The sequence below is a fragment of the Pseudomonas sp. IT-P44 genome (assembly GCF_949768225.1).
GTDB lineage: Bacteria > Pseudomonadota > Gammaproteobacteria > Pseudomonadales > Pseudomonadaceae > Aquipseudomonas > Aquipseudomonas migulae.
In genome coordinates, this window is record NZ_CATKQM010000019.1 from 1 (window position 1) to 92,737 (window position 92,737).

The following is a 92,737-nucleotide window of genomic DNA, read 5'->3' on the forward strand; positions in this document are numbered from 1 at the left end:
GGAATAGCGTCTGAAAACGACCTCCATCTGTACTGAAAGCGCTACAGCGGAACGATATCGATACACCCTCTTCGGATCACCACTGCACAAGGCTTTGATCCACCTATACTTTTTTGTTCGCATTCGACTGTAGCGATTTCGCTACACCGATCAAAAAACCATCTCCCAAACAAACTCCTAACCAGTTGATTTATAACAATAAAATTAAATTGGCCGCGAAATTGCTTAGTAACCACTCATAAATCAGGGCTTACGCCCAAGCATTCAATCGCGTCCACCAGACGAGTCTGGCCCCCTTAGGAGTTTCCATGAGCGAATTGCGTTTTACTGAAGATCACGAATGGCTGCGTACCGAAGCTGATGGCTCCGTCACCGTCGGCATCACCGCTTTCGCGCAGAACGCCCTGGGCGACGTGGTTTTCGTACAACTGCCTGAGCTGCAGTCCTACGACAAAGGCGCAGAAGCCGCCACCGTGGAATCGGTAAAAGCCGCCAGCGGCGTGTACATGCCACTCGACGGTGAAGTGCTTGAAGTAAACCCGGCGCTGGACAGCAGCCCGGAACTGGTCAACGAAGATCCGCTGGGCGAAGGCTGGTTCTTCCGCTTCCAGCCAACTGACGCCTCGGCTGTCGCCAAACTGCTGGATCAGGACGCCTACGACCGTCTGATCAAAGCCAACGCCGAAGCCTGAGGAGCACGCACATGACTCAAATCAATCTGAGCACTGCCAACGAATTCATCGCGCGCCACATCGGCCCGCGTTCCGGCGATGAGCAAGCGATGCTCAACAGCCTCGGTTTCGACTCGCTGGAAGCCCTGAGCGCCAGCGTCATTCCGGACAGCATCAAAGGCACCAGCGTGCTCGGCCTCGAAGACGGCCTGAGCGAAGCCGACGCCCTGGCGTTGATCAAAGGCATCGCTGCCAAGAACCAGCTGTTCAAGACTTACATCGGCCAGGGCTACTACGGCACCCACACACCGTCGCCGATCCTGCGCAACCTGCTGGAAAACCCGGCCTGGTACACCGCCTACACCCCGTACCAGCCAGAAATCTCCCAGGGCCGTCTCGAAGCGCTGTTGAACTTCCAGACCCTGATCAGCGACCTGACCGGTTTGCCGATCGCCAACGCCTCGCTGCTCGACGAAGCCACTGCCGCCGCCGAAGCCATGACCTTCTGCAAGCGCCTGAGCAAGAACAAAGGCAGCCACGCGTTCTTCGCCTCCGTGCATTGCCACCCGCAAACCCTCGACGTGCTGCGCACCCGTGCAGAGCCATTGGGCATCGACGTTGTTGTCGGCGACGAGCTTGAACTGACTGACGTGACGCCGTTTTTCGGCGCCCTGCTGCAATACCCGGCCAGCAACGGTGACGTCTTCGACTACCGCGCACTGACCGAGCGCTTCCACGCCGCCAACGCACTGGTTGCCGTCGCTGCCGACCTGTTGGCCCTGACCGTGCTGACCCCGCCGGGCGAGTTCGGTGCCGACGTGGCCATCGGCAGCGCACAACGCTTCGGCGTGCCGCTGGGCTTCGGTGGCCCGCACGCGGCTTACTTCTCTACCAAAGATGCGTTCAAGCGCGACATGCCGGGCCGTCTGGTCGGTGTCTCCGTGGACCGTTTCGGCAAACCGGCCCTGCGCCTGGCCATGCAGACCCGCGAGCAACACATCCGTCGCGAGAAAGCCACCAGCAACATCTGCACCGCGCAGGTTCTGCTGGCCAACATCGCCAGCATGTACGCCGTGTATCACGGCCCGAAAGGCCTGACGCAGATTGCCAACCGCATTCATCACCTGACCGCGATCCTCGCCAAGGGCTTGAGCGCACTGGGCCTGACCGTCGAGCAAGCCAGCTTCTTCGACACCCTGACCCTGAACACCGGCGCCAACACCGCCAAACTGCATGACAAGGCGCGTGCGCAGCAGATCAACCTGCGCGTAGTCGATGGCGAGCGTCTGGGCCTGTCCCTCGACGAAACCAGTTCGCAAGCTGACGTCGAAACCCTGTGGGCCTTGTTCGCCGACGGCAAAGCACTACCGGACTTCGCTGCCATCGCAGCGGCAGTGGTCAGCGCGATCCCGGCTGCACTGGTTCGCCAATCGCCGATCCTCAGCCACCCGGTGTTCAACCGTTATCACTCGGAAACCGAGCTGATGCGCTACCTGCGCAAGCTCGCCGACAAGGACCTGGCCCTGGATCGCACCATGATCCCGCTGGGTTCGTGCACCATGAAACTCAACGCTGCCAGCGAAATGATCCCGGTGACCTGGGCTGAGTTCGGTGCCCTGCACCCGTTCGCCCCAGCCGAACAAAGCGCCGGTTACCAGCAACTGACCGACGAACTGGAAGCGATGCTCTGCGCCGCCACCGGTTACGACTCGATCTCGCTGCAACCGAACGCCGGTTCGCAAGGTGAATACGCCGGTCTGCTGGCCATTCGTGCTTACCACCAGAGCCGTGGCGAAGACCGTCGCGACATCTGCCTGATCCCGTCGTCCGCCCACGGCACCAACCCGGCTACCGCCAACATGGCTGGCATGCGCGTGGTCGTGACCGCCTGCGACGCCCGTGGCAACGTCGACATCGAAGACCTGCGCGCCAAGGCCATCGAGCACCGCGAACACCTCGCGGCGCTGATGATCACTTACCCGTCGACCCACGGCGTGTTCGAAGAAGGCATCCGCGAAATCTGCGGCATCATTCATGACAACGGCGGCCAGGTGTACATCGACGGCGCCAACATGAACGCGATGGTCGGCCTCTGCGCGCCGGGCAAGTTCGGCGGCGACGTGTCCCACCTGAACCTGCACAAAACCTTCTGCATCCCTCACGGCGGTGGCGGCCCGGGCGTCGGCCCGATCGGCGTGAAATCGCACCTGACCCCGTTCCTGCCGGGCCACGCCCAGATGGAGCGCAAGGAAGGCGCGGTCTGCGCGGCACCGTTCGGCAGCGCGAGCATTCTGCCGATCACCTGGATGTACATTCGAATGATGGGTGGCGCGGGTCTCAAGCGCGCTTCGCAACTGGCGATCCTCAATGCCAACTACATTTCCCGTCGCCTCGAAGAGCACTATCCAGTGCTGTACACCGGCAGCAACGGCCTGGTTGCGCACGAATGCATCCTCGACTTGCGTCCGTTGAAAGACAGCAGCGGCATCAGCGTCGATGACGTTGCCAAGCGCCTGATCGACTTCGGCTTCCACGCCCCGACCATGTCGTTCCCGGTCGCCGGCACGCTGATGATCGAGCCGACCGAAAGCGAATCCAAGGAAGAACTGGACCGCTTCTGCGACGCCATGATCCGCATCCGCGAAGAAATCCGCGCAGTGGAAAACGGCACCCTGGACAAGGACGACAACCCGCTGAAAAACGCCCCGCACACTGCGGCGGAACTGGTCGGCGAGTGGTCCCATCCGTACAGCCGTGAGCAAGCGGTGTACCCGGTCGCGTCGTTGATCGAAGGCAAATACTGGCCGCCGGTCGGTCGCGTCGACAACGTCTTCGGTGATCGCAACCTGGTTTGCGCTTGCCCGTCGATCGAAAGCTACGCTTGATCTATAGGGGGCGGATTCTCTCGCCCCACTAGGACGCCACAAAACCCCGTAGGAGCGAGGCTTGCCCGCGAAGAGGCCATCAAGGTCGCCAAAAGCTTCGCGGGCAAGCCTCGCTCCTACGGGGTCGCGGTGCTCCTCATAACAAGAAACCGGAGAACAACCATGTCGTTAAGCGTGTTCGACCTGTTCAAGATTGGCATCGGCCCCTCCAGCTCCCATACCGTCGGCCCGATGCGCGCTGCTGCGCGTTTCGTCGAAGGTTTGCGCCGTGAAGGGCTGCTGGCCGCCACCACCTGCGTCAAAGTCGAGCTCTACGGCTCGCTCGGCGCCACGGGCAAGGGCCACGGCAGCGACAAGGCTGTGCTGCTCGGACTGGAAGGTGAACACCCGGACACCGTGAACACCGAAACCGTCGCCGCCCGTTTGCAAGACATTCGTGGCAACGGTCGCTTGAACCTGCTCGGCGAACACAGCATTGCGTTCAACGAGAAAGAACACCTGGCGATGATCCGCAAACCGCTGGCCTATCACCCCAACGGCATGATCTTCCGCGCATTCGACGCGGCGGGCCTGCAGATCCGCAGCCGCGAGTACTACTCGGTCGGCGGCGGTTTCGTCGTCGATGAAGACGCCGCCGGCGCCGACCGTATCGTCGAAGACGCCACCCCCCTGACCTTCCCGTTCAAAAGCGCAAAGGATCTGCTCACTCATTGCACCACCTACGGTCTGTCCATCAGCCAGGTGATGCTGACCAACGAAAGCGCCTGGCGCCCGGAAGCAGAAACCCGCGCCGGCCTGCTGAAAATCTGGCAAGTGATGCAGGATTGCGTCGACGCTGGTTGCCGCAACGAAGGCATCCTGCCCGGCGGTTTGAAGGTCAAGCGGCGGGCGGCAGCGCTGCATCGGCAACTGTGCAAGAACCCCGAATCGTCGCTGCGCGATCCGCTGTCGGTGCTGGACTGGGTCAACCTGTATGCCCTGGCGGTCAACGAAGAAAACGCCAATGGCGGGCGCGTGGTCACCGCGCCGACCAACGGCGCGGCGGGCATCGTCCCGGCGGTTTTGCACTACTACATGCGCTTCATCCCCGGCGCCAACGAAGACGGCGTCGTACGTTTCCTGCTGACGGCTGCCGCCATCGGCATTCTCTATAAAGAAAACGCCTCGATCTCCGGTGCTGAAGTCGGCTGTCAGGGTGAAGTCGGCGTGGCCTGTTCGATGGCGGCCGGCGCGTTGTGCGAAGTGCTTGGCGGCACCGTGCAGCAAGTGGAAAACGCCGCCGAAATCGGCATGGAACACAACCTCGGCCTGACCTGCGACCCGATCGGCGGGCTGGTGCAAGTGCCTTGCATCGAGCGCAACGCCATGGGTTCGGTGAAAGCCATCAATGCCGTGCGCATGGCCCTGCGTGGCGACGGTCAGCACTTCGTCTCCCTCGACAAAGTCATCCGCACCATGCGCCAGACCGGCGCCGACATGAAAAGCAAATACAAGGAAACCGCCCGTGGCGGTTTGGCGGTCAACATTATCGAGTGCTGATGCGCGCTCACTGCATCTGCACACTTTTTCAGGAGCTGGATATGTCCACCGAACAACTGTTGAAAACCCCGTTGCACGCACTGCACATCGAACTCGGCGCCCGCATGGTGCCGTTTGCCGGCTATGACATGCCGGTGCAGTACCCGCTGGGCGTCATGAAGGAACACCAGCACACCCGTGATCAGGCCGGGCTGTTCGATGTTTCGCACATGGGCCAGATCCGCCTGACCGGCGCCAATGCCGCCAAGGCCCTGGAAACCCTGGTGCCGGTGGACATTATCGACCTGCCGGTGGGCATGCAGCGCTACGCCATGTTCACTAACGAGACGGGCGGCATCCTCGATGACCTGATGGTCGCCAACCTCGGTAACGACGAACTGTTCCTGGTGGTCAACGCCGCCTGCAAGGATCAGGACCTCGCGCACCTGCGCAAACACATCGGCGACCAATGCACCATCGAGCCGCTGTTCGAAGAGCGCGCACTGCTGGCCCTGCAAGGTCCGGCCGCCGTCACGGTGCTCGCGCGCCTGGCGCCGGAAGTGGCGAAGATGACGTTCATGCAGTTCGCCCGCGTGAAGTTGCTGGGCGTGGACTGCTTTGTCAGCCGCTCGGGTTACACCGGCGAAGACGGTTTCGAAATCTCCGTGCCGGCAGCCAATGCCGAAGCGTTGGCCCGCGCCCTGCTGGCCGAACCGGAAGTTGCGGCCATTGGCCTGGGCGCTCGTGATTCGCTGCGTCTGGAAGCCGGCCTGTGCCTCTACGGCCACGATATGAACACCGACACCACTCCGATTGAAGCGAGCCTGCTGTGGGCCATCTCCAAGCCTCGACGTGCCGATGGCGCGCGGGCCGGCGGTTTCCCTGGCGCTGAAACCGTGTTCGCCCAGCAGCAAGCCGGTGTCAGCCGCAAGCGCGTAGGCCTGTTACCGCAGGAACGCACACCTGTGCGCGAGGGTGCAGAAATCGTCAACGAAGCAGGCGAGATCATCGGTAGCGTTTGCAGCGGCGGTTTCGGTCCGACCTTGAGCGGTCCTTTGGCCATGGGTTACCTCGACAGCGCATACATCGCCATCGACACACCTGTGTTCGCAATTGTTCGTGGGAAAAAGGTGCCTTTGCTTGTAAGCAAAATGCCATTCGTTGCACAACGCTACTATCGTGGTTGATTGACTGTTTCTATAAGTAACGCGGTTGCGTTAACAGTGCACTAATGTGTAACGCAACCGCCATAAAACAGTGCAAGCTTTCGTTTATGAACGCTGCTTATAACAATCGAAAACAATTGAACCGCCGCATCGAATAAGCCGGAACTAGTGAAACACTAATGGCCAGCAACCTGAGTAAAACCGGGCCTCTCACAGGGCTTGTTTTTTCTCCCGTAGTTGGCGTAGAGTTTGTTCACTGTGTTTGCATGGGTCGCTTGGAATCGTGACCTGGGCAGTAGCCTACAAGTTAGCTACATCCCGTTCGACGTCTTCTTACTCTCCTGCAACCAGCCCCAGTACTCTTTCATGAGAAGGAGACTGTCATTAATTTTTGCGTCAAAGGAAATAAGAAATGTCCCAACGTCAGAGCGGTACCGTCAAGTGGTTTAACGACGAGAAAGGTTTTGGTTTTATCACTCCAGAAAGCGGTCCGGATCTGTTCGTGCATTTCCGCGCTATTCAGGGCAACGGCTTCAAGAGCCTGAAAGAAGGCCAGAAAGTGACCTTCATCGCCGTGCAAGGCCAGAAAGGCATGCAGGCTGACGAAGTACAAGCAGAAGCCTAACCTTCTGTTACGAAAAAGCCCCTGATGCTGACATCAGGGGCTTTTTTGTGCGCGTAAATCCGTAAAATGGCTTCTTTTTCCGTCGAGAGCCCTGCCATGTCGAAACACCTGCTCAACCCTCAGGGCGACTTTCCCGCCGCGACCCTGGGCCGTCGCCTGGCAGCGATGTTCTATGACTTTCTGTTGTGCACTGCCCTGCTGATCGTCACCAGCGGCCTCTACAAGATGATCCAGATGGCGATCATCGGCGAAGACAAAATGCGCACCCTGACCGAAGCCGGCGCACTGGACGGTGATCCGTTGCTGTCGACGGTGTTGTTGTTCGTGCTGTTCGGTTTCTTCGCCAAGTTCTGGACCTGGTCCGGGCAGACGCTGGGCATGCAGGTATGGTGCATCCGCGTGCAGAACGCCGATGGCTCATCCATCAGCCTGTGGCAGGCACTGCTGCGTTTTGTCGTGTCGATCGCATCCTTGCTGTGCGTCGGCCTTGGATTCATCTGGTCGTTGTTCGACAAACAGAAACGTAGCTGGCATGACATCTATTCGGGCACCCAGCTGGTGCGGATTCCGAAGAAGACCAAATAATCGGATAGCGTAAAACCATTGTGGGAGCGAGCCTGCTCGCGATGACGGAGTGTCAGCCGACATTAATGTTTGCTGACACTCCGCCATCGCGAGCAGGCTCGCTCCCACAGGTTTTTCAATTTGCCTGACAGCTATCAGGCGTTCCCGGCCAGCTTCATCCGCGCAGCCTGAGTGAAGTCGAGCATCCGCTTCAACGGGCGAATCGCCTGAGGGATCAACGCCGGATCGACAAAGATCTCGTTCGCCCCCTCTTTCAAGGCCTTCAGCGTGCGCTCAAGCGTATTCATCGCCATCCACGGGCAGTGCGCGCAACTGCGGCACGCCGCGCCGTTACCCGCTGTTGGCGCCTCGATGAACACCTTGTCCGGGCACAACTGCTGCATCTTGTAGAAGATGCCACGGTCGGTGGCAACGATAAGCGTCTTGTTCGGCAGGCTCTGCGCCGCTGCAATCAACTGACTGGTGGAACCGACAGCGTCCGCCAGCTCGATCACCGACGTCGGTGATTCCGGGTGCACCAGAATCGCCGCGTCCGGATACAGCGCTTTCATGTCTTCGAGCTGCTTGGACTTGAACTCTTCGTGAACGATGCAGGCCCCGTCCCACAGCAACATGTCCGCACCGGTCTGGCGCTGAATGTAGGTGCCCAGGTGCTTGTCCGGGCCCCAGATGATCGTTTCGCCGTTATCCATCAGGCTTTCAACGATCTCCAGAGCGCAGCTTGATGTAACAACCCAGTCCGCCCGGGCTTTGACCGCTGCCGAGGTGTTGGCATACACCACCACGGTACGTTCCGGGTGCTGATCACAGAACGCCGAGAACTCGTCCACCGGGCAACCCAGGTCCAGCGAACAGGTCGCTTCCAGGGTCGGCATCAGCACACGTTTTTCAGGGTTGAGGATTTTGGCGGTTTCGCCCATGAATTTCACACCGGCGACCACTACGGTCTTGGCCGGGTGAGCATTGCCGAAGCGGGCCATCTCCAGCGAGTCGGAGACACAGCCTCCGGTTTCTTCAGCCAGGGCTTGAATAACCGGATCACAATAGAAGTGTGCAACCAGCACCGCGTCCTGAGCCTTGAGCTCGGCAGCAATGGCAGCGCGATAATAGGCCTCTTCCTCGACCGTCAGCGGCTTGGGCTGCTTGGCGTCGAGGTGGGCTTGAACCAGAAGGCGTTCGGAAATCTGCGTCATGTTCGCAAGACCTGCAAGCGCTTACGCGCGAAAGTCGAGTATACACCCGGCTCCGGCCCCTTCAGGGGTACCGCCGGGAAAGTGAGTATTCATCAGGCATGGACAGCGTTGAAGCTGCGCAAGGCTACAGAATATCCCCTGGAGACAAAAGACCATTTCAAGCTGATTCCGATACACAACGCCTTGTCGGTCATGATTCTTGAAGCGAGAAATCTGCCAGTACTAACAGATTGAGTGGTGGCGGACGATTAAAAACCCGGCCACCACCGCTTTTCGGTGCACGAATCAAAATAACTTGATGGTGATCCAGCCGTTATCCTTGAATTGAGCATCTAGCACTTTGACATCCCCATCCATGGGCAGTTTTTTGCAAATCACGTTTGCGGGGAAATCCCTTTGCTTTTCAAGCGGCACATACTTCTGTCCCGAAAACGCTTTGATCGAAGCGTCAAAATAGTCAACTTTCAACGATGAATCGCCTTGTGAACGGCTCTTCAAAGTATCGGCAACTGTTTCCATTCGTTCAAGAACAGCACGGCATCCGTTAGCAACCAAAGGAAAGTTGTACTGATAGGAGAATAGTGGCACCGCCATCATCGAAACCGAGTAAGGCAGCTTGGCAGACAAATCACTGTCTTGAATAACGATCGACATCGGATCGCCTGAGGCCGCCTTATATTCCTCAACCGATTTGAACTGCAAACCACGGAAATACGTGTACTCCAGCTCACTGAAGTTGAACCCATAAGCCTTGAACGTAAGATATAAAATAATCGAGGCGACAGCAAAACAAGCAAGCCTCGCACCTTTGATCGCATGACACCTTAGAAAATCAAGAAAAATAATTATTGCCACCCCAGCCACAAGACTGGTGGAGTAATCAATATAATTCTTGTACGACAGCATAACCCCAGAGACAACGTGCACATTACAAACAAGGAACAACGAAAGAGCAATAAAAAACTGGCTATATACATGCCAAGTGTCTTTTATAGCGTATCGACGGGAAAGAGCAAACTGAACCAAGAAAAAACCAAGCGCTACAAGGCCGGAAACTGGCAACATCGGCACATGGCTTTTTATATAACCATCCGACATCGCGGAAATAAATGGATCTTTTGACAAAAACAGAAAATCAAAAAACATAAAACCGAAAGACATAGCCAAATAAGACGCCACGCAGGCGATACCTATTCGCAAATAGCTCAGGCTCTTATTAAAGAACCATGAATGCAGCAAGATAAAACCACAGACGAGGAAGTACGCATAAGGTACCCCCACATAAAAATATAACAACGGCAACAACACAAACAAACAAAGCAAGCGCCCGGTTTTTAAAAAAGCCGAAACCGCCAACACAACAAAAAAATATGACAACTGTGGCTCCGGCGTTCTCAACGCCGATTGGTAATATTCCCAGCCGTAACCGAATACACCATAATCCCTGGTCAGATGCGCTATAAGCGGATTACCGAAATTAAAAATAATGGGAGAAAACAAAACTATCGCTGCGTATATCAATGCCCGCCCATAGTTGACATTCAACCGACGAAGAATAAATACAAGCAAGAAAAATGTGGCTGGCGTCAAGAGACAATCAAACAGAATATTGATTTCTCCCCCACTCAACCCCAGATTTTGTAGGGTATAAACGATCGCCCCGGATGCCCAATACCCAGGCACTGTCAAAGAACCCAATGCGCCTTGATAGCTTAGATAAGTCTCCTCATCCCAGGCGTTTACATAGATGAAATTGACAGATTCAAAGTAGGCGTAAATCATGGGAAAGGCGTAAGACAAATATGCCAGCACCACAAAAACTATCTTCAGAGCCAAACTGGCCGAAATTCTTTCAGATACCTGCTTTAGCACCGCAAAAAACATAATGTCTAAATCTCTGTTATGAAAACGAACTTCAATATGCCTGTTCCGGAGATATCAACCTCACGCACCATAGGCACGGATGCCACGAATGGCACCCTGTTCGCCATTGAATCTCACTGCAACTCTTCACAAAACACGTAGATTAACTAATAGCCCGCGCCAAGACGTCCACGACTTTATCTTGCTGCTCTGGTGCCAAGCCGACCCAAAGAGGTAGTCGCAATAAAGACTCTGAAAGTGCATCCGTATTGTCCATGGAACCATGAACTCGTCCGTAGCGCAGGCCGCCTGGTGACGAATGAAGAGGAACATAATGGAATACTGCGGATATATCGTTTTGCTTCAACGCTTCCAGGACAGCCTGCCGATCAACACCTGGTGCCAGCAACACGTAGTACATATGCGCATTGTGCTGACAGTCTTCCGGCACAATTGGACGACGCAACAAGCCCTTTTGCTCTAAAGGAGCAAGGGCAGCATGATAGTAGTCCCAGACTGCCAATCGTCGATCGGTGATACTTTTGGCCTCTTCCAGTTGAGCCCAAAGAAATGCGGCAATCAACTCTCCTGGCAAAAATGAAGAACCTACTTCCTGCCAGGTATATTTATCTACCAGCCCACGAAAGAAGCGACTGCGATCAGTGCCTTTCTCACGAATAATTTCAGCGCGCAACGAAAGCTGTGGTTCGTTAACTAAAAGCGCACCGCCCTCACCCGAAATCACATTCTTTGTTTCGTGAAAGCTGAATGCACCGAGATCACCAATACTCCCAAGTGCACGCCCCTTATAGCTGGACATTACACCCTGGGCAGCATCCTCCACTACTTTGAGACCATGCTTACGAGCAATATGCATGATCGTATCCATCTCACAGGACACGCCCGCATAATGAACAGGAACAATAGCTTTGGTCCGGGGAGTAATGGCTGCTTCAATCAGCTTCTCATCCAGATTCAATGTATCTTTACGAATATCCACAAATACAGGGATCGCACCGCGCAGTACAAAGGCATTGGCGGTTGAAACGAACGTATAGGACGGCAAGATCACTTCATCGCCAGGCTGTATATCCAGCAACAATGCAGCCATTTCAAGTGCGGCGGTGCACGAATGAGTGAGGAGCGCGGTATTACAGCCCGTGCTTTGTTCAATCCATTGATGACAACGCTTGGTGAAGGAGCCATCACCCGCCAGCATATTCCCAAACTTGGCTTCTGCGATGTAGTACAGCTCTTTACCCGTCATGTATGGACGATTGAAGAGTATTTTTTCAGTGCTCATGCCTGCTCCGACTGGGTAAGTTTTGGCCTTGGCTCATTAGGTTTTCGGAGTTTCAATGAAAACCACGGTGAGAAAAAGTTGAAACCCTATTGCCTGGACGGCAGAAGGAGAGCCCCGATCCGGGCTTTCATCTCTTTATGTCTCTGCCAATTCCACTTTGTCACAGTATGTCAGATGAGCCTGTCATTCTGAACATCCATGTCGAAAATGGCGCCTGCCATGGCCCTTACGAAGTCACACGCCTACGAAAGCCATACACCACCGCTCCGTCCGCGCCGCGCACTTTCTTCCAGGCAAAAAAAAATCCGGAAATCCTCACTTTCGTGGGCCTTCCAGACTTTTAAAACTGCTACAAAAATGGTGGGTCGTGTGGGATTCGAACCTACGACCAATTGGTTAAAAGCCAACTGCTCTACCAACTGAGCTAACGACCCGCTGTGTGGTGGCGCGTATAATACTGATTTTTAAGGACTATTCAACACCTAATTTGAAATAAATCAAAAATAAGGTGTTGGATCGCTGATTCCGGCGGCTGCGAAGCCTTCCGCACGCAGTCGGCAGCTGTCGCATTTGCCGCACGCGTAGCCTTTATCGTCCGCCTGATAGCAGGAAACGGTCAGACCGTAGTCGACGCCGAGCTTCACGCCCGCCTGGACGATCTGCGCCTTGCTCAGGTTTTGCAGGGGCGCCTGAATGCGGAAGCCATTGCCTTCGACACCGGCCTTGGTCGCCAGATTGGCCATGCGCTCGAAGGACTCGATGAACTCAGGACGGCAATCCGGATAGCCGGAGTAATCGACAGCGTTAACGCCAATGAAGATGTCGCGCGCCCCGAGCACTTCGGCCCAACCTAGCGCCAGGGACAGAAACACGGTATTGCGAGCAGGCACGTAAGTCACCGGAATGCCCTCGCCTGCCTCTTCCGGCACATCAATGCTGCTGTCGGTCAGTGCCGAGCCACCAATGCCGTTCAGGTTCAAACCGATGACCTTGTGCTCGACCACACCCAAGTCCCGGGCAACACGTTCAGCGGCGTGTAATTCAGCGTGAGACCGTTGACCGTAATCGAAGCTCATCGTGTAGCAGCTGTAGCCTTCAGCGCGAGCCATGGCCACGACCGTCGCCGAGTCGAGACCGCCGGACAGCAGGATGACCGCACGTTTTTCAGCAGTATTCGTTTGTTCAGTCATATCAGCGCCCCGGCTCGTCATTCCAAAGATATTTATGCAGCTGCAGTTGCAGACGTACTGGCAGGTTGTCCGCCACCACCCAGTCAGCCAGATCCCGAGCATTCAGGTCATGGTGGCTTGGCGAGAACAGCACTTCACCGGCTCGGCGATCCAGACCGTACTGAATCAGCTTCGACACGGCCCAGTCGTAGTCTTCCCGCGAGCAGATGACAAACTTCACCTGGTCGTTGGGGGTGAGCAGCTCGATGTTCTCATAGCGGTTGCGATGCGCTTCCTTCGAACCCGGGGTTTTCAGGTCGACAACGCGACTCACGCGTGAATCTACCGCCGAGATATCAAGCGCACCACTGGTTTCCAGTGACACTTCGTAACCGGCGTCGCACAACTGCTTGAGCAATGGGATGGCATTGGGTTGCGCCAGCGGCTCTCCGCCGGTGACACACACATAACGCGGGCGGAAACCGGCCACTTGCTCGAGGATGTCGTCGAGCGTTCGGACAGTACCGCCAGTGAACGCATAGGCGCTGTCGCAGTATTGGCAACGCAATGGGCAACCGGTCAGGCGCACAAATACTGTGGGCAGCCCGGCAGTCCGCGTTTCCCCCTGCAACGAGTAGAAAACTTCGGTGATTCTCAATGTGTCTTGCATAGTCGCCACGGGCGTAACAGCTAAACAGGCTGTCCGCCTCCGTCAGCACTTCAAGGAACCTCGCCAACGCGCAGGCCCCAAAAAGCGTATTTCATAAAGAGGGCGTGAATTCTAACGAAAAAACCCGCGACAAGCGCGGGTTTCTTCGAAATGGGTCAAGCAGGCTTACATGCGTTGCAGATCGCGTTGGGCCAGCTGAGCGGCGGAAGTGCCCGGATATTGGGACACGACCTGCTGCAGAATGCCTTTTACCTTGTCGGGATGACCGAGGCGGCGTTCTACATCAGCCAGCTTGTACAGCGAATCAGGCACTTTGTTGTGCTTTGGGTACAGCTGCGAAACCTTGGCAAATGCCTGACCTGCACCTTGCAGATCGCCTTTGGCCAGGTTCACTTCGCCCAACCAGTACTGGGCGTTGCCCGCGTATTGGCTGTTCGGGTATTTGCGCAGGAAAGCGGAGAAAGCCTGACTGGCTTTGTCGAAATCCTTGGCCTTGATCAAGTCGAAGGCTGCATCGTAATACAGTTTTTCCTTCGCTGGATCCGCCGGTTCGCTACCCGCGGCAGGAGCCTGAGCGGCTGCCGCCCCTGCACCCGCTGCTGCGCCGGGGGCATTCAGATCGCCACCGGTAGAAGAATTCTCAGGAGTCGCGGCTGGTGCAACGCCGGTTCCTATGCGCCGATCAAGATCCTGGTATCGCTCCAGGTTTTCCTGCTTCATGCGCGCTACATCATTTTGCAGAACTTCAATCACACCTTGTTGGCGCGAGATCTGCTCCTGCATCGATTGCAGTTGGTTGAACAGCTCGCCCTGTGCCGAGACAGGGGCCGAAACCCCTCCCCCGGCATAGGCGCCGTTCGTACCGTAACCCGCAGGCGGATAACTACTCCCGCTATTGTTATAGCCGGAGTCATTATCGACCACAGGAACCGCAGCCCACACCGCAAGCGGTGCGAGGCTGAGAGCCAAAACAGTTACAGCACGACGGCACGTTCGCATGACGAATTACTTACGCAGTTCGACGCGACGGTTTTGAGCCCAGGACTGCTCGTCGTTGCCGGTAGCAACTGGACGCTCTTCGCCGTAGGAAACCAGTTCCAGCTGAGCTGGGGAAACACCTTGCAGTACCAGGTAGCGTTGAACGGCTTTCGCACGACGCTCGCCCAGTGCCAGGTTGTACTCACGAGTACCACGTTCGTCGGTGTTGCCTTCCAGAACAACGCGAGCGCCGTTTGCTTTCAGGTCTTTGGCGTGAACGTCCAGAGCGCGCATGGCTTCTGGCTTCAGGTCCGAGCTATCGTATTCGAAGTAGAAGGTGGTGATTGCGCGCAGAGCAGCTTCTTCGCTCAGGGAGCCATCAACGGCACCAGTGTTAGCGCCGTAACCAGCGTTTGGATCAACAGCGCCTTCACCGGCGTTGTCGCCGCCTTTGGACGAGCAACCTACAGCTACAGCCATGGCCAGAGCCAGCGCAGCAAATTTACCAAACTTCAGCATTTCCATCGTGAAACTCCTAATGAACCCCAGTGTGTTAAGTACAACGTGTAGCGCCGCGTCAGTTCAGGTAAGGGGACCAGGAAGGTTCTCTGACTTCGCCTTGTGCGGTAGGAAGCGGGAGCCTTACGCGTCCATTAATGGACACGAGCATCAAGACTCCCCGGCCCTGCTGGCGGGTGGCGTAGATTACCATGGTGCCGTTGGGCGCAACAGTAGGCGACTCGTCCAGAGTGCTATCAGTGAGGATTTTTACGCTTCCGCGCTGCAAATCCTGGGCCGCCACCTTGAAATTAGTGAAGCCATCCTGGCGGTGAATCATCACCAGGGTCTTTTCATCAGCCGAAAGCTTCGGGTTGGCGTTGTAGTTGCCGATGAAAGTCACACGCTCCGCACCACCGCCACTGGCGCTGGTTTTGTAGATTTGTGGCTTGCCGCCACGGTCGGAGGTGAAGTAAAGGGTATTACCATCCTTGCCCCAGAACGGTTCGGTGTTGATGCCAGGACCGTTGGTGACACGGGTCAGCTGACGCGAACCCAGGTTCATCACATAGATATCCGGGTTACCGTCTTTCGACAGAACCAACGCCAGGCGATTGCCATCCGGCGACCAGGCTGGTGCGCCATTCAGGCCTTCGAAGTTGGTGATCTGCTCACGGCGACCGGTATCGATGTTCTGCATGAAGATGCGCGGACGCTTCTGCTCGAACGACACATAAGCGATGCGCTTGCCATCCGGTGCAAAACGCGGCGACAGGATCGGCTCGCGCGATTGCAGCAGGGTCACGGCGCGGGCACCGTCATAGTCAGAACGTTGCAGCGTGTAGCGCGTGTTCTTCTCGGAGAAACGCTCTGCAGTCACGTACAGCAGACGTGTCGAGAACGCACCTTTGATACCGGTGAGTTTTTCGAACGACTGGTCCGCGATGTAGTGCGACATGTCACGCAGTTGATCAACGCTGCCCGACACGCTGCCGGTCAGCACTTGTTGTTCGGTGGCGACGTTGAACAGAGCGTATTGAACCTGCAGGCGACCGCCCGCCGGAGCAATGCTGCCGACCATGACGTACTGGGCGCCGAGCGCCTTGAAGTCACGGAAGATGATTTCGCTGGCCTGGCTCGGCTGGCTGATCATGTTCTGCTTTGGAATCGGCGAGTAGTAACCCGAATTGCGCAGGTCGTTACCGATGATTTCGGCCATGTCGTCCGGCAACACGCTGCCGCCCTGGTTGCCAAACGGTACGACGGCGATCGGAGTAGCCCGATCGCTGCCGCTGGTGACCAGAATGTTTTTTTCATCTGCCGTCGCAATCCCTGCCAGGCAGCAGATCACGACAAGCATTCCTCGAAGAAGGTTTCTCACAAGGCTAGATCCTCAGGTGTGAATGTCATCTTGAATGAACGATACGGAGCGAAATCACTCGGCTTCATTCCCTGCATTTCTGTCAAACGTCCAATATTCTTGACCGCAGCAACTGCCGACGCGTCAAACGGACCGTCACCACTGGACTTGGACACGCTGACCGAAGTCACCGTACCGTCCGGCAACATGCCGATTTGCAACACGACCGTCATGCCTTTGCGTGCCGAAGGTGGACGAGCCCAGCCTTCCGCTGCACGAGCACGAATCAGGTCATCGAAACTGCCGGCGACTTCGTCACCCTGCTCATCCGCCAAGGCCTGCTGACGCTGAGGCGTGTCGGAAAGCAAATCTGCCAGGGCCTGAGCCTTTTTCTCTTCGGCGGATTTACGTGCCGCTTCCTGCGTTTTCTTTTTCGCAGCATCGGCAGCAGCTTTCTTCTTCGCATCTTCGGCGACTTTCTTCTTCGCCTCTTCAGCTTCAGATTTCTTCTTGGCGTCTTCCGCGGCTTTCTTCTTCGCGTCTTCGACGATCTTCTTCTTGGCTTCTTCCGCGGCCGCTTTCTTGGCCTCTTCTTCAGCCGCTTTCTTGGCTTCTTCTTCAGACTTCTTCTTGGCTATATCAGCCAATTGTTTCTCTTCAGCCTTTTTGGCCTCGGCGGTCTTCTTCGCTTCATCGGCTTTTTTGGCTTCATCAGCCTTTTTAGCCTCTTCCGCTTTCTTGGTCTCGTCGGCCTTCTTGGATTCTTCGGCTTTTTGAGCCGCGTCTTCCTTCTTTTGTTCCGCAGCCTTGATCGCTTCCTGCTCGATCAACTTCTGTTCCATCTGCTCGACTTCGGTCTGGCGCGCGGCGGATTTCTTCGCCTCACCCGCAATCTTCTGATTGGTCTGGGTGGTCGCCTGGCTTTTCGACTTCAGTTGGTACAGGGTCGCCTGGACAATCGGCTTGGCCGGCGGCAGCTCCGGTGTGAAGGCAAAACTGACGAACAGCATGCCGAAAACCAGCACGTGCAAGACAATCGCCAGGACACTAGGCCAGAAGTAGCTTTCCGAGGCGGATGGCTCTCGCATTTGCTGCATCAGGGTGCCTCGGTAATCAAGCCAACATTACCGACCCCGGCCTTCTGCAATCCGCCCATGGCACCCATGACGGAACCGTAATCGACGGTTTTGTCGCCGCGGATGAACACCTGGGTACGTTTGCCGCCTTCAGTCCCGGCGCGAATGATCTTGGTCACCGCATCAGTCATCTGAGGCAAGGTCATTGCCCTGTCCTGCTGCTTTTCAGTGTCGACTTCGCTGCCAAGGTTCCAGTAGTAGGTCTTGTCAGCCTTGATCGAAATGGTCAGGACCTGGGTGTTGTTGTCCTGCGGCAAGGCTTCGCTGGAAACCTTGGGCAGATCAACTTTCACGCCCTGATTGAGCATCGGCGCGGTCACCATGAAGATGACCAGCAGTACCAGCATCACGTCGATGTAAGGCACTACGTTCATCTCGGCAACCGGCTTGCGCTTTTTGCGAGCTCGAGCGATTAAAGCCATTGGAAATTACCTGCTTATTCTTCGCTGGTGTGCACTTTGCGGTGCAGGATCGCCTGGAATTCATCGGCGAAGGTGTAGTAACGGCCGATCAGCGTTTCGCTGCGAGCGGCAAAACGGTTGTAAGCGATAACGGCAGGGATGGCGGCGAACAGGCCGATCGCAGTTGCAATCAGTGCCTCGGCGATACCTGGAGCCACAGTGGCCAGGGTCGCTTGCTGGGCAGTTGCCAGGCCACGGAAGGAGTTCATGATGCCCCAGACCGTACCGAACAGACCGATGTAAGGGCTGACGGAACCGACAGTGGCGAGGAACGGCAGGCTCTGCTCGAGCTTTTCTTCTTCGCGGGAGATAGCGACGCGCATGGCGCGGGCCACGCCTTCCATGACCGCTTCCGGGTCAACGCCTGGCTGCTGACGCAGACGGGAGAATTCCTTGAAGCCGGCACGGAAGATCTGCTCGACGCCCGAATCCGGATCCGGGTTGCTGCCGGCCTGACGGTACAGTTTGGACAGGTCGATACCCGACCAGAAGCGCTCTTCGAAGCTCTCCAGGGCGCGTCGACCGGCGCGCAGCAAGTTGCTGCGCTGAAAGATCATGATCCATGAGGTCACCGATGCGGCTACCAGGATCAGCATTACCAGTTGCACCACGATACTGGCATTGCTGACCAGGCTCCACATGGAGGAATGGTCGACGACGTTAGCTTCCACGCTTTATCTCCTGCTTTGAGTGTGTACCCGCGCCGCTCACGTCGGCAAAGGCCGCACGTAGAGCTTCGGGAATGGCCCGGGGTTTTAAACTTTCAGTGCGCACACAGGCCACCAAAAACTGCCCTTCACAGAGCAGCGCATTATCCGTGGCTCGCCTGACCTGCTGTTTAAAGCGCAGGCTGACACGGTTCAATTCGATTACTTCAGCGCTTACCAGTAGCTCGTCGTCCAGTCGCGCCGGCGCGTGGTAACGCGCTTCGCTGGAATGCACGACAAACAACAGGTCCTCCCCTGCCAGCTGGGATTGGGCAAAGCCCAGCTCCCGGAGCCGCTCGGTTCGAGCCCGTTCCATAAACTTGAGGTAATTAACGTAATACACGATGCCGCCCGCATCGGTGTCCTCGTAATAAACGCGACAACGATGTGCGAAAGGCTCAAGCCCGTTTTGCGCGCGCATACTCTAGTGCTTACTCCTCAGGTTGCCAATCCGGCCAGGCAACTGTTTTTCATTGATCTGCGGCTTTCTCGCGAAAGTACGGTCCTGGGACAGCACAATGCCCGAAAAATAAGCGCGCAAAGATTAATTAATCGTCCACTGCATCAAGGAACTCGTCTACCACGGGCATCTCGCCCAATCGTGACGGAATGTTTAAACCAAAGTGCAGGTACGCATGCCGGGTGACCACCCGCCCCCGAGGCGTGCGCATGATGTAGCCCTGCTGGATCAGATACGGTTCCAGCACGTCTTCAATGGTGTGCCGTTCTTCGCTGATCGCGGCGGCCAGACTGTCGACGCCCACCGGTCCACCGTCGAACTTCTCGATCATGGTCAGCAGCAGACGCCGGTCCTGGTGATCGAAGCCACGCTCGTCGACATCCAGCAGATTCAAGGCGAGATCGGCAATCGGTTTGGTGATGTGGCCCTTGGCCCGGACTTCGGCGAAATCACGCACCCGGCGCAACAGTCGGTTGGCGATCCGCGGGGTGCCACGAGCCCGGCGGGCGATTTCGAATGCGCCTTCGGGATCCAGTGGCAAGCCAAGAATGTTCGCCGAACGACTGACAATCGTCGCCAGGTCGGCGGTGCTATAGAACTCAAGACGCTGGACGATGCCGAAGCGGTCGCGCAGCGGGTTGGTCAGCATGCCGGCGCGCGTCGTCGCCCCCACCAGCGTGAACGGCGGCAGATCCAGCTTGATCGAACGGGCAGCCGGACCTTCGCCGATCATGATGTCGAGCTGGAAATCTTCCATGGCCGGGTACAGCACTTCTTCGACAATCGGCGACAACCGATGGATTTCGTCGATAAACAGCACGTCGTGCGGCTCGAGGTTGGTCAGCAGCGCAGCCAGGTCACCCGGACGCTCCAGAACCGGGCCCGAGGTGCTTTTGATCGACACACCCATTTCCTGGGCGATGATGTTGGCCAGGGTGGTTTTACCCAGGCCTGGCGGACCGAAGATCAAAGTGTGGTCCAGGGATTCGTTACGCCCACGGGCAGCCTGGATGAACAGCTCCATTTGCTCGCGAACGGTCGGCTGGCCAATGTATTCGGCCAGACTGACAGGACGAATCGCCCGATCCTGGACTTCCTCGCGGTCGCGCGGGCCCGGCGTGGCGGCTATCAGACGATCAGCTTCAATCACTTAGATCATTCCCTTCAGGGCACGGCGAATCATGTCTTCACTGCTCAAACCTTTCTCCTTGATCGCGGAAATCGCCTTGCTGGCTTCCTGCGGCTTGTAGCCCAGGGAAATCAGCGCGCTGACGGCGTCATTTTCCGCGGTGGCGACCGGCGCAATATCCGGCCCGCCTGGCTGGTTTGGCACCAGGGCAAACATCGCCGGCACAGTTTCCCACGCCTTGAAGCGATCCTTGAGTTCCACCAGCAAACGCTCGGCGGTCTTCTTGCCCACGCCCGGCACCTTGGTCAGGGCCGAGGTGTCCTGGGACTGCACGCAACGTACCAGTTCATCGACTTCCAGGCTCGACATCAACGCCAGGGCCAATTTCGGCCCTACACCATTGAGACGAATCAACTCGCGAAAAAAGTCTCGCTCACGTTTGCTGGCGAAACCATAGAGTAACTGCGCGTCTTCGCGTACGACCAAATGGGTGTGCAACGTCAGCGGTTCACCGACCGACGGCAAGCGATACAGCGTCGTCATGGGCACTTCAAGCTCATACCCCAGACCGTTTACATCCAGAATCAGGTGCGGCGGCTGTTTCTCAGCCAGTGTGCCGCGCAAGCGTCCAATCACGTTTCAGATCCTTGAGCGTTGGCCAGTTTGGTGGCTGGCGACTGACAGAACGAGGGTGTTGCGCCGACAACACAGGCACAAAACCCTCATTCCGTAAAAATGACTGCTGATGCTATCAGAGACGCAGGCGCCCGCCACGACTGCGTGCCGTGCCCAGACCATGAGGCAACAGGCTGGAACGGGTGTGAGCATGGCAAATGGCAATGGCCAGGGCGTCCGAGGCATCGATTTGCGGTTTGCTGGTGAGTTTCAACATGTGCATCACCATCATTTGCACCTGCTCTTTATTCGCCGCGCCGGTCCCGGTTACTGCCTGTTTGACCTGGGTGGCCGTGTATTCGGCGATTTCCAGATTCTCTTCGGCGCCGGCAACGATTGCCGCGCCTCGGGCCTGACCGAGTTTCAGCGCGGAATCGGCGTTGCGCGCCATGAACACCTTTTCGATGCCCATGGTCACCGGGCCGTAGGTCTGAATGACTTCACGCACGCCGCGATAGACGATTTGCAAACGCTCATGCAACTCGCCGGAACCGGTACGAATACAGCCCGACGCCACGTACACGCAGCCACGCCCGGTATCGCGTACCACGCCATAGCCGGTGATGCGCGAACCGGGGTCGATACCAAGAATTAAAGTCATAACGCCTGCGGCTTAAGAGGGTGGGGCCTGCTGATGACACATTACGGGAATGCGACCCGATCTGTAGGAGCCGGCTTGCTGGCGATGACGGCCTTAAGGCAGTGCAAGACTTGAGGGCCTCATCGCCAGCAAGCCGGCTCCTACATGATGGTGTGAGCCCTTAGCCGAGCTGTGCGGCCACCGACTCGGGGATATCCGCGTTGGAATAGACGTTCTGCACGTCATCCAGGTCTTCGAGCATGTCGATCAGCTTGAGGACTTTCTCGGCGCCTTCCAGATCCAGTTCGGCACTGGTGGTCGGCAGCATGACGATTTCCGCGTCATCACCTTTGAAACCGGCGGCTTCCAGCGCATTACGCACGGAGTAGAAACCGGCGAACGAGGTAAACACGTCAATGGAGCCGTCTTCGTTCGTGACCACGTCATCGGCGTCGGCTTCCATCGCCGCTTCCATCAAGGCGTCTTCATCCACACCCGGCGCGAAGGAAATCTGCCCTTTGCGCTCGAACAGATAAGCCACGGAACCGTCGGTACCCAGGTTACCGCCGCACTTGCTGAACGCATGGCGAACAGCCGCTGCGGTGCGGTTGCGGTTGTCGGTCATGCACTCGACCATCACCGCCACGCCACCCGGGCCGTAGCCTTCGTAGGTCAACTCGACCATGTCATCGGTGTCGGCTGCACCGGCACCGCGAGCCACCGCGCGATCGATGATGTCGCGGCTCATGTTCGCGCCCAGCGCCTTGTCCAGGGCCAGTCGCAGACGCGGGTTGGAGCCCGGATCACTGCCGCCCTGACGGGCAGCAACGGTCAGTTCACGAATCCACTTGGTGAAAATCTTGCCCTTCTTGGCATCCTGACGTTCTTTGCGGTGCTTGATGTTCGCCCACTTGGAATGACCCGCCATAACTCGCTCCGAATTCTCTTTGAAACATTGCCCGCCACACACGGAGTGCCGGCCAGCAAACAAAAAATCTCGACCTGAAGAAAAGGCGCATCCCATGAGGATGCGCCTTCAGGGTCAGCCTTACTCAGCCTTTGGCGTTTCGCGCAGACGAATGTGCAGTTCGCGCAATGCCTTGGCATCGACCACACCCGGTGCTTGCGTCATCACGTCGGCAGCACTCTGGGTTTTCGGGAAGGCGATCACTTCACGGATCGACTGGGCGCCGGTCATCAGCATCACCAGACGGTCCAGACCGAAGGCCAGACCACCGTGCGGCGGCGCGCCGTATTTCAGGGCGTCGAGCAGGAAGCCGAATTTCTCTTCCTGTTCCGCTTCATTGATACCCAGCAGGCGGAATACCGTCTGTTGCATTTCCTTGCGGTGGATACGGATCGAACCGCCACCCAGCTCGGTACCGTTCAGAACCATGTCGTAGGCACGGGACAAGGCGGTCGCTGGGTTGGCTTCCAGCTCTTCCGGGGTGCATTTCGGCGCGGTGAACGGGTGGTGCAAGGCAGTGAAGCTGCCGTCGTCGTTTTCTTCGAACATCGGGAAGTCGACGACCCACATTGGCGCCCACTTGCAGGTCAGCAGGTCCAGGTCGTTACCGACCTTGATCCGCAGTGCACCCAAGGCTTCGCTGACGATCTTGGCTTTGTCGGCACCGAAGAACACGATGTCGCCATCCACTGCGCCAACGCGATCGAGGATCACGTTGAGGTTGGCTTCAGGGATGTTCTTGACGATTGGCGACTGCAGGCCTTCAACGCCTTTGGCGCGCTCGTTGACCTTGATGTACGCCAGGCCCTTGGCACCGTAGATGCCGACGAACTTGGTGTAGTCGTCGATCTGCTTGCGCGGCATGCTCGCTGCGCCAGGAACACGCAGGGCAGCGATACGGCATTTCGGATCGTTGGCCGGGCCACTGAAGACCTTGAAGTCGACTTCTTTGAGCTGGTCGGCAACGTCCACCAGTTCCAGCGGGTTACGCAGGTCCGGTTTGTCGGAACCGTAACGGCGCATGGCCTCTTCGAAGGTCATGTGCGGGAATTCACCGAATTCCAGATCCAGCACTTCCTTGAACAGGTTGCGGATCATGCCTTCGGTGAGGCCCATGATGTCTTTTTCATCGAGGAAGCTGGTTTCGATGTCGATCTGGGTGAATTCAGGTTGACGGTCGGCACGCAGGTCTTCGTCGCGGAAGCACTTGGCGATCTGGTAGTAACGGTCGAAGCCGGCCACCATCAGCAGCTGCTTGAACAGCTGTGGCGATTGCGGCAAGGCAAAGAACGAGCCGGCGTGAGTACGGCTCGGCACCAGGTAGTCACGTGCGCCTTCAGGGGTGGCACGGGTCAGGATCGGCGTCTCGACGTCGAGGAAACCGTTCTCGTCGAGGTAACGACGGATGCTGGTGGTCATGCGCGAACGCAGACGCAGCTTCTCGGCCATTTCCGGGCGACGCAGGTCAAGGAAGCGATAGCGCAGACGGGTTTCTTCGCCCACTTCGGAGTATTCGTTGAGCGGGAACGGCGGGGTTTCCGATTCGTTCAGTACTTCCAGCTCGTAGCCCAGCACTTCGATCATGCCCGACGCCATGTTGGCGTTACCGGCACCGGCCGGACGCAGGCGGACCTTGCCGGTCACTTTAACCACGTATTCGCTGCGCACGCGGTCGGCGGCGGCGAAGGTTTCAGCGCGGTCCGGGTCGAACACCACCTGGGCCAGACCGTCACGATCACGGATATCGAGGAAAATCACCCCACCGTGGTCACGGCGACGGTGAACCCATCCGCAAAGGGTAATTTCCTGGCCTTCCAGGCTTTCGTTCAGTTGGCCGCAATAATGGCTGCGCATCATGGTAGTGGTTTCACTTCTCGTAATTCGAAATTCGGTTAGAGGCCTTGCACACGGGATGGTGCAAGAGCTCGCACGTGTCGTTCAACTCAGGTTCCAGACCCTAGTCGGCTTTATCGCCGCCGGCCAGGTTCTTCTTGGAACCGGTCTTGAAATCGGTTTCGTACCAGCCGGTGCCGCTAAGGCGGAAGCCCGGCATGGACAGCATCTTCTTGAGCTCTGGCGCCTGGCAGGCAGGGCAGTCGACCAGCGGTGCTGCGCTGATCTTTTGAATGGCTTCCAACTGATGACCACAGGAAGCACATTGATAGTCGTACATCGGCATGGGGGTTGTCTCGGCGATCAGATTGCTACCGCGCACGCTGGGTTTTGCGGCAAAGAGCGGGATTATATCCATTAAATGCAGCCTGTGCAGCCGTAAGACTGCACAGACTGACACACGATGCATTCCGCCATCACGGCTAGGCCATGACGACGCAACTCCCTTCCTTCAGGCTGTGCACAACGCAGACAACCCGCACCAGCCCGCTGAAATTCTTCACCCCGCCGTGACGCAAATGCACTTCTCGATCCACGTGAGACAACAACGCACTGACCGAACAGCAATTGATCCTGGCCATTTCCCCCAAAATATCCCAATACACCTGCTCAAGCCGCAAGCAGGTGGCAAAGCCATTCAAGCGTACGGATCGGGATAATGGCTGGGCCAGGCCCATATCGAACTCACTGACAAACGGATCGATCCTTACATCCTTGAATGAACCGTTCCTCCCCTCGCTTCGCCTGTCTTCATAAACCATACCGTTGACACTCCTTTGCCATCCCTGGTTCTTATAAGAGTCATGCTGTGATTCTTATAAAAGCGCAGGCGCAAAGTTATATCCAGATGACTTTTTGACCATCCACGTAGGATAAGCCAACAACTGAAGGCGGATCATGGAGACCGTCCTAGTCCGGACAATTTCCTACACATACTGGCGCAAGATCATTCAACGAAGAGAGGCCGAAACGACAGCGCGCGGACAACGCCTGCAAGGCACCATCCGCGCACTGAACGCGTTACTCATCCAGCAAAGCGCGCAACATCCATGCGGTTTTCTCGTGAACCTGCATACGCTGGGTCAGCAAATCCGCCGTGGGCTCGTCGCTGACCTTGTCGAGCAGGGGAAAGATCCCCCGCGCCGTACGCGTGACGGCCTCCTGCCCTTCGACCAGTTGCTTGATCATGCCTTCAGCGCTGGGCACGCCCGGCTCCTCCTTGATAGAAGAAAGGCGCGCATAAATGGAATAGGCACCCGGAGCAGGAAAGCCCAGCGCGCGAATGCGCTCGGCAATCGAATCGACCGCCAGGGCCAACTCGTTATATTGCTCCTCGAACATCAGGTGCAGGGTCCGAAACATGGGACCGGTGACATTCCAGTGGAAATTATGGGTTTTCAAATAAAGTACATAAGTGTCCGACAGCAGACGCGAAAGTCCGTCGACGATGGACTTGCGATCCTCTTCACTGATACCGATATCGATTGCCATGCTTTTCCCCTAAAGGTGATCAAATTCATCCGACAGGTGCAGGACCACTCTAGCAAGCCTGTCGCCACACCGCAGGCGGGAATGCCCCCGCTCCCTGCGACATATCGCCCCCGATGCACCGCTGGACTCCCTGATTTGAGTAGCCGCAAGCTTTGCTGTTAAATAGGCAGTGTGTCGCAAAGCCCTATTTTTCCGGGCGTTACGCATAGGCTGATAACGAGTACGTGCTCAACGCCTCTTATTGTTCTGAAGCGAACCGTGCTCCATCAGCTCTTCCTTGTGATCCGTCTTAACGTGAGTTAATCAAAATGTTGAAAATCGTCCACCTGCTAATGGGCGCAGCGGCCCTGCTGCTGTCCTTCATCCCTAGCCTGCGATCCGAAGCTGTTCCTTACCTGCAACAATCCGATGCGCTTTACCTGGCCTTTTTCGGCCTGCTCAACCTTACCCTCGCACCTGTAATCCCTTACTGGAACAAAGGCCCGCGTCATCAACTGCAAAACCTGGTCAGCGCCCTGCTGGTTCTGACTGTCGTATTGCAAACCCTGACGCTGCTCGCGCCGATGCCTGTCATCGCCGGTCAACCTGCCGTACTGTTCAGCCTGGTGGCGGCCCTGATCGCCGTGCTTCTTCATCTGGCCATCAGCTTCTACAAATCTTCACCGGCCACCGCTTCGCCAAGCTATGACATGACCAACCGCGATACCGGCACCGTGAAGTGGTTCAACACTTCCAAAGGCTTCGGGTTTATTTCCCGTGATTCCGGCGATGATATTTTCGTGCATTTCCGGGCCATTCGTGGCGAAGGTCATCGCGTCCTGGTCGAAGGCCAGCGCGTGGAGTTCTCCGTCATGAATCGTGACAAGGGCCTGCAAGCCGAAGACGTGATCGCCGCTCTTCCGCGACGCTGATTCAAGGCTAAAAAAAACCGCGAACAGCCAGGCTGCTCGCGGTTTTTTTACGCCTGCATGTTCAGTAATGCGGCGGTGGCGCTTCTTCTTCGAACGTTTCGAACTGGCCGGCCATTTCCTCCTGGCGCTTGAGCAAGGCCGCCATTTGCAGTTGCAGACGCTCAACGGCACGCTGCTGCGTCGCCAGCACATCGCTCAATGCCTGGATGGTGTCATCCTGAAAGGCCAGCTGGCTCTCCAGATCGGTAACGCGTTCTTCCAGGCTCATGATTCAACCCTCCAGAAACGTAAAATCATCGGTCAACACCAGACGCAGCCGCTCGCGAATCACCGCGATCTGCTCTGCACTGTAAGGCTTCGCCGGGTGCTTGCCCCAGACCGGGGCTGGCCAGGCGGCATCCTCACGCTTGCGCACAATCACATGCATGTGCAACTGACTGACGACGTTACCCAGGGCCGCGACGTTCAATTTATCCGCGTCGAACGAGTCCTTGAGCATTTCCGCCAGCGCAGTCGTTTCCTTCCAGAGCTGCACCTGATCAGCGACATCCAACTGAAATATCTCGCTGATATCGTCGCGACGAGGTACCAGGATGAACCACGGGTAGTTCGAATCATTGGACAACAGCAACCGGCTGAGCGGGAAATCCCCGATCGGTAACGTGTCTTGTTGAAGTCGTGGATCTAAAGCGAACACTGCGCGCACTCCCGTCTAGTCATCATTTTCAGCTTAGCGCCCCTCCACGCAGGACGACGCACCAAGCGACAGGACGGCAGCATACCTGTGAACACTACCGCCTTCACGACGAACCACGGCCGAAGGCCCATCGAAATTCGAGCGACCTGCAGAATGCGCGCCCCGACATGAGACATTTTTCGCAAGGGCGCACCATTACAGAACCGATGATCATGCAAAAAACGCTGAAATGACTGACAAACAACGACCTGTTCGCAATCACTCAGCAGTCATGCTGTATGAATTCAGTACAGCGATTAAAATTTTTTGCACCAAAACCGCACAGTGCGTCTACGCTGAGTGCGTCGGGTATCCGCCAATTACCCACTGGCGGGGTGAACCGGTAACGTTTTTGTTTGTCACGCAGTCGGCCAGGAGGGCGCAACACGATGCAAACCGTGGCGTCAAGCCCCATTAAAAGGTGCTTGTAACCCCCGGTTTTATGAGGTTTTTACGGTAACACGCAGGCGTTCAGAAAAAAAAACAGCAGTTTTCTGATTTGTGCACGCTTGTTGCATTCACACTCACATCGCCTGCAATGCAACCACTGGAAGTGGAAGCCTTCAGGCAAATAAAAACAGTGGCAGGGTTGCCCGATGGAGATTCAAACGTTTCACCAGGGACTCTTTTTACCGATGCTCACGCCTTGGAAAACAGCGATGACGTTGTCATTCCGGTTGCATTGGGGCTGTAAATTTGCGACATCTACCAAGCTGTTTGCGACGGGGTCGTAAAGAAGCTGAAAGGATAGATACGCAAGTATCGCCAACATGGTCGGCGTGATATAAGTTTGCGCCGACACAAAAAGAAAGAGCCGCCCAGATAATAAAACAGGTGGGACGGCAGTACTCTTCTAAAACCAAAGGAGCAAATCACGATGCGCGTGATGAAGTGGAGCATGATCGCACTGGCAGTTGCAGCAGCAGCCAGTACTCAAGTGGCTACGGCCGCACCTTTCGTAAGTGACCAGGCTGAAGCCAAAGGTTTTGTTGAAGACAGCTCGTTGAACTTGCTGGTCCGCAACTACTACTTCAACCGTGACAACAAAGACGGCGCCCGCGACGTCAAAGACTGGACCCAAGGTCTCTGGGGCACCTACAACTCCGGCTACACCCAAGGTACTGTCGGCGTTGGTGTTGATGCATTCGGTTACCTGGCCATCAAACTGGATGGCGGCGATGGCACTTCCGGTTCGGGCAACATGAGCCGTAGCGACGTCGTAAACGCCAACGGTGGCCGCAACGTCAACGACAGCCAAGGTAAAGCAGGCGCGGCCATTAAATTCCGCGTTTCCAAAACCGAGCTGAAAATCGGCGACATGTCGCCAAGCACTGCTCCAGTGTTTGCTGTTGGCGGTTCCCGTATCCTTCCTCAAGTTGCCAGCGGTATCCAACTGCAGAGCAGCGAAGTCAAAGACCTTGACCTCGAAGCCGGCCACTTCTACTCGGGTTCCAGCCAGGACAAAAACTCCCGCGACGGCGACCTGTTTGCAAACTATGCTGGCGTGAAAGCCAAAAGCATGGACTACTTCGGTGGCAAGTACGGCATTACCGACAACCTGTCCGCATCGCTGTATGGCGCCCAGCTGGAAGACATCTGGAACCAGTACTACGCCAACGTGAACCTCACCACTCCATTTGGTGGTGACACGTCGCTGAACACTGACTTCAACATCTATCGCACCACCGACACCGGTGATTCGAAAGCTGGTGACATCAGCAACACCGCATTCTCGCTGGCAACTGCTCTCTCGTTCCTGAAAGCGCACACCATCACCCTGGCCTTCCAAAAGGTTAATGGCGATACCCCGTTCGACTACGTCGGTATCGGCAAGAACAACCGCGGTGGCGACTCGATCTTCCTCGCCAACTCCATCCAGTACTCTGACTTCAACGCCCCTGGCGAGAAGTCTGCCCAGATCCGTTACGATCTGAAAATGGCTGAGTACGGCGTTCCAGGTCTGAGCTTCATGACCCGTTACGTGAAAGGTTGGGACATCGACGGTACCAACACCCCAGCAGGCAGCGCTTACACCGGCCTGTACGGTGAAGATGGCAAGCACAACGAAACCAACTTCGAAGCCAAGTACGTTGTTCAGTCTGGCCCGGCAAAAGATCTGTCCGTTCGCTTCCGTCAAGCTTGGCACTTTGCTAACGCCGACGAAGGTGAAGGCGACGTGAAAGAGTTCCGTGTGATCGTCGACTACCCACTGTCGATTTTGTAATCGCATCCAGTTAGTTTGCGGTAACAAATAAAAAAGGCCCATCTTCGGATGGGCCTTTTTGTTGCCTGCTTGTTGCTTACTGCACCGCAGATTCCTGCACCACACGAATCACCCGCTGTGGAAACGGGATATCGATACCGGCCGTTTTCAACCGGTCACGGGACTGTTCGTTAAACATGAACATCACATCCCAATAATCCGCCGTCTTCACCCACACTCGCAGGGAAACAGTGATCGAACTGTCGCCCAGGGTAGAAATGACGGCTTGCGGAGCCGGCTCAGCCAGGATGCGCTCATCCTTGGCCAGGTCCAGCAATACTTCACGGGCCTTCTGCAAGTCCGCTTCGTAATCCACGCCCACATCAAACACAACCTTGCGGGTGGGTTGACGGTTAGTGTTGGTGATAATGCCGTTCGACAAGTTGCCGTTCGGGACGATGATGGTCTTGTTATCGCCAGTGCGCAGTACGGTGTGGAAAATCTGAATGCTGTCGACCGTACCGGCAACACCTTGAGCTTCGATCCAGTCACCGATACGGAACGGACGGAACAACAGAATCAGCACGCCACCGGCGAAGTTCGCCAGGCTGCCCTGCAACGCCAGACCGATGGCCAGACCGGCCGCACCGATTGCAGCAACGAAGGAGGTGGTTTCGACACCGATCATCGACGCCACGCTGACGACCAGCAAGATCTTCAGAATAATGTTCGCCAGGCTGCTGATGAAGCCTTGCAGCGCCAGGTCGGCGTTACGCAACGCGATCAGGCCGCCCAGTTTCTGCGTCACTTTGTTGATCAACCACCAGCCGATGGCCAGGGTAATGATCGCCAGCAGCACCCGGCTGCCGTATTCCATGATCATCGGAATCCAGGCTTGGGACGCCTTGACCAGGTTGTCCACTTCAGCATTCAAGTCCATCTACATTCTCCTGATTTCCGGCCACACGGCACGCGAAAAAAATAAGCGGCAGAAAGGCTGCTCCCGTTCGGGGGCAGCCTTTCTGCCGCTGCTTGGGCCTCGGACGCCGAAAACGCCGAGAGGTTCCCGCCTGAGAAATCAGTCGCGGAAGTTGTTGAACTGCAACGGCATGTCGAACGTCTTGGCGCGCAGGGCTGCGATGGCTTCCTGCAGATCGTCACGTTTCTTGCCGGTAATGCGCACTTGCTCGCCCTGAATGGCGGCCTGCACCTTGAGCTTGGCGTCCTTGACGTGAGCGACGATTTTCTTCGCCAGCTCTTTGTCGATGCCTTCCTTGAGAACGGCTTCCTGCTTCATCAGCTTGCCCGACGCATAGGCATCCTTGACTTCAAGGCACTGCACGTCGATCTTGCGCTTGACCAGCGCCAGCTTGAGGATCTCAATCATTGCTTCGAGCTGGAAATCGGCTTCAGCGGTCAGGTTGACGGTCAGGTCCTTTTCCTTGAACTCGAAGGTGCCCTTGCCTTTCAGGTCATAACGACGATCGAGTTCCTTGACGGCGTTCTCGACCGCGTTGGTGACTTCGTGTTTGTCCAGTTCGGATACCACGTCGAACGACGGCATGTAATCTCTCCAATAAAGGGCGCGCTCGATCAAGATGGAGCACGCCTGGCTTGCGGTTAAAATCCGCGCTGATTATAACGGGTCTTTCCCATCATTCACTGCGAGCGTCCGATGCGCGCCTCAAACAGAGCAAAAAGCTGATGTCCACCACCTGGCATGTTCTGGGCGCCGGCAGCCTCGGCACTTTATGGGCCACGCGTCTGGCGCGGGCCGGGGTGCCGGTCCGGCTGATCGTGCGGGATGCGCCGCGCTTGCAGGCTTATCAGGCTGCGGGCGGCTTGACGCTGGTGGAGCACGGCGAAGCAACAACGTATGCCATCCCCGGCGAAACTACCGACAGCGATGAGCCGATCAACCGCCTGCTGGTGGCCTGCAAAGCCTACGATGCCGAGCAGGCCGTGGCCCGACTGGCGCCGCGCCTCGCGTCCGGCGCCGAATTGATTCTGTTGCAGAACGGCCTTGGCAGTCAGGACGCCGTTGCGGCGCAGGTGCCGCAAGCGCGCTGCATTTTTGCTTCGAGCACTGAAGGCGCGTATCGCGACGGTGACTGGCGCGTGGTATTCGCCGGTCACGGTTACACCTGGCTGGGGGATGCCGGTCATCCCGTGGCGCCGATCTGGCTGGATGACGTGAGCGCCGCCGGGATTCCCCACGAATGGAGCACCGACATTCTGACCCGGCTTTGGCGGAAACTGGCACTCAACTGCGCGATCAATCCACTGACGGTGTTGCACGATTGCCGCAATGGCGGCTTGCAGGACCATCATTGTGAAGTCGCGACCCTCTGCGGCGAACTGACCGAGCTGCTTGAACGCTGTGGCCAGCCGGCCGCCGCCGAAAACCTCCAGCCGGAAGTGGAACGGGTGATCCACGCCACCGCAGCCAATTTCTCGTCGATGTATCAGGACGTTGCGAATCAACGCCGTACCGAAATCAGTTATTTGTTGGGCTACGTCTGCAAAGTGGCTTCGCGACACCAACTGAACCTGCCGCACCTCAATCAGCTTGAATCACGGTTGATCGCCCATCTGCACAGCCTTGGATTGCCCAGCGACTGAGCAGCGGCTACGCTGGCCACTTGTTCCTTTTCAGCGATAAACCTGATGCCATTGCGCCAGCGCCTTGAAAACCTTCCCGTCGGCCAGAAACTGCTGGCCGCCCTGCTGGTGCTGTTGACCACCGTTTTGCTGGTCGCCAACCTGACCTTTATCAGCGCCGCGTACTACATTTCCCAGGAAAGCATGGCGCCCCAGGCCTTGCAGACCATCGGCCGACTGGTGTCCAACCCGAGCCTGGTGGCTGAAGCGCTGCAGTCACCACAAAATGCCGAGCGACTGCTCAATGAGCTCAACAGCTATTCACCGCTGCGCGCGGCAGCCCTGTATGACGGCAAGGGCGAAAGGCTGGCGCAGTTGCAACGTGGCGATCATTTGGGCCTGCCTGAGCGTTATCGCCACATCGAATCCTGGCAAGCCACCGAATTTCGCAGCAACCAAGTGATCACCCTGCCCCGCCCCGGCACCGCGCCCGGCCATCTGCTGCTGGTCGCCAGCAGCGAACTGCCGATGGCCTTCTACACCGGGACCCTGACGGCCAGCCTCGGCATTCTGATCTTCAGCGTGCTGTTATGGCTGGTGATCGCCCGGCAGATCAAACGCCTGATTACCCGGCCGATCCATCAACTCGAAGAGCTGTCCCGGCAAGTGACCCGGGAGGAGAACTACGCCCTGCGCGCCTCACGCGGCAACCATGACGAAATCGGCAGCCTGGCCGAGGCGTTCAACACCATGCTCTCGCGCATCGAGGCACGGGAGCAGCAACTCAAACGGGCACGGGACGAATCCCAGGCCGCTTACGATCAGGCCCAGGGCCTGGCCGAAGAAACCCGCCACACCAACCGCAAACTGGAACTCGAGGTCCAGGTGCGAAGCAAGATCGAGAAGAAACTCACCGGGTTCCAGAATTACCTCAACAGCATCATCGACTCCATGCCGTCGGCGCTGATCGCCCTCGACGAGCAGCTCTACGTGACGCAGTGGAATCAGGAGGCCAGCGCCCTCTCCGGCACACGCCTGGATGAAGCGCTGAATCAGCCGATCTTTCTTGCGTTCGAACCGCTCAAACCGTTTTTGCCTCAGCTCAAGCAAACCGTCGAGCAGCACACGGTGGCGAAGATCGAGCGCGTGACCTGGCTCAAGGACGATGAACCCAAGCATTACGCCCTGACCTTTTACCCGCTGATGGGCGGTGCCGGTCGTGGTGTGGTGATCCGCATCGACGACATCACCCAGCGCCTGTCGCTGGAGGAAATGATGGTGCAGTCGGAAAAAATGCTCTCGGTTGGCGGCCTCGCCGCCGGCATGGCCCACGAAATCAACAACCCGCTTGGCGCGATCCTGCACAACGTGCAGAACATTCGTCGACGCCTGTCCCCGGACTTGCCAAAAAACCTCGAACAGGCCGAACAAGTCGGCGTTGAGCTGGATACGGTCAACGAGTACCTGAAAGTACGTGAGGTGCCGCAGTTGCTCGACGGCATTCAACAGGCGGGCGCCCGGGCGGCGAAAATCGTCACCCACATGCTAAGCTTCAGCCGCCGCAGCACCCGGCAAATGGCGCCGTGCGATTTGCCGGCGCTGATCGATCAAGCCGTGGAAATCGCCGGCAACGACTTTGACCTGGCGATTGGCTTTGACTTCAAGGGTCAGGCGATCATTCGTCAGTTCGACCCCGCTCTGGGCCCCGTGCCCGGCACCGCCAACGAACTTGAGCAAGTGCTGCTCAACCTGCTGAAAAATGCCGCGCAAGCCATTCACCAGCGCGAGGACGGCTGCGAGCCGGGACGGATCATCCTGCGGACCCGACTCAATCCGCCGTGGGCGGAAATCCAGGTCGAGGACAATGGCATCGGCATGAGTGAGAGCGTGCGCAAACGCACCTTCGAACCCTTCTTCACCACCAAGGAAATCGGTCAGGGCACCGGGCTTGGCTTGTCGGTTTCGTATTTCATCATCACCAACAACCACAAGGGTCAGATGGAAGTGCAATCGACCCTGGGCCAGGGCACGTGTTTCACCTTGCGCCTGCCGTTGACGAGCACCCCGCTCGTTTCTCAAGAACTCAATCAGCTTTCGAGGTAACCATGGGCTTTCGCTTGTCGAAGATCTACACCCGCACCGGCGACAAAGGCGAAACCGGGCTGGGCGACGGCCGCCGCGTGCCCAAGGACCACCCGCGGATCGAAGCCATTGGCGAAGTCGATTCATTGAACAGCCAGGTCGGCGTGCTGTTGGCCGGGCTCGAAGCGGAACGTGAAAAGTTTCCCGGATTAAACGAAGTGATCGAGGTTTTGGCGCCTTGCCAGCATCGGTTGTTCGATCTCGGTGGCGAACTGGCCATGCCGGAATATCAGGCGTTGAAGGCGGCAGAAATCGAACGCCTGGAAGCGGCGATCGATGTGTGGAATGAAGAGCTGGGGCCCCTGGAGAACTTCATTCTGCCGGGCGGTTCGGCGCTGATTGCGCAAGCGCATGTGTGCCGAAGCCTGGCGCGCAGTGCCGAGCGCCGGTGTCAGCATTTGAATGCGCTTGAACCGTTGGCCGGGGTTGGCCTGGCGTACATCAATCGGTTGTCGGATCTGTTGTTTGTGGTGGCGCGGGTGATTGCCAGGCGCCAGGGGGTTGCGGAGATTTTGTGGCAGCCTGCTGCGAAACCCGGGGTTTAGCGGCACTCTTAAGGACGCCTTCGCGGGCAAGCCTCGCTCCTACTGAAGAATGCATATCCCTGTAGGAGCGAGGCTTGCCCGCGAATAGGCCTGTAGCTACACCAAAGAATCCGGCCAGAACGCCCGGATCCCCGCCACACCTTGGGCGCCTGCCGCCCAAGCCTGATCAACTTGCGCCGGTCCAACACCACCGAGCAAGAACACCGGCTTGCTGAAACCTTCGATCAACGTCGAAGCCTGCTCCCAACCCAGCGGCTGAGCCCCCGGATGCGTCAGGGTCGGCTGCACCGGCGACAGGGTCACAAAGTCCACGCCCATCTGCTCGGCCAGCGCCAGTTCCTCGGCGTTATGGCAGGACGCCGCCAACCAGCGCGACGCCGGCAGCGGACGACCGGCCGCTGCGTATTTGCGCAGCTGTGCCGAGGTGATGTGCCAACCGGCCGACGGGAAATCGCCCAACCATTCGAACGGCCCCTTGATCATCAACTGCGCCTTGCCGGCACACAGTCCGGCCGCGTCCACCGCCAGATCGCGGTATTTCGGGTCGTAGCCGTTGGGCGCCCGCAGCTGGATCAACTTGATGCCGTTGGCGATGGCTTTCTGAATACCGCGCAGCAGCGCAGGGGTTTCCAGATCTTCAGGCGTAATCAGGTAAGCCGCAGGCAATCGCGCCGCCGCAACGATTGGCTGGTTGGCGGCCGGAAACTCATAGCCCGGCAGATCACGCGGCGCCACCCATTCCAAAGGCTGGCCTTCGGCACCGTGAGGTTCGCCGGAAAAGTCCGAGACCTCCCAGACATCCAGCAACACTTGTTTGTCCGGGTAGTCATGGCGGACCTTGATCAGCGGTCGCGCGGCATTGACCACAATTCCCAGCTCTTCATGAAGCTCACGGGCCAGCGCAGTTTCCACGGATTCGTCGGCCTCGACCTTGCCACCCGGGAATTCCCAAAGACCGCCCTGATGCTGAGTGTCGGCGCGCCGGGCGATAAGGATCTTGCCGCTGCTATCGCGGATAACCGCGGCGGCTACGTGTACTCGTTTCACTGCCCGACCTCCTCCAGACCCGCCTTTTGCCAGGCCTTGAAGGCTGGCCATTGGTAGATCGTTTCGACGTAGGCCTCGTCCGCCACCGGCAATTTCACCTGGTAGGTGCGAAGGCGCACGGCAATGGGTGCGAAGAAGGCATCGGCCAGGGTCGCGCGGCCAAACAGGTATGGACCGGTTTCGGTCGCGGCTGCGCGGCACTCGGCCCACAACGCCAGCATGCGTTCGATGTCCGCCTGGACGTCAGCCGGGACCGGCGACAAAGGTGCGTCGCGGCTCAGGTCAAACGGCATGTTGCCGCGCATGGCGAAGAAGCCGGCGTGCATTTGTGCACAGGCCGAACGTGCCTGGGCGCGGGCCGCGACGTCTTTGGGCCAGAGGCCGGCATCAGGGAATTGTTCGGCCAGGTACTCGGCAATCGCCAGGGAATCGGCGATGGTGCCGTGCTCGGTTTTCAGCAACGGGACTTTGGCGGTCGGCGAATGCTTGAGCAACTGCTCGCGAGTGTCCGGCTGGTTCAGTTTGATCAATTCTTCGGTGTACGGGGCGCCGGCCAGGTCAAGGGCCAGGGCGCCGCGCAGGGACCAGGAGGAATGCAATTTGTCGCCGATGATCAGGTGGAGGCTCATGTTCGGGACCTTTTGATGAGGGGGGACAGGCCAGAATCTTTGGTGTCTGATCGGACCTCTTCGCGGGCAAGCCTCGCTCCTACAGGGATTGCGCGATCCTTGTAGGAGCGAGGCTTGCCCGCGAAAGCGATCTGTCTTACGTACGGTACTCGGCGTTGATCTTCACGTATTCGTGGGACAGGTCCGTGGTCCAGATGGTTTCGCTGCAATCGCCGCGACCCAGTTCGATACGGATGGTGATTTCTTCCTGCTGCATCACCGCTGCGCCCTGGGCTTCGGTGTAGGTCGATGCGCGGGCGCCACGGCTGGCGATGCAGACTTCGCCGAGGAACACGTCGATCTTGCTCACGTCCAGATTCGGTACGCCGGCACGGCCAACGGCAGCCAGGATGCGGCCCCAGTTCGGGTCGGATGCGAACAGCGCGGTCTTGATCAGCGGCGAGTGCGCCACGGTGTAGCCAACGTCCAGGCATTCCTGGTGATTGCCGCCGCCGTTGACTTCAACGGTGACGAACTTGGTCGCGCCTTCGCCGTCACGCACGATGGCCTGGGCCACGTCCATGCACACTTCGAACACAGCCTGTTTCAGCTTGGCGAACAGTTCACCACTGGCGGAGGTGATTTCCGGCAGTGCCGCCTGACCGGTAGCGATCAGCATGCAGCAGTCGTTGGTCGAGGTGTCGCCGTCGATGGTGATGCGGTTGAACGACTTGTTGGCGCCGTCCAGCAACAGGTTTTGCAACACGTCGCGGGAGACTTTGGCGTCGGTGGCGATGTAGCCGAGCATGGTCGCCATGTTCGGACGGATCATGCCTGCGCCTTTGCTGATGCCGGTAACGGTGATGGTCACGCCGTCATGCTGGAACTGGCGGCTGGCGCCCTTCGGCAGGGTATCGGTGGTCATGATGCCGGTGGCGGCAGCTTCCCAGTTGTTCACCGACAGGTCGTCGAGAGCGGCTTGCAGCGCGCCTTCGATTTTCTCGACCGGCAGCGGTTCGCCGATCACACCGGTGGAGTACGGCAGCACCAGACTGGCATCGACGCCAGTCAGCTCAGCCAGTTTCGCGCAGGTGCGCTCGGCGGCCGCCAGACCCGGTTCGCCGGTGCCAGCGTTGGCGTTGCCGGTGTTGGTCAGCAGGTAACGCACCGGACCTTGCACACGCTGCTTGGCCAGGATCACCGGAGCGGCGCAAAAGGCGTTCAGGGTAAACACGCCTGCCACGGTGGAACCTTCGGCGCAGCGCATGACCACGACATCCTTGCGTCCAGGACGCTTGATGCCGGCCGAGGCGATACCGAGTTCAAAACCGGCAACCGGGTGCAACGTTGGCAAAGGACCAAGACCAACAGCCATGAATGCGCTCCTTAATAAATGATGTCTGCACCGCTTTCAGGAAGAACGGTGGTGTAAATGGCAAAACGCCGCGACGGCTGATGCCGGTCGCGGCGCGGGTATTTCAGCGTATGAAACGGGTTTTACTGGATCTGCCCGTGGCAATGCTTGAACTTCTTGCCCGAACCGCAGTAGCACAGTTCGTTACGGCCCAGCTTCTGTTCGTTGCGAACCGGTGCGGTGGCGAGGGCTACATCGAGCTCTTCACCCAGCTGTTCCGGTTGATCAAGACCAGGTGCTTCAGCGTGCTCGAACTGCATGCGCGCCGCCAGTGCTTCGGCTTCCTGGCGCAGGCGTTGCTCTTCTTCGATCGGATCTTCGCGGCGGACCTGAACGTGCGACAGCACACGGATCGAGTCGCGCTTGATCGAATCCAGCAGCTCGGAGAACAGCGTGAACGACTCGCGCTTGTACTCTTGCTTCGGGTTCTTCTGCGCATAGCCACGCAAGTGAATGCCGTGACGCAGGTGGTCCATGGTCGACAGGTGGTCTTTCCACAAGTCGTCCAGCACGCGCAGCACGATTTGCTTCTCGAAGGTGCGCAGCGCGTCGGCGCCCGCCTGGTCTTCTTTCTCGTTGTACGCCGCGATGAGCTCCTGCATCAGCTTCTCGCGCAGGGTTTCTTCGTACAGGTGATCGTCTTCGTCGAGCCATTGCTGGATCGGCAGCGCCACACCGAAGTCGCTCTGCAACGCCGCTTCCAGACCCGCCACGTCCCACTGCTCAGGCAGCGACTGCGGTGGAATGTGAGCGCTGACGGTAGCGTTGAGTACGTCCTGACGGAAGTCGGCGATGGTTTCACCGATGTTGTCGGCGGCCAGCAACGTGTTGCGCATGTGATAGATCACTTTACGCTGTTCGTTGTTGACGTCATCGAACTCGAGCAGTTGTTTACGAATGTCGAAGTTGCGGCCTTCAACCTTGCGCTGAGCCTTCTCGATGGCGTTGGTCACCATGCGGTGCTCGATCGCTTCACCGGACTGCATGCCCAATGCTTTCATGAAGTTCTTCACCCGGTCAGAGGCGAAGATGCGCATCAGGCTGTCTTCCAGCGACAGGTAGAAACGGCTGGAACCGGCGTCACCCTGACGACCGGCACGACCACGCAACTGGTTGTCGATACGGCGCGATTCGTGACGTTCGGACGCAATCACCTGCAAGCCACCCGACTCCAGCACTTGCTGGTGACGCTTCTGCCAGTCGGCCTTGATCTGGGCAATCTGCTCCGGCGTCGGGTCTTCCAGAGACGCGACTTCCACTTCCCAGTTGCCGCCCAACAGAATGTCGGTACCACGACCGGCCATGTTGGTAGCGATGGTCAGTGCGCCTGGACGACCGGCCTGGGCAATGATTTCGGCTTCTTTTTCGTGGAACTTGGCGTTCAGGACCTTGTGTTCGATGCCTTCCTTCTGCAGCAGCGCAGACATGTGTTCGGAAGTTTCGATGGTTGCAGTACCCACCAGCACCGGACGGCCGTGAGTCATGCACTCCTTGATGTCGTTGATGATCGCCGCGTATTTCTCTTCGGCGGTCAGGAACACCAGGTCGTTGTAGTCTTTACGCGCCAAAGGCTTGTTCGGCGGGATCACCATGACCTGCAGGCCGTAGATCTGGTGGAATTCGAACGCTTCGGTGTCTGCGGTACCGGTCATGCCGGACAACTTGTTGTACAGACGGAAGTAGTTCTGGAACGTGGTCGACGCCAACGTCTGGCTTTCGGCCTGGATGTTCAGGTTTTCCTTGGCTTCGATGGCCTGGTGCAGGCCTTCGGACAAACGGCGACCCGGCATGGTACGACCGGTGTGTTCGTCGACCAGGACAACCTGACCGTCCTGCACGATGTATTCAACGTTGCGGTTGAACAATTTGTGCGCACGCAGGCCGGCATAGACGTGGGTCAGCAGGCCCAGGTTATGCGCCGAATACAGGCTCTCGCCTTCAGCCAGCAGGCCGACGCGGGTCAGCATGTCTTCGATGAACTGGTGACCGGCTTCGTTGAGTTCGACCTGACGGGTCTTCTCGTCGACGGTGTAATGGCCGGCTTTGGTGACTTCGCCTTCGACTTCTTCGACGTGCAATTGCAGCTGCGGGATCAGTTTGTTGATCTCGATGTACAGCTTCGAGCTGTCCTCGGCCTGACCGGAAATGATCAGCGGGGTACGGGCTTCGTCGATGAGGATGGAGTCGACTTCGTCGATCACGGCAAAGTTGAGTTCGCGCTGGAATTTTTCTTCCATGCTGAACGCCATGTTGTCGCGCAGGTAGTCGAAACCGAATTCGTTGTTGGTGCCGTAGGTGATGTCGGCGGCGTAGGCCTGACGTTTCTCTTCCGGCGGCTGGAAAGGTGTAACCACACCGACCGTCATGCCGAGGAATTCGTAGAGCGGACGCATCCAGTTGGCGTCACGGCGGGCCAGATAGTCGTTCACGGTAACAACGTGCACGCCTTTGCCGGACAGCGCGTTGAGGTAAACGCCCAGTGTGGCCACCAGGGTCTTGCCTTCACCGGTACGCATTTCCGCGATCATGCCTTCATGCAAGGTCATGCCGCCGATCAGCTGGACATCGAAGTGGCGCATACCCATGACGCGCTTGCCGGCTTCGCGGGCGACCGCAAAGGCTTCTGGCAGCAGCTTGTCGAGGGTTTCCCCTTTGGCGATGCGGGCCTTGAACTCATCCGTCTTGGCACGCAATTGATCGTCCGAAAGGGCCACCATTTGCTCTTCGAAGGCATTGACGAGTTGCACCGTCTTGAGCATGCGTTTGACTTCACGCTCGTTCTTGCTTCCAAAAAGTTTCTTTAACAAAGGCGCAAACATATCGGCAGGATCTTCCACACTAAAGGGATGGAGGGCGGCCCCGTGAGTCGCCCGTGCAGCCCTCATGGCCGCATGCGAACGAGCATTCTACCCGGAAACGATGGTGAGGAAAGTGGCGTTGTTCCACGATGCATGCACTGCGCTGTTACGGGGCTCACTTAAAATAAGGGCTTTTTGCTGAACTTCAAGCCACTGACGGCAGAAGTTACTTGTTGATTTAATGGGTAAAGCGCGCGCAAAGCAATGGGGCGGGCGCATCCAGTGCTTTCTGCTACCATGGCGGCTCTGTTACTTCAGGTGTCTGATCATGGCATTTCGCCCTCTTACGGCCAGAGCACCCGCCGTTCTGCTTCGCGAAGCCAAACCGCTGAAAGCCATTTTTGGCCATGCTCAACGCCTGGGTCATTTACAACGTCTGCTCGAAAGCCAATTGCAGCCCGCTGCGCGCGAGCATTGCCATGTGGCGTCGTGGCGCGAAGGCAGTTTATTGCTGATTGTCACTGACGGACATTGGGCAACGCGTCTGCGCTATCAACAGAAGCGTCTGCAACGGCAGTTGCAGATGTTTGATGAGTTCGCCAGCCTGACGCGGATTCTGTTCAAGGTGCAGCCGCCGACCGTTCAGCAAGGCGCGGCCGGGCATACCATCAGTTTGTCGACGGATGCGGGGGCGACGATCCAGGCTACGGCTGAGGGGATCAGTGATCCTAATCTCAGGGCTGCCCTCGAACGACTGGCCGCTCACGCCAAACCCAAGGATTGAAATCACCTGGACCTTGTAGGAGCGAGCGGTGCGGCGATCCGACTTGCCCGCGAAGCTTTTGGCGCCCTCAAGGGCCCCTTCGCGGGCAAGCCTCGCTCCTACAGGGCATGCACCCGTCAGGAAATTAGCGGCGTTTGCTGCCGCCGAGCAACGACCCCATCAACCCGCGCACCAGTTGCCGGCCAAGCTGATTGGCCGCCTGTCGCATCGCCGACTTCAGCGCCTGCCCTGCCGCCGTGCCGAGAAGCTCCCCGGCCTTGTCGGTGAAGCTCGGTTCTTCTGGCGCAGGTTTGCCCGGTGCCGCTTCGGGTTCCGGCGCCAGGCCTTTGCGCCCCATCAGCACTTCATAGGCCGATTCGCGATCCACCGGTTTGTCGTACCGCCCCTTGAACGGCGAGCCGGCGATCAGCAGCGTGCGCTCGGTTTCGCTCAGCGGCCCGATCCGTGATTGCGGCGGTGCCACCAGGACGCGCTGGACCATCTCTGGCGTGCCTTTGTCCTGCAATGTGCCGACCAGCGCCTCGCCGATCCCCAGTTCGGTCAGCACCGACAAGGCATCGAACGCCGGGTTCGGCCGGAAGCCCTCGGCCACCGCACGCAGGGACTTCTGCTCCTTGGCGGTGAACGCACGCAAACCATGCTGGATACGCAGGCCGAGCTGCGCCAGCACGTCATCCGGCAAGTCGCCCGGCGATTGGGTGACGAAATACACGCCCACGCCTTTCGAGCGAATCAGCCGTACCACTTGCTCCAGACGTTCCTGCAACGCCTTGGGCGTATCGGCAAACAATAAATGGGCTTCGTCGAAAAACAGCGCCAGCAGCGGTTTGTCGGCATCGCCGCGCTCCGGCAGTTGCTCGAACAGTTCAGCCAGCAGCCACAACAGGAACGTCGCGTAGACCTTCGGCGCTTCGTGCACCAGACGACTGGCATCGAGCAAGTGAATGCGCCCGCGCCCCTCGGCGGTCGGTTGCAGAATGTCTTCGAGTTGCAGCGCCGGCTCGCCGAACAAGGCCTCAGCACCTTGTTGCTCCAGGGTCGCCAATCGGCGCAACAAGGCCTGGCTGGAACCGGTGGTCATCAATGCGGCGTCATCGCCCAGCAATTCGGGGTGGTCGCGCAGGTGATTGAGCAGTGCCTTCAGGTCCTTCAAGTCCAGCAGCAACAGGCCTTCGCGGTCCGCCACTTTGAACGCGGCGTACAGCGCCGATTGCTGGCTGTCGGTCAACTCCAGCAGGGCGCCAATCAACAGCGGGCCCATTTCGCTCAAGGTGGTGCGCAAAGGATGACCGGACTGGCCGTGAATGTCCCACAAAGTGACCGGGTACGCCTGCGGCGTGTGATTCAGCCAGGGCATCCCGGCGATTCGCTCGGCGATCTTGCCCTGCGGGTTGCCGGCGGCACCGAGGCCGCAGAGGTCACCTTTGATGTCCGCTGCAAACACCGCCACGCCGGCATCGCTGAACGCTTCGGCCAGTCGTTGCAAGGTGACGGTCTTGCCGGTCCCGGTAGCGCCCGCGACCAGACCGTGACGGTTCGCCAGGCGCATGGCCTGGGCGATCGGTTGCCCCGCGAGATCGGCACCGATAACGAGTTGCGATGAATCAGGCATTTGGTCACCCATGGTTAATCTTTAATCCTGCACGGCCGATATAAAAGACTGAAAAGCTTCGGTAATCCCCCCAAGGAGAGGACGGAAATATCAGCTTGTTTTCATGACCGCCCACTGCGCGCTTCCTTATAAAAGCACGCCTTGGGCATTAAGACCTTAGCGGAACCCCAAGCCATGAACAAAAATCTGCGCTTCAGCCATAAAATCCTGCTTGCCGCCGCCCTCATCGTCATTGCCGCGTTCGCCTCGTTCACCCTGTACAACGACTATCTACAGCGCAACGCCATTCGCGAGGACCTGGACAAGAATCTGCAAAAAATGGGCAGCGTGACTGCCAACAATATCCAGACCTGGCTGACCGGGCGCAGTCTGCTGATCGAAAACCTCGCACAAAACGCCGCGCTGAACCCGGACATCGGCAACGTCGCCAAGCTGCTGGAGCAGAAGGCGGTGACGTCGACCTTCATGGGTGCTTACATTGGCAACAAGGATGGCACCTTCATCATCCGCCCGGACAGCAAAATGCCGGATGGCTATGATCCGCGCGCCCGCCCTTGGTACAAAAGCGCCCAAAGCACCAGCGGCTCGGCGCTGACCGAACCCTATATCGATCTGGCCTCTGGCCAACTGGTCATCTCCATCGTCAACAGTGTGCTCAAGGACGGTCAAAACATCGGTGTGGTCGGTGGTGACCTGAGCCTGCAAGTGATCGCCGACAGCCTGAATGCGCTGGACTTCGATGGCATGGGTTATGCGTTCCTGATCAGCGCCGACGGCAAGATCCTGGTGCACCCGGACAAAGCGCTGGTGATGAAATCCCTGGCTGAGTCGTACCCGAAAAATACACCGCGCATCAGCAGCGATTTCAGTGAAGTGGAAGTCGATGGCAAAACCCGCATCGTCACTTTCACCCCGATCAAAGGCCTGTCTTCCGTCAACTGGTACATCGGTCTGTCGGTGGATAAGGACAAAGCCTTCGCGAAACTCAGCGATTTCCGCGCCTCGGCGGTCGTTGCGACCGTCATCGCAGTTGCGATCATCATTGCCTTGCTGGGCATGCTGATCCGCATCCTGATCCAGCCGCTGCACGTCATGACCCGCGCCATGGCCGACATTGCCGACGGTGAGGGCGACCTGACCAAACGCCTGACTATCCAGAACAACGATGAATTCGGCCTCCTGGGCACCGCGTTCAACCGTTTCGTGGAGCGCATTCACGGTTCGATCCGCGAAGTGTCTTCGGCCACCGGCCAGGTCAACGAAGTGGCGTTGCGTGTAGTCGCGGCTTCCAACTCGTCGATGTACAACTCCGACCAGCAAGCTTCGCGCACCAGCAGCGTCGCCGCCGCGATCAATCAGCTCGGTGCCGCAGCCCAGGAAATCGCGCGCAATGCCGCCCAGGCGTCGAGCCAGGCCAGCGATGCCCGAAACCTCGCCGAAGACGGCCAACAGGTGGTGGATCGCAGCATTGTCGCGATGAACCAACTGTCGAGCATGCTGAGCGCTTCGAGCACCAACATCGAATCGCTGAACAGCAAAACCGTGAACATCGGGCAGATTCTCGAAGTGATCACCAGCATTTCCCAGCAAACCAACCTGCTGGCGCTGAACGCCGCGATCGAAGCGGCCCGTGCCGGTGAAGCCGGGCGTGGTTTTGCCGTGGTGGCCGATGAAGTGCGCAACCTGGCACACCGCACGCAGGAATCGGCGCAGCAGGTGCAGACCATGATCGAGGAGCTGCAAATCGGCGCCCGCGAGTCCGTCAGCACCATGAGCGACAGCCAGCGCCACAGTCAGGACAGCGTGGAAATCGCCAACCTGGCGGGCGAACGCCTGAACAGCGTGACGTTGCGCATTGGTGAGATCGACGGGATGAACCAGTCCGTGGCGACGGCAACCGAGGAACAGACGGCGGTGGTGGAATCGATCAACGTCGACATTACCGAGATCAATACGCTCAACCAGGAAGGGGTGGAGAACCTGCAATCGACGTTGCGGGCGTGTTCGGACCTGGAACAGCAGGCGGCGCGTCTCAAGCAGTTGGTCGGTAGTTTCCGGATCTGATGCGCTTCTGAGGGCCCCTTCGCGGGCAAGCCTCGCTCCTACAAGGTTTTACGTGAACCTGTAGGAGCGAGCGGTGCGGCGATCCGACTTGCCCGCGAAGACGGTCTGTAACACACCACAAAACCCCAGCCGAACATCTATTCTTCATAAAGGTCAACCAAGGGAGTACAACGGACCGGAGGGATGTTCATCGTGCACATCGCGGACATAACCATGTTCTACGCCCCTGCCAGCGGTGGCGTGCGCACGTATCTGGATGCAAAACACCGTCGTCTGGGCGTCAAGCCCGGCATTCGCCACAGCCTGCTGATCCCCGGTTCACACTTGAGCGAACAGGACGGCGTTTACACGGTTCCGGCCCCTGCCCTGCCCTTCGGCAAGGGTTATCGTTTCCCTCTCCGTCTCGCCCCTTGGCGAAATGTCCTTCAAGATTTGCAGCCCGATCTGATCGAGGTCGGCGACCCGTACCTCACAGCCTGGGCGGCGCTCGATGCCCGCCGCCAACTCGACGTGCCAGTGATCGGCTTCTATCACTCGGACTTGCCGCTGCTGGTCAGCAATCGCATGGGCAATTGGGTCACAACCAACGTCGAAGCGTATGTCAAAAAGCTCTACGGCAACTTCGACCGGGTCTTGGCGCCGAGCCGGATCATGGCCGACAAACTGACCAGCCTGGGCGTGAACAACGTTTTCGTCCAAACCCTGGGCGTCGACCTGCAAACCTTTCATCCCGATGCCCGGGATCCAAGCCTGCGCACGCAACTGGGCATCAATGAAAACACGCACCTGCTGATTTTTGCCGGGCGTGGTTCCAAGGAAAAAAACCTGCCGGTGTTGCTGGAATGCATGCGGCGCCTGGGACGGCGTTATCACCTGTTGCTGGTGGGGTCGTCGATGCCGGTCGTGGTCCCGGACAACGTCACCGTCATCCATGAGTTCTGCCCCGTCACGCAGGTGGCGAAGTTGATGGCCAGCGCCGATGCGCTGCTGCATGCCGGTGACCAGGAAACGTTTGGCCTGGTGATCCTCGAAGCCATGGCCAGCGGCATTCCGGTCGTAGCCGTGGCGGCGGGAGCCTTTGAAGAAATCATCAGCGCAGAATGCGGGCTGCTGTGCGCGCCGAACGACCCGGCGGCGATGGCCAATGCGGTGCGGGAGCTGTTCAGTTCAGGCAGTGCCGCGCTCGGCCAACAAGCACGCCTCCATGTCGAACGGCATTACTCGTGGGACGCGGTGGTCGACAGTCTGTTGGGCCACTATCACGCCGTCCTCGGCAATCAATGGCCGCTGGCCGCCAATGGTTGAGCCCATGAGCGCGCCCTGCCTGTTACTCGTGCTGCATGACGTCGCGCCGCACACCTGGGCCGATTACCAACCTTTTGTCGAAGCCGTCGACGCCTTGGGTGAAGTGCCAATGACCTGGCTGGTGGTGCCGGACTACCACAGACACAACGATCTGGAGGCACACCCGGGGTTGCGCCGCCTGCTGACCGGTCGTGTCGCCCGAGGTGACGAACTGGCGCTGCACGGCTATTTTCATTGTGATGACGAGCCGCCGCCCAACACGCCACGAGACTGGTTCATGCGCCGTATTTATACCCGTGAAGGCGAGTTCTACACGCTGTCGCAGGACGCGGCCCTCGCGCGTCTGCGCGCAGGTATCGAGCTGTTTCATCGCTATCACTGGCCGCTCGAAGGGTTCGTCGCTCCGGCCTGGTTGATGAGTGAAGGTACGCGCCGGGCCTTGCGCCAGTTACCCCTGAGTTACACCAGCGATCCACAGCATCTGTTTCGTCTACCGGATTTCACCCCGGTCGATGCGCCAGGACTGGTCTGGAGTGCGCGCAGCGCATGGCGGCGAGGTTTGTCGAAGCTCGTCAGCGATCAGCGCGAACAACGCTTGCGCGAGGCGCCGGTGATTCGTCTGGGCCTGCACCCGGTGGACATGCGTCATCGGTTCGCGCGCGATTACTGGCTGCACACCCTCAAGCGATTACTCGACCAAGGCCGCATGCCGATGACCAAGGCTGGTTGGCTGGCGCTGCACAGCGACCGTGTCGGTCGCGCCGCATGAGCCGGGGGATTCTGCTGTTTGTCGCGCTGCTCGCGGCGGTGCTGATTCCGCTGCTGCTGGGTGGCAACCAGACCTGGTCGCGATTGCAAAGCTTTCCACTGAGCTGGTTGCTGATCATGTTCGGCATGATCCTGCTGTGCTGGGTGGTGAACACGATGCGCTTGCGCCTGTTGCTGGGTGATGAGCGCGACAAGGTCAGCCCGGTCAAAAGCCTCGGCGTGGTGATGGCCGCCGAGTTCGCCTACTGCGCCACACCGGGCGGCAGCGGTGGACCGCTGACCATCATGGCGCTGCTGGCCCGCAACGGGGTGCGCCCGGCACGGGGCAGCGCGGTTTTCGCCATGGATCAACTCAGCGATCTGCTGTTCTTTCTCTGCGCATTAAGCGGGATTCTGATTTATGCGCTGTTCCAGCATCTCAGTGAACGCATGGAGTGGCTATTGACCGTCAGTGCGATATCGATGTTCGGCGGGCTGCTTAGTTGTGTGGTGATCGCGCGCTACCATCGGCTGCTGATTCGCCTGAGCGGGCGGCTGCTCGCACGTCTCAATGTAAAAGGCACCACGCGCCTGCGCTGGGCGCGAAAACTCCTGCACTTTCTTGCGGCGTTCACTGACACGCTGAAGTTGCCCTTTCGGACTTTGATCAAGGTGTTTGCCCTGACCTGTGTGCATTGGGTGCTGCGCTATAGCGTGTTGTACCTGGCGTTGCGCGGGCTTGGCGCGGATTTGCAGTGGGCCTGGAGCTTTTTGATTCAGATGCTTTCGCTGAGTGCGGGGCAGTTCAGCCTGTTGCCGGGGGGCGCCGGGGCGGCGGAATTGACCTCGGCTGCATTGCTGGCGCCCATGGTGGGGAAATCTACTGCGGCGGCGGCGATTTTGATTTGGCGGGCGGTGACTTATTACTTTTATCTGGTGGTGGGGGGGCCGGTGTTTTTGTTGATGGTTGGGCGGCCGTTGTTGAAGAAGTTGATGAGGTTTAGGCAGGCTTAGTTTTTGGGTTGTGTGTATATCCGTTGCTGCGGTAACGGCGGCTTATGGTTTCGCTTTTACAGCGAGTCACTTTGGAAAAGCCCCAAAGTAACCAAAGGGCTCTTGCCCCTTTCGTTCGGTGCCTCGCTAAGGCTCGGCATCCCCTCGCTCCGGTCCTGCTCCGTGGGCCCGCCGCCATCGGCCATCCATGGCCGGGGGCGGCTAACCCGGCATCCATGCCGGGTTGCCCACTGCGCAGAACCTCCACTCGGCCTCTCGAGGGGGCGACTACCGCCACAGCCGCCGAGGCGGCCTGAAAGCCGACCTGGCTCTTCGGTTGTTCGCGTTGTCCTTCTTTGATGCGTTCACTTATTCCGGACTGTGCACCACTCCCCTGTAGGAGCCGGCTTGCTGGCGATAGCGGTGGGTCAGCCGACGCATTTATTGACTGGAAGGGCGCCATCGCCAGCAAGCCGGCTCCTACACGGAATTGGGTTCACACGACTCAAAATTGTAGGAGCTGGCTTGCCGGCGATGGACGTCAACGATAACGCGGGCTGTCTGAATGAACGCGTTGTCCGGACGTTTTTCGCGGGCAAGCCTCGCTCCTACAGGGAATCGCGTTTGCTTTTGATTTCCACCACTCATCAGGCCGAGCGTTAGCTCGCCTTCCGCTTTTGATCTGGACGCACCGCCCCCTCGAGAGGCCGAGTGGAGGTTCTGCGCAGTGGGCAACCCGGCATGGATGCCGGGTTAGCCGCCCCCGGCCATGGATGGCCGATGGCGGCGGGCCCACGGAGCAGGACCGGAGCGAGGGCATGCCGAGCCATGGCGAGGCACCGAACGAAAGGGGCAAGAGCCTTTTGGTTACTTTGGGGCTTTTCCAAAGTGACTCGCCGTAAGGGCGAAACCAATAGCCGCCGTTACCAAAGAAACGGATATGCACACAATCAAAACGAGCGAACGCCAGACCTCAAGACCGCTTCGCCGGCAAGCCAACTCCTACAAGCTCAGGCTCAGGATTCAACTGCTCCCACAACTCCGCCGCACCGGGAAATTCCGTGCCGTCTTCGGCACTCATATCATCCGGATCATAACGGCTCAAACACCCCTCCCCCAATGTCGCGGGAGCCTTGGAAGTAGCTTTGTCCAGTGGATCAGCCATGGTCATGTCCTCAGTGCAGAAACGGCGAAGGGCCTGGAACGATTGAACGCCCAGGCCCTTCGAATTTCAACCGCGTCGTGTGACGGTCAGAACACTACAGTCTTATTACCGTGCACCAGCACCCGATCTTCCAGGTGATAACGCAGACCGCGAGCCAACACCATTTTCTCGACATCGCGACCGAAACGCACCATGTCTTCGATGCTGTCACTGTGGCTGACACGCACAACGTCTTGCTCGATGATCGGGCCAGCGTCCAGCTCTTCGGTCACGTAGTGGCACGTCGCACCGATCAACTTCACCCCACGCATGGAAGCCTGGTGATACGGCTTCGCGCCGACGAACGACGGCAGGAAGCTGTGGTGAATGTTGATGACCTTGTGCGCATACTCGCTGCACAACTCGGGCGGCAGGATTTGCATGTAGCGGGCAAGTACCACCACTTCGGCATCGTGCTGTTTGACCAGGCGCGAGACTTCGGCAAACGCCGGCTCTTTATCCTGCGGATTGACCGGTACGTGATAGTAAGGAATGCCGTGCCACTCAACCATGCTGCGCAAATCATCATGGTTGGAAATCACACAGGAGATTTCGCAATCCAGTTCATCGCTGTGCCAGCGGTGCAGCAAGTCGGCCAGGCAATGGGACTCACGGCTTGCCATCAACACCACGCGCTTCTTCTGCGCGGTATCGGTAATGCGCCAGTTCATCGAGAACTCTTCGGCAATCGGCGCGAACGCCTCGCGGAAAGCCTCGATACCAAAAGGCAGCGAGTCGGCACGAATTTCGTGACGCATGAAAAACCAGCCACTGAGATTGTCCGAGTGGTGGCTCGCTTCAGTGATCCAGCCGTTATGTGACGCCAGAAAGTTACTGACTTTAGCAACGATGCCGACGCGGTCCGGGCAAGCAATCACCAGCCGAAAAGTGCGCATGAGGGGGAAACTCCAGAACTTCGCAAAGGCCGCCATTCTAGCGATTGCGCAAAAAAACTGCAGTATAGATGACACCTCGCGTTGCACGAAGGCCGGTGGCACAAGCGTTGAGGGCTGTCGGTTACCTGCGCGATGGTGATCCTGTCAGCATTCTTCAAGCATTCAATTGTGAATATCTGTGATACCTGCGTCACACTATTTAACTGTACATCCAATTTGCGCCCTATTCATCGCAACTAATTTAAATAAACCCCGGTTAAATGTTTACTTGATGAAACACCCTGACTATTATTGCCGCACTGTCCCCTGCCATCCAACGCACAACATAAGGTAGTCCCCATGTCCTTGATCAACGAATATCGTGCCACCGAAGAAGCTATCAAAGAGCTGCAAGCCCGTTTGAAGAACCTGTCCCAAGACGACAAACTGCAAACCGAGCTGGAATTCGAAGGCAAACTGCGCACCCTGATGGGCGAATACTCCAAGTCCCTGCGCGACATCATTGCGCTGTTGGATCCAGAATCCAAAACCAAAGCACCACGCGGCGGCGCAGTAAAAACTACTGGCACCAAGCGTGCTCGCAAAGTTAAACAATACAAAAACCCGCACAACGGCGAAGTCATCGAAACCAAAGGTGGCAACCACAAAACTCTGAAAGAGTGGAAAGCCAAGTGGGGCGGCGACGTGGTTGAAGGCTGGGCTACCCTGCTGGGCTAAGCCGCAAAGCTTGTCGCAGACCCATCCGCGACAAAAAAGAACGCCAGCAATCGCTGGCGTTTTTTTATGCCCGAGATTCAGGCCCGTGCATTTTCATTTTCAAAGATTCAAACGTTTGCGCAATGCCTGGACATAATTGTTCCACTCATTGAGCACCTCTTGCTGGAATGGCGTCGCAGTAATGTTCAATTGGGCTGCAGCTTCTACAAATGCTTCCAGGGTATTGGGCGCCCCGCACTCGGGCGCTGACAAACGTTGCTGACAGAATACTCGCCAGCGTTCTTGCTCTTCGAAACTCAACGTTTCGGGAAAGTTACGTGCGCGATATCGAAACAATAATTCAGGCAAACGTTCATCATCGAAAGGCCATTGCTCTTGCGCTAATTGCGCCGGGTCAGCCGCCCGGACTTGCTCACAAAGACGCCGGTCCCGATCACCGATAAAACCATCGTATAACTGTTGTTCAGGGTCTTGGCTCTGAGCGAAATCCTCTCGGGCATAAATGGCCTGAACTTTATCTCGCCAAATTGTTTGTGCGGCACTTAGCCGCAGCGTGCGCTCCTGATAAAGCGCCATATCCAGCCCCAGTCGTTGCTGATCATCGGGACGAAGCACCGACAACGGCGCCACCACCGGGCATTTGTTGATGTGGATGAGTTTGAGCGGCACCGGCAGTTCGCCTTCGGCCAGTTCATCACGACGGGTATACAAACGCTGGCGCAAGGTCTCGGCATCCAGGTCGAGCAACCCCTGGGGATCCAGATGCAGGTCACAGACAATCAGCGCGTTCTTGTTGCGCGGATGCCAGGCCAGCGGCAACACCACGCCGACATAACTGCGTGCCGCCGAAAAACGCCCGGAAATGTGCACCATCGGCTGCAACAGCCGAATCTGATCCATCACCTTTTGTTTGCTGCGCAACTGAAACAGCCAGTCGTAGAGCTTCGGCTGTTTTTCCCGGATCAGACGTGCCAGTGCGATGGTCGCGCGAACGTCCGACAGCGCTTCGTGAGCATTGCCGTGATCGATGCCGTTGGCGGCGGTCAGGCGTTCGAGTTTGAGCGTCACCCGTCCTTCATCGTCCGTCGGCCAAACCAGGCCATCGGGCCGCAAGGCATACGCCGCACGCACCACATCGATCAGGTCCCAGCGACTGTTACCGCCCTGCCACTCGCGGGCATAGGGGTCGAAGAAATTTCGGTACAGGCTGTAACGAGTCATCTCGTCGTCGAAACGCAAGGTGTTGTAACCCGCACCACAAGTGCCCGGTGCCGCCAGTTGCGCGTGAACCCGAGTCATGAAATCGGCTTCGCTCAAACCGTGTTCGGTCAGTTGGCCCGGCGTGATACCGGTGATCGCGCAGGCCGCCGGATGCGGCAGGATGTCTTCACTGGGCTGGCAATAAAGATTGACCGGCTCGTCTATGACATTGAGATCAAAGTCAGTGCGCAGCCCCGCCACTTGCAGCGGACGGTCGCAACGCGGGTTGATGCCGGTGGTTTCATAGTCGTACCAGAAGATCGAGGTCACGGGCTATTCCTGAACTGAAGATCGGCGAAGTCTAGGCGTTCACATCCCGCCCCGGCCAGTAATCTTGCATTCAATCACCGATGACCACGCACCGTGCAATACATAGTTATGTCGTTCCCCCCCGTGAGGCTGCTAGCATCGGACACACAGAGAATCCCGATCAGGCCACATCATCAGGTTGCCCATGCTCGAGACCACAGCACTGCAAAGGAAAGCGACGCTGTCCCCGCCACTGGATACGCGGTATCAGGTTGAAACGCCGGAAGGCATCGACTTGCCACTGCGCCCGGCCGGGTTGATGGTCCGTGCGCTGGCGTTCTCCATCGACCTCGGGCTGCGCGGGCTGATTCTGGGTCTGCTGTTTATCGTCCTCGCGTTTCTGGGGAAACTCGGCGCCGGGCTGGGCTCGATCCTGCTGTTCGCAGTGAGCTGGTGGTACATGGTGTTGTTCGAAGTGCTCAATCAGGGACGCTCGCCGGGCAAGCAATGGATGGGCCTGCGGGTGGTGCAGGATGACGGCACGCCGATCGGCTGGTCCGCTTCGCTGTTGCGCAACCTGCTGCGATTTGTCGATTTGTTGCCGTTCGGCTATTTCCTCGGCGCCATCAGTTGCCTGCAACACCCCAGCTTCAAACGCCTCGGCGACCTGGCCGCCGGCACGCTGGTCATCTACCGCGAACAGCCGCTCACCCGACCGCAAGTGCCCGACGCCGAACCGCGACGTCCGGCCTTCGCCATGACGCTGACCGAGCAACGCGCCATCCTAGGGTTTGCCGAACGCCAGGGTGAACTCTCCGAAGCGCGGGTCAATGAACTTGCCTCTATCCTCGCCCAACCGTTGAACGTCCCAGCGCCACGGGCGGTGGCGGAACTCAACGGCATCGCCCGCGGCTTGTTGGGCCCCGCATGAAGCAAAGTCTTTTCGAGAATCGCCACAAGGCTGAATGGGCGCAGTTTTCCCTCATGCTCGACAGTCTGGAGCGCAACAAAGACACCTCACGTGTCGCCAGTTTTGCGAAAGACTATCGCCGGCTCTGCCAGCACCTGGCGTTGGCTCAGGAACGTGGATACAGCAGTTTCCTGATCGACTCGTTGCAGCAACAGGTCCTGCGCGGGCATCAACAACTTTATCGACATCGCAGCCGCCTGGGTGCCAATGTGCTCGGTTTCATCCTCGCGGATTTTCCGCGGCTGGTGCGCGAACAGTGGCGCTTCGTGCTGGCCGCCAGCCTGATGTTTTTCGGCAGCCTGATCGGCTTCGCGCTGCTGGTGTATCTGTTCCCGGACCTGGTCTACAACCTGATCCCGGCACAACAGGTCAGCGACATGCAAAGCATGTACGACCCCAACGCCGGACACCTGGGTCGCTCCGCGGAACGGGCGGCCAGTGAAGACTGGGTGATGTTCGGCTTCTACATCATGCACAACATCGGCATCGCTTTTCAGACGTTCGCCAGCGGTTTGCTGTTTGGCCTGGGCAGCGCGTTTTTCCTGTTCTTCAATGGCTTGATGATCGGCGCGGTGGCCGGGCACCTGACACAGATCGGCTACGGGCAAACCTTCTGGTCGTTCGTGATCGGCCACGGTGCTTTCGAACTCAGTGCCATTGCCCTGGCGGGTGCCGCCGGCCTGCAACTGGGCTGGGCATTGATCGCACCGGGGCGCCTGCCACGCGCCGAAGCGTTGCGAGTCGCGGCGCGCAAAAGCGTATTACTGATTTGCGGGGTCATGCTGTTTCTGTTGATCGCTGCATTTATCGAAGCCTACTGGTCATCCATGACCGGGCCGGCGCCGATGACCAAGTATCTGGTCGGCGCGATGCTGTGGTTTTTGGTAGCAATGTATCTGCTGTTTGCCGGACGGACTCGTCATGCGCCTGAGTGACGCGACCGTGGTGATCCGCCCTCGAACAACCTGGGAAGCCATGGACCTCGGCGTCCTGCTGAGCCAGCGGCACCAACGCCTGTTGATGACCAGTTGGGCCATCGTGACCTTGCCGGTTTTCGCCATGCTCACCTTGTTGTTGTGGGATTCACCGTCCCTCGCCGCCTTCATTTTCTGGTGGCTGAAACCGGCGTTCGAACGCCTGCCGCTGTACATCCTGTCCAAAGCCATGTTCGGTGAAACGCCCACCTTGAAACAGGCGCTGCGCCAATGGCCGCGACTGCTCAAGCCACAACTGCTCGCCAGTCTGACCTGGCGACGCTTGAGTCTGAGTCGCAGTTTCCTGATGCCGGTGGTGCAACTCGAAGGCCTGAGTGGGCAAGCGCGGCAACAGCGCTTGCAGGTGCTGTTGCAACGCGACGGCGGCGCGGCGCGCTGGCTGACGATCATCGGCGTACATCTGGAAAGTGCACTATGGGTCGGCCTGATGGTGCTGTTTTATCTGTTCCTGCCGCAACAGGTTGAATTGGACTGGAGCTGGCAAACGCTGCTGTCCGCCGCCACACAAGACTGGCGCTGGCTGGAACACCTGACCAACGTGTTTTACGTGTTGGTGCTCGTGGTGTGGGAACCGGTTTACGTGGCCTGCGGCTTCAGCCTTTATCTGAACCGGCGCACGGTGCTGGAGGCCTGGGATATCGAGTTGGTGTTCCGTCGTCTGCGTCAACGTCTGAGCAGTACCGCCGTCGCCCTGCTGCTGGCGGCATTTTTGCTGATGCCAGCGGCGCAAACCGTGTGGGCCGCCGAGCCCGCAATCTCACCGGACAGCCCGCGTCTGCTGGACCAGCCGCTGACCAGCCAGGCGTCCCGGGACAGCATCAAGGCGATCCTCGATCAGCCGCCATTCAAGAACAAGGAAACGGTCACCCGCTATCGTTTTGGCGGCGAAGACAAACCGGCCGCCGAAACCCCGGACGATGGCAAGGCCCCCGAGTGGCTGAAGGCGCTGCTCAAGTTGCTGGATAACCAGCGTTTCGGTGCATTGGCCACCCTGATTGAAGTGCTGCTGTGGGGTACGGTGATCGGGGTCATCAGTTTGTTGATCTGGCGTTACCGCGACTGGTTGCAGGCGTTCGTCAGTCGCCGACCGAGGTTGCCGCGCAAAATTGCACGGCCGCTGCCACAGCAAGCATTCGGCCTGGACCTCAACCGTGAAACCCTGCCTGCCGACATCGCCGCCAGTGCGGAAAGCCTCTGGCAAACCAACCCGCGTGAAGCTCTCGGATTGCTTTATCGCGCCCTGCTCAGTCACTTGCTGCACGACTACAACATGGCGCTGAAACCGGCCGACACCGAGGGCGAAGTGCTGGAGCGCGTTGAGCACCTGCAGCAACCCGCGCTGCTGACTTTCAGCAAAAAACTGACGGGGCACTGGCAGAACATGGCCTACGGGCATCGCCTGCCCCCCGCGCACGTGCAACAGGAACTCTGTGATGGCTGGCGGGCGCTGTTCGGCCCGGGAGCGGCGCATTGAACCGGCGTCTCTGGCTGGCGGTCGGCGTGTTCATCGCGGTGCTATTGGCTGCGCTGAGTGTTTATCTGTTTTTCAAGGCAACGCCCTATCAGGCAGACATCGATCACGGCCCTTCGCCCGAAGCCCAGGCCAACCCTTATCTGGCCGCCGAACACTTCCTGCGCAAACAGGGCCTGACCGTCGGCCATGCCAACAGCCTCGACGTGCTGCCGACGCTGGACCCGCACCAGCACAGCCTGTTGTTGCTCGGCGACCGGTACAACATGACGCCACGGCAGATTGACCAAGTGATGAACTGGACCCGCGCCGGTGGGCGCCTGTTGTTCATCGCCGAATCACTGTGGGATGAAAAAACCGGCCAAAGCAATGACCTGCTGCTCGACCGGGTGCAGGTGCACCAGTCACTGAGCAAAGACCTCAAGGACCCGCCACCCGCTACCGGTGAGGATCCTTACCCCAACCTGACCAAACTGTATCTTGAGGATGAAGACGCCCCGGCCTACGCCACCTTCGATACCGCGTTCCATCTCGAAGACCCGAACAATCTCGCGCAAGCCTGGGCCAACAGCGGCAAGGCCACGCACATGATGCAGCTCAACCAAGGGCTGGGCTCGATCATCGTGGTCACTGACGCCGACCTGTGGAAAACCCCGGCCATCGACCAGTACGACAATGCCTGGCTGCTCTGGTACCTGACCGCGGACACCCAGGTGACGCTGCTGTTCAACACCGATCACGACAGCTTGCTGACCTTGTTGCTGCGCTATTTCCCCCAGGCATTGGTCGCACTCATCGCCCTGATCGGCCTTGGCCTCTGGCATGTCGGTGTGCGCCACGGTCCATTGATTGAACCGGCGCCGAGAGCCCGTCGACAACTTCAGGAACACCTGCGTGCCAGCGCCGATTTCATCTTGCGCCGCAGCGGTCAGGACAGTCTGCTGCAAGCCTTGCAGCAAGACATCCTGCGCCGGGTACGGCGTCGTCATCCCGGTTTTGATCAACTCGGCGTCGCCGAACAATGGCTGGTGCTCGCACGCCTGACCGGCCAACCCACACGCGCTATCAGCCAGGCCATGAGCCCGCGACCGAAGCAACGGCTGTCCAGCGTTGAATTCAGCCGTCAGGTCGCCCACCTGCAAACCTTGAGGAACGCCTTATGAGTGAACAGATCGAGCCCGGCGCACCGAGCCATGCCGAGCAGCAACGCCAGCGCGCCAGTTATCTGGCCCAAGCGATAAGAGTTGAATTGCAAAAAGCCGTGATCGGCCAGAACACGGTGATCGATGACGTACTCACCGCGTTGATTGCCGGCGGTCATGTGCTGCTCGAAGGCGTGCCGGGGCTGGGCAAGACCTTGTTGGTGCGCGCCCTCGCCCGCTGCTTCGGTGGCGAATTCGCGCGCATTCAGTTCACCCCGGACCTGATGCCCAGCGATGTCACCGGCCACGCGGTGTACGACCTGCAAACCGAGCAATTCAAACTGCGCAAAGGGCCGCTGTTCACCAACCTGCTGCTCGCCGACGAAATCAACCGCGCCCCGGCGAAAACCCAGGCGGCGCTGCTCGAAGCCATGCAGGAACGACAAGTCACCCTCGAAGGCCGCGCCCTGCCCATCGCGCAACCGTTCATGGTGCTCGCCACGCAAAACCCCATCGAACAGGAAGGCACTTACCCGCTGCCGGAAGCCGAGCTCGACCGCTTCATGCTCAAGGTGCGCATGGACTACCCCGACGCCGAACAAGAGCTGAACATGGTGCGTCAGGTCAGCCGTTCGACCCGGGCCGACATGCTCGATGTGCAACCACTGCGCACCGTGTTGCAAGCCAAGGACGTGTTGGCCTTGCAACGTATCGCCAGTGATTTGCCGCTGGACGATCAGGTCCTCGACTACGCCGTACGCCTGGCCCGCACCACCCGCAGTTGGCCCGGCCTGACCCTCGGCGCCGGGCCTCGGGCCTCCATCGCACTGGTGCGCTGCGCACGAGCACGCGCCTTGTTGCGCGGCGGCGAATTTGTGATTCCGGATGACATCAAGAGCTGCGCGCTGGCCGTGTTGCGCCATCGCGTACGCATCGCACCGGAGCTGGATATCGAAGGGCTGGAGGTCGATCACGTACTGCGGCAACTGCTCGATCAAGTGCCGGCGCCACGTCTGTGAAACCCTCGCGCCTGCTGCTGGTCTGGCTCGCAATCCTGCTGGCCATCGGCATCGTGCTGGGCACCTTGCGCGCACTGGACATTGCGCTGCCCTCAAGCCTGTTGTCGATCCAATGGGGTTTATTGCTGGCGCTACTGGCCCTGGCAATACTCGATGCTTTGCGCCTCACGCGCCTGCACTCGCCCCGGATAACACGACAAATGCCCGGCAGCCTGGCCCTCGGTCGCTGGAGCGAAGTCCGACTGGAGGTTCAGCACAACTTTCCCCAACCACTGACGATCCGGATTTTCGACCACGTCCCCGACGGCCTGAACTTCGAAAACCTCCCCCTGTCAGTCGAACTTCAGCCCGGTCAGCACAGCCAGGTCGGCTATCGCCTGCGCCCGCTCAAGCGTGGCCACTTCAGCTTCGATCACTGCGAAATCAACCTGCCCAGCCCATTGGGCCTGTGGTCCGGCAAACGGCTTCTGAGCGTCACCGACCACACCCGCGTCTACCCCGACTTCGCCCGCCTCTACGGCGGCCAACTGCTGGCGGTGGACAACTGGCTCAGCCAGCTCGGCGTACGCCAGCGGCAACGACGCGGCCTGGGTATGGAGTTTCATCAGCTACGGGAATTTCGCGAAGGCGACAGCCTGCGCCAGATCGACTGGAAAGCCACTGCCCGGCAACGCACACCGATTGCCCGGGAGTATCAGGACGAACGCGATCAGCAGATCATTTTCATGCTCGATTGCGGAAGGCACATGCGCAGTCACGACGGCGAACTGGCGCATTTCGATCATGCGCTGAATGCGTGCCTGCTGTTGAGTTACGTGGCGTTGCGCCAGGGCGATGCGGTGGGCCTGAGCACCTTTGCCAGCGATCAACCGCGTTATCTCGCCCCGGTGAAAGGTGCCGGTCAGCTCAACGTATTGCTCAACACGGTCTACGACCTGAACAGCACTCAACGCAGCGCTGACTATCAGGCCGCTACAACCCAATTGCTGGCTCGGCAAAAACGGCGGTGCCTGGTGGTTGTAGTGACCAACCTGCGGGACGAAGACGATGAGGAATTGCTCACCGCCGTCAGTCGCCTGGGTAAGCAGCATCGAGTGTTGGTCGCCAGCCTCAGGGAAGACGTGCTCGACACGCTGCGCCAGTCACCGGTGCAAACGTTGAACGAAGCGCTGACGTATTGCGGGACTGTGGATTACTTGAATGCGCGGGCCGAACTCCATGAGCGGTTGGACGCTCATGGAGTGCCGGTGGTGGATGCGCTGCCCGGTGAACTGGGGGCGGCGTTGGTGACGCGTTATATGAGCTGGAAGAAAGCAGGGATGAGTTAACCGATTGTCATGCCTTGCCCCTCATCTACCTGCCATCATCAACGTTTATGCAACACGCAAACTCAGGCTGGCACTCCATAATCCCTTTCGTCAACCTTGATGTTTGTCAACTTAAGAGGCTCCAGATGCAGGTCCACTCTAATGTCAGTCATGCGCAATCCCGACGAGCCACCTACATCAGAACCCTGAAGCTGCAGAGTAATATTTTTGTCGGCTGCCACCACATCCCTGATCCCATAAGAAGGATAGAAACGCCAGTCGGCTAGCGGCTGCCTGGGGTCTTTTCCGCTCAAATCAATAAAATCAAACTTCCCCTCTCCGGTTACAATCTCCACCCCGGCGCCGTTGCCTTCCCCATAGTTTTCATACTGAAAGGAAATCTTATAGCTTGCCCCCTTCAGTTGCTCTTCAGTGAAGATCGCCGTATCGAATGCCTGAGAAACACCAGCGCTCTCGTTCATTATCAGGTAGTTACCAAAAGCAGGATCCCCGCGTACCTGCACGTTCCCGACGTTATCGTGCGTCCAATAACTTTTCCAATCTGCGGGGAATCTGTGAGCTTTAATCAGATTACGCCCCTGGATTTCGATTTCGCTCATGATGATTTCACCTCTATTGATCCATGGTTGTCGATTCAGTCCACTGCCTTTCATTCCGTTTGCCAGCGATCAGGGCCGTGTCACTCTCAATCGCCCAGCTTGTCCAGCACCGCCTCGGTGTAAGCAGTGCCACCGGCCTTCGCGAGATAACGCACGTGCACAATGATGTCCGTCAGACTGTTGATCAGTTTTGCCTGGTCAACTGATTCTGGTCGTGGGAACGCGAGCCGCCAAAGCGAAACACAGCCAGTCCCCTCAAACGGTAGATAGCGTTCGTCACCGAAATTCAGCTGATGCATACCGGGATCGTCAACTCCATGGTTGACCCCTATTTGCTGGTGGCTGCGCGGGTTGAGCAAAATATCGTGGGGCGGCATTTTGTTTTCTTCGGGGTTATAAAAATAACCAAGCGATTCGATGTTGGCTTTGAGTACCGTGGCGCTACTGATTTGCGTCAGGGTTGCGCGAACATCCTGATACGGACCCAGCACCGCCGGAAATGACACAGAAACGGTGATGATCTGTCGGCAGTAATGGCCGGGGTAATCGCTGTCGAACATCTGCTGGGTGAGTGCGAAATCAAGTTTTCCGTCCTTAAGATCCTTGATCACGTCGTCCCAGGTTGTTGCCAGTGTGTACTTGCCTTGCTCGAACAGCTGACGCAATGAAATCGTCTTGGTCAGCTCCAGTCGACGTTCGTTGCGCTCCAGGAACATGCGCTCCATGCGCAGCAGGTCAAGCTGCATCGACTGCCCGGCGCTCAGGCCGTGGCGATTGTCCATCCAGACGTTGGGACGAATCACCCGCGTGTCGAAGTCGGCCATTTCGTACTGGAAGCTGGCTTCCGCGCTCAGGCACAACCCCACCACGGCGTCATAGCACTGAAAGTACAACGTGGCCATCTGGCTCAATAACCAGCGGTAGAGTTCGACGTTGGTGGCCCGGGTTTTGTAGAACGCGTAGATCTCCTGGGCATGCTGATTGGCTTTTTTCGTTTGAGCCAGGCTCTCTTTGGCTCCGAGGAGTGTGTGATGCAGCGACTTCAGATTTTCATCGACAACCATTAGTTCGCTATCGGCCTGGGTTTCGGCGAAGGTCCATTCCTCAGAGCGACGAAGATAAAAAGCCGTTCGCTGGAAGGCTTCACCCGTCGCATACGCAACGCCGCCGAGTATTGACAGTGCAGAACCAACTGCATTCAAGGGCTCCCCGCGCTCCCCGCCTTCGATACCTCCAAGCGCTGCGGGAAATGGAAATACTGCTCCTGTGAGCGTTTGTTCTTTGATGCTCGCATTAATAACACTCCCAGCCGCTATGGGCACCATCGCCCCAACACCCAACACCTTGCCCAATAACCCGAAGGCATCCCCGGCAATTTCCGGCGCAAGCAACGAGCTCTCATTGATCTTCTTATAGTGCTTAGCCCGCTCATCAATCATTATTCGGCTGTTCTCTAGACCTTCCTTCGAAGCCTCTAACTGCTTGATCGCCTCCTCCTGAATGACTACAGCATGCTTCCCCAGTGCAATGACATGGCTGTACTGCAACTCCTCCAACTGCCCACGATCACGCTGCTCCATCAACTGAAGCACCTCACGGCCAAACCCGATAAGGGTTTGCACCGCGTTTTGCGCCGTGGACAGCATCGTGCGGAAACGATAGTGCGGAATGTTCCGCCACCCGCCCGCGTTGCGCGACGCGCCCGAGGAGCCGCCGGCCTGTGCATGCAGCAAATCAAGCGGGTTGGTCGGAGGGGCATACAACGGCAGCGACATTGGTTTGCCATCGATGGTCAGGTTGTGCCGCATGTTCCAAAGGCACTCTTCAATGTATTTCCAGGTGTCGAGCAATTGATCATTGGTAAAGGGTCGAAACACTTCCAGCCCTAATATCTCGAAGTCGGGCGTCCCATTGACGCGCGCCGGCAGGTTCGCTACGTCAACGTCCAGTGATCGTGCGAATGTCTCCAGCGCCGAGGCACCGACTTCGGGTTTTGGCTTGAGAATGTCACTGGCCGACTGAGGCTTCCAGTGACTCATGGCTTTTGCAGTGGGTGCCGGCCCCATCAGCGACAAGGCGCGCACGTATTGCAATTTCGCCGCCACCAGGCTGTCGCGGGTCAACCGCCGGTAAAGCGAATCGGCGTGGGCAATGATGCAGCGCACGTACCCCATGAAAATGGCTTTGCGGTAGTGAATCCGGTTCGAAAACGCGATGGCGTCGGGGTCCACCAGGCCGTTGGCTTCAAAACCGATATCGCCTTCTTCCAGCAATGGACGACAGAGCCAATAGCGTTCACTCTGATCCTCTTCGTCCTGGCGTCCTGTCCGAATATGAGGGTTGAAAATGTATTGGTACCAACGCTGTGATTCCTGGTAATTGCGCTCCTCGCACAAGCGATGGGCAATCAGGAACGGCAGGTGAAAGAACAGCTCCCAGTAAAATTGCCCGTGGGCGCTGTTGAAATCAATAACGGTATTGCCACTCACAGGCCCCGGCTCAAGGGTGTTCTGCGTGGCCAAGGACAAGACTTCATCGATGGAAATAGCGACCTTGGCCACCAGTTCGGGACCGAACGTAGAGTTGAGGCGTATCCATTTGACCCCAGTGACTTCCAATGGCCGAGTATCCAGAAACTGCGCGCCGGAAGCCTGTTTGCTGAGCAAAGGTACCTTGCTGGCGTTGGGTACCTGTTTGATCTCGATGTCATAGCGGTTTCGACCAAAACGACCATCGGGGTTCTCACCCCATACGACGCTCAGTTTTTTACCGACAGGGTCACCCGTCCAGCGATATTGAATCCAGGGGGTTTGAAACCACCCTTTCAACTCGCTGATGCTCTCCCAATTCCCGGGCATAGGATCAGCACCGTCCATAACTTTCAAAGCCAGGTCAACGATCTCTGGCTTTTTCAGCATCGAAAGAGCGTTTTGACTATTCGTTAACGGCGTATAGGCATTGCCGATCAATACTGAAAATCCGGCACCACTCCTGATATCACGTGGTTGCATAGACCACAGTGCTTCCAACTGTTGGGGCGTTAGCAGTACAACCTTACTAACAGTTGCCCATGTGTTAGCCCATGTAAAATCTGTAATCTTGAAAGTTTCTAAAACAACAGGAGTTCCATCCAAACCGTCAAAACACAAAGAAAAATCAACTCCGATCAAGGACCTGAAGCAGGTGCATCTGACACCCTTGTCACCAGCTTTTGAGAGTTCGAAATAGGTGACTAGAGATGACACCTCTTCTTTCACCACAAGGACAACTTCCTTTAGGTCAAACTCCGGCCGAGTGAGATCACATACCCCTTGCACCTGCAATACGTTAACTGTTTCGAGTACCCCATCGATCAGAGTTTTCCGGCTACTGAAGTTAATGTTCAATGACAAAAATTTGCTCAGCAGTCCTTCTCGGGTATCTCCGACGGCCGCAACACTTGTAGCCGGTACAAGTGACTGAGTGAGCGTCACAAACTCACTGAGCAATAATTTATGCTGCAAACTGTTTTGATTGGAAAAGCGTCCATTGGCCAATACCTTGAGGCTTGCAATATTCGGAACTTGGGGTTCGAACAGTGCATTTCTCGCCGCAAAAATCCATCCGTTTTCCTGCTCGCCCATTGCTTCCGCACTTGCCCCCCCCGGTGGCAGGTCCGTAGTGGTAAAGCACACCGCCAACAGGTCGTCGACATCTTTTTTTACCCCGGCATAAGTCACCACCACCAGACGCGACGACGCCTCGGACGCCTCGGCGAATTCCTTTTCGCCCAGGCTCAACGGCGTCGACCATATTCCGTTCACAGCCAGATAAGACAGCTTGACCTCGACCTGCCAAGTGCCCGGCACGGTGATTTCGTTACCGTCATTGTCTTTTTCAACCTTGTCCGGCGCTTTCAACCCTTCGACCTGAACGATCATCAATCGCCCGGCGAAAAACACCGGCCGTATCGCCAATACCGTCGCCGATGCGGGAATGCCAATGGATTTCCATTCAGTCCAGGCCGCAGGGTTGAGATAGGTGCTGTTGTCGTTCAACTCGACATGGGCTTTGCGCCAGAAGTAGCCAAAGGGTTGAACTCTTTGCCGACCAATAAAGTAATAATCAGCATTTTTGAAATTCTGGCCCTTTCCAGTTTCCGTACCGTCAATACTGTCGATGTACCCTGAACACATATCGAGATTGCTAATTTCTTCAAAGTTCTTCAAATGTTCAAACAAGGCCATCTGTACGGACGCATCGCTCAGGCTTGCTTGACCCAGGTTATTTTCAAGCTCCTTGAATGATTCAGACTTGGTCAGGCGCAATGTCGGATTTATCCAGTTTTCCGGATAATCGAGCAGCATCTGATAGCCCGCCCAGTCGCTGATATTGCAATAGCGCTGATGCCAGGCCACTAACTCGTCGCGGGTAAACTCCTCGATATGCCCAGGTTCCAGGCCGCTGTAAATGGCGCCGATATACTGTTGCATGCAAGCAATCGCCTCAGCCAGGCGCGATGTCTCGGGTTGCTGGCCTACCTGACTGTCCAGTAGCAGGTAGTGATACAAATCATCGAGAGAAGTGAGATCAAGGTCCTCGGTTGCCGATTGATTCGGTGCAACTTGCCCAAGATAGAAATCCGCGAGGGCCATGCAACGACGCTCTTCCAAATTGCCAATAATAGAACTATCCACTGTTATTCTCCTGGAGTTTTGCATGACCCTGGGCAATGTTCGGGATGATGAAGTTCCCGAAACAGACTGGAAACTGCACTGCAGTTTCCAGCGTTTCGATAGTGCACCAACATCTTTCAATCAACGTTACAACAACAGAGTCGTAACCAACTTGTTAAGATTTTGGAACAACTGTCAACGAGTAGCTGATCCACGTTGTCGGATTTGCACCATCCACAGAAAATCCAGCCGCCAAGCTATGTTTGCCCGGCCCAAGGGTCGGTTTGAACTGGACCCGCCAATGGCCGTTTTTGTCCACCATCCCGCTGGCGTAAATCACCGCTGGAGACCCACCCTTCACCACACGCACTTCAACGCCCGGCAAGCCCAAGCCCTCAATCCATGACTCAGCTCTTACGGTGCTGTCCGTGGCGGGCTTCAGGACTGTTGGTACGTCGACAAAGTCGCCAGACACCTTTACAGAAGCGTCTTTTGCCCACGCCTCGGTCGTATCGATATGCCGCTGCTTGACCGACAACACATGCGGCCCCAGCGACAGCACTTCGGCCAACCGCACCGACCATGTGCCATCGTCACGCACACTGGTCCGGGCCAGCAGGGCTTTCTCATCCCGGTTTTCAAAGATGTAGATCTGGGCCGAAGGACTACCCTTGCCGTGAAGCAGCGGCTGGACTTCCACTTCTGTCGAGCCATCGACGGGATACGACAGTTTCGGTGCCGGTGCATCCAGACGGCCAGGCAACACCAGGCGCTGGTCGATTCGGTCGCAAGAGAACGTCAGGTCAAACGTACTGTTGCGCAGATCCTTGCAGACAATGACCCAACTCAGCGTCTTCAGGTCGCCCACCAGAACATAGGCACCGGTCGGCGGACTGAACACCATCCCCAGGCCGGCAGCGGAGTATTCACCGGTCCAGGCCAGCATTGCCCGCGCGTCTGAAAGGTCGACCGAATCCGGCATTTCGATTTCGAGCTTATAACTACGGCCCCGGATAAATTCCAGTCGCTCCCGGGCGGTCACTTGCCGGATGACGGTCCCCGTCTCGAGGTCCGTCAGTGTGTACTCCCACTCGATAGCCGCGACGACCGTAACGTTGAACGTGCGATTTTCCTCCGGAGTACTTTTGAGGACTGCCGTCACCACATACTCACCCGCCTCCTCAAACTCGTAAGGGAAAGTCGAACGCCCCAATGCGTCCGTCGGATAGGAAATCGCTTCCAGGACCATCTCGGCTTTTTTGGTCACTGTCCACCAGATCGGGCATCTGGCAACCACTTTCGCCTGGTTGTGCTGTTCCTCCCGGGCGTCGACCCACAAGGAGGTGGGCACACCCACTACGAGGACTTTATAGTCCTGAGACTTGCCGTGAATGAACACACTGCTGGCCACGTAAACGTCGAGTTGTTGCTGCCCCATTTTCACCTTGGCGGTGAAGGAATTATTTCCTGCTTTCGGCGAGCTCACCGTGAATTCAGCGATGCCTTGGTCGTTGGTAACAGCTTTGGTGGAGGCAGGATCGGTCCCGGAAGAAATCAATTCGACCTCCACATCGACTGACGGGAGTTTGCCAAGGCCAACCACATGGCAATGAATCACCAGCGGCTGCCCGGCAACCGCCATCGAAACTACCTCCAACAGCTTGATAGACGGCTGGTCGACAAAGGTAATGTTATTAATGACAAGCGGGTCCTTGGTGCTGTAACTGACCACTACGCTCGCTTTCTCAATAGGTTCGATACTGGTGATTCTGGTCCTGGCATAACCGTTTTCATCCGAGAGTACCGACGAGGGGTCAGCCACAACTCCCCGACCGGAAAATGTAACGGGACGACCCACCCCTGGGTTTCCATGTTTATCCACGAGCCGAACAACCGCCGCGAAAGACGCGTGTCCGCCCGCCAGGAAATCTTCCTTGGGATCGGGATCTTTGATATCGAAGTCCAGCGTCGACTCATCGCAATCGATGAGGATTTTCGGCGCATACACCACTTGAGCCAGGCCATAAGTGGCTTTGATTTGCACAGCCCCCATCCAGGTCGATTTCTCCGGTTTGAAGCGAACCACCGCACGCCCCTCATGATCGGTGATCGACGTACTGGCGAGTAACCCCGGACGATCACTGTTCCAACTCACCGTAACGTTCGGCACGACCTGGTTGGTCAGATCACGCAAGGTCAGTTCGATCATGGCGTATTGACCATTCACATTGGCGATCAGGGTGTCGTTGATGCACCTGATTTCGTGGGTCACGCTCTGACCCACTTCACCGATCAACTGCGTCTGGCCCTGAATGACCGACCCGGACAATTTTTCCAGCACATGTTCTGCTGCGCTTCGGCAGGCGTACTTGTCGCTGTCCGGCGTGAGCGCCCCCAGCCCGATGAGGGCCTTGGCATCCAACCCTGTCCTGATCGCCAGCGCACGGATACGCAGCAGCGTATCAAGGGACGTCATGTCTCGAATCACCTGAATCTTCGGATTCGGCTTCAGATAAAGAATGCATTCAAGCACCTCCCTGACGCCCCACTGCACCACGTCTGCCAGCAAGCTTGCCGCAGAATCACGAATCAGGCGCACATCCTCAGGTGTCAGGTTTTCCGGAAGCCCGTTGACCAACTCCAGGTAATGCAGGAGTTTTTCGGCAGGCTGCCCGGTATCGGCCACCACCCGCTGAAACAGCGTCAGGTAATACAACGTGCTGAGCTTGAGTTCTTTGGGATGCTTGAGACCAAACCACTCCCAGTTCTCCCGCAGGGTCAGGGCCACCAGCATGGCGGAGCTCAACCCCAGTTGTTGAACGACTTCAGCGCGCCGCACCAGGTGTGCCAGCAAGCTGAGCACATCATCACCGACCTTGACCTTCTCCGTACCGGACGTGACGGCATCCAGCGCCCGCGCAGTCTCCAACAACAGCAGGTAAACACCTTTCCTGTCGACCCACCTGAGCAACGGCAGTGCCAAGTCTTGCGAAATTCTCAAATACACCGACAAACTTTCCTGCACCACCGCCCGCTGCGCATCCCGGGCCTGCAACAGCAATGCCAGAATCACGTTGCGAACCCGTTCGCCATCATCGGGTGACAGGTTTGCCAACTCGACAGCCGATTGAATTTCTCCGCGAGCTACCCGCTCGTAATCCTCCTCATCGCCTTCTTTCTCCAACACCAGGCCATTAAGGTCAACGAGATAAAGAAGCAGCGACAGCCAGCCTGCCTGCTTGGAATCATTGCTTGGGGGGACGCCTGCGGCCCGAAGCGCTTCCTCGGAAAATCGTACCGGGTGCAGTCGTTTATGGACTTCCTGCAGCAGCGTGACTTCTGCTTCAGTGGCCAAAGGAGGTGCAATCACGGGCGCCACTTTCTGTACCAGCCAAAGCACACTCAAGTCATTTTCCTGCGCCCACTGGACACAGGACTGCGCCGCCTGCATCACGTTCAACACATCGCCCACGCCGCTAGTGCCGCTGACCAGCAAAACGGATTCGCCAAGCACGCGTTGCAACAATTCGCTGCCGTTTTTCTCGCTGAAAGTCTCCAGCAATGCCGCCAGTTCTATGGCGCTGATGCGCAGGAAGGAAGCCAGCAACACCAGGCGATACAAGGAAGAGAATATTGGCAGGCTGCGTTGCAGTTCGTCCCTCAGGTTGTAGCTCTTGGCCACGAAGCGTGCGAGGTAGCGCCAGGTTTCCTGATTGATACCCAGGCTGGTGCAAATCTGGTCGACGGTGCGCTTGTCGGCGCGGGTTTGCGCTTCAATCGCGAAGTAACCTTTGTCCGCCTTCAGCGGTGCATCGAACAATGCCTGGGCATTGAAGATGCGGTCGAATTGTGAAAGTTCTTCCCCACGGCTGTAAGGGGAAATCTCATCAATCAACGCCGCAAATTGCTCGGCTGAGCATTTGAACCGCAGGCGAAACTCTTGAAACAGGCCGATGGCTCGCAGGGTATTGGAGGTGATCCGGGAAGGTTTGGTTGCCAACGCAACTTTGCGGGCCTGCGGGTCACGGATGTCACCCCGCAGCTCTGCGTTGAACGCGGCCATGATTAGCCGATCGCACTGGTTCACCGGCAATTCCAGCCAGCGGCTAAGGCGAAGAATCCGGTTCATCCGCTCAAACCGGTTGTGGGTGGCGCTGGTGAATTTGCGAGTTGTGGCCTTCCCCGGCTCCGACAGATCCATCGCATTATCGGAGCCATAATTGATGTAGGTCGAACCGAACACTTTGGACAGCTGCGGCTCCTCTGGTTCCTCTGGTTCCTCGAGCGCCTCCGATTGCGGCTCTGCCACATTGCTGGAACGCTTCGGTGCGTAACCTTCAATTGACAACAATGAGGTCACGTCGTCCGCATTAATTGAGGTCTTGGCGCAGAAATGCACCGAGTCCTTCAGATTCTCCTCCGTCGAGCCAAAGTTGTCTTTGTAGAACGCTGTCCATTGGACGGGAGTACTGCCGGATGGAAGAAAATCCTCGGTCAGCAATAGTTGCCCTTGTGGCCCGATGTTGCAGGATTGATGAAGCGCAATATCGGATAAGTCGCCACGGGCACCGGGTTGCTTGAAGTAGGGGCCTGACTCATCGATGGTCCGCACGACCTCCCCCAGCGACAGTTTGTTCGCCTGCAGTACCTGCTCCCATTGTACGAAATACCACTCGAACGGCAGGGAGCGGAATGGAAAACGCTTTTCCAGCAAGTGGTCATCGACCACTCGGTCGGTCAGCGCTGGCGGCGTGAGGAACGTTTTGATAATGCTTTCCAGCACCTCGCTGACCAGAGTCACGGTCGGTTTGATCTGGAACATGCTTGTTGTGTCAATGATGAGTTTGACAAGATCGGGGCGCCGGGTTTCGAACTTAATCAACTCTTTAACGCCCGGGGATCGCGCTTCAAGATCCCGAGCCAACACAACCAGGCGCAAAAAATACGCCGCCGGTGAAATACTCGAATCCGGGCTCTGTGAAGGGCTTGCACGTCCCCAGTCTGGAGCGAACATTCTGTCGAAATCAGGCCCGCCCTCCCACGCCCTGATGCCGGTCCGATGCAGCGGATTGGGAGGCCCAGACCTAACCAGGCGTTGCTCACGAAACTCACGTGCGGTGTGCACCGCCAGGGCCATGGCTTTGTCCAGCAACACTTGTGCGTCCTGGCTGTGCAGCCCGAACGTCTCCACCACGCGTTGACGACCCATCTTAAGCAACTTGTAAACCGAACCTCCGTTATCAATGAAGTGCCCGAGGTTTTCCGTGACTGGTGCGTTGAGTGCGCGTGGTGTCAATTCGAAAAGCCGCTCGAGGGCAGGGTTGGAATGGTTATTACTCATTGAATTTCTCCTGCGAGCGAGGCTGAGAGGGACGGAGTGCGAAAGGCAAATCTGTTGTCGTCATGAATTATTTTTTACGCTACGTGTGCCGCGTTTTGTACCTGTTAGAACTGACAGGGCCGACGGACGGTATTGTTAACATGACGCGCAATAGAGCTACTTACGGGACTATTCCACGGAATGATATTTCTGGAGATTCAATTGACCCTGCAGATATCTGTAAGAAAAGATTGCGGGGATAGAACTAGGAAGGAGGGGTCAAAATGTATACACGGAATTCATACGTATCTGCCTGGATGGCTCCGTTGGTAGACCACCCGTGCTGTAGCTTTACCAACGCAGGACCTGGACTTGCGGGTAACGAGAAATCATAAAACTGGTCTTTGCTCTCGCCCCGCTGCTGTCCCCCATTTGCAGGATAGACAAATCCGAAAACGAATGACTCATTACCTCCCACAGAATAATAAGAAGACTCTCCTGAAAATTTAAGCGGAGCGCGATAAAGCAGCTCTGGTTGAGGAAATGTATTGGGGGGCGGGTAAGGAAGTGGATCTTCAGAGTTGGGTACTTTAGTTTCTTTTACGCGAGGGGTTACCATGGATTTCTCCTTTTCACTTGTAGTGCTCCGGGAACAATGCAGAGCACCAATGTTGTCGCTATTTATCCTCCGTACAAAAGCATCCGGCTACTGTCAGAAATAACAGGTAGCTACCCGACAGCTCGGAAAATGGCTACCGCCTGTCGGTTTTGATCACTGATTAGCAAGATGCGCGATGTGGCCGTGGCGATTAATCAGTTGATTGAGTGTGGGGGGCGCTGGCGAAAGCGATCACAAATGCACCGCAGGTTTCACGCAGACGCCGGCAACGGCTGAAAACTGAAGTACTGCTTCAACGCCTCCACCAATTGCCCAAACTCCGGCGGTGCCCATTGCAGGCTGAACCCGGCGTCATAGTGGTGAGGTGTTGCATCTTCGTGGCACCACAGGCAGCAGGCCTTGAGGTCGATGACCTGCTGGCAGCCATCGGCCATGGGGATTTTCAGGCGCAGATCAAAATCGGCGCCGATCATCATCGGTAACTGACTGATGAGCATCAGCCCGTCTTCAGAGACGTTGCCCAGGAAACCAATCGGTTTGTCGGTGACGCTGTTGAACACTTTCAGAAAATACGGCAGTTGATGCCGCTCGATCCGGCGGTCGGTGAACATGCTGAATTCGCTACGCAAGGCCCTTAAGCAGGGCCGCACTAATGCTTCGGAACGGGCCTGCCTGCCGTTATCAAACAAGGGCCCGGCAATGAGCGCGCTCTCCCCGATCCCGGTGCGGCAGTCCATGAGACCGCTGCCGCCTACGCCTGCCGATCACAGGTGTTACGTCGATTTAGAAACCAGGCTCTAAACCGGTTTATTCGACTATAGCTCACCACCGCCGGTGAGCCAGTGGTTGAATGACCGCTGCAATCAGAACCGCGTAGGGCGCACCGCTGCCGCACTGCGCAGCGGGTAGTGACCCAGCGACTGCAAGGTTTCCAGCCGGGCGCGGGCGCGGTAGGCGTACTCGCTTTGCGGGTACGACGCCTGAATGAACTGGTAGGTTTGCGCCGCATCCACGAACATTTTCTGCCGTTCCAGGCACAAGCCGCGCAGCATCGACACTTCCGGCCACACATAAGGCCGCGCGCGGCTGGCGCGTTCGACTTTGGACAGTTCGAGCGTCACTTGCTCGCAATTGCCACGGTCATAAGCGCTGTAGGCATTATTCAAATGATGGTTCATCGAAAAACGGGTGCAGCCCACGACACTGAGGGCAAGGGCGGCTATGAGCACGAATCGCATGGGGGTTCTCCTGTCTTGAGCTCTGTATCGACCCGTGGGCGAAAATCTTCAGGAATGTTCATTTAAAGATAAAAACGAATAAGTAGTGCATATGAACAATGACTACACCCACGGACCATAGTAGCCTCACTCAGCGCTTGAACTCAGGAGTCTTTGCATGTCCGTCCGTCGTACCAAAATCGTCGCTACCCTTGGCCCGGCCAGTAACTCGCCGGAAGTTCTCGAACAGCTGATTCTGGCTGGCCTGGACGTCGCCCGCCTGAACTTCTCCCACGGCACCCCCGACGAGCACAAGGCTCGTGCGAAGCTGGTGCGTGACCTCGCTGCCAAGCACGGCCGCTTCGTTGCCCTGCTGGGTGACCTGCAAGGCCCGAAAATCCGTATCGCCAAATTCGCCAACAAGAAGATCGAGCTGAAGATCGGTGATCAATTCACCTTCTCCACCAGCCATCCTCTGACCGAAGGCAACCAGCAAGTGGTCGGCATCGACTACCCGGACCTGGTCAAAGACTGCGGCGTGGGCGACGAGCTGCTGCTCGACGACGGCCGCGTGGTGATGCGCGTCGATACCGCCACCGCCACCGAACTGAACTGCACCGTGACCATCGGCGGCCCGCTGTCCGACCATAAAGGCATCAACCGTCGCGGCGGCGGCTTGACCGCTCCAGCCCTGACCGAGAAAGACAAGGCCGACATCAAGCTCGCTGCCGAGATGGAAGTCGACTACCTCGCCGTGTCCTTCCCGCGCGATGCCGCCGACATGGAATACGCCCGTAAGCTGCGCGACGAGGCCGGCGGTACTGCCTGGCTGGTGGCGAAGATCGAACGCGCCGAAGCCGTGGCCGACGACGAAACCCTCGATGGCCTGATCAATGCGTCCGACGCCGTGATGGTGGCCCGTGGTGACCTGGGCGTGGAAATCGGCGACGCCGAGCTGGTGGGCATCCAGAAGAAGATCATTCTGCACGCTCGCCGCCACAACAAGGCAGTGATCGTGGCGACCCAGATGATGGAGTCGATGATCCAGAACCCGATGCCTACCCGCGCCGAAGTGTCCGACGTAGCCAACGCCGTACTCGACTACACCGACGCCGTGATGCTCTCGGCCGAAAGTGCTGCCGGCCTGTACCCGCTGGAAGCGGTGCAAGCGATGGCGCGCATTTGTGTCGGCGCTGAAAAGCACCCGACCAGCAAGACCTCCAGCCACCGCATCGGCAAAGAGTTCCAGCGCTGTGACGAGAGCATTGCGCTGGCGACCATGTACACCGCCAATCACTTCCCGGGCGTGAAGGCCATCATCGCGTTGACCGAAAGCGGCTATACCCCGCTGATCATGTCGCGCATCCGTTCCTCGGTGCCGATCTACGCGTTCACCCCACACCGCGAAGCTCAGGCTCGCGCGGCGATGTTCCGTGGCGTGTACACCATTCCGTTCGACCCGGCTTCGCTGGCTCCAAATGAAGTCAGCCAGGCGGCAATCGACGAACTGGTCAAGCGTGGCGTAGTGGAAAAAGGCGACTGGGTCATCCTGACCAAGGGCGACAGCTACCACACCACTGGCGGCACCAACGGCATGAAAATCCTGCACGTTGGCGATCCGATGGTCTGAGTTTCAGACCGCTGAAACGCAAAAGCTCCGCAGTTAACGCTGCGGAGCTTTTTTTTTGTTTAAAAGCAGTCTGATAGATGGTTTACCGCTTTTTACCTGTCAGATCTGACAGTAGACGCCCTTGCGTTCAGCCCCTTTAATCGACTCCGTCCACCTGCTATCGCTGTCATCAAGGTTTTCTCACGCTTGGCTGTTGCGGCCTGTCATTGGCAGTTCTCCATGGATAACTCACTCCGAAACTCCAAATAAAGGAATAGAACGATGAGCCAGTACACAGCCCTGACCGCTCGCGCCGACGGTGATCTCGACCCGACATTTGGCGACGATAAAGACGGTAAGAAGATTCTATGTTTCCCCGGTGCCCAAGATACTTCAGGCGAATGTATTGTCGAAGGCCCCGACGGCAATATCTATGTCGGCGGCGCCGTCGATGCAGACGGCGATGACATCATCCACAAGTTAGGTATTGCCTGCCTGCACAAAGATGGCACTCCGAACGTCGATTTTGGCAACAAAGGGTACGCAATCTTGCGTTTTGGCCCTATGCAGGACACCCACCTGCGGCAGATCCTGTTTGTGACGGTCGGGGGTGAAACAAGAATCCTGCTGTCCGGTATCGATACGAAAAAAGGCGAGGTTGTACTTGCTCGCCTTCATCTCGACGGGCGTGTGGATGAACGCTTCGGCGTGAAAGGTCTGCTAACGGTCAAACTGCCCGCCAACCTTTCCGAGAGCCTTGGTCTGGGCTCTACACCGCTGACGACAAGCAGCAACGGCGCCTCGGGGCCTTGCGCGGTGGAGGAGGGAAAAATCTATGTGGTCATGGAAATGTACATGCCGATCTGGATTGCGAGGGTCGCGTTACTGATCCGGCTCAACCCTGATGGCTCGTATGATACCGGCTTCAACAACAGTGGCTATGTCGCCGTGACCAATCAACACTGGGGCAATAGCACCATCAGCGACATTCTGGTGCACAACGGAAAAATCACCGTGTGCGGAACACTGGCAGGTCATGGCATGGTGGCTCGTGTTAATGAGGATGGCTCTTTCGACCAGATCTTTGCAGACAAGGGTTTCAAAGTGTTCGACAACCTTGGCGTCGCGTTCGAAAAGCTCACCCCGTACTCCGATAAAAGTGTTCTTGTTGCAGGTTGGGGCTTAACTCCACTCCATGGCGTGCTGGCCTGCCTCACCGAAAACGGTGAGTTTGAATCAACATTCAATAGCGGCAAGGTGTTGCTTCAACCCCTCGGAAACAATGTGATGTTTTTTGGTGTTGGACTGGCTGAGGGAAAAATCATTGCATCAGGCAGGTTTTTGCAAGAAGACAACACCCCCGAATTCGTGGTGGTGCGCTACCTGATTGACGGCACATTGGATACTAAGTTTGGCCGCGGAAAAGGCTGGAGCTCAACCCATTTCGAAAATCATTCCACGGTCGCTAATACCATGACCTTACAAAAAGACGGGAATGTGCTGGTACTAGGCAATGGGGGTGCCATCGTCAGCTTCGCAGCGCTCATCGCCCGCTTCCTGAACACCACACCATCGGTTGCAGCAACAGCATGAAGATGCTGCACGCTGGCGATCCGATCGTCTGAGTGATCGGTTGCTGAAAGAAAGCCCCGCCATGTGAATGGCGGGGCTTTTTGGTTTCTGGTCTTGAACATGTGTTGTCTCGGCCGGCCTCTTCGCATATCAATGCCTGTTGATAAACCCCGACAACGCCGCAATCGCTTCCGGCGAGCGCAACCGCTGGGTGAACAACGCACCCTCTTCTTCTATCACTTTGCGCAACTGCTCACGGTCCGGTGCTTTCATCAATTGCTTGCTGATGCGCACCGCTTCCGGTGGCAGGGACTCAAACCGCAACGCCATCTCCCGCGCCTTGGCCAATGCCGCTTCACCACTGCCCAGGGCTTCGGTCGCAATGCCCCACTCGGCCGCTTGTTCACCGCTGAAACCTTCGCCCAGAAGTAACAATTGCGCCGCTTTGGCATGCCCGAGCAATCGAGGTAAAAGCAGGCTGGAACCGAATTCCGGGCATAAGCCGAGGTTGACGAAGGGCATGCGCAATCGCGCATCGCGGGTGACATACACCAGATCGCAATGCAGCAGCAGCGTAGTGCCGATTCCCACGGCGGCGCCAGCCACGGCAGCGATCACCGGTTTGCGGCATTCGAGCAGATTGAGCATGAAGTGGAACACCGGGCTGTCGAGGTTGCTCGGCGGTTGTTGAATGAAGTCGGCGATGTCGTTGCCGGCGGTGAAGCACTCGGCGGAACCGGTGATCAACACGGCGTTGATTTCGGGGTCGGTGTCAGCCTTTTTCAACGCCTCGGCCAAGTGGCTGTACATCGCACGGGTCAGGGCGTTTTTCTTGTCAGGGCGGTTGAGACGCAGGGTCAGCAGGCCGCGTTCGCGTTCAATCTTGATGGCATCGGTCATGGTCGGTCTCGCGTCTGAAAGTCAGCGCTCAACCGCGAGGCAGGAAGACGTCGGCCAGCAGTTGATTGCGCGGCAGTCCCGCCAGGTACAGGCGCCGGGCGAAGGCGTCGACGCTGTCGGGGGACCCGCAGAGTAAGGCCAGGGTTTGCCGGGAAACAAGCCGCAGTTGCGCCAAAGCCGCGGGCAACTCGGTCGGCGTCCACAGCTCGATGCTGAGGTTCGGGCGGCTGGCGGCCATGGCTTGCAGGGGTTTGGCCAGATAATGCTCATCGGCATCATGGGCCAGGTGAATGACGCGGATGGTGCCCTGATGATCCTGGCGCAGGGCTTCGCGCAAAACGCCAAACAACGGACCCAGCCCGGTGCCGGCGGCCATAAGCCACAACGGTCGGGTGTGCCAGTCGGCGTCGTAATGCAGCGCGCCGCCACGCAGTTCGCCGAGACGCAGCGAGTCGCCGATCTGCAACTGACGCGCAGCATCACTGAATGCACCGGGCTGGCGACAATCAAGGTGAAACTCCAGAAAGCGGTCTTCTCCCGGCAGGCTGGCCAGGGAGTACGGTCGCGCCACGTGACCGGCCCACAACACCAGATGCTGCCCGGCGCTGTAGCGCAACGGACGCTGAGGGGTCAGGCGCAAACGCAACACGCTGCTGCTCAACCAATCGACGGCGGCGACCTCGGCCGGGCTGCCATCCTGTAGCGGATCGAAGGCATGCACCTGCAAATCCTCGACCACCTGACACTGGCACGCCAGGCGCCAGCCTTGCTGACGCTGCTCCGCGCTCAGGGCATCGGGACGGCTATCACTCGGCAATCCCTGCATGCATTGCACCAGGCACGCATGGCAACTGCCGGCGCGGCAACTGTAGGGAACGGACACGCCGTTCTGATTCAACGCGTCGAGCAGATTGCTGCCCACTGCCACCGACCATTGGCGATCGCCGACCCGCAACTCAGGCATCGACGTTCTCCCACGCCGCCGCGCAACGATTGCGGCCGTCGCGTTTGGCGCGATAGAGCGCCTGATCGGCACGTTGCAAGGCATCGTCGAGATCGTCGCCCGGCTCCAGCAGCGTCATGCCTGCCGACAGGCTGAGATTGCCGACCTTCAGGCCGATCAACTCGACATCGGTGAAGGCAATGCGCAGCCGTTCGCAGCAGGAGGTCAGGCGTTCGCCGCTGCAATCGGGCAGTAACACCACAAACTCTTCGCCGCCATAACGGGCCAGTACATCGCCCTCGCGCAGGCAGGCGCTGGCTACACCAGCGAAGGCTTGCAGCACTTGATCGCCAGCAGCGTGGCCGTGCATGTCGTTGATGCGTTTGAAGTGATCGAGGTCGATCAGCGCCAGGCCATGCAGCACGCCGGGTTCCATGGCATTGAGCTCGCGGGAGGCCAGGCGCAGGAAATGCCGACGATTGAACAGCCCGGTCAGTTCGTCGGTGGCCACCAGGTCTTCGAGCTGGCGCATCATTCCGCGCAGGGTGTCCTGATGTGCCTGCAAGGCAAAGCGGCGCTGCCGCATCCGCAGGCGTGAGGCCTGGACGTAACGGGCGTAAAGCTCCAGCCAGACCAGCACGATAAACAGCACGCACACCTGCAACGCGGCCAGTGCCGGATCGGCCAGCTGGAAGTGGTAACCCTCCCACAGCGTGATCGCACTGAAACTGAAAAACACCAGCAATGCGCACCGCAAAAAGGCCCGACGCGACAGGTGAAACAGCCCGAACAACAGAATCAGCACGTAGAACACCAGGAACGCGCCACGGGCCTCATCCAGATTGGCGATCAGCCAGGTTTGCCAGCCCAGCCCCAGCAACACTTGTGCTTCAGTCAGGCTGGGGTCGGAAAACCGCAGGTTGCAACCGCTGTAAAACACCGCGAACAGTGCCGCCTGACTGATGACCACCAGGGCGCTGCCGACGGCGACATTCGCCAGGGGTTCATCGTAATGACCGGTGAAAAACGCCAGCCACAACAGCAGTAGAGCCAGGGCGTAGGTGCCGGCCGCAAGGGCAAAACGTTTGAGCAAAAGGCGCTGGATAGCGTTATGGGTCAATCGTTGACTCACCGTGCGAAAGGAGGCTGACCGAGTGTCCTACTCTACAGACCGAATGCCACTTTAGTGGCGTGTCTGATAAATGACCATTCAATTTTCAGGCCGGAAAACCGGCGTCAAGGGCATGACTTTAGACCCACCCTGAATTTGTGCACAAACATCACCAAACTGTAGGAGCCGGCTTGCTGCGGGCGGCGTTCCGACGATAGCGGTGTAACAGTCGACATTAATGTTGAATGTCAGACCGCCATCGTCGGAACGCCGCCCGCAGCAAGCCGGCTCCTACAGGAAGTGCGCGTGAATCTGTACGACCAACGATTGACTGCCGGCGCGTGTGCCCGCCTGCGAGGCGCGTTATACTGCCGCGCCTTTTTAGCGTCGCGCCAGCATGCCCGGCGTGCCTTGAAAGGTGCTTGCAACCGACCGATGCACCCAAGCTGCAAGCACCTTATTGAATGTTCCCGTCTTTTAGAGGAGCGCGACTCATGACCGTGATCAAGCAAGACGACCTGATTCAGAGCGTTGCCGACGCCCTGCAATTCATTTCCTATTACCACCCCGTGGATTTCATCCAGGCGATGCACGAAGCCTACCTGCGCGAAGAATCGCCAGCGGCCCGTGACTCGATGGCGCAAATCCTGATCAACTCGCGCATGTGCGCCACCGGCCACCGCCCGATCTGCCAGGACACCGGCATCGTCACCGTGTTCGTTCGCGTGGGCATGGACGTACGTTGGGATGGCGCCACCATGGGCCTCGACGACATGATCAACGAAGGCGTGCGCCGGGCTTACAACCTGCCGGAAAACGTCCTGCGTGCCTCGATCCTCGCCGACCCGGCGGGCGCTCGTAAAAACACCAAGGACAACACCCCGGCCGTTATCCACTACTCCATCGTTCCGGGTAACACCGTGGAAGTGGACGTGGCGGCCAAGGGCGGCGGTTCCGAGAACAAGTCGAAAATGGCCATGCTCAACCCTTCCGACTCGATCGTCGACTGGGTACTGAAGACCGTTCCGGAAATGGGCGCCGGCTGGTGCCCACCGGGCATGCTCGGCATCGGCATCGGCGGCACCGCCGAGAAAGCCGCGGTGATGGCCAAGGAAGTGTTGATGGAATCCATCGACATTCACGAGCTGAAAAAGCGCGGCCCGTCCAACCGTATCGAAGAGATGCGTCTGGAGCTGTTCGAGAAGGTCAACCAACTGGGCATCGGTGCTCAGGGCCTTGGCGGTCTGACCACCGTGCTCGACGTGAAGATCATGGATTACCCGACCCACGCCGCTTCGTTGCCGGTGTGCATGATCCCGAACTGCGCCGCCACCCGTCACGCACACTTCGTGCTCGACGGTTCCGGCCCGGCTTCGCTGGAAGCGCCACCGCTGGACGCCTACCCGGAAATCGTCTGGGAAGCCGGCCCGTCGGCCCGTCGCGTCAACCTCGACACCCTGACCCCGGAAGACGTTCAGAGCTGGAAGCCGGGCGAAACCGTCCTGCTCAACGGCAAGATGCTCACCGGTCGCGACGCTGCGCACAAGCGCATGGTCGAGATGCTGAACAAGGGTGAAACCCTGCCGGTGGATCTGAAAGGTCGCTTCATCTACTACGTCGGCCCGGTTGATCCGGTGCGCGAAGAAGTGGTTGGCCCGGCTGGCCCGACTACCGCGACGCGGATGGACAAGTTCACCCGTCAGATCCTCGAGCAAACCGGCCTGTTGGGCATGATCGGCAAATCCGAACGCGGCCCGACCGCAATCGATGCGATCAAGGACCACAAGGCCGTTTACCTGATGGCGGTTGGCGGCGCGGCTTATCTGGTGGCACAAGCCATCAAGAAATCCCGCGTGGTGGCTTTCGCTGAACTGGGGATGGAAGCCATCTACGAGTTCGACGTGAAGGACATGCCGGTGACTGTTGCGGTCGACAGCAAAGGTGAATCGGTACACATCACCGGTCCTGCCATCTGGCAGAAAAAGATCAGTGAGAGTCTGGCGGTGGAAGTGCAGTAAGTTGCGCTGAAACGCCCCTGAAAAAACCGGCCTGTTGGTGACGACAGACCGGTTTTTTTTCGCCTGGAGTAATCCCGGAATTTCCCCGGCCAACAGGGCTGACCTGTCAGATATGACAGGTCACAGCCGCCGCAACCCCTGATAAGTTGAATGCACTTGTGCGTCCTTGTCAGGTGGAAACGGAAATGGCCACGGAAGAACAAAAAGGCACTATCAATATTTCAGCCCCCGCCCAACCGAAAATCGGCGGCGCCATTGCCAGTTTTGGCGGCTGGGGAGCAGTGGGGACTACAGGTTCGGCCTCGTTGGCCATACCGGTGCCCATTTCCCAGGCTCCCAATCGGGGAATGGTGCCGGCTCTTTCACTGAGCTACAGCAGCCACGTGGGCAACAGTATTTTCGGTATCGGCTGGCATTTGACCGTCAATGCGATAACGGTGCGCACGAGCAAGGGCGTTCCGCTTTACGACAAGCGCAAGGATCTGGTGGTCGGCGCCGATGGCGAAACCTGGATGTCAGAGCTGGACGCCAACGGCGAGATCGTTGACAGACCCGTCACTCTCGGGACAACAACCTATCGAGCCATTCGCTATCAGCCACGCATCGAGGGCGGTTTTACCAAAATCGAACGGCTGGTCAGCGATGACGATGCGGCCGGTTTCTGGCTGATTCATAGCGCCGATGGCAATCGCCATGTCTATGGCAAGACGCTGGCCTCGCGCCGGGCGGAACCCAGGGACGAGAACAAACCCCAGGAGCCCGAACGCGTCGGGGTCTGGCTGCTGGACGAAACCGTCACACCTCGGGGCGAGCACATCGTCTATGAGTACAAGGCCGAAACGGAGGAACCGGTCGCGCCCGATTTTCGCGACTACCGTGCCCAGCGGTATTTGCAGCGAGTGCTGTACGGCAATGCAGTGGCGGAGTCAGAGCTGTATTCGTTGAAAGACGGTGGCTGGAAAGACGTCGACTTCCACTTTCATCTGCTATTCGATTACGGCGAACGCAGCCACGACTTGATGCAAATACCGGTCTATGGCCCCGAGTACCTGCAGGGAGGCGATCAGCACGACAAATGGCTCGAACGCAGCGACCCGTTCTGGAATCACGATTACGGATTCGAACTGGGCACGCGGCGCCTCTGTCGGCAGGTGCTGATGTTTCACCATTTCCGCAACGAACTGGGTGCCTCACCAACGCTGGTTCAACGGCTTTTTCTGCAGCACCGCCAGGGTGCGCTGGAATACAACCACCTGACTGCCGCTCATCTTCAGGCTTACGATCAACAAGGCAAAGTCGAGAGCCGGCCACCATTCGAATTCAGCTATGCGCCCTTCGATCTGAAAAAAGCCGATCAACCCGGCTGGAAAGCGTTCCCGCAGATGCCAGGCCTCAATGACGGTCAGCGTTACCAGTTGGTGGATTTGTACGGCAAAGGCATGCCCGGCATTTTGTGTCGCTATGACAAGGCCTGGTTTTACCGCGATGTGATGCGCGATAACCACCCAAGCGATGACGTTCGCTACGGCGACTTGACTGAACTGCCGTACATTCCGCTGGCCGACAGCAGTAAACCGCTGCGTCAGACACTCACTGACCTGAACGGTGACGGCAAGCTCGAATGGGGTGTGCACGCCCCGACCATGAATGGCTGCTTCACCATGAACCCTGACCGCCAGTGGTCAGGATTTGTCCCCTACAAAGCCTTCCCGCTGGAGTATTTCCATCCTCAGGCGCAGATGGCCGACCTGGTAGGCGACGGTCGCACTCACGTGGCCCTGATCGGCAGTAACAGCGTGCGGTTGTACACCAATCTGGGCGATGACAAAGGTTTCAGTGCCGGCCGAAATGTAGAGCACGACAACGACGATGCCCTGCCACTGCCGAGCAATTCCGAAACCGAAGTGGTGGGCTTCAGTGATGTGCTGGGCAGCGGCAAACAGCACCTGTTCCGCCTCCGTCACAACAGCCTGGAGTGCTGGCCCAACCTCGGTCATGGGCGCTTCGGGAAAAGAATCGTGCTCAGCGCTCCGACGTTTCCTTACGAGTCATTCAACGCTTCGCAAGTCTTGCTGGCGGATCTGGATGGTTCGGGGGCAACTGACCTGATCTATCTGGAATCGGACCGGATGCGGGTGTTCATGAACCACTGTGGCAAAGGTTTCACCACCGAGTCGATTGATCTGCCCTGGCCTGAAGGCGTGCGCTACGACCGGTTGTGCCAGGTCACCACTGCCGACCTGCTGGGGCTGGGTTGCACCAGTGTGGTCCTGACCGTACCGCACATGTCGCCCCGGCACTGGCGCTACGACTTCGTCAAAGCCAAACCGTATCTGCTCAACCGCAGCAACAACAACATGGGCACGCTCAGTCTCATCGACTATCGCAGTTCGGCGCAGGAGTTCCTCGATGAGGAATACGAGCACCACCAGATCGATGAAGACAAAATCGTCGAGTCCGGCGTGCCGTTCGCCATGCACTTGGTCAGGTGCCAGACCCAGATCGATGAAATCACCCGCAATAAACTGACCCAACTCATGAGTTACCGCCAGGGTTATTACGACCCCTTCGAACGGGAGTTCCGTGGTTTTGGCCTGTTATTGCAGACCGATACCGAAGCCACCGAGGCGGAACGCAACAGTCTGGGCTTCACCGCGCCGATCTTGAGTAAAACCTGGTTTCACACGGGCAAGACCATTGATCCGCCAAGGGACGGGTATTACAGCAGCGATGCGCAGGCCGTTGCGCTGAAAGCCACCAAACTGGAACGCTTTCACGTGCGCGACAAGGCCGGCGAACCGCTGGAGCCTGACGAAGAAACGGCCCGCCAGATCGCACGTGCGCTGAGTGGCTCGACGTTGCGCTCTGAAATTTTCGCTTGGGATAACCCGGTTGTGCCGTATGCGGTGACGGAAGCTCGCTATCAGGTACGCCTGTTGCGTGCAAAAAACGAGCATTATCCTTATGCCGTGCTGCAACCCATGGCACTGGAATCGATCAGCTATCAGTACGAACCTGAACTGCCGGACGACCCGCGCTGCGAACACAGCCTGAGCCTGAAATGGGACGAGTTCGGCAGCGTGCTCCACGCGATGACGGTCTACTACGCCCGGCGCAAAACCGACGAGTCGCCCCCCTTTGATGACGAGCATAAAAACCGGTACTGGAAGGACGCCCATGATGAGGCGCAGCAGCGCTGGTATTTGACCGAATCCAAAGCCGAACTCATTCACGTGGACCACGAAGCAACCTGGAAATCGGGAATGCCTTTTCGACTGGGGTTACCGTATCGGGAGCGCAGTAATGCGCTGGTACTGGAAAAGCCGCTGCTGAGTGCCAGGGAAATCCACCACGAGAACTTTCTGGAGTGGAGCAAGGACGACGGAGATTGGGCGAAACAATCGGTGCTCGCAGGCATGTCGATGCAACTCTACACCGATCCTCTCAACGGTCAGCCCCTGGAACAAGGCACGGCGACGGTCCATGCGCTGCCCGCCCATGTGGTGATTGCCGAACTCGATGCCACGGCCTTGAGCGCTTACGACAAGCTCAAGGACAAAGACGGCAACATGCCCTTCAACCTCAAGGAGAAGCTCGAATCAACCGAGGTGGGTTACCACATCATGGAGTGGTTCCTGCCTGAGGTTGAGCAGTCGGAACCCACCGACCCGACTGACGCGAAAAACTACCTGTGGTCGATTCACCGTGGTTTTCCCAGCTATTACGCAGCAGAAGGCTTTTACAACGTCCGGCACTTCCAGCAAACCCGAAGCCACGGCATCACCAAAGTCACCTACGACCCTTACTGGTGCCTGCACACGGCCATCGAATTGCCGGACGGTTGCATCACTCAGATCCTCGACACTGATTACTGCACATTTCTGCCCGCAGCGATCAAAGACCCCAATCAAAACACCCAGGAAGCACGCTACAACGCTTTTGGCGAAGTGCTGGTCACCAGTTTTTATGGCACCGAACTGGGTGAGGCGGTCGGCTTCGACCCGCTGAGCGACTACGTGCGCCCCGACGACCGCAGTCCGGCCCATGCCATCGAATCGCCCTTTGTCGCCATCGGCAATTACGCCATGGCCATGTTCAGCGATGCGTTCAGCTGGATGGGCCGTCTGCCGACAACCGAGCTGCCCGATGGATGGAAGGACTGGGCGCAGGCAGAAGGGTTTGTGCTACCCAGCGGCCACCTTTGCGATCACGCTCGCGAGCATCTGCACGAGATTGAAGCCCCCACAGACTGCGAATTGCTTCTCCAGCAATACGTCGATGCCGCCCATCGCGAGCCGGTGCACATCGCGGTCCTGCAAGCAGACCGTTTTCCCGGCGATCAGGCGAAGCAAATTCGCATCGCCATCAGCCATCAGGACGGCTTCAGCCGGGTACTGCAAACCAAGCAGGAGGTCGAACCGGGCAAGGCTTTGGTGGTGTTGGACGACGGTACCTTGAAACTCAAGGACGACGGCACCCCGCAGGAAGCCGAAGCCGTGCGGCGCTGGCGGGTCAGCGAGCCGGTCGAGTACAACAACAAGGGTGAAAAAGTGCGGATCTACCGGCCGTACTTTGCGAATAGGTGGACAAACATCAAAGACCACTCAATGCGTGAACACGCCTATCACGACCAGCAGTTCTACGATGCAGCAGGGCGTCCGACCGAAACCGTGCTGGCGAAAAAAATGCCGCAAGGTGAGCACTCTGAGATGAAACCGCTGCGCCGGGAAATGTGGTACTGGATCTGGTGCACCGTGGCGTTTGACGAGAATGATCTGTTTGAGCCGCCACCACCCGAAAAGCGCCGAACCAACAGAACGCTCCATTGAACATGAGCATCCATTCGCATACGCCACAACTGGCGGTCATCGATAACCGTGGCCTGCCAGTCCGTCAGGTCGAGTACTGGCGGCGAGACGCGGCTGAGCTCAGGCCCGAAGCGCTGGTGACGGCTCAGGAGCATGACGGCGCCGGTCGCCTGGTGGCGCAACGGGATCCGCGCTTCCTCGCGCCCGCGTCCCGCCCGAACATGGCCACGATTTACAGCCTGTCTGGCGCGGCGTTGTGCACTGAAAGTCGCGACGCCGGATGGCGCCTGGGCTTACCGGACAAGGCCGGGAACATGCGCGAGCATTGGGATGGTCGAGGCAGTCATTGGCAGAATGAGTACGACGCACAGCGACGTCTGACGGCAGTCCATGAACAATCCCGGGGCTCGACCTTACGCACCGTTGAACGCCTGACCTACGCCGACAACGCTGGTGAGTTCGCGGAGCGCAATCAGTGCGGACAGGTGATTCGTCACGATGATAGGGCCGGTTGCGTCTGGCTCAATCAACAGGCGCTGAGCGGTGGTTTGATCCGCCAGACCCGGCGCTTTTTACCTGAAAATTCTGATGTGCAGGCCGATTGGTCCGCTGACGAAGCGGAACGCGACGCCCTGCTGCAACCCGGCGCGGGTTACATCACCGCGAGCCGTTTCGGGCCGTCGGGGCAAGTGTTTGAACAGACCGATGCCGGTGGTCATCGACAACACTTCAGCGTTGATCGCGCCGGGCAATTGCAACGCATTGACCTGACCCTCGACTCTCAAGGCCCGCAACCGCTGTTGAAAGCGGCGAGCTACAACGCCGAAGGCCAACTGCTGACTCAGGTGACCGGCAACGACGTCACCAGCAGTGCGACCTACGAGGCGGCGAGCGGCCGGTTGAAGCGCTTGACCGCCACCACGCCGGAAGGTGCTCGTTTGCAGGACCTGCGTTATGAGTACGACCCGGTCGGCAGTATTCTGCGGATAGTGGACCACACCCAACCCGTCACGTTTTTCGCCAACCAGCGTGTAGCGGCAGAAAACACTTACACCTACGACAGTCTTTACCAACTGATCAGCGCCACGGGTCGTGAGACTGCCAATGCTGGCCAGAACCCCGGCTTGCCGGAGCTGATCACGCCCTGCCCCATCGACCCCGCGCGGCTGCTCAACTTCACCGAATTCTATGAGTACGACGCCAGCGGCAACCGTACCGAACTGCGTCATGTCAGTGATGGAAATCCGTTCAGGCAACAGCTGCGCGTCGATCCGCAGAGCAACCGCGCCCTGCCCTGGAACGACGGTGAAGACGAGCCGGACTTCCCACGCAATTTCGACGCAAACGGCAACCAGCAATATCTGGCCCCCGGTGCACAGCCGATGACCTGGGACGCGTTGAATCAGTTGCAAAGCGTGACCACCGTCGGCCGCCCGACCGAGGCCGATGACGCTGAAGGGTTTCGCTACAACGCGGCCGGTGAACGGGTGGCCAAGTTCAGTACCCAGCAGGCCCATGCTGTGGCTCATCGGCGTGTCGTTCATTACCTTCCGGGACTGGAAGTGCGCACTACCGATGACGACGAAGAACTTCACGTCATCTGCGTTCCACTGGCCCGTGGCAGCGTGCGGTGCCTGTATTGGGTCAAGGGCAAACCCGGCGATATCGAGGCTGATCAGTTGCGCTACTGCGTCGACGATCATCTGGGGTCTTGCAGCCTGGAACTGGATAAACACGCGGGCGTCATCAGCCACGAGGGTTATTACCCCTATGGCGGGACGGCGTGGTGGGCGGCGCGGTCGAAGGTCGATGCGGATTACAAGACCGTTCGGTATTCGGGTAAGGAACGGGATGCGTGTGGTCTTTATTACTATGGGTTTCGGTATTTTGCGCCGTGGTTGGGGCGGTGGGTGAATCCGGATCCGGCGGGTTCGGTTGACGGTTTGAACTTGTATTGCTTCTGTGGAAACAACCCTGTTTGCAGGACAGATTCTGATGGGCGTTTTTGGGGGCCATACGAAGAAGCTATAGATGCGTTTTTGGAAATCGAACCAGTAATCAGAGCGGAGTATGGCCTGCCACCGATTGTGCTGCCTGCTTCAGAGCTGGAGGACGATGAGTCAATGGATTACCAGGACTCACCCGAATCATTTGCAAGCCATGACTCACCGGGCGATTCCAGTCCGGGTTCTGCTGACAGCCCCGTCCCGCCTCCCTCACCAACAAATGATCAAAATACCGTCCTCGACATTTTGAATGCGAACCCCGATAAACCCGTTCACTACTGGAACGATGCAAACCTGCTGGAAAGAACCAGCTTTGGCGGCAAAGTGTACCTGGCAGATCGGCGCCCTCCTGAAGAGGTATTAAGGGATGGGTTCAACGCTACAACTGAGTTCATTTCCATCAGAAAAATGCTCAGTAACGAAGCGTTAACTGTTTCGGAAACGCTCGAAGGGGTGCTGTTTTATGCAGCACAATCGCAAGATAATCATTACTTTTATGAGATCGATGCTGATGAAGTAGGTGGCGTCTCCTTGCTTGAAAATCTGGTACTCAATACACCAAGATTGCGTCAACACCTTAATAATCCCGACCCCACCTACACCCTGGACGACCAAACCGGACTTTCAAACAGAATGCGTGAAGCACATTTGAATTTTGATGATCTAAACGATGGTAAACCCAGGATTAAGTCATTGGGTCGACTGCCAGAAGAAATGAAACGTGCGCGTGTGACTGTCAACCACTGACCGATAAGGAGGACAACCGTCATGAGATGAGAGCTGGCGCAAGATACCCCGCATGCTATCTTGCGCCTCCTATCGTCAGTCCGACTCACGTTCCATGATTTCGATTTCCCGCACCCTGCGCCTGACGCTCTACACCTTTATCATCCTCGCTGGCGCGGTTTTCGCAGCCACGCTAGCCATGCGCCACGCCGAGCGCCAGGCCCTGGTGGAAGACGCCGCCCGCGCCAATCTGCAACTGGGCCTGTACGCCACGTCCCTGCACACTCTGATCGAACGCTACCGCGCCCTGCCCGCCGTGCTGGCGCTGGACCCGGAGCTGCGTTCGGCGCTCAACGGGCCGGTGACACCGGAACAGCAAGACGCGCTGAACCGCAAACTGGAAAAGATCAACGGCGCTGCCGAGTCCTCGACCCTGGAATTGCTCGATCACACTGGCCTCGCCGTGGCGGCGAGCAACTGGCGTTTGCCCAGCAGTTACGTCGGTCACAACTACGGTTTTCGCCCCTACTTCAGCCAGACCCGCACCCAGGGCACCGGACGTTTTTATGCAGTGGGCGTGACCAGCGGGATTCCCGGTTACTTCCTGTCCAGCGCCGTGACCGATGACGGCGGGAAGTTTCTCGGCGCCATGGTGGTGAAGCTCGAATTTCCCGAACTGGAGCGCGAATGGCGTCAGGGCAGCGACACGCTGCTGGTCAGCGATGCACGCGGGATCATCTTCATCGCCAATCAGCCGGGCTGGCGCTATCGGCAGTTAAAGCCGCTGAGTGAAAGCGACCACGCCGAACTCAAGGCCACCCGCCAATACGATAAGCAGCCACTGACGCTGCTCGGCTATCAAACATTGCGGCGCTTTGACGACAACAGCGAACTGGCCCGGGTCGAAGGCCCGGACGGCAAAGCGGATTACCTGTGGGAATCCCTGCCGTTGACCGCCGAGGGCTGGACGCTGCACTTGCTGCGTCGTCCGCAAGTGGCGTTCGAAGACAGTCGCAATGCCGCCCTCGCCGCTGCCGGGTTGTGGCTGACGCTGGTGTTTCTATTGCTGTTCCTCAACCAGCGCTGGCGCCTGGCGAAGATGCGCCAGCGCAGTCGCGAAGAGCTCGAACAGTTAGTGGAAGAACGCACCCGCGACCTGCGCACGGCGCAGGACGGTCTGGTGCAATCGGCCAAACTTGCCGCCCTCGGGCAGATGTCGGCAGCGCTGGCCCATGAAATCAATCAACCGTTGACCGCCCAGCGCATGCAATTGGCGACGCTGCGGTTGCTGCTCGATCACGGCCGTGTCGACGACGCCTACAAGGCACTGAAACCGGTGGATGAGATGCTGACGCGCATGGCCGCCCTCACCGGCCACCTGAAAACCTTCGCCCGCAAAAGCCCCAGCGGCTTGCGCGAACGCCTGGACCTGGCTTCAGTGGTGGACCAATCGCTGCAACTGCTCGACACGCGCCTGCGCGATGAACAGGTCAGCACCGTGCTGCACCTGACACGCCCGGCGTGGGTGCGCGGCGATGCGATTCGTCTGGAACAAGTGCTGATCAATCTGCTGCGCAACGCCCTGGATGCGATGCAGGACAAACCCTGCAAACGCCTGGAAATCCGCCTCGAAGCCGACGAACAACTCTGGCGCCTGAGCGTCATCGACAACGGTGGCGGCATCGCCGAAGAAAACCTGCCGAAGGTCTTCGATCCGTTTTTCACCACCAAACCGGTGGGCGATGGCCTGGGCATCGGTCTGGCCGTATCCTTTGCCATCGTTCACGAATCGGGCGGACGCCTGAGCGCCGCTAATCACGACAACGGCGCGGTGTTCGCCCTCACCCTGCCCATCGATCCGGAGGCGCCTGGCGCATGCTGAATTCTGTGATGGTGGTCGACGACGAAAGCAGCATCCGCAGTGCCGTCGAGCAATGGCTGAGCCTGTCGGGTTTCGAGGTGCAGCTGTTCAGCCGCGCCGATGAATGCCTGGCGCAACTGCCGAAGCATTTCCCCGGGGTGATCCTCAGCGACGTGCGCATGCCCGGCATGACCGGGCTGGAACTGCTCGCCGAAGTGCAGCGCCGCGATGCCGATTTGCCGGTGATTCTGCTGACCGGCCACGGCGATGTGCCAATGGCGGTCGATGCGATGCGCGATGGCGCCTACGATTTTCTCGAAAAACCCTTCAGCCCGGAAACCCTGCTCGGCAGCCTGCGCCGTGCGCTGGACAAGCGCCGACTGGTGCTGGAAAACCGCGCGTTGCACGAGCAGGCGGATAACCGCGCCAAACTCGACGCGACCTTGCTCGGCGTGTCCCGTGGCTTGCAGACATTGCGTCGGCAAGTGCTGGATCTGGCGGCGTTGCCGGTCAACGTGTTGATTCGCGGTGAAACCGGCAGCGGCAAGGAGCTGGTCGCCCGCTGCCTGCACGACTTCGGCCCGCGTGTCGACAAGCCGTTTGTCGCGCTGAACTGTGCGGCGATTCCCGAGCAATTGTTCGAAGCCGAGCTGTTCGGGCACGAGAGCGGCGCGTTCACCGGCGCTCAGGGCAAACGCATCGGCAAGCTCGAATACGCCGATGGCGGCACGCTGTTTCTCGATGAAATCGAAAGCATGCCGTTGGCCCAGCAGGTGAAATTGCTGCGGGTGCTGCAGGAGCAGAAGCTGGAGCGCCTGGGTTCCAATCAGAGCATTCGCGTGGATTTGCGCATCATCGCTGCGACCAAACCCGATTTGCTGGACGAGGCGCGGGCCGGGCGTTTTCGCGAGGATCTGGCCTATCGGCTGAACGTCGCCGAGTTGCGCTTGCCGCCGTTGCGTGATCGACGCGAAGACATTCCGTTGTTGTTCGAGTCGTTTGCGCACAAGGCTGCCGAGCGGCTGGGTCGCACGTTTGCGCCGCTGAGCGGCCCGCAGTTGAGCCATCTGTTGAGCCACGACTGGCCGGGTAATGTGCGCGAACTGGCGAACGTGGCCGAACGGCAAGTGCTGGGGCTGGAAGAGCCCACGCCTGCGGGTATCGATCCGGGGCAGTCGCTGGCAGCGCAGCAGGAAGCGTTCGAAGCGCATTGCCTGCGCGCGGCGTTGACGCGGCACAAGGGCGATGTGAAAGCGGTGCTTGAAGAGCTGCAACTGCCGCGCCGCACGTTCAATGAAAAGATGCAGCGGCATGGCCTGACCCGGGAGATGTTCCTCTAACGGCCGACGCAAACCCTGTAGGAGCGAGGCTTGCCCGCGAAGAACGATAACGCGGTATTCCAGTTACACCGCGTTGGATTCTTCGCGGGCAAGCCTCGCTCCTACAGGATCGCGAACATGCGCGGATTTTCGCTCGTTGCTCCGCCAACCATAAGCGGATTTCCGCTCACTCAAACCTCACCCCCCCTCTAAACCGGCCCTCCCCCCGTTGGCACACCTCCTGCTATAGCCCTCGCAGGCTGCGTTTAAACGCGCTCCACAAAAACAATTAAACGAAGGATCCTTCAATGGATAACTCCAACGCCCTGCCCCTTGGGTCGGCTGCCGTGCCGGTCAAAGAAAGAACCACCGCCAGTCGTATCAAATCGATCTTCAGCGGTTCGGTCGGCAACATGGTCGAGTGGTACGACTGGTACGTCTATGCCGCCTTCTCCCTGTACTTCGCCAAAGCGTTTTTCCCCAAAGGCGACACCACCGCCCAACTGCTGAATACCGCCGCGATCTTCGCCGTGGGCTTCCTGATGCGCCCGATCGGTGGCTGGCTGATGGGCCTCTACGCCGACAAGGCCGGTCGCAAGAAAGCGCTGATGGCCTCGGTGTACCTGATGTGCTTCGGCTCGCTGGTGATCGCCCTGAGCCCGGGTTATGAAACCATTGGCATCGGCGCGCCGATCCTGCTGATTTTCGCCCGTCTGCTGCAAGGCCTGTCGGTCGGTGGCGAGTACGGCACGTCGGCGACGTACCTCAGTGAGATGGCGACCAAGGACCGTCGCGGTTTCTTCTCCAGCTTCCAGTACGTGACCCTGATCTCCGGCCAGCTCATCGCTTTGGGCGTGCTGATCGTGCTGCAAAACATCCTGACCACCGAAGAGCTGTACGCGTGGGGCTGGCGTATTCCGTTCGCCATCGGCGCGCTGTGTGCCGTGGTCGCGCTGTACCTGCGTCGTGGCATGGAAGAGACCGAGTCATTCACCAAGGTCAAGAAAGAGAAAAAAGAAAGCGCCATGCGCACGCTGATGCGCCATCCCAAGGAACTGATGACCGTGGTCGGCCTGACCATGGGCGGCACCCTGGCGTTCTACACCTACACCACGTACATGCAGAAATACCTGGTGAACACCGTCGGCATGAGCATCTCCGACTCCACCACCATTTCCGCTGCCACGCTGTTCCTGTTCATGTGCCTGCAACCGATCATCGGCGGGCTCTCGGACAAGGTCGGTCGTCGGCCGATCCTGATTGCCTTCGGCATCCTCGGCACGCTGTTCACCGTACCGATCCTGACCACCCTGCACACCATCCAGTCTTGGTGGGGCGCGTTCTTCCTGATCATGGCGGCGCTGATCATCGTCAGCGGCTACACCTCGATCAACGCCGTGGTGAAAGCCGAGCTGTTCCCGACCGAGATCCGCGCCCTGGGCGTTGGCCTGCCGTATGCCCTGACCGTATCGATCTTCGGCGGCACCGCTGAATACATCGCGCTGTGGTTCAAGAGCATTGGCATGGAAACCGGTTACTACTGGTATGTCACCGCGTGTATTGCCGTGTCGTTGCTGGTGTACATCACCATGAAAGACACCCGCAAACATTCGCGGATCGAGACGGACTAAGCTCGTCAGCGAAACAAAAAAATGGGGCAGACCTTAGCGGGTCTGCCCCTTTTTCGTTGAATAAACACAATCCCCCTGT

71 protein-coding genes and 1 tRNA gene are annotated in these 92,737 nt (G+C 58.1%); 31 read left to right on the top strand and 41 right to left on the bottom strand.

Annotated features, from left to right (window positions below; all coding sequences use genetic code 11):
• The first annotated feature begins 308 nt into the window (after nt 1-308).
• The 6 genes from gcvH to ACM6IO_RS11555 all read left to right on the top strand — a co-directional run bounded on the left by gcvH (nt 309) and on the right by ACM6IO_RS11555 (nt 7,450).
• A complete protein-coding gene (gcvH, locus tag ACM6IO_RS11530) occupies nt 309-692 on the top strand; it encodes a glycine cleavage system protein GcvH (RefSeq protein ID WP_008027813.1) in 384 nt (127 codons plus the stop codon).
• Nucleotides 693-703: 11 nt separating this feature from the next.
• The gene (gcvP, locus tag ACM6IO_RS11535; protein WP_414911489.1) at nt 704-3,556 is read left to right on the top strand and encodes an aminomethyl-transferring glycine dehydrogenase; all 2,853 of its coding nucleotides are present in this window, start codon (nt 704-706) and stop codon (nt 3,554-3,556) included.
• A gap of 162 nt (nt 3,557-3,718) precedes the next feature.
• Nucleotides 3,719-5,095, top strand: a complete 1,377-nt coding sequence (locus ACM6IO_RS11540) for an L-serine ammonia-lyase (RefSeq protein ID WP_008038656.1) — start codon at nt 3,719-3,721, stop codon at nt 5,093-5,095.
• Nucleotides 5,096-5,136: 41 nt separating this feature from the next.
• Nucleotides 5,137-6,261: a glycine cleavage system aminomethyltransferase GcvT gene (gene gcvT / locus ACM6IO_RS11545; protein ID WP_008038659.1), complete on the top strand. Its 1,125-nt coding sequence runs from the start codon at nt 5,137-5,139 to the stop codon at nt 6,259-6,261.
• A gap of 391 nt (nt 6,262-6,652) precedes the next feature.
• Complete coding sequence (locus ACM6IO_RS11550; protein WP_007977299.1) at nt 6,653-6,865, top strand: cold-shock protein; 213 nt, start codon at nt 6,653-6,655, stop codon at nt 6,863-6,865.
• Nucleotides 6,866-6,961: 96 nt separating this feature from the next.
• Nucleotides 6,962-7,450 (top strand): RDD family protein, encoded by a 489-nt coding sequence (locus ACM6IO_RS11555; protein ID WP_008038661.1) that lies wholly within the window; start codon nt 6,962-6,964, stop codon nt 7,448-7,450.
• 134 nt (nt 7,451-7,584) lie between these two features.
• On the opposite strand, the gene nadA is transcribed toward ACM6IO_RS11555, so the two are convergent.
• From nadA to ACM6IO_RS11660, 21 genes are all read right to left on the bottom strand, one after another.
• A complete protein-coding gene (nadA, locus tag ACM6IO_RS11560) occupies nt 7,585-8,643 on the bottom strand; it encodes a quinolinate synthase NadA (protein WP_008027802.1) in 1,059 nt (352 codons plus the stop codon).
• A gap of 285 nt (nt 8,644-8,928) precedes the next feature.
• A complete protein-coding gene (locus ACM6IO_RS11565) occupies nt 8,929-10,527 on the bottom strand; it encodes a hypothetical protein (protein ID WP_414911490.1) in 1,599 nt (532 codons plus the stop codon).
• A 142-nt stretch (nt 10,528-10,669) separates the two neighbouring features.
• A complete protein-coding gene (gene rffA, locus ACM6IO_RS11570) occupies nt 10,670-11,809 on the bottom strand; it encodes a dTDP-4-amino-4,6-dideoxygalactose transaminase (RefSeq protein WP_008038669.1) in 1,140 nt (379 codons plus the stop codon).
• 358 nt (nt 11,810-12,167) lie between these two features.
• Nucleotides 12,168-12,243 (bottom strand) — tRNA-Lys (locus ACM6IO_RS11575).
• Nucleotides 12,244-12,306: 63 nt separating this feature from the next.
• Nucleotides 12,307-12,999 (bottom strand): 7-cyano-7-deazaguanine synthase QueC, encoded by a 693-nt coding sequence (gene queC, locus ACM6IO_RS11580; RefSeq protein WP_008038671.1) that lies wholly within the window; start codon nt 12,997-12,999, stop codon nt 12,307-12,309.
• A gap of 1 nt (nt 13,000) precedes the next feature.
• Nucleotides 13,001-13,648, bottom strand: coding sequence for a 7-carboxy-7-deazaguanine synthase QueE (gene queE / locus ACM6IO_RS11585; protein WP_192229105.1), 648 nt, complete (start codon nt 13,646-13,648; stop codon nt 13,001-13,003).
• A gap of 165 nt (nt 13,649-13,813) precedes the next feature.
• Nucleotides 13,814-14,647 (bottom strand): tol-pal system protein YbgF, encoded by an 834-nt coding sequence (ybgF, locus tag ACM6IO_RS11590; protein WP_008038675.1) that lies wholly within the window; start codon nt 14,645-14,647, stop codon nt 13,814-13,816.
• 6 nt (nt 14,648-14,653) lie between these two features.
• Nucleotides 14,654-15,151 carry a peptidoglycan-associated lipoprotein Pal gene (pal, locus tag ACM6IO_RS11595; RefSeq protein ID WP_008027793.1) on the bottom strand — a complete coding sequence of 166 codons (498 nt, stop codon included), beginning with the start codon at nt 15,149-15,151 and terminating at the stop codon, nt 14,654-14,656.
• Between the two features lie 52 nt (nt 15,152-15,203).
• On the bottom strand, nt 15,204-16,505 hold the full coding sequence (gene tolB, locus ACM6IO_RS11600) for a Tol-Pal system beta propeller repeat protein TolB (protein ID WP_032832453.1): 1,302 nt from the start codon (nt 16,503-16,505) through the stop codon (nt 15,204-15,206).
• Nucleotides 16,502-17,581 (bottom strand): cell envelope integrity protein TolA, encoded by a 1,080-nt coding sequence (gene tolA, locus ACM6IO_RS11605; RefSeq protein WP_008027791.1) that lies wholly within the window; start codon nt 17,579-17,581, stop codon nt 16,502-16,504. Before tolA ends, tolB begins: the two co-directional genes overlap by 4 nt.
• Nucleotides 17,581-18,033, bottom strand: coding sequence for a protein TolR (tolR, locus tag ACM6IO_RS11610; RefSeq protein ID WP_161806672.1), 453 nt, complete (start codon nt 18,031-18,033; stop codon nt 17,581-17,583). The genes tolA and tolR overlap by 1 nt, the downstream gene beginning before the upstream one ends.
• A 23-nt stretch (nt 18,034-18,056) precedes the next feature.
• Nucleotides 18,057-18,752: a protein TolQ gene (gene tolQ, locus ACM6IO_RS11615; protein ID WP_008027789.1), complete on the bottom strand. Its 696-nt coding sequence runs from the start codon at nt 18,750-18,752 to the stop codon at nt 18,057-18,059.
• On the bottom strand, nt 18,742-19,209 hold the full coding sequence (gene ybgC, locus ACM6IO_RS11620) for a tol-pal system-associated acyl-CoA thioesterase (protein WP_008027788.1): 468 nt from the start codon (nt 19,207-19,209) through the stop codon (nt 18,742-18,744). Before ybgC ends, tolQ begins: the two co-directional genes overlap by 11 nt.
• 127 nt (nt 19,210-19,336) lie before the next feature.
• Entirely contained in the window at nt 19,337-20,398 is a 1,062-nt protein-coding gene (gene ruvB / locus ACM6IO_RS11625) for a Holliday junction branch migration DNA helicase RuvB (protein ID WP_008027785.1), read from the bottom strand.
• The gene (ruvA, locus tag ACM6IO_RS11630; RefSeq protein ID WP_008027783.1) at nt 20,399-21,013 is read right to left on the bottom strand and encodes a Holliday junction branch migration protein RuvA; all 615 of its coding nucleotides are present in this window, start codon (nt 21,011-21,013) and stop codon (nt 20,399-20,401) included.
• 115 nt (nt 21,014-21,128) lie between these two features.
• Nucleotides 21,129-21,653, bottom strand: coding sequence for a crossover junction endodeoxyribonuclease RuvC (ruvC, locus tag ACM6IO_RS11635; protein WP_019693260.1), 525 nt, complete (start codon nt 21,651-21,653; stop codon nt 21,129-21,131).
• Nucleotides 21,654-21,813: 160 nt separating this feature from the next.
• On the bottom strand, nt 21,814-22,560 hold the full coding sequence (locus ACM6IO_RS11640) for a YebC/PmpR family DNA-binding transcriptional regulator (RefSeq protein ID WP_008043322.1): 747 nt from the start codon (nt 22,558-22,560) through the stop codon (nt 21,814-21,816).
• A gap of 120 nt (nt 22,561-22,680) precedes the next feature.
• Entirely contained in the window at nt 22,681-24,456 is a 1,776-nt protein-coding gene (gene aspS / locus ACM6IO_RS11645) for an aspartate--tRNA ligase (RefSeq protein WP_008029229.1), read from the bottom strand.
• Between the two features lie 100 nt (nt 24,457-24,556).
• Entirely contained in the window at nt 24,557-24,778 is a 222-nt protein-coding gene (locus tag ACM6IO_RS11650; protein WP_010457489.1) for an FmdB family zinc ribbon protein, read from the bottom strand.
• A gap of 136 nt (nt 24,779-24,914) precedes the next feature.
• Nucleotides 24,915-25,253, bottom strand: a complete 339-nt coding sequence (locus ACM6IO_RS11655) for a ribbon-helix-helix domain-containing protein (RefSeq protein WP_008029232.1) — start codon at nt 25,251-25,253, stop codon at nt 24,915-24,917.
• A 259-nt stretch (nt 25,254-25,512) separates the two neighbouring features.
• Nucleotides 25,513-25,983 (bottom strand): Dps family protein, encoded by a 471-nt coding sequence (locus tag ACM6IO_RS11660; protein ID WP_008029233.1) that lies wholly within the window; start codon nt 25,981-25,983, stop codon nt 25,513-25,515.
• Between the two features lie 308 nt (nt 25,984-26,291).
• Here ACM6IO_RS11660 and ACM6IO_RS11665 point away from each other — a divergent pair, with 308 nt between their 5' ends.
• Complete coding sequence (locus ACM6IO_RS11665; protein ID WP_192229104.1) at nt 26,292-26,894, top strand: cold-shock protein; 603 nt, start codon at nt 26,292-26,294, stop codon at nt 26,892-26,894.
• 61 nt (nt 26,895-26,955) lie between these two features.
• Here ACM6IO_RS11665 and ACM6IO_RS11670 read toward each other — a convergent pair whose 3' ends face one another.
• Both ACM6IO_RS11670 and ACM6IO_RS11675 read right to left on the bottom strand, forming a co-directional pair.
• The gene (locus ACM6IO_RS11670) at nt 26,956-27,162 is read right to left on the bottom strand and encodes a SlyX family protein (protein WP_008029236.1); all 207 of its coding nucleotides are present in this window, start codon (nt 27,160-27,162) and stop codon (nt 26,956-26,958) included.
• Between the two features lie 3 nt (nt 27,163-27,165).
• The gene (locus tag ACM6IO_RS11675) at nt 27,166-27,591 is read right to left on the bottom strand and encodes an HIT domain-containing protein (protein WP_008029239.1); all 426 of its coding nucleotides are present in this window, start codon (nt 27,589-27,591) and stop codon (nt 27,166-27,168) included.
• 916 nt (nt 27,592-28,507) lie between these two features.
• Between ACM6IO_RS11675 and ACM6IO_RS11680 the strand changes: the two genes are divergently transcribed.
• Nucleotides 28,508-29,854, top strand: coding sequence for an OprD family porin (locus ACM6IO_RS11680; protein WP_008043324.1), 1,347 nt, complete (start codon nt 28,508-28,510; stop codon nt 29,852-29,854).
• A gap of 76 nt (nt 29,855-29,930) precedes the next feature.
• On the opposite strand, the gene ACM6IO_RS11685 is transcribed toward ACM6IO_RS11680, so the two are convergent.
• Both ACM6IO_RS11685 and ACM6IO_RS11690 read right to left on the bottom strand, forming a co-directional pair.
• Complete coding sequence (locus tag ACM6IO_RS11685) at nt 29,931-30,773, bottom strand: mechanosensitive ion channel family protein (protein WP_223451734.1); 843 nt, start codon at nt 30,771-30,773, stop codon at nt 29,931-29,933.
• A gap of 138 nt (nt 30,774-30,911) precedes the next feature.
• Entirely contained in the window at nt 30,912-31,397 is a 486-nt protein-coding gene (locus ACM6IO_RS11690) for a YajQ family cyclic di-GMP-binding protein (RefSeq protein ID WP_007906601.1), read from the bottom strand.
• Nucleotides 31,398-31,537: 140 nt separating this feature from the next.
• On the opposite strand from ACM6IO_RS11690, the gene ACM6IO_RS11695 reads away from it, so the two are divergent.
• The 3 genes from ACM6IO_RS11695 to ACM6IO_RS11705 are packed head-to-tail and all read left to right on the top strand — an operon-like array spanning nt 31,538 to nt 35,121.
• Entirely contained in the window at nt 31,538-32,455 is a 918-nt protein-coding gene (locus ACM6IO_RS11695; RefSeq protein WP_223481342.1) for a putative 2-dehydropantoate 2-reductase, read from the top strand.
• Nucleotides 32,456-32,500: 45 nt separating this feature from the next.
• Nucleotides 32,501-34,537: a sensor histidine kinase gene (locus ACM6IO_RS11700; protein ID WP_008029248.1), complete on the top strand. Its 2,037-nt coding sequence runs from the start codon at nt 32,501-32,503 to the stop codon at nt 34,535-34,537.
• A gap of 2 nt (nt 34,538-34,539) precedes the next feature.
• Entirely contained in the window at nt 34,540-35,121 is a 582-nt protein-coding gene (locus ACM6IO_RS11705) for a cob(I)yrinic acid a,c-diamide adenosyltransferase (RefSeq protein WP_223481341.1), read from the top strand.
• Nucleotides 35,122-35,217: 96 nt separating this feature from the next.
• On the opposite strand, the gene ACM6IO_RS11710 is transcribed toward ACM6IO_RS11705, so the two are convergent.
• The 4 genes from ACM6IO_RS11710 to secA all read right to left on the bottom strand — a co-directional run bounded on the left by ACM6IO_RS11710 (nt 35,218) and on the right by secA (nt 41,009).
• Entirely contained in the window at nt 35,218-36,168 is a 951-nt protein-coding gene (locus ACM6IO_RS11710) for a Nudix family hydrolase (RefSeq protein WP_207285464.1), read from the bottom strand.
• Nucleotides 36,165-36,797, bottom strand: a complete 633-nt coding sequence (locus ACM6IO_RS11715; RefSeq protein ID WP_192417097.1) for a glutathione S-transferase family protein — start codon at nt 36,795-36,797, stop codon at nt 36,165-36,167. Before ACM6IO_RS11715 ends, ACM6IO_RS11710 begins: the two co-directional genes overlap by 4 nt.
• Nucleotides 36,798-36,933: 136 nt before the next feature.
• Nucleotides 36,934-38,151, bottom strand: coding sequence for a bifunctional glutamate N-acetyltransferase/amino-acid acetyltransferase ArgJ (argJ, locus tag ACM6IO_RS11720; RefSeq protein WP_008029257.1), 1,218 nt, complete (start codon nt 38,149-38,151; stop codon nt 36,934-36,936).
• Nucleotides 38,152-38,273: 122 nt separating this feature from the next.
• A complete protein-coding gene (gene secA, locus ACM6IO_RS11725) occupies nt 38,274-41,009 on the bottom strand; it encodes a preprotein translocase subunit SecA (RefSeq protein ID WP_032832795.1) in 2,736 nt (911 codons plus the stop codon).
• Nucleotides 41,010-41,316: 307 nt separating this feature from the next.
• Here secA and ACM6IO_RS11730 point away from each other — a divergent pair, with 307 nt between their 5' ends.
• Complete coding sequence (locus tag ACM6IO_RS11730) at nt 41,317-41,772, top strand: DUF721 domain-containing protein (RefSeq protein WP_008029261.1); 456 nt, start codon at nt 41,317-41,319, stop codon at nt 41,770-41,772.
• 124 nt (nt 41,773-41,896) lie between these two features.
• Here ACM6IO_RS11730 and ACM6IO_RS11735 read toward each other — a convergent pair whose 3' ends face one another.
• Complete coding sequence (locus tag ACM6IO_RS11735; RefSeq protein ID WP_032832797.1) at nt 41,897-43,384, bottom strand: helicase HerA-like domain-containing protein; 1,488 nt, start codon at nt 43,382-43,384, stop codon at nt 41,897-41,899.
• A 174-nt stretch (nt 43,385-43,558) separates the two neighbouring features.
• Between ACM6IO_RS11735 and ACM6IO_RS11740 the strand changes: the two genes are divergently transcribed.
• The 4 genes from ACM6IO_RS11740 to ACM6IO_RS11755 all read left to right on the top strand — a co-directional run bounded on the left by ACM6IO_RS11740 (nt 43,559) and on the right by ACM6IO_RS11755 (nt 48,514).
• A complete protein-coding gene (locus ACM6IO_RS11740) occupies nt 43,559-45,448 on the top strand; it encodes a methyl-accepting chemotaxis protein (protein ID WP_192229096.1) in 1,890 nt (629 codons plus the stop codon).
• Nucleotides 45,449-45,631: 183 nt separating this feature from the next.
• Entirely contained in the window at nt 45,632-46,753 is a 1,122-nt protein-coding gene (locus ACM6IO_RS11745) for a glycosyltransferase family 4 protein (RefSeq protein ID WP_414911491.1), read from the top strand.
• A complete protein-coding gene (locus ACM6IO_RS11750; RefSeq protein WP_414911492.1) occupies nt 46,746-47,522 on the top strand; it encodes a DUF2334 domain-containing protein in 777 nt (258 codons plus the stop codon). Before ACM6IO_RS11745 ends, ACM6IO_RS11750 begins: the two co-directional genes overlap by 8 nt.
• Nucleotides 47,519-48,514, top strand: a complete 996-nt coding sequence (locus ACM6IO_RS11755; protein WP_008043336.1) for a lysylphosphatidylglycerol synthase transmembrane domain-containing protein — start codon at nt 47,519-47,521, stop codon at nt 48,512-48,514. Before ACM6IO_RS11750 ends, ACM6IO_RS11755 begins: the two co-directional genes overlap by 4 nt.
• Nucleotides 48,515-49,466: 952 nt before the next feature.
• On the opposite strand, the gene ACM6IO_RS11760 is transcribed toward ACM6IO_RS11755, so the two are convergent.
• Nucleotides 49,467-49,658 carry a hypothetical protein gene (locus tag ACM6IO_RS11760; RefSeq protein WP_414911493.1) on the bottom strand — a complete coding sequence of 64 codons (192 nt, stop codon included), beginning with the start codon at nt 49,656-49,658 and terminating at the stop codon, nt 49,467-49,469.
• An 86-nt stretch (nt 49,659-49,744) separates the two neighbouring features.
• Nucleotides 49,745-50,593, bottom strand: coding sequence for a formyltetrahydrofolate deformylase (gene purU / locus ACM6IO_RS11765; protein ID WP_008031689.1), 849 nt, complete (start codon nt 50,591-50,593; stop codon nt 49,745-49,747).
• Between the two features lie 339 nt (nt 50,594-50,932).
• On the opposite strand from purU, the gene mvaT reads away from it, so the two are divergent.
• Nucleotides 50,933-51,310, top strand: a complete 378-nt coding sequence (gene mvaT / locus ACM6IO_RS11770) for a histone-like nucleoid-structuring protein MvaT (protein WP_007933316.1) — start codon at nt 50,933-50,935, stop codon at nt 51,308-51,310.
• A 99-nt stretch (nt 51,311-51,409) separates the two neighbouring features.
• On the opposite strand, the gene sbcB is transcribed toward mvaT, so the two are convergent.
• Nucleotides 51,410-52,840 (bottom strand): exodeoxyribonuclease I, encoded by a 1,431-nt coding sequence (gene sbcB, locus ACM6IO_RS11775; protein ID WP_008041932.1) that lies wholly within the window; start codon nt 52,838-52,840, stop codon nt 51,410-51,412.
• Between the two features lie 184 nt (nt 52,841-53,024).
• Here sbcB and ACM6IO_RS11780 point away from each other — a divergent pair, with 184 nt between their 5' ends.
• Genes ACM6IO_RS11780 through ACM6IO_RS11805 form a run of 6 tightly spaced genes read left to right on the top strand, consistent with a single transcriptional unit; the run spans nt 53,025 to nt 59,744 of the window.
• The gene (locus tag ACM6IO_RS11780) at nt 53,025-53,750 is read left to right on the top strand and encodes an RDD family protein (protein ID WP_223450202.1); all 726 of its coding nucleotides are present in this window, start codon (nt 53,025-53,027) and stop codon (nt 53,748-53,750) included.
• Nucleotides 53,747-54,724 carry a stage II sporulation protein M gene (locus ACM6IO_RS11785; protein WP_223480239.1) on the top strand — a complete coding sequence of 326 codons (978 nt, stop codon included), beginning with the start codon at nt 53,747-53,749 and terminating at the stop codon, nt 54,722-54,724. Before ACM6IO_RS11780 ends, ACM6IO_RS11785 begins: the two co-directional genes overlap by 4 nt.
• Nucleotides 54,711-56,258 (top strand): DUF4129 domain-containing protein, encoded by a 1,548-nt coding sequence (locus ACM6IO_RS11790; RefSeq protein WP_414911494.1) that lies wholly within the window; start codon nt 54,711-54,713, stop codon nt 56,256-56,258. Before ACM6IO_RS11785 ends, ACM6IO_RS11790 begins: the two co-directional genes overlap by 14 nt.
• Nucleotides 56,255-57,418: a DUF4350 domain-containing protein gene (locus tag ACM6IO_RS11795; protein ID WP_223480241.1), complete on the top strand. Its 1,164-nt coding sequence runs from the start codon at nt 56,255-56,257 to the stop codon at nt 57,416-57,418. Before ACM6IO_RS11790 ends, ACM6IO_RS11795 begins: the two co-directional genes overlap by 4 nt.
• Complete coding sequence (locus tag ACM6IO_RS11800) at nt 57,415-58,416, top strand: AAA family ATPase (protein ID WP_192228621.1); 1,002 nt, start codon at nt 57,415-57,417, stop codon at nt 58,414-58,416. Before ACM6IO_RS11795 ends, ACM6IO_RS11800 begins: the two co-directional genes overlap by 4 nt.
• Nucleotides 58,413-59,744 carry a DUF58 domain-containing protein gene (locus tag ACM6IO_RS11805; protein ID WP_414911495.1) on the top strand — a complete coding sequence of 444 codons (1,332 nt, stop codon included), beginning with the start codon at nt 58,413-58,415 and terminating at the stop codon, nt 59,742-59,744. The genes ACM6IO_RS11800 and ACM6IO_RS11805 overlap by 4 nt, the downstream gene beginning before the upstream one ends.
• Before the next feature lie 62 nt (nt 59,745-59,806).
• Here ACM6IO_RS11805 and ACM6IO_RS11810 read toward each other — a convergent pair whose 3' ends face one another.
• The 5 genes from ACM6IO_RS11810 to ACM6IO_RS11830 all read right to left on the bottom strand — a co-directional run bounded on the left by ACM6IO_RS11810 (nt 59,807) and on the right by ACM6IO_RS11830 (nt 72,175).
• On the bottom strand, nt 59,807-60,343 hold the full coding sequence (locus ACM6IO_RS11810; RefSeq protein WP_414911496.1) for a hypothetical protein: 537 nt from the start codon (nt 60,341-60,343) through the stop codon (nt 59,807-59,809).
• Between the two features lie 86 nt (nt 60,344-60,429).
• Nucleotides 60,430-65,019, bottom strand: coding sequence for a neuraminidase-like domain-containing protein (locus ACM6IO_RS11815; protein WP_414911497.1), 4,590 nt, complete (start codon nt 65,017-65,019; stop codon nt 60,430-60,432).
• Nucleotides 65,020-65,173: 154 nt separating this feature from the next.
• Nucleotides 65,174-70,339 (bottom strand): Tc toxin subunit A, encoded by a 5,166-nt coding sequence (locus ACM6IO_RS11820; RefSeq protein WP_414911498.1) that lies wholly within the window; start codon nt 70,337-70,339, stop codon nt 65,174-65,176.
• 849 nt (nt 70,340-71,188) lie between these two features.
• Nucleotides 71,189-71,548 (bottom strand): PilZ domain-containing protein, encoded by a 360-nt coding sequence (locus ACM6IO_RS11825; RefSeq protein WP_032828936.1) that lies wholly within the window; start codon nt 71,546-71,548, stop codon nt 71,189-71,191.
• A 252-nt stretch (nt 71,549-71,800) separates the two neighbouring features.
• Nucleotides 71,801-72,175, bottom strand: a complete 375-nt coding sequence (locus tag ACM6IO_RS11830) for a tetratricopeptide repeat protein (RefSeq protein WP_008031709.1) — start codon at nt 72,173-72,175, stop codon at nt 71,801-71,803.
• 157 nt (nt 72,176-72,332) lie between these two features.
• Between ACM6IO_RS11830 and pyk the strand changes: the two genes are divergently transcribed.
• On the top strand, nt 72,333-73,784 hold the full coding sequence (pyk, locus tag ACM6IO_RS11835; protein WP_008031711.1) for a pyruvate kinase: 1,452 nt from the start codon (nt 72,333-72,335) through the stop codon (nt 73,782-73,784).
• A 261-nt stretch (nt 73,785-74,045) separates the two neighbouring features.
• Entirely contained in the window at nt 74,046-75,356 is a 1,311-nt protein-coding gene (locus ACM6IO_RS11840; protein WP_414911499.1) for a delta-60 repeat domain-containing protein, read from the top strand.
• A gap of 129 nt (nt 75,357-75,485) precedes the next feature.
• Here ACM6IO_RS11840 and ACM6IO_RS11845 read toward each other — a convergent pair whose 3' ends face one another.
• From ACM6IO_RS11845 to ACM6IO_RS11855, 3 genes are read right to left on the bottom strand one after another with little or no spacing between them, the layout of a single operon-like run.
• Nucleotides 75,486-76,235, bottom strand: coding sequence for an enoyl-CoA hydratase-related protein (locus tag ACM6IO_RS11845; protein ID WP_192228615.1), 750 nt, complete (start codon nt 76,233-76,235; stop codon nt 75,486-75,488).
• 28 nt (nt 76,236-76,263) lie between these two features.
• On the bottom strand, nt 76,264-77,199 hold the full coding sequence (locus ACM6IO_RS11850; RefSeq protein WP_192228614.1) for an iron-sulfur-binding ferredoxin reductase: 936 nt from the start codon (nt 77,197-77,199) through the stop codon (nt 76,264-76,266).
• Nucleotides 77,192-78,298, bottom strand: coding sequence for a GGDEF domain-containing protein (locus ACM6IO_RS11855; protein WP_008031716.1), 1,107 nt, complete (start codon nt 78,296-78,298; stop codon nt 77,192-77,194). The genes ACM6IO_RS11850 and ACM6IO_RS11855 overlap by 8 nt, the downstream gene beginning before the upstream one ends.
• A gap of 485 nt (nt 78,299-78,783) precedes the next feature.
• Between ACM6IO_RS11855 and ACM6IO_RS11860 the strand changes: the two genes are divergently transcribed.
• The 6 genes from ACM6IO_RS11860 (at nt 78,784) to ACM6IO_RS11885 (ending at nt 92,658) form a co-directional block, all read left to right on the top strand.
• Nucleotides 78,784-80,307, top strand: coding sequence for a fumarate hydratase (locus tag ACM6IO_RS11860; protein ID WP_150633235.1), 1,524 nt, complete (start codon nt 78,784-78,786; stop codon nt 80,305-80,307).
• A 185-nt stretch (nt 80,308-80,492) separates the two neighbouring features.
• On the top strand, nt 80,493-85,136 hold the full coding sequence (locus ACM6IO_RS11865) for a SpvB/TcaC N-terminal domain-containing protein (protein ID WP_414911500.1): 4,644 nt from the start codon (nt 80,493-80,495) through the stop codon (nt 85,134-85,136).
• A gap of 2 nt (nt 85,137-85,138) precedes the next feature.
• Complete coding sequence (locus tag ACM6IO_RS11870) at nt 85,139-87,868, top strand: RHS repeat domain-containing protein (RefSeq protein ID WP_414911502.1); 2,730 nt, start codon at nt 85,139-85,141, stop codon at nt 87,866-87,868.
• Between the two features lie 94 nt (nt 87,869-87,962).
• The gene (locus ACM6IO_RS11875; protein ID WP_192228611.1) at nt 87,963-89,729 is read left to right on the top strand and encodes a sensor histidine kinase; all 1,767 of its coding nucleotides are present in this window, start codon (nt 87,963-87,965) and stop codon (nt 89,727-89,729) included.
• On the top strand, nt 89,723-91,048 hold the full coding sequence (locus ACM6IO_RS11880; protein WP_414911501.1) for a sigma-54-dependent transcriptional regulator: 1,326 nt from the start codon (nt 89,723-89,725) through the stop codon (nt 91,046-91,048). Before ACM6IO_RS11875 ends, ACM6IO_RS11880 begins: the two co-directional genes overlap by 7 nt.
• Nucleotides 91,049-91,335: 287 nt before the next feature.
• Nucleotides 91,336-92,658, top strand: a complete 1,323-nt coding sequence (locus tag ACM6IO_RS11885; protein WP_192228609.1) for an MFS transporter — start codon at nt 91,336-91,338, stop codon at nt 92,656-92,658.
• Nucleotides 92,659-92,737: the final 79 nt, after the last annotated feature.

Bases quoted from the DNA above. Each gene is read 5' to 3' on its own strand.
- gcvH (WP_008027813.1), top strand. From the start codon at position 309: ATGAGCGAATTGCGTTTTACTGAAGATCACGAATGGCTGCGTACCGAA.
- gcvP (WP_414911489.1), top strand. From the start codon at position 704: ATGACTCAAATCAATCTGAGCACTGCCAACGAATTCATCGCGCGCCAC.
- ACM6IO_RS11540 (WP_008038656.1), top strand. From the start codon at position 3,719: ATGTCGTTAAGCGTGTTCGACCTGTTCAAGATTGGCATCGGCCCCTCC.
- gcvT (WP_008038659.1), top strand. From the start codon at position 5,137: ATGTCCACCGAACAACTGTTGAAAACCCCGTTGCACGCACTGCACATC.
- ACM6IO_RS11550 (WP_007977299.1), top strand. From the start codon at position 6,653: ATGTCCCAACGTCAGAGCGGTACCGTCAAGTGGTTTAACGACGAGAAA.
- ACM6IO_RS11555 (WP_008038661.1), top strand. From the start codon at position 6,962: ATGTCGAAACACCTGCTCAACCCTCAGGGCGACTTTCCCGCCGCGACC.
- nadA (WP_008027802.1), bottom strand. From the start codon at position 8,643: ATGACGCAGATTTCCGAACGCCTTCTGGTTCAAGCCCACCTCGACGCC.
- ACM6IO_RS11565 (WP_414911490.1), bottom strand. From the start codon at position 10,527: ATGTTTTTTGCGGTGCTAAAGCAGGTATCTGAAAGAATTTCGGCCAGT.
- rffA (WP_008038669.1), bottom strand. From the start codon at position 11,809: ATGAGCACTGAAAAAATACTCTTCAATCGTCCATACATGACGGGTAAA.
- queC (WP_008038671.1), bottom strand. From the start codon at position 12,999: ATGACTGAACAAACGAATACTGCTGAAAAACGTGCGGTCATCCTGCTG.
- queE (WP_192229105.1), bottom strand. From the start codon at position 13,648: ATGCAAGACACATTGAGAATCACCGAAGTTTTCTACTCGTTGCAGGGG.
- ybgF (WP_008038675.1), bottom strand. From the start codon at position 14,647: ATGCGAACGTGCCGTCGTGCTGTAACTGTTTTGGCTCTCAGCCTCGCA.
- pal (WP_008027793.1), bottom strand. From the start codon at position 15,151: ATGGAAATGCTGAAGTTTGGTAAATTTGCTGCGCTGGCTCTGGCCATG.
- tolA (WP_008027791.1), bottom strand. From the start codon at position 17,581: ATGCAGCAAATGCGAGAGCCATCCGCCTCGGAAAGCTACTTCTGGCCT.
- ybgC (WP_008027788.1), bottom strand. From the start codon at position 19,209: ATGCGCGCGCAAAACGGGCTTGAGCCTTTCGCACATCGTTGTCGCGTT.
- ruvC (WP_019693260.1), bottom strand. From the start codon at position 21,653: ATGACTTTAATTCTTGGTATCGACCCCGGTTCGCGCATCACCGGCTAT.
- ACM6IO_RS11640 (WP_008043322.1), bottom strand. From the start codon at position 22,560: ATGGCGGGTCATTCCAAGTGGGCGAACATCAAGCACCGCAAAGAACGT.
- aspS (WP_008029229.1), bottom strand. From the start codon at position 24,456: ATGATGCGCAGCCATTATTGCGGCCAACTGAACGAAAGCCTGGAAGGC.
- ACM6IO_RS11650 (WP_010457489.1), bottom strand. From the start codon at position 24,778: ATGCCGATGTACGACTATCAATGTGCTTCCTGTGGTCATCAGTTGGAA.
- ACM6IO_RS11655 (WP_008029232.1), bottom strand. From the start codon at position 25,253: ATGGTTTATGAAGACAGGCGAAGCGAGGGGAGGAACGGTTCATTCAAG.
- ACM6IO_RS11660 (WP_008029233.1), bottom strand. From the start codon at position 25,983: ATGGCAATCGATATCGGTATCAGTGAAGAGGATCGCAAGTCCATCGTC.
- ACM6IO_RS11665 (WP_192229104.1), top strand. From the start codon at position 26,292: ATGTTGAAAATCGTCCACCTGCTAATGGGCGCAGCGGCCCTGCTGCTG.
- ACM6IO_RS11670 (WP_008029236.1), bottom strand. From the start codon at position 27,162: ATGAGCCTGGAAGAACGCGTTACCGATCTGGAGAGCCAGCTGGCCTTT.
- ACM6IO_RS11680 (WP_008043324.1), top strand. From the start codon at position 28,508: ATGCGCGTGATGAAGTGGAGCATGATCGCACTGGCAGTTGCAGCAGCA.
- ACM6IO_RS11685 (WP_223451734.1), bottom strand. From the start codon at position 30,773: ATGGACTTGAATGCTGAAGTGGACAACCTGGTCAAGGCGTCCCAAGCC.
- ACM6IO_RS11690 (WP_007906601.1), bottom strand. From the start codon at position 31,397: ATGCCGTCGTTCGACGTGGTATCCGAACTGGACAAACACGAAGTCACC.
- ACM6IO_RS11695 (WP_223481342.1), top strand. From the start codon at position 31,538: ATGTCCACCACCTGGCATGTTCTGGGCGCCGGCAGCCTCGGCACTTTA.
- ACM6IO_RS11700 (WP_008029248.1), top strand. From the start codon at position 32,501: ATGCCATTGCGCCAGCGCCTTGAAAACCTTCCCGTCGGCCAGAAACTG.
- ACM6IO_RS11705 (WP_223481341.1), top strand. From the start codon at position 34,540: ATGGGCTTTCGCTTGTCGAAGATCTACACCCGCACCGGCGACAAAGGC.
- ACM6IO_RS11715 (WP_192417097.1), bottom strand. From the start codon at position 36,797: ATGAGCCTCCACCTGATCATCGGCGACAAATTGCATTCCTCCTGGTCC.
- argJ (WP_008029257.1), bottom strand. From the start codon at position 38,151: ATGGCTGTTGGTCTTGGTCCTTTGCCAACGTTGCACCCGGTTGCCGGT.
- secA (WP_032832795.1), bottom strand. From the start codon at position 41,009: ATGTTTGCGCCTTTGTTAAAGAAACTTTTTGGAAGCAAGAACGAGCGT.
- ACM6IO_RS11730 (WP_008029261.1), top strand. From the start codon at position 41,317: ATGGCATTTCGCCCTCTTACGGCCAGAGCACCCGCCGTTCTGCTTCGC.
- ACM6IO_RS11735 (WP_032832797.1), bottom strand. From the start codon at position 43,384: ATGCCTGATTCATCGCAACTCGTTATCGGTGCCGATCTCGCGGGGCAA.
- ACM6IO_RS11740 (WP_192229096.1), top strand. From the start codon at position 43,559: ATGAACAAAAATCTGCGCTTCAGCCATAAAATCCTGCTTGCCGCCGCC.
- ACM6IO_RS11745 (WP_414911491.1), top strand. From the start codon at position 45,632: ATGTTCATCGTGCACATCGCGGACATAACCATGTTCTACGCCCCTGCC.
- ACM6IO_RS11750 (WP_414911492.1), top strand. From the start codon at position 46,746: ATGGTTGAGCCCATGAGCGCGCCCTGCCTGTTACTCGTGCTGCATGAC.
- ACM6IO_RS11755 (WP_008043336.1), top strand. From the start codon at position 47,519: ATGAGCCGGGGGATTCTGCTGTTTGTCGCGCTGCTCGCGGCGGTGCTG.
- ACM6IO_RS11760 (WP_414911493.1), bottom strand. From the start codon at position 49,658: ATGGCTGATCCACTGGACAAAGCTACTTCCAAGGCTCCCGCGACATTG.
- purU (WP_008031689.1), bottom strand. From the start codon at position 50,593: ATGCGCACTTTTCGGCTGGTGATTGCTTGCCCGGACCGCGTCGGCATC.
- mvaT (WP_007933316.1), top strand. From the start codon at position 50,933: ATGTCCTTGATCAACGAATATCGTGCCACCGAAGAAGCTATCAAAGAG.
- ACM6IO_RS11780 (WP_223450202.1), top strand. From the start codon at position 53,025: ATGCTCGAGACCACAGCACTGCAAAGGAAAGCGACGCTGTCCCCGCCA.
- ACM6IO_RS11785 (WP_223480239.1), top strand. From the start codon at position 53,747: ATGAAGCAAAGTCTTTTCGAGAATCGCCACAAGGCTGAATGGGCGCAG.
- ACM6IO_RS11790 (WP_414911494.1), top strand. From the start codon at position 54,711: ATGCGCCTGAGTGACGCGACCGTGGTGATCCGCCCTCGAACAACCTGG.
- ACM6IO_RS11800 (WP_192228621.1), top strand. From the start codon at position 57,415: ATGAGTGAACAGATCGAGCCCGGCGCACCGAGCCATGCCGAGCAGCAA.
- ACM6IO_RS11810 (WP_414911496.1), bottom strand. From the start codon at position 60,343: ATGAGCGAAATCGAAATCCAGGGGCGTAATCTGATTAAAGCTCACAGA.
- ACM6IO_RS11820 (WP_414911498.1), bottom strand. From the start codon at position 70,339: ATGAGTAATAACCATTCCAACCCTGCCCTCGAGCGGCTTTTCGAATTG.
- ACM6IO_RS11825 (WP_032828936.1), bottom strand. From the start codon at position 71,548: ATGTTCACCGACCGCCGGATCGAGCGGCATCAACTGCCGTATTTTCTG.
- ACM6IO_RS11830 (WP_008031709.1), bottom strand. From the start codon at position 72,175: ATGCGATTCGTGCTCATAGCCGCCCTTGCCCTCAGTGTCGTGGGCTGC.
- pyk (WP_008031711.1), top strand. From the start codon at position 72,333: ATGTCCGTCCGTCGTACCAAAATCGTCGCTACCCTTGGCCCGGCCAGT.
- ACM6IO_RS11840 (WP_414911499.1), top strand. From the start codon at position 74,046: ATGAGCCAGTACACAGCCCTGACCGCTCGCGCCGACGGTGATCTCGAC.
- ACM6IO_RS11845 (WP_192228615.1), bottom strand. From the start codon at position 76,235: ATGACCGATGCCATCAAGATTGAACGCGAACGCGGCCTGCTGACCCTG.
- ACM6IO_RS11850 (WP_192228614.1), bottom strand. From the start codon at position 77,199: ATGCCTGAGTTGCGGGTCGGCGATCGCCAATGGTCGGTGGCAGTGGGC.
- ACM6IO_RS11860 (WP_150633235.1), top strand. From the start codon at position 78,784: ATGACCGTGATCAAGCAAGACGACCTGATTCAGAGCGTTGCCGACGCC.
- ACM6IO_RS11865 (WP_414911500.1), top strand. From the start codon at position 80,493: ATGGCCACGGAAGAACAAAAAGGCACTATCAATATTTCAGCCCCCGCC.
- ACM6IO_RS11870 (WP_414911502.1), top strand. From the start codon at position 85,139: ATGAGCATCCATTCGCATACGCCACAACTGGCGGTCATCGATAACCGT.
- ACM6IO_RS11875 (WP_192228611.1), top strand. From the start codon at position 87,963: ATGATTTCGATTTCCCGCACCCTGCGCCTGACGCTCTACACCTTTATC.
- ACM6IO_RS11880 (WP_414911501.1), top strand. From the start codon at position 89,723: ATGCTGAATTCTGTGATGGTGGTCGACGACGAAAGCAGCATCCGCAGT.
- ACM6IO_RS11885 (WP_192228609.1), top strand. From the start codon at position 91,336: ATGGATAACTCCAACGCCCTGCCCCTTGGGTCGGCTGCCGTGCCGGTC.